103 protein-coding genes and 1 pseudogene (1 of these 104 only partly in view) are annotated in these 114,729 nt (G+C 70.1%); 45 read left to right on the forward strand and 59 right to left on the reverse strand.

From position 1 onward, the window contains the following. The 3 genes from PQS31_RS07835 to PQS31_RS07845 form a co-directional block, all read left to right on the forward strand. Positions 1-1,244, forward strand: a 1,244-nt coding sequence (locus PQS31_RS07835; RefSeq protein ID WP_272762145.1) for a DUF6119 family protein, incomplete at its 5' end; no start/stop codon positions are given. Between the two features lie 80 nt (positions 1,245-1,324). Next, positions 1,325-2,191, forward strand: a complete 867-nt coding sequence (locus PQS31_RS07840; RefSeq protein ID WP_272762146.1) for a hypothetical protein — start codon at positions 1,325-1,327, stop codon at positions 2,189-2,191. A 1,039-nt stretch (positions 2,192-3,230) separates the two neighbouring features. Further along, positions 3,231-3,779 carry a hypothetical protein gene (locus PQS31_RS07845; protein ID WP_272762147.1) on the forward strand — a complete coding sequence of 183 codons (549 nt, stop codon included), beginning with the start codon at positions 3,231-3,233 and terminating at the stop codon, positions 3,777-3,779. A 63-nt stretch (positions 3,780-3,842) separates the two neighbouring features. On the opposite strand, the gene PQS31_RS07850 is transcribed toward PQS31_RS07845, so the two are convergent. Continuing rightward, positions 3,843-4,232 (reverse strand): MerR family DNA-binding protein, encoded by a 390-nt coding sequence (locus tag PQS31_RS07850; RefSeq protein WP_272762148.1) that lies wholly within the window; start codon positions 4,230-4,232, stop codon positions 3,843-3,845. Between the two features lie 75 nt (positions 4,233-4,307). On the opposite strand from PQS31_RS07850, the gene PQS31_RS07855 reads away from it, so the two are divergent. Beyond that, entirely contained in the window at positions 4,308-5,078 is a 771-nt protein-coding gene (locus tag PQS31_RS07855; RefSeq protein ID WP_272762149.1) for a MauE/DoxX family redox-associated membrane protein, read from the forward strand. 171 nt (positions 5,079-5,249) lie between these two features. On the opposite strand, the gene PQS31_RS07860 is transcribed toward PQS31_RS07855, so the two are convergent. From PQS31_RS07860 to PQS31_RS07880, 5 genes are all read right to left on the reverse strand, one after another. Beyond that, complete coding sequence (locus tag PQS31_RS07860; protein WP_272762150.1) at positions 5,250-5,588, reverse strand: hypothetical protein; 339 nt, start codon at positions 5,586-5,588, stop codon at positions 5,250-5,252. Positions 5,589-5,939: 351 nt separating this feature from the next. Then, positions 5,940-6,146, reverse strand: coding sequence for a hypothetical protein (locus tag PQS31_RS07865; protein ID WP_272762151.1), 207 nt, complete (start codon positions 6,144-6,146; stop codon positions 5,940-5,942). Between the two features lie 143 nt (positions 6,147-6,289). Beyond that, complete coding sequence (locus PQS31_RS07870) at positions 6,290-6,793, reverse strand: gluconokinase, GntK/IdnK-type (protein WP_272762152.1); 504 nt, start codon at positions 6,791-6,793, stop codon at positions 6,290-6,292. Then, positions 6,793-9,156: an NdvB protein gene (locus PQS31_RS07875; protein WP_272762153.1), complete on the reverse strand. Its 2,364-nt coding sequence runs from the start codon at positions 9,154-9,156 to the stop codon at positions 6,793-6,795. Before PQS31_RS07875 ends, PQS31_RS07870 begins: the two co-directional genes overlap by 1 nt. A 5-nt stretch (positions 9,157-9,161) precedes the next feature. Continuing rightward, entirely contained in the window at positions 9,162-10,538 is a 1,377-nt protein-coding gene (locus PQS31_RS07880) for an MFS transporter (RefSeq protein ID WP_272762154.1), read from the reverse strand. Between the two features lie 669 nt (positions 10,539-11,207). On the opposite strand from PQS31_RS07880, the gene PQS31_RS07885 reads away from it, so the two are divergent. Next, complete coding sequence (locus PQS31_RS07885) at positions 11,208-12,005, forward strand: SDR family NAD(P)-dependent oxidoreductase (RefSeq protein ID WP_272762155.1); 798 nt, start codon at positions 11,208-11,210, stop codon at positions 12,003-12,005. A 118-nt stretch (positions 12,006-12,123) separates the two neighbouring features. Here PQS31_RS07885 and PQS31_RS07890 read toward each other — a convergent pair whose 3' ends face one another. Beyond that, positions 12,124-12,957 carry a helix-turn-helix transcriptional regulator gene (locus tag PQS31_RS07890; RefSeq protein ID WP_272762156.1) on the reverse strand — a complete coding sequence of 278 codons (834 nt, stop codon included), beginning with the start codon at positions 12,955-12,957 and terminating at the stop codon, positions 12,124-12,126. Positions 12,958-13,037: 80 nt separating this feature from the next. On the opposite strand from PQS31_RS07890, the gene PQS31_RS07895 reads away from it, so the two are divergent. Then, positions 13,038-13,949, forward strand: coding sequence for an SDR family oxidoreductase (locus tag PQS31_RS07895; protein ID WP_272762157.1), 912 nt, complete (start codon positions 13,038-13,040; stop codon positions 13,947-13,949). A gap of 319 nt (positions 13,950-14,268) precedes the next feature. On the opposite strand, the gene PQS31_RS07900 is transcribed toward PQS31_RS07895, so the two are convergent. From PQS31_RS07900 to PQS31_RS07950, 11 genes are all read right to left on the reverse strand, one after another. Next, complete coding sequence (locus PQS31_RS07900) at positions 14,269-15,219, reverse strand: NAD-dependent epimerase/dehydratase family protein (RefSeq protein ID WP_272762158.1); 951 nt, start codon at positions 15,217-15,219, stop codon at positions 14,269-14,271. A 541-nt stretch (positions 15,220-15,760) separates the two neighbouring features. After that, complete coding sequence (locus tag PQS31_RS07905; protein ID WP_272762159.1) at positions 15,761-15,895, reverse strand: hypothetical protein; 135 nt, start codon at positions 15,893-15,895, stop codon at positions 15,761-15,763. Positions 15,896-16,115: 220 nt separating this feature from the next. After that, the gene (locus PQS31_RS07910) at positions 16,116-16,334 is read right to left on the reverse strand and encodes a hypothetical protein (RefSeq protein WP_272762160.1); all 219 of its coding nucleotides are present in this window, start codon (positions 16,332-16,334) and stop codon (positions 16,116-16,118) included. 41 nt (positions 16,335-16,375) lie between these two features. After that, on the reverse strand, positions 16,376-17,014 hold the full coding sequence (locus PQS31_RS07915) for a glutathione S-transferase family protein (RefSeq protein WP_272762161.1): 639 nt from the start codon (positions 17,012-17,014) through the stop codon (positions 16,376-16,378). 52 nt (positions 17,015-17,066) lie between these two features. Continuing rightward, positions 17,067-17,795, reverse strand: a complete 729-nt coding sequence (locus tag PQS31_RS07920) for an ankyrin repeat domain-containing protein (RefSeq protein WP_272762162.1) — start codon at positions 17,793-17,795, stop codon at positions 17,067-17,069. Between the two features lie 106 nt (positions 17,796-17,901). Next, positions 17,902-19,641 (reverse strand): hypothetical protein, encoded by a 1,740-nt coding sequence (locus PQS31_RS07925; protein ID WP_272762163.1) that lies wholly within the window; start codon positions 19,639-19,641, stop codon positions 17,902-17,904. 111 nt (positions 19,642-19,752) lie between these two features. Next, positions 19,753-21,153, reverse strand: a complete 1,401-nt coding sequence (locus PQS31_RS07930; protein ID WP_272762164.1) for a glycosyltransferase — start codon at positions 21,151-21,153, stop codon at positions 19,753-19,755. Further along, positions 21,150-22,223 carry a HEAT repeat domain-containing protein gene (locus PQS31_RS07935; RefSeq protein WP_272762165.1) on the reverse strand — a complete coding sequence of 358 codons (1,074 nt, stop codon included), beginning with the start codon at positions 22,221-22,223 and terminating at the stop codon, positions 21,150-21,152. Before PQS31_RS07935 ends, PQS31_RS07930 begins: the two co-directional genes overlap by 4 nt. Positions 22,224-22,226: 3 nt before the next feature. Next, on the reverse strand, positions 22,227-23,354 hold the full coding sequence (locus PQS31_RS07940; protein ID WP_272762166.1) for a YaiO family outer membrane beta-barrel protein: 1,128 nt from the start codon (positions 23,352-23,354) through the stop codon (positions 22,227-22,229). Then, positions 23,351-23,737 (reverse strand): response regulator, encoded by a 387-nt coding sequence (locus PQS31_RS07945; protein WP_272762167.1) that lies wholly within the window; start codon positions 23,735-23,737, stop codon positions 23,351-23,353. The genes PQS31_RS07940 and PQS31_RS07945 overlap by 4 nt, the downstream gene beginning before the upstream one ends. Further along, complete coding sequence (locus tag PQS31_RS07950; protein ID WP_272762168.1) at positions 23,734-26,559, reverse strand: ATP-binding protein; 2,826 nt, start codon at positions 26,557-26,559, stop codon at positions 23,734-23,736. The genes PQS31_RS07945 and PQS31_RS07950 overlap by 4 nt, the downstream gene beginning before the upstream one ends. A gap of 393 nt (positions 26,560-26,952) precedes the next feature. Here PQS31_RS07950 and mgtE point away from each other — a divergent pair, with 393 nt between their 5' ends. Both mgtE and PQS31_RS07960 read left to right on the forward strand, forming a co-directional pair. Further along, positions 26,953-28,356 carry a magnesium transporter gene (mgtE, locus tag PQS31_RS07955; protein WP_272762169.1) on the forward strand — a complete coding sequence of 468 codons (1,404 nt, stop codon included), beginning with the start codon at positions 26,953-26,955 and terminating at the stop codon, positions 28,354-28,356. 115 nt (positions 28,357-28,471) lie between these two features. Further along, positions 28,472-29,344 (forward strand): hypothetical protein, encoded by an 873-nt coding sequence (locus PQS31_RS07960; RefSeq protein WP_272762171.1) that lies wholly within the window; start codon positions 28,472-28,474, stop codon positions 29,342-29,344. Positions 29,345-29,428: 84 nt separating this feature from the next. Here PQS31_RS07960 and PQS31_RS07965 read toward each other — a convergent pair whose 3' ends face one another. The 3 genes from PQS31_RS07965 to PQS31_RS07975 form a co-directional block, all read right to left on the reverse strand. Next, positions 29,429-30,436 carry an aldo/keto reductase gene (locus PQS31_RS07965; protein WP_272762172.1) on the reverse strand — a complete coding sequence of 336 codons (1,008 nt, stop codon included), beginning with the start codon at positions 30,434-30,436 and terminating at the stop codon, positions 29,429-29,431. 248 nt (positions 30,437-30,684) lie between these two features. Continuing rightward, positions 30,685-31,554, reverse strand: a complete 870-nt coding sequence (locus PQS31_RS07970) for a type II toxin-antitoxin system RelE/ParE family toxin (RefSeq protein WP_272762173.1) — start codon at positions 31,552-31,554, stop codon at positions 30,685-30,687. 305 nt (positions 31,555-31,859) lie between these two features. Continuing rightward, on the reverse strand, positions 31,860-32,297 hold the full coding sequence (locus tag PQS31_RS07975; RefSeq protein ID WP_272762174.1) for a DUF3597 domain-containing protein: 438 nt from the start codon (positions 32,295-32,297) through the stop codon (positions 31,860-31,862). A 172-nt stretch (positions 32,298-32,469) separates the two neighbouring features. Here PQS31_RS07975 and PQS31_RS07980 point away from each other — a divergent pair, with 172 nt between their 5' ends. Together PQS31_RS07980 and PQS31_RS07985 are read left to right on the forward strand one after the other, a co-directional pair. Then, positions 32,470-32,775, forward strand: a complete 306-nt coding sequence (locus tag PQS31_RS07980; protein WP_272762175.1) for a hypothetical protein — start codon at positions 32,470-32,472, stop codon at positions 32,773-32,775. A 146-nt stretch (positions 32,776-32,921) separates the two neighbouring features. Next, entirely contained in the window at positions 32,922-34,166 is a 1,245-nt protein-coding gene (locus PQS31_RS07985) for an MFS transporter (protein WP_272762176.1), read from the forward strand. On the opposite strand, the gene PQS31_RS07990 is transcribed toward PQS31_RS07985, so the two are convergent. After that, complete coding sequence (locus tag PQS31_RS07990) at positions 34,151-34,423, reverse strand: hypothetical protein (RefSeq protein ID WP_272762177.1); 273 nt, start codon at positions 34,421-34,423, stop codon at positions 34,151-34,153. The genes PQS31_RS07985 and PQS31_RS07990 overlap by 16 nt on opposite strands. A gap of 158 nt (positions 34,424-34,581) precedes the next feature. On the opposite strand from PQS31_RS07990, the gene PQS31_RS07995 reads away from it, so the two are divergent. Beyond that, positions 34,582-35,484 (forward strand): LysR family transcriptional regulator, encoded by a 903-nt coding sequence (locus PQS31_RS07995; protein WP_272762178.1) that lies wholly within the window; start codon positions 34,582-34,584, stop codon positions 35,482-35,484. Positions 35,485-35,513: 29 nt separating this feature from the next. On the opposite strand, the gene PQS31_RS08000 is transcribed toward PQS31_RS07995, so the two are convergent. Together PQS31_RS08000 and PQS31_RS08005 are read right to left on the reverse strand one after the other, a co-directional pair. After that, positions 35,514-36,908: an ATP-binding protein gene (locus PQS31_RS08000; RefSeq protein ID WP_272762179.1), complete on the reverse strand. Its 1,395-nt coding sequence runs from the start codon at positions 36,906-36,908 to the stop codon at positions 35,514-35,516. Further along, complete coding sequence (locus PQS31_RS08005; protein ID WP_272762180.1) at positions 36,908-37,573, reverse strand: response regulator transcription factor; 666 nt, start codon at positions 37,571-37,573, stop codon at positions 36,908-36,910. Before PQS31_RS08005 ends, PQS31_RS08000 begins: the two co-directional genes overlap by 1 nt. Positions 37,574-37,788: 215 nt before the next feature. Here PQS31_RS08005 and PQS31_RS08010 point away from each other — a divergent pair, with 215 nt between their 5' ends. From PQS31_RS08010 to PQS31_RS08060, 11 genes are all read left to right on the forward strand, one after another. Then, complete coding sequence (locus tag PQS31_RS08010) at positions 37,789-38,691, forward strand: AraC family transcriptional regulator (RefSeq protein ID WP_272762181.1); 903 nt, start codon at positions 37,789-37,791, stop codon at positions 38,689-38,691. A 114-nt stretch (positions 38,692-38,805) separates the two neighbouring features. Beyond that, on the forward strand, positions 38,806-39,450 hold the full coding sequence (locus PQS31_RS08015; protein WP_272762182.1) for a (2Fe-2S)-binding protein: 645 nt from the start codon (positions 38,806-38,808) through the stop codon (positions 39,448-39,450). Next, on the forward strand, positions 39,450-40,436 hold the full coding sequence (locus PQS31_RS08020) for a xanthine dehydrogenase family protein subunit M (protein WP_272762183.1): 987 nt from the start codon (positions 39,450-39,452) through the stop codon (positions 40,434-40,436). Before PQS31_RS08015 ends, PQS31_RS08020 begins: the two co-directional genes overlap by 1 nt. A gap of 3 nt (positions 40,437-40,439) precedes the next feature. Next, entirely contained in the window at positions 40,440-42,632 is a 2,193-nt protein-coding gene (locus PQS31_RS08025; protein WP_272762184.1) for a xanthine dehydrogenase family protein molybdopterin-binding subunit, read from the forward strand. Between the two features lie 332 nt (positions 42,633-42,964). Beyond that, the gene (locus PQS31_RS08030; RefSeq protein ID WP_272762185.1) at positions 42,965-43,468 is read left to right on the forward strand and encodes a DoxX family protein; all 504 of its coding nucleotides are present in this window, start codon (positions 42,965-42,967) and stop codon (positions 43,466-43,468) included. Positions 43,469-44,099: 631 nt separating this feature from the next. Next, positions 44,100-45,197 (forward strand): SDR family oxidoreductase, encoded by a 1,098-nt coding sequence (locus PQS31_RS08035; RefSeq protein ID WP_272762186.1) that lies wholly within the window; start codon positions 44,100-44,102, stop codon positions 45,195-45,197. A 106-nt stretch (positions 45,198-45,303) separates the two neighbouring features. Further along, on the forward strand, positions 45,304-46,701 hold the full coding sequence (locus PQS31_RS08040; RefSeq protein ID WP_272762187.1) for an MFS transporter: 1,398 nt from the start codon (positions 45,304-45,306) through the stop codon (positions 46,699-46,701). Positions 46,702-46,718: 17 nt separating this feature from the next. Next, positions 46,719-47,507 carry a MipA/OmpV family protein gene (locus tag PQS31_RS08045; protein ID WP_272762188.1) on the forward strand — a complete coding sequence of 263 codons (789 nt, stop codon included), beginning with the start codon at positions 46,719-46,721 and terminating at the stop codon, positions 47,505-47,507. A gap of 52 nt (positions 47,508-47,559) precedes the next feature. Further along, entirely contained in the window at positions 47,560-49,086 is a 1,527-nt protein-coding gene (locus PQS31_RS08050) for a class I SAM-dependent methyltransferase (protein ID WP_272762189.1), read from the forward strand. A 110-nt stretch (positions 49,087-49,196) separates the two neighbouring features. Then, a complete protein-coding gene (locus PQS31_RS08055) occupies positions 49,197-50,303 on the forward strand; it encodes an SDR family oxidoreductase (protein WP_272762190.1) in 1,107 nt (368 codons plus the stop codon). Between the two features lie 62 nt (positions 50,304-50,365). Then, positions 50,366-51,220, forward strand: coding sequence for an SDR family NAD(P)-dependent oxidoreductase (locus PQS31_RS08060; protein WP_272762191.1), 855 nt, complete (start codon positions 50,366-50,368; stop codon positions 51,218-51,220). On the opposite strand, the gene PQS31_RS08065 is transcribed toward PQS31_RS08060, so the two are convergent. From PQS31_RS08065 to PQS31_RS08075, 3 genes are all read right to left on the reverse strand, one after another. Continuing rightward, entirely contained in the window at positions 51,211-52,392 is a 1,182-nt protein-coding gene (locus tag PQS31_RS08065) for a glutathionylspermidine synthase family protein (RefSeq protein WP_272762192.1), read from the reverse strand. The two genes, PQS31_RS08060 and PQS31_RS08065, sit on opposite strands and share 10 nt — an antisense overlap. After that, positions 52,392-52,937, reverse strand: a complete 546-nt coding sequence (locus PQS31_RS08070; RefSeq protein WP_272762193.1) for a DUF1190 domain-containing protein — start codon at positions 52,935-52,937, stop codon at positions 52,392-52,394. Before PQS31_RS08070 ends, PQS31_RS08065 begins: the two co-directional genes overlap by 1 nt. A gap of 232 nt (positions 52,938-53,169) precedes the next feature. Beyond that, positions 53,170-53,655, reverse strand: coding sequence for a fasciclin domain-containing protein (locus PQS31_RS08075; protein ID WP_272762521.1), 486 nt, complete (start codon positions 53,653-53,655; stop codon positions 53,170-53,172). A gap of 306 nt (positions 53,656-53,961) precedes the next feature. On the opposite strand from PQS31_RS08075, the gene PQS31_RS08080 reads away from it, so the two are divergent. Further along, positions 53,962-54,519 (forward strand): YaeQ family protein, encoded by a 558-nt coding sequence (locus PQS31_RS08080; protein ID WP_272762194.1) that lies wholly within the window; start codon positions 53,962-53,964, stop codon positions 54,517-54,519. A gap of 172 nt (positions 54,520-54,691) precedes the next feature. Here the strand turns inward: PQS31_RS08080 and lnt are convergent, their stop codons facing one another. From lnt to PQS31_RS08095, 3 genes are read right to left on the reverse strand one after another with little or no spacing between them, the layout of a single operon-like run. Next, complete coding sequence (lnt, locus tag PQS31_RS08085) at positions 54,692-57,157, reverse strand: apolipoprotein N-acyltransferase (protein WP_272762195.1); 2,466 nt, start codon at positions 57,155-57,157, stop codon at positions 54,692-54,694. Between the two features lie 25 nt (positions 57,158-57,182). Next, a complete protein-coding gene (locus tag PQS31_RS08090; protein WP_272762196.1) occupies positions 57,183-57,821 on the reverse strand; it encodes a hypothetical protein in 639 nt (212 codons plus the stop codon). A gap of 20 nt (positions 57,822-57,841) precedes the next feature. Then, entirely contained in the window at positions 57,842-58,930 is a 1,089-nt protein-coding gene (locus tag PQS31_RS08095) for a hypothetical protein (RefSeq protein ID WP_272762197.1), read from the reverse strand. A gap of 309 nt (positions 58,931-59,239) precedes the next feature. Here PQS31_RS08095 and adhP point away from each other — a divergent pair, with 309 nt between their 5' ends. Further along, a complete protein-coding gene (gene adhP / locus PQS31_RS08100; RefSeq protein WP_272762198.1) occupies positions 59,240-60,268 on the forward strand; it encodes an alcohol dehydrogenase AdhP in 1,029 nt (342 codons plus the stop codon). Between the two features lie 18 nt (positions 60,269-60,286). On the opposite strand, the gene dbpA is transcribed toward adhP, so the two are convergent. Then, entirely contained in the window at positions 60,287-61,669 is a 1,383-nt protein-coding gene (dbpA, locus tag PQS31_RS08105; RefSeq protein WP_272762199.1) for an ATP-dependent RNA helicase DbpA, read from the reverse strand. Positions 61,670-61,968: 299 nt separating this feature from the next. Between dbpA and PQS31_RS08110 the strand changes: the two genes are divergently transcribed. Next, complete coding sequence (locus tag PQS31_RS08110) at positions 61,969-62,973, forward strand: alpha/beta hydrolase (RefSeq protein WP_272762200.1); 1,005 nt, start codon at positions 61,969-61,971, stop codon at positions 62,971-62,973. An 87-nt stretch (positions 62,974-63,060) separates the two neighbouring features. Here the strand turns inward: PQS31_RS08110 and PQS31_RS08115 are convergent, their stop codons facing one another. Beyond that, positions 63,061-64,917 carry a DUF885 domain-containing protein gene (locus PQS31_RS08115; protein ID WP_272762201.1) on the reverse strand — a complete coding sequence of 619 codons (1,857 nt, stop codon included), beginning with the start codon at positions 64,915-64,917 and terminating at the stop codon, positions 63,061-63,063. A gap of 251 nt (positions 64,918-65,168) precedes the next feature. Here PQS31_RS08115 and PQS31_RS08120 point away from each other — a divergent pair, with 251 nt between their 5' ends. Next, positions 65,169-65,549 carry a hypothetical protein gene (locus PQS31_RS08120; protein WP_272762202.1) on the forward strand — a complete coding sequence of 127 codons (381 nt, stop codon included), beginning with the start codon at positions 65,169-65,171 and terminating at the stop codon, positions 65,547-65,549. A gap of 54 nt (positions 65,550-65,603) precedes the next feature. Next, positions 65,604-66,212: a GTP cyclohydrolase I FolE gene (gene folE, locus PQS31_RS08125; protein WP_272762203.1), complete on the forward strand. Its 609-nt coding sequence runs from the start codon at positions 65,604-65,606 to the stop codon at positions 66,210-66,212. A gap of 2 nt (positions 66,213-66,214) precedes the next feature. Here the strand turns inward: folE and PQS31_RS08130 are convergent, their stop codons facing one another. Beyond that, a complete protein-coding gene (locus PQS31_RS08130) occupies positions 66,215-66,988 on the reverse strand; it encodes a TSUP family transporter (protein WP_272762204.1) in 774 nt (257 codons plus the stop codon). Between the two features lie 77 nt (positions 66,989-67,065). Between PQS31_RS08130 and argS the strand changes: the two genes are divergently transcribed. The 6 genes from argS to PQS31_RS08160 all read left to right on the forward strand — a co-directional run bounded on the left by argS (position 67,066) and on the right by PQS31_RS08160 (position 72,420). Beyond that, positions 67,066-68,799 carry an arginine--tRNA ligase gene (gene argS / locus PQS31_RS08135; RefSeq protein ID WP_272762205.1) on the forward strand — a complete coding sequence of 578 codons (1,734 nt, stop codon included), beginning with the start codon at positions 67,066-67,068 and terminating at the stop codon, positions 68,797-68,799. Beyond that, positions 68,799-69,584 carry an SPOR domain-containing protein gene (locus PQS31_RS08140; RefSeq protein ID WP_272762206.1) on the forward strand — a complete coding sequence of 262 codons (786 nt, stop codon included), beginning with the start codon at positions 68,799-68,801 and terminating at the stop codon, positions 69,582-69,584. The genes argS and PQS31_RS08140 overlap by 1 nt, the downstream gene beginning before the upstream one ends. 157 nt (positions 69,585-69,741) lie before the next feature. After that, a complete protein-coding gene (locus tag PQS31_RS08145) occupies positions 69,742-70,113 on the forward strand; it encodes a hypothetical protein (protein ID WP_272762207.1) in 372 nt (123 codons plus the stop codon). Positions 70,114-70,152: 39 nt separating this feature from the next. After that, complete coding sequence (locus PQS31_RS08150) at positions 70,153-70,716, forward strand: isoprenylcysteine carboxylmethyltransferase family protein (protein WP_272762208.1); 564 nt, start codon at positions 70,153-70,155, stop codon at positions 70,714-70,716. A gap of 89 nt (positions 70,717-70,805) precedes the next feature. Beyond that, on the forward strand, positions 70,806-71,573 hold the full coding sequence (locus PQS31_RS08155; protein WP_272762209.1) for a UPF0149 family protein: 768 nt from the start codon (positions 70,806-70,808) through the stop codon (positions 71,571-71,573). 94 nt (positions 71,574-71,667) lie between these two features. Next, positions 71,668-72,420: an SDR family NAD(P)-dependent oxidoreductase gene (locus tag PQS31_RS08160; RefSeq protein ID WP_272762210.1), complete on the forward strand. Its 753-nt coding sequence runs from the start codon at positions 71,668-71,670 to the stop codon at positions 72,418-72,420. A 92-nt stretch (positions 72,421-72,512) separates the two neighbouring features. Here the strand turns inward: PQS31_RS08160 and PQS31_RS08165 are convergent, their stop codons facing one another. The 3 genes from PQS31_RS08165 to PQS31_RS08175 form a co-directional block, all read right to left on the reverse strand. Next, a complete protein-coding gene (locus tag PQS31_RS08165; protein WP_272762211.1) occupies positions 72,513-73,460 on the reverse strand; it encodes an MBL fold metallo-hydrolase in 948 nt (315 codons plus the stop codon). Between the two features lie 481 nt (positions 73,461-73,941). After that, entirely contained in the window at positions 73,942-75,831 is a 1,890-nt protein-coding gene (speA, locus tag PQS31_RS08170; RefSeq protein ID WP_272762212.1) for an arginine decarboxylase, read from the reverse strand. 148 nt (positions 75,832-75,979) lie between these two features. Further along, a complete protein-coding gene (locus PQS31_RS08175; RefSeq protein ID WP_272762213.1) occupies positions 75,980-77,857 on the reverse strand; it encodes a M48 family metallopeptidase in 1,878 nt (625 codons plus the stop codon). A gap of 152 nt (positions 77,858-78,009) precedes the next feature. Between PQS31_RS08175 and speE the strand changes: the two genes are divergently transcribed. After that, positions 78,010-78,861, forward strand: a complete 852-nt coding sequence (gene speE / locus PQS31_RS08180; RefSeq protein ID WP_272762214.1) for a polyamine aminopropyltransferase — start codon at positions 78,010-78,012, stop codon at positions 78,859-78,861. A 66-nt stretch (positions 78,862-78,927) separates the two neighbouring features. On the opposite strand, the gene PQS31_RS08185 is transcribed toward speE, so the two are convergent. Both PQS31_RS08185 and PQS31_RS08190 read right to left on the reverse strand, forming a co-directional pair. Then, entirely contained in the window at positions 78,928-79,305 is a 378-nt protein-coding gene (locus PQS31_RS08185) for a DUF6404 family protein (protein WP_272762215.1), read from the reverse strand. Next, complete coding sequence (locus PQS31_RS08190; RefSeq protein WP_272762216.1) at positions 79,302-79,640, reverse strand: P-II family nitrogen regulator; 339 nt, start codon at positions 79,638-79,640, stop codon at positions 79,302-79,304. Before PQS31_RS08190 ends, PQS31_RS08185 begins: the two co-directional genes overlap by 4 nt. A gap of 232 nt (positions 79,641-79,872) precedes the next feature. Between PQS31_RS08190 and PQS31_RS08195 the strand changes: the two genes are divergently transcribed. Then, positions 79,873-80,154 carry an accessory factor UbiK family protein gene (locus tag PQS31_RS08195; RefSeq protein WP_272762217.1) on the forward strand — a complete coding sequence of 94 codons (282 nt, stop codon included), beginning with the start codon at positions 79,873-79,875 and terminating at the stop codon, positions 80,152-80,154. 7 nt (positions 80,155-80,161) lie between these two features. Next, a complete protein-coding gene (locus PQS31_RS08200; protein WP_272762218.1) occupies positions 80,162-81,673 on the forward strand; it encodes a YifB family Mg chelatase-like AAA ATPase in 1,512 nt (503 codons plus the stop codon). Here PQS31_RS08200 and PQS31_RS08205 read toward each other — a convergent pair. The 4 genes from PQS31_RS08205 to aceB form a co-directional block, all read right to left on the reverse strand. Then, positions 81,670-82,182 carry a hypothetical protein gene (locus PQS31_RS08205; protein WP_272762219.1) on the reverse strand — a complete coding sequence of 171 codons (513 nt, stop codon included), beginning with the start codon at positions 82,180-82,182 and terminating at the stop codon, positions 81,670-81,672. The two genes, PQS31_RS08200 and PQS31_RS08205, sit on opposite strands and share 4 nt — an antisense overlap. Positions 82,183-82,582: 400 nt before the next feature. Then, positions 82,583-82,879: a hypothetical protein gene (locus PQS31_RS08210; protein WP_272762220.1), complete on the reverse strand. Its 297-nt coding sequence runs from the start codon at positions 82,877-82,879 to the stop codon at positions 82,583-82,585. Between the two features lie 100 nt (positions 82,880-82,979). Continuing rightward, complete coding sequence (aceA, locus tag PQS31_RS08215) at positions 82,980-84,311, reverse strand: isocitrate lyase (RefSeq protein ID WP_272762222.1); 1,332 nt, start codon at positions 84,309-84,311, stop codon at positions 82,980-82,982. Positions 84,312-84,430: 119 nt separating this feature from the next. Further along, positions 84,431-86,038 carry a malate synthase A gene (aceB, locus tag PQS31_RS08220; RefSeq protein ID WP_272762223.1) on the reverse strand — a complete coding sequence of 536 codons (1,608 nt, stop codon included), beginning with the start codon at positions 86,036-86,038 and terminating at the stop codon, positions 84,431-84,433. Positions 86,039-86,167: 129 nt separating this feature from the next. Between aceB and PQS31_RS08225 the strand changes: the two genes are divergently transcribed. Beyond that, positions 86,168-87,136: a LysR family transcriptional regulator gene (locus PQS31_RS08225; RefSeq protein ID WP_272762224.1), complete on the forward strand. Its 969-nt coding sequence runs from the start codon at positions 86,168-86,170 to the stop codon at positions 87,134-87,136. A 738-nt stretch (positions 87,137-87,874) separates the two neighbouring features. On the opposite strand, the pseudogene PQS31_RS08230 reads toward PQS31_RS08225, so the two are convergent. Then, positions 87,875-88,783, reverse strand: a pseudogene (locus PQS31_RS08230) (LysR substrate-binding domain-containing protein); the annotation flags it as partial. 124 nt (positions 88,784-88,907) lie between these two features. Here PQS31_RS08230 and PQS31_RS08235 point away from each other — a divergent pair. From PQS31_RS08235 to PQS31_RS08260, 6 genes are all read left to right on the forward strand, one after another. After that, positions 88,908-89,153: a hypothetical protein gene (locus tag PQS31_RS08235; RefSeq protein WP_272762225.1), complete on the forward strand. Its 246-nt coding sequence runs from the start codon at positions 88,908-88,910 to the stop codon at positions 89,151-89,153. Beyond that, positions 89,150-89,989: an SDR family NAD(P)-dependent oxidoreductase gene (locus PQS31_RS08240; RefSeq protein ID WP_272762226.1), complete on the forward strand. Its 840-nt coding sequence runs from the start codon at positions 89,150-89,152 to the stop codon at positions 89,987-89,989. Before PQS31_RS08235 ends, PQS31_RS08240 begins: the two co-directional genes overlap by 4 nt. Beyond that, entirely contained in the window at positions 89,986-91,170 is a 1,185-nt protein-coding gene (locus PQS31_RS08245; protein WP_272762227.1) for an efflux RND transporter periplasmic adaptor subunit, read from the forward strand. The genes PQS31_RS08240 and PQS31_RS08245 overlap by 4 nt, the downstream gene beginning before the upstream one ends. Positions 91,171-91,408: 238 nt before the next feature. Continuing rightward, on the forward strand, positions 91,409-94,588 hold the full coding sequence (locus PQS31_RS08250) for a multidrug efflux RND transporter permease subunit (protein WP_272762228.1): 3,180 nt from the start codon (positions 91,409-91,411) through the stop codon (positions 94,586-94,588). 146 nt (positions 94,589-94,734) lie between these two features. Beyond that, on the forward strand, positions 94,735-95,487 hold the full coding sequence (locus PQS31_RS08255) for an SDR family oxidoreductase (protein WP_272762229.1): 753 nt from the start codon (positions 94,735-94,737) through the stop codon (positions 95,485-95,487). Beyond that, a complete protein-coding gene (locus PQS31_RS08260; protein WP_272762230.1) occupies positions 95,484-96,932 on the forward strand; it encodes an efflux transporter outer membrane subunit in 1,449 nt (482 codons plus the stop codon). The genes PQS31_RS08255 and PQS31_RS08260 overlap by 4 nt, the downstream gene beginning before the upstream one ends. 141 nt (positions 96,933-97,073) lie before the next feature. Here the strand turns inward: PQS31_RS08260 and PQS31_RS08265 are convergent, their stop codons facing one another. From PQS31_RS08265 to PQS31_RS08310, 10 genes are all read right to left on the reverse strand, one after another. Then, positions 97,074-98,435 carry a DUF2235 domain-containing protein gene (locus PQS31_RS08265; protein ID WP_272762231.1) on the reverse strand — a complete coding sequence of 454 codons (1,362 nt, stop codon included), beginning with the start codon at positions 98,433-98,435 and terminating at the stop codon, positions 97,074-97,076. A gap of 50 nt (positions 98,436-98,485) precedes the next feature. Further along, entirely contained in the window at positions 98,486-98,932 is a 447-nt protein-coding gene (locus PQS31_RS08270) for a hypothetical protein (RefSeq protein ID WP_272762232.1), read from the reverse strand. A 400-nt stretch (positions 98,933-99,332) separates the two neighbouring features. Then, positions 99,333-99,953 carry a hypothetical protein gene (locus PQS31_RS08275; RefSeq protein ID WP_272762233.1) on the reverse strand — a complete coding sequence of 207 codons (621 nt, stop codon included), beginning with the start codon at positions 99,951-99,953 and terminating at the stop codon, positions 99,333-99,335. Between the two features lie 297 nt (positions 99,954-100,250). Continuing rightward, positions 100,251-102,149: a molecular chaperone HtpG gene (htpG, locus tag PQS31_RS08280; RefSeq protein ID WP_272762234.1), complete on the reverse strand. Its 1,899-nt coding sequence runs from the start codon at positions 102,147-102,149 to the stop codon at positions 100,251-100,253. A gap of 283 nt (positions 102,150-102,432) precedes the next feature. After that, entirely contained in the window at positions 102,433-104,376 is a 1,944-nt protein-coding gene (locus tag PQS31_RS08285; protein ID WP_272762235.1) for an SLC13 family permease, read from the reverse strand. 98 nt (positions 104,377-104,474) lie between these two features. Beyond that, positions 104,475-105,023 carry a cytochrome b/b6 domain-containing protein gene (locus PQS31_RS08290; protein ID WP_272762236.1) on the reverse strand — a complete coding sequence of 183 codons (549 nt, stop codon included), beginning with the start codon at positions 105,021-105,023 and terminating at the stop codon, positions 104,475-104,477. After that, positions 105,020-106,102, reverse strand: a complete 1,083-nt coding sequence (locus PQS31_RS08295) for a catalase family peroxidase (RefSeq protein ID WP_272762237.1) — start codon at positions 106,100-106,102, stop codon at positions 105,020-105,022. Before PQS31_RS08295 ends, PQS31_RS08290 begins: the two co-directional genes overlap by 4 nt. Positions 106,103-106,172: 70 nt before the next feature. Continuing rightward, complete coding sequence (locus PQS31_RS08300; RefSeq protein WP_272762238.1) at positions 106,173-106,640, reverse strand: hypothetical protein; 468 nt, start codon at positions 106,638-106,640, stop codon at positions 106,173-106,175. 96 nt (positions 106,641-106,736) lie between these two features. Further along, positions 106,737-107,132, reverse strand: a complete 396-nt coding sequence (locus PQS31_RS08305) for a hypothetical protein (protein WP_272762239.1) — start codon at positions 107,130-107,132, stop codon at positions 106,737-106,739. Positions 107,133-107,274: 142 nt separating this feature from the next. Continuing rightward, positions 107,275-107,679: a hypothetical protein gene (locus PQS31_RS08310; protein ID WP_272762240.1), complete on the reverse strand. Its 405-nt coding sequence runs from the start codon at positions 107,677-107,679 to the stop codon at positions 107,275-107,277. 359 nt (positions 107,680-108,038) lie between these two features. Here PQS31_RS08310 and PQS31_RS08315 point away from each other — a divergent pair, with 359 nt between their 5' ends. Both PQS31_RS08315 and PQS31_RS08320 read left to right on the forward strand, forming a co-directional pair. After that, the gene (locus PQS31_RS08315; protein WP_272762241.1) at positions 108,039-109,724 is read left to right on the forward strand and encodes a diguanylate cyclase; all 1,686 of its coding nucleotides are present in this window, start codon (positions 108,039-108,041) and stop codon (positions 109,722-109,724) included. After that, on the forward strand, positions 109,721-110,545 hold the full coding sequence (locus PQS31_RS08320; RefSeq protein ID WP_272762242.1) for a hypothetical protein: 825 nt from the start codon (positions 109,721-109,723) through the stop codon (positions 110,543-110,545). Before PQS31_RS08315 ends, PQS31_RS08320 begins: the two co-directional genes overlap by 4 nt. Positions 110,546-110,580: 35 nt before the next feature. On the opposite strand, the gene PQS31_RS08325 is transcribed toward PQS31_RS08320, so the two are convergent. The 6 genes from PQS31_RS08325 to PQS31_RS08350 form a co-directional block, all read right to left on the reverse strand. Beyond that, the gene (locus PQS31_RS08325; protein ID WP_272762243.1) at positions 110,581-111,486 is read right to left on the reverse strand and encodes an SDR family oxidoreductase; all 906 of its coding nucleotides are present in this window, start codon (positions 111,484-111,486) and stop codon (positions 110,581-110,583) included. Between the two features lie 147 nt (positions 111,487-111,633). Beyond that, positions 111,634-111,852: a polyprenyl synthetase gene (locus tag PQS31_RS08330; protein WP_272762244.1), complete on the reverse strand. Its 219-nt coding sequence runs from the start codon at positions 111,850-111,852 to the stop codon at positions 111,634-111,636. A gap of 161 nt (positions 111,853-112,013) precedes the next feature. Beyond that, positions 112,014-112,364: a VOC family protein gene (locus PQS31_RS08335; RefSeq protein ID WP_272762245.1), complete on the reverse strand. Its 351-nt coding sequence runs from the start codon at positions 112,362-112,364 to the stop codon at positions 112,014-112,016. Between the two features lie 97 nt (positions 112,365-112,461). Beyond that, complete coding sequence (locus tag PQS31_RS08340; RefSeq protein ID WP_272762246.1) at positions 112,462-113,190, reverse strand: helix-turn-helix domain-containing protein; 729 nt, start codon at positions 113,188-113,190, stop codon at positions 112,462-112,464. A gap of 108 nt (positions 113,191-113,298) precedes the next feature. Continuing rightward, positions 113,299-113,544, reverse strand: coding sequence for a hypothetical protein (locus PQS31_RS08345; protein ID WP_272762247.1), 246 nt, complete (start codon positions 113,542-113,544; stop codon positions 113,299-113,301). Positions 113,545-114,339: 795 nt separating this feature from the next. Then, on the reverse strand, positions 114,340-114,729 hold the 3' portion of the coding sequence (locus PQS31_RS08350) for a DUF6597 domain-containing transcriptional factor (protein ID WP_272762248.1). 147 nt of this gene lie beyond the right edge of the window; 390 of the gene's 537 nt are visible here — the last part of the coding sequence; its start codon lies off the right edge, out of view; its stop codon occupies positions 114,340-114,342.

Here is a 114,729-nt window from a genome sequence, read left to right on the forward strand (position 1 = left end):
CAAACCCACCAACCCAAAGTACCCTTCAACCCCGGGCTCTCCCAGTAACTCGTGGTACGGCTACTGGGGGCAGGTCATTCGTTCAAACAATGGTGCAGTCCCCGGAACAAGCAGGAATCTATCGATTTGGATTCGACATAGAGCAGGATCTTCTGCGCGGCGTGCGGGCCCGGGTATCAGCCTCAAAAGGCTTTGGCAGCTCAATATCTGGTAACGACGCGTTTAAATTCTCTTATAGCAAGGGAACATCGCTGATAAATACTGCCAGAAAGCTTATCAAGGTCTACGGCAAGCACAACTACAAGAATTCTTTCGCATGGGTAGACGATATATCTCACATCAGGGAGGACGCGCCTCTTATCAATCAACTTCAGTCTCAACTTGCGAGTGAGTTATCTAACGGAATCGGAGGCTGGTCATTATGCCTACCCGAGTTCGAAGAGTGGGATTCTTACGATGCATTTGCATATGGCCGAGTCACTAACACAGCAGCGCGCTCGAGCCTTTCAACTGCTAGCTGGCTTCACCATATGCGAGGGCGGGGCGTTACCACGATCAATCCAATTCACCTGGATTGCGAGAAGGTCACAGCGTTACAGTCTGCGAACCGCGCTATTCGCAGGTCTTGGCCGGTTGGCCGCTGTATTTACGGCAACCTAAATCTTAATGGAGAGGACTTTCTGCTCCATGGCGGACAATGGTACAAGCTGGGAAACGACTTTGTAGGCAAGGTCAACCGCCAGTTAGACATTATTCTTCAGCCCACTGACAACAATGTTCTGCCGCCATCACGAGTTTCAGAACTCGAAGATGCCTACAACAGAAGAGTCGCTAGAGGCTCAAGTAGAAAAATAATTCTTCTCGACAAGAAGAACATCATGCATGGAGGTGGCCACAGCCGAATCGAGCTTTGCGACCTCCTTTCCGAGTCACTAAGAATGTACTGTGTAAAGAGATGGACAAGCTCTTCGGGGATAAGTCACCTCTGCCAGCAAGCTCTAGTAGCCGCACGACTCATCCGAAGTGATCAAGATTTCTCGAAGAAAGTTGAGAAGAAATTAAAAGGATCTCATCGAGCAGCATGGATCCGAGCTAGATCACTGAGCAACCGTCCGGAAGTAGTACTAGTTCTGATGGGGGCTGGGCCAGTAGGGACATTGCCGTTGTTCTCTAGAATTACCCTCGCTGACGCAGCAAAGAAGTTATTGAGCATGGGATATTCCGTTTCTTATACGTCAGTGTGATTATAAATTTTTTGAATGAAGCATAAATCCCATTCTACCTGCCGAGATACATAGAAATCGGCAAAAATTCATAGCGAGTTATGAAGGTCATTGAATTCTTACAAGGAGTTCCCTCGCCTGCATGGGGCCTTGCCGGCGCAATTGTCGGCGCAATAGCAGGCGCATACGGGACGCTTAGAGCAACGAAGACCACCAATCAAAGTAATGACGCGCGTTTCGAGAAACAGCTTGAGCATGATGCAACGCAGAAGTCTAAGGACCGGGCCGCGTCTCTGCGTCGCGACGTTTACCTGAAAGCTGTTGAAGAAGTAGCTGCGATTAACGGCCTTTTAGGACAGCTATCTACCGTCGACCCGACCAACACAAAGTATATATCTGAAGGAATGCTTGAATTCTTTAAGGCAATGGCTAAGGCTTCGCTTGTTGCGAATGAGCATGCAAGAGAGAAGGTATCGGAGCTTTCGGGAGCATACGGAAGATTAATTATAGAACTCATGGCAGATGCTAATGAGGCTCATCAATTGAGAGTTGACATAAACGTCAACCGCGAGTCATACGAGGTGATGCACGCCGAGCGTTCACGAATACTCGCGGCAATGCGAGACGCGAACGAGAGCAAAGATTCAAAGTATAAGTTTGAAGCGCTATCGAGATCCTTCGATAGCGTGATAACGCACATTGAAGAGCTTTCTGTCGAATTTTTGGCTCTGAACGAAAAGCATATTAATGCTCTAGCGGCCTACGCTGCTTCGACAGCGAATAAAATATCCGGCCTCGCTGATTTGCAAGCCGAAGTTTCGGCACTACTGCGAAGCGAATTCGATCTCGACGTTGATGCGGAAGCAATGAAAGCGCAGTTCAAGAGACAAAGTGAGAGCGCTCGCGCAACCGGCGAGGAGTTTTTCACTAGGTTGAAGGCGATGCGAGAAGAGGGCACCGCTGATTGAGATTAGGAATAACCGGGTCGGGTCAGTTGCTACATGCGGCCGGCGTCAGTGGGCGAGCTTGGACGGCTCAGGGGCATAACGGGCCTGGATAGCGGTGCCAGGTTGTTTACGAGAACAGGGGTCAGAGAGGGTATTCCGCACGGTTAGGCGGTTGGTGATGTCGCGTTTCCCCGAACGGCTGGCTGTGCGCCACCGCCCCCCCGACCATCGCTCTTAACCTTGTAGAAGTTGATTGCACCGACCGGGCTAAAGCTGCGGACATCAGGGGATGAAGATGGCAAGGCGAAAATCGAACCACGGGTCCTCTGTCGGAGCCGTCATCATCCTTCTGTTCTTGGGCTGGCTGGTCGTGCAGTGCTCCGGTGGAGGCCAGCGCGCGACTCCGCCACGCGACACGGGGCGCCCGATGACATCGGCGCAACTCGTTGCATCTGGTGCGGCGACGCAAAGGGCACCCGAATCCCGCTTCGTAAGCGCCTCGACTTTGAACCTGCGCGCTTCGCCTAACGGCGAGGTCATCGGCCGCCTCTCGGCAGGGGACGAGTTGATGCTGGAGGAATCGCAGCGCGACTGGTTACGCGTGGTCGCCAATGGCAAGAACGGTTGGGTGGCGTCTCGTCATACATGCCAAGGCAATGGCTGCTGGAATCGGGCTGCGGCGGTTCGGCACAGCCCGGTTGAACGTCGCAGCAGCGTCGGGGGAAGTTGTCCCTGCTCGGGATCGTTCAATTGCACGGGGCCGCGCGGCGGGCAGTACTGCATCACGTCAGGCGGCAACAAGCGCTATCGATAGCGCCAGCTTTCGAAGGTCGACATCGGGACCCAGGTGCACGCGTCGCGGCGATAACGGTGCCCGGTTCACTTACCGGGGGATAGCGGTGCCGAGTGCCGCATAGGTCAGCCAGCAGGCCAGAGAAGCCGGTCCGTCTGATCTGGATGACGGATCCGGAACGCGTTAGCCGCCATGCGGTCATGGTGAAGCCTGGTCCACCTCCCACAGCCTCGGCGTAAGCTCGCGCAACGCCCTCGGAGATCGACCATGCCCGCCATGCCCGCGTTGCGTCTGCTGGGTGCCGTTGCCCTGCTCGCCCTGCTGTTGCCGGTGCCGCAGTCTGCCCTCGCCCAAGAGGCATTGGTGCCGGTCGATAGCGGCGATCCGGGGTGGTCGCGGATGCTGGCACTGGCCGGACGCTGGCGCCTGCCTGCGCCCGAGACGCCGCGGCAGGCCGCGTTTCGCGTGGTGCTTGCGCCGGTGTCGCGCGGCACCGCGCTGGAGGAGCGCTACGGCGATCCGGCCGGCGACACCACGCGCACGCTGTTCCACCGTGACGGTGCGCGCATCCTCGCCACGCATTACTGCGCGCAGGGCAATCAGCCGCGCCTGGCGTGGACGCCGCCGGCAGCTGCGGATGCCGCGCCGATCGCGTTCGAGTTCGTCGATGCGACCAACCTGCCGGACCCGGGCGCCTCGCATCTCGTGCGCCTGACGCTGTCGCTCGATTCGGAGGGCCGGCTGATCCGGGACGAGGTCTACGCCGGCCGCGATGGCGAGGAGCGCGACGTGATGGTGCTGGTGCGCGACGAGTGATCCGCGCCGTGGTGTCCTGACGCCATCCGCGCCGGTCGATGTTCTGCTGGAAGGCCGCGGGCCCTACCCCTCGAACGACGCCAGGATGGGGCACGGCCCCTTCGCGTTCCTGCTGCATTCGCGCGCGAGCGTCTGCAGATAATCGCGCGCCTGCACCATCTCGGTGATCTGTGCGTCGAGCCTGGCGATGCGGGACCGGGCCAGCGCGCGGGCGCGTGCGCGTGCGCGGTCGTGGCCGGCGTCGAGGGCCAGCAGCTCGCGGATCTCCTCGAGGCTGAAGCCGGCGCGTTGGGCCATGCGGATGAAACGCAGCCGGCGCACGTCGGCCTCGCCGTAGCGGCGGATGCCTTCGCCCGTATCGGGCGCCGGGAGCAGGCCCTTGCGCTGGTAGAAGCGGACGGTTTCCACACCGACATCGCCCGCGGCGGCGAACTGGCTGATCGTGAGTGGCATGGGCTTGACTCCGTACTGCGGTACGGGGCCTAGCATGGGCGCCATTGGTGAACCCACCGTGGATCGGAGACCGTCATGCGCACTGCCCGCCATCCGGCGCGCCCACGCGCCACCCTGTACCGCATGGTGATGGACCAGCATGTCTGCCCCTATGGCCTGAAGGCGCGGCACCTGCTGCGCCGGCAGGGCTTCGAGGTGGAGGACCACTGGCTGACCACGCGCGCCGAGGTGGATGTGTTCAAGGCCGAGCACGACGTGGCGACCACGCCGCAGACCTTCATCGACGGCGTGCGCATCGGCGGCTACGACGATCTGCGCCGGCATTTCGGCAAGCGCGTGGTGGACCCGAAGGCGACCAGCTACCGGCCGGTGGCGGCACTGTTCGGCATGACGCTGCTGATGGCGCTGGCCGCGAGCACGGCGGTGTACGGCACACCGCTCACCGTGCGCGCGGGCGAGTGGTTCATCGCCTTCAGCATGGCGGTGCTGGCACTGCTGAAGCTGCAGAACGTGGAGAGCTTCGCCACGATGTTCCTCAACTACGACCTGCTGGCGCGGCGCTGGGTGCCGTATTCCTACGTATATCCGTTCGCCGAAGGCTTGGCCGGCGTGCTGATGATCGCCGGCGTGCTGACGTGGGTGTCGGTGCCGGTGGCGCTGTTCATCGGCACGGTGGGCGCGGTGTCGGTGTTCAAGGCGGTGTACGTGGACCGGCGTGAACTCAAATGCGCCTGCGTGGGCGGTGCGAGCAACGTGCCGCTGGGCTTCGTGTCGCTGACCGAGAATCTGATGATGATCGCGATGGCGGTGTGGATGGGGCTGGGGGCGTTCGGGCTCGCGCATTGACGATGCGCCGCCTCCGAACGGAATACCCGGCTGCGCACGTCAAACGGCGGCCACGTTCATAAGGCCAAAACCGGCGAAACGGTGGGCGACGACAGGAGATGGCATGAGGCGCGGCAAAACTTGGTTTCAGATCACGCTCGGCTGCCAGGTGCGTTAGCGCGCTTAGAAAGCTTATTTCTTGAATACGTCTTCTTTGATGATTTTCGCCCCCACAAACATGATCACGGCCCCACCGATGAACTTGCCCATGATCGATATCCAGAACTTAACGGGCTGAGACTCCGCCCTGGACACGGACCTTGAGCCCGCTCTCGTGATATCGACACTTCTGCCGCTGATCATGTCGTCGTACGTCCCCACCAATACGAAGCAGGCAATCACCATGCCCGTTACGCCGACCAATGCCGCCGACAGCCGCTTGGCGTGAGGCCACCTGTCCTCGTGCAGGCTGATGAAGAGAACCAGCACCCACACCACGATGACTGTCAATACAAATGCACTGATCGTCACTGGTATTCCTTTCTAAAGTCCATGACCAGGCGCGCGCTTTAGTTTGAAGGATAATTCGAGGCCGAACTTAAGGAATTGATCGTCCGAACATGCGGGATATCGCGAGACCGAGATCTCCGTGACCAGATCGAGACCTTCGGCACCATGTGACACGCACAGGTGACCGCCAGGACCACCGCACTCAGTCGGACTGGCGGGACCCTTGAAGCTGCAGACTCAACTTGAAGATGGCGCGCGAGGCTGAGAGAACAGCAGGCGCCGGCCGGGGACCGATTGCACCAATATGCTCGTTCTTATTGTCGTCACCCTGATCGTCGCATTCTTCATCGACTTGCAGAAAGACAGGTGGCCTCAGGCGCGCCGAATCTCGGCGACCATCGTAGGGCTGCTGACCGCGGTGGTCGCTGTCCACATTTTGATGGACACGTACTCTGAGGTGATCAGCGGAAGAAGTGTCAACATCACCAGATCGGGAGCCAGATCCGTGGCCCGCGCGGATTCCCAGCCAGTCAGGTTCTGGCTATCGATCGCTGGGAAGGTGATCGGCGGGATCTTCATTCTGTTTCTTGGGTTGAAGGTTCTAGCGAAAAGCGTGTTCGGAAAGTAAACGTTGCGTTATCGGATACGGCTTCACGTCCGAACCAGCAGATCGCCCGCTTACCAACGCCGGTTCACTACCCTCCTTGCCAGCAGTCAGATGATCACGCGCAAAGCGCGAGCGCATCGCGCAACACGTCGGCCGGCGCTCGATCGATCGCGAGCGTCACGACATCGGCTTCGCCCAGCGGCATCTCCAGCGCCTCGAACTGGCTGTCGAGGAGCGACGCCGGCATGTAATGCCCGATGCGGACCTGCATGCGCGCGGCGATCAGGGCCTGGTCGCCGTGCAGGAACAGGAAGCGCAGCGACAGCCCGGTCGCGCGCAGGCGCTCGCGATGGCGGCGGCGCAGGCCGGAGAACGCGAGCACGACGCGTTCGCCCTTCGCGACGCGCTGCAAGAGTTCGTCGGCGATCCGCGCGACCCACGGGTCGCGCATGGCGTCGGTAAGCGGCAGGCCGGCAGCCATGCGTGCGCGGGCGGCGGCGTCGTGGATGTCGTCGGCATCGATGAAGGTGGCCTGCCATTCCCTGGCCAGCAGGCGTGCCAGCGTGGTCTTGCCGCTGCCCGAGACGCCCATGACGATCACCACCTGCGGTGCGGCCATCACGCGGGCAAGTCCACGTCGATGCGATGTCGGGCACCGGCGACGATGCCGCGCAGCCGCGGTGCGTCGAGCACGTGCCCGTCGGCGCGAATGCGCATCGTGTCCACGCCGGGCACGCGGCGCACCTGCAGGCTGATCTCGGCGCCGCGGAAGCGACGCACCGCCGAGGCCTCGGACCAGTGCGAGGGCAGCTGCGGCGCGATGCGCAGCGCATCGCCTTCGCCGCGCAGCCCGAACAGGCCTTCGATCAGGCAGCGATACAGCCACGCTGCGGTGCCGGTGTTGAACAGCTGGCTGGAGCGCCCCGCGGTGCGCGGATGGCCGCGCCAGTCGCCGCGGTAGTAGTTGGGCACGAACACCGGCAGCTGGCCGCGCTGCAGCAGGTCGTCGGCATCGGGGCCGGGCAGCATGGCGCGCAGCACGCGCCAGGCGCGGTCGGCGTCGCCCGCTTCGTACAGCGCGTGCAGGTAGAACGCGGCGGCGTGGTTGTAGACCGAGCCGTTCTCGGCCGAGCCGGGGAATTTCTGGGTGAGCCGGCCCACGTCGTCGCGCATGCCGGTGTAGGGCGGATCGAGCATGGCCACGCCGTACGGCGAGACCAGTTGCGCTTCCACGGCGGCCAGCAGCTGTGTGCGGCGCGTGGCGTCGGCCGCGCCCGAGAGCATCGCCCAGCTCTGCGGGTTGAGATAGATGCGGCCTTCGGTGTCGCGCTGCACGCCGAAGACGACGCCGTCGTCGGTGATGCCGCGCGCGTACCACTCGCCGTCCCACAGGTGGGCGTTGGCGGCGGCGTTGCAGGCCTGCGCGCCCTGTGCGAAGACATCGGCCGCGGAATCGCCGGCATGGCGCGCGCGGATGCCGGCCCACAGTCGCAGGGCATGCGCGGTGGCCAGCGTGAGCCAGCCGGAGACGCCGCGCCCCTGGTAGCCGACCATGTTCATCGGATCGCACCAGTCGCCCTGGGCGATGTAGCTCAGGCCCCGCGCATCGCGTGCCGAGAGCAGCCAGTGCATGGCGCGGTCCACGCGCTCGGCCACGCTGGCGGTGTGGCCGTGCGCATCGGTGACCGCCACATCGAGCACGGCGTCGTCGCCGGTTTCGTCGAGATACGCCTGCAGGAAGACGGGCAGCCACACGCAATGATCGGTGTGCGGGATCTGGTTGATGTACTTCAGCTGCGCCCCGTCGACCAGCAGGATGCCGTCGGGCATGGCGCCACTGGATTCCTGCTGCGACAGCGCGCGCAGGAACGCGGCGCGCGCGGTCGCCGGCTGCAGGTAGGCCATGCCCATGTGGTCCTGCAGCAGGTTGCGCGTCTGCGGATCGGTGGTCAGGCGGTTGACGTCGCCGTGGTAGTAGACCTGCCGCGGCAGCCAGTGGTTGGCGAAGGCGTCGAGCCACGCGTCAGGCGTGCGGAGGTCGACGCAGCCGCGCCCCGCCGCGAGGTAATCGGCATACGCGGTGGCCGCCGCTTCGAACCCACCGGGGGCGAGGTAGTTCGCACGCAATGCGTGGATCTGCGCATCGTCGCGCGCGGGGCCGAAGACGAAGCGTTCTTCGCGCGCGTCGCCATCGGCGAGCACGACGCGGTACTGCAGCGCCGCCGTGGGCATTTCGTAATCGGCGTCGCGGCACCCCAGCAGCGTGGCATCGGTGATCGCCGTCGGTGCGTGCAGGCCGCCCTCGCCTTCGAACGCGGCCTGGCGCGCGTCCCAGGCGTCGGGGGCATGGGCGTGCAGCAGCACGGTGCGGTCCATGAAATCGCGCTGGACGAAGTAATCGGCCACCTTCTGGTAGGGCGTGACGCTGCTGCAGACGATGCCGCCGAGATCCTCGCGCCAGGTCGCGGACTGGTTCATCCACGACATGTAGCCGACCGGGAAATACGGGTAGAGGCTGAGCCGCCGCGTGCGTCCCGACGCATTGCGCACGCGCAGCGTCCACAGCTCGGCGACATCGTCCACGGCCAGCGTCAGGCGCCATTCGAAGGCGAGGCCGTCGCGCTCGACGCGCCAGGTGAGTGCCTCCGGCGTGGCCTCGAACGCGAACCCATCGACGGGCGCGCGGACGGGCTCGTGCGGCAGCGAGCACAATGTGCCGTCGTCCTCGTCCTTGACGTAGCAGAAGCGCCCCGGGTGGTGCGCGTAGACCGGCTGCTCGGGCTGCATGAAACTGCGCGCCTCGAGCGTGGGCGCGTGCGCGTACTTCGCGGGTTCGGGCTGCATGAACTGCGCGGTGGCGAAGCCGCGGCACGTGGCCTGCACCATCATCCGCCGGTTCCAGAGGAACGCCGAGGCGTGCGGCATGGCGGTGGGGCTGTCGATGGTGAAGCGGCGACCGTCGTCGCTGAAACCGTATTGCATTGCACTCATCCGCGTTCGGCCCGGCGCGCGTCGAGCGCGTTCTGGACATCGGTCATCATCGAGGCGTCGAGTGGATACGCCCGCATCACGGCCGCCGCGGCGAAAGCCACCAGGCCCGGAATCACCGTCAGCAGCAGCGCGATGCCGAGCTGCGAGGCATCGGATTGCGCCTCGTTGGCGACGTAGCCCATTGCCGCCAGCACCCAGCCGATCATCGCGGCGGCCAGCGCGCCGCCGAGCTTCTGCGAGAACGTGGCCGCCGAGAACGTCATCGCCGTGGCGCGGCGTCCGGTCTTCCACTCGGTGTAGTCGGCGCAGTCGGCGTACATCGAGAACGCCAGCGGCGATTTCGGCCCCAGCGCCAGACCAACCAGCATATTGAGCACGAACAGCAGCCAGATCGCATCGCGCGGCACCAGGAACATCGCGCAACTGAGCACGCCCACGGCGGCCATCAGCCACATCATCAGCCGCTTCTTGTCGACGAAGCGCGTCATCAGCGGCGTGAGCGCCGCGCCCGTGGCCAGGGCCACGGAATAGCCGCCGAGGAACCAGCCGGTGAGGTCGGGGCGCTCGACGTAGTACTTGAGGTAGTACACGGTGGCGCCGCTGCGCATGACGATGGTGATCATGATCACCAGGGCCAGGACGAACAGCACCATCCACGGCCGGTTGTCGAGCAGATCGCGTAGGTTCTGGCGCACGTCGCTGCGCTGCGACGGCGGCGGCGTGATCCGCTCGCGCGTGCTGAGGAATACGGTCGCGAACAGCACCGACGCCAACAGCCCGTAGAGCCCCAGCGTGAGTTGCCACCCCAGGGCCACGTTGTCGCCGCCGAACCAGCGCACCAGGTCCAGCGTGAACGCATTGACCACCGTGGTGCCGGCGAACGCCGCGATGAAGCGGAAGCTGATCAGGGTGGTGCGCTGCTGGCCGTCGCTGGTCATCACTGCCGACAGCGCCGAGTACGGCGTGCTGAGCACGGTGTAGGCGAGCATCATCACGCTGAAGGTCACATAGGCCCACACAAGACGGCCGGTGTCGCCGAGGTCGGGCACGGTCCAGGTCAGCACGCCGGCGCACGCCAGCGGCAACGCGCCCCACAGCAGATACGGCCGGAAGCGGCCGAAACGCGTGCGGGTGCGATCGGCGATGGCGCCCATCAGCGGATCGGTGACCGCGTCGAACACGCGCGTGACCAGGATCATCGTGCCCACCGCGGCGGCGGCCAGGCCCATCACGTCGGTGTAGAAGATCAGCAGGAACGCGGAGATGTTGGCCCAGTAGAGATTGAAGCCGAAATCGCCGATGCCGTAGCCCGCCTTCTCGCGTAATCGCAGCCGCGTGCGTGCACCGGTGTCGCCGGACGATCGAATCTGCATGCGCCCTCCGCGCAGCGTGCCAGGCGAAGGTGGGCGTCCGCGGAGTGTCGCGCCCTGGTGCTGACAACGCTGTCAACTATCCCGCAAACGCCGGAGGCGAACAACCACGCCCGATGACGTGAGCAGCCGCGCTGCGCGTCTGCCGTGGTGACGACACACCGATGCCGCGTCGTGGCGTGCGCACGTGGGCGCACGTGAAGCGCTCAGGCGCCCGCACACTGGCGCCTGAGCGGCGACGGCCCTGGCGCGGTCGTTGTGGCGGACCCGGCGACGCCGCCGCCGAACCGACATGCCGATATCCGGAGCACGCATGGCGCCTGGCGTCGAGGCTGCGGGTCCGCATCGACGGACGATGGCCGGCGTCGATCCGTGCGCGACGTGCGGCGACGGCATCAGGTCGATCCTGCCTGCCACGCCACGTCGGCAGCGCGCGCCGACACGCGGGAACACCCTAAGAACTGGAACTCCTGTCCCGCAGGTCGTGCCGGCGTCGCGCGGCGCCCGCGCCGGGCAGACATGTTCCCGGACGGATGCGCGATGCTCGCCTGCCCGCCGAGCGCGGGTACGCGCACTGCTTGATCGCACGGGCGACGCTTCAACAAAAATTAATGTCGGGCTGATCAGATCCCGCCGGCGTCCACGCCGCGGACGACGGAGAAGGACGATCCGATGCGCCAGGCTTCGAACACGGATACATGCTGGGCCGTGGTGACCGGCGCCTCCAGTGGGCTGGGCCTCGCGTTTGCGCGTCTGCTCGCGCAACGCGGCTACGCGCTGCTGCTGATGGCGCGCCGCGAGGCGCCCATGCATGCGCTGGCCGGGTCGATCCGCGCGGTGCATCCCGGCCTCCAGGTCCGGGTGCACGCCCAGGATCTGAGCCGACCCGGCGCGGCAAGCGAGTTGATGACGGCGATGACGGCGCTCGGCATCACGCCGACGGTGCTGATCAACAACGCCGGTCGAGGCCTCGCCGGCCCGCTGCTCGAGCAATCCGCCGCCGCGCTCCGCGCCATGATCGAACTCAATGTGCTCTCGCTGATGGAGTTGAGCCAGGAGGCCGGGCGCCTGATGGCCCGGCAGGGCGAGGGCTACATCCTGCAGGTCGCCAGCATGGCGTCGCTGGGCCCGACCCCGGGCCTGGCCGCCTACGGCGCGTCGAAAGCCTTCGTGCGGTCGTTCGGTGAAGCGCTGCATGCCGAGCTGGCACCGGCGGTGCGCGTCACGACCCTCATTCCCGGGCTGATGGACACGGGGTTCGGCGACGCAGCCGGCGGCTACGAGGCACCGCGATGGGCCAGGGCCACGGTCATCACGCCGGAAGCTGCAGCGGAGATCGGTCTGACGGCGCTGTTCGCGGGCCGGTCCAGCGTGGTGTCCGGCCGGTTGAACCGGCTGATGGCCTGGCTCAGCCCGTTCACCTCGCGCGCCGGACAGGCCCGGATGCTGGCGCGCGACATGCGCCGTTGATTGCGGACGGGACTGCAACCGCCGACGAGCCGAGGGCACGGCACGCGTGTGAGCGCCGCGCGCCTGTACCCCGCCCGAAACTGCAGTACCCGGCGCGCGGCGTGGGCGACACACGTTCTCAGCCGCAGAGCCGGCGCATCTTGGCCAGGTCGTCCTCGTCCGCGGGGTTGTAGACCATCAGCCTGAGATCCGGTCGACCGTCGACGGCGAACGACGAGAACTCGAATGTGATCTCGCCCACCCGCGGATGACGGATCGTCTTGGCGCCCTCGCCGGTCGTGTGCACGTCGTTTTCGGTCCACATGCGGGTGAAGTCGTCACTCGTGCCGGTCAGCTCGGCCACCAGCGCCTCGGCGCGCGCGTCCTGACCGGCGCGTGCGGTTGCGGCGCGGAACGTCGCCACCAGAAAGCGCGCCACGGCCGCCCAGTCGCGCTGCGCGGCGCGGGTGCGGGGATCGAGGAACATCCGCCGCAACACGTTGCGCTCGTCCGGCGGCAGGGCCTCGTAGTCGGTGAGCGCAAGCCGGGCCGCCCGGTTCCAGCCGACGATGTCCCAGGTGGCGGTGGCGACGGTGGCCGGAATCAGCGGCATCGCATCGAGCAGGCGCTGCAGCCGGCTCGAAATGCCGTCCTGCGTGCGGGCCTGGGTGCGGGGCGCGCTGCCGACGGCGACGAGGAACAGGTGTTCGCGCTCGGCCTCGGTCAGCAGCAACGCGTCCGCGAGGCGGTCGAGCACGCGCGGCGACGGTGCCCCCCCACGGCCCTGTTCCAGCCAGGTGTACCAGGTGGTGCTGATGTGGGCGCGCTGGGCCACTTCCTCGCGCCGGAGCCCCGGCGTGCGGCGACGTCCGCCGAGCCCGAACGCCGCCGGATCCAGCCGCTGGCGCCGATCCCGCAGGAACAGCCCGAGGCGGTTCGCGCTGCGTGCGCTGGCGGGGGTATTAGCGTTCATACCAGGATAAACCCACGTATTTACCACGATCGAGTGTAGCGCGAGGCTTGGCGCCTTCGACAAGGAAAGGAGCGACCGTCATGCAGATATTCGTCACCGGCGCGACCGGGTTCGTGGGCAGCGCCGTCGTCCGGGAACTGCTTGCGCATGGACACCGGGTGCTCGGCCTGGCCCGGTCGGACGCCAGCGCGCAGGGACTCGCGGCACTGGGCGCGGCGACGCTGCGCGGCGACCTCGAAGCGCCCGAGACGCTGCAGCGCGGGGCCGAACGCGCCGATGCGGTGCTGCACCTGGGGTTCGTGCACGATTTCTCCCGCTTCGGTGACGCCTGTGCGATCGATCGCCGCGCGATCGACGCCCTCGGCGCCGCGATCGAGCACACCGCCAAGCCGCTGATCGTGACGGCCGGTGTCGCCGCGCTCGATACGGCCGGGCCGGTCGCGACCGAGGCCGACCCGGCGCGCGCGCCGACGGACGCGTATCCGCGCGCCTCCGAGGCGGCCGCGAATGCGCTGTCGGCGCGCGGCATCGCCACGGGCATCATGCGCCTGCCCCCGACCGTGCACGGCGACGGCGACCATGGCTTCGTGCCGATGCTGATCGACATCGCCCGACGTACGGGCCGGTCGGCCTATATCGAATGGGGCGACAACGTGTGGCCCGCCGTGCACGTGCGCGACGCCGCGCGCGCGTTCCGGCTCGCCGTCGAGCGGGGCCCGCGCGCGGAGATCCATCACGCGGTGGCCGAGCAGGGCGTGGCGTTCCGGAAGATCGCCGAGGCCATCGCGGCCGGCCTGGACCTGCCGTGCGTCTCGCTGTCGGTCGACGAGGCGCGCGCGCACTTCGGCTGGATGTTCGAATTCGCGGCGCTCGATCAGCCCGTGTCGAGCGCCCGCACCCGCGAGCTGCTCGGCTGGCAGCCCTCGGAACCCGGCCTAATGCGCGACCTCGCCGGACCCGGCTACTTCGCCACGGGCCGCGACCCGGCCTGAGGCGTCCATCGCGCACGGCGGCCACGTCGCGCCTGCGTCATCGGACGCATCCCGGGCCGGCTCTCCGAGCCGCGGGATGCCGGCACGACGGTGCGGGCGCCGGGCGATCGTCACGACACACGGTGTCTGATCCATGCCCCGCCTGCCGCGTCGTCGCTGCGGACCAGGCAGGACGCGCATCCGGTGGACCGGAGGCGGCGACGCAGACGTGCTGTCGAAGACCGCGGTGTGGCCGGACCTGGAACGGCGGGTGACGCCGTCTCGGACGCAGGGGTCTCGCGTCCCGCCGCGCATGCCGTCGTCGAACCCCGGGGCGCAGTCAGGCGACGGGTATCTCGAGGTGGGCGAGTGTCTGCCGGATCGCGGTGTCGAGATCCGTATGCGGCTCATGGCCCAAGGTCGCGATCAACCGTTCATTCGAGAGACGAACAGGACTTCGCCACAGGTGTTTCAGTTCGGCCAGCTCCCGCATGCTCGGCATGACGGGCGCCAGCGCGGAAATCAGCCACCACGGGAGCGGCCGCACACCCACCGGCGGCGGACCCAGTGCGCGCACGATGGCGGCCGCCATCTGTGCGCCGTCGGCATCCCAGTGACCGTCCATGTGGTACCGCGCGAACGCGGGAAGATCATCGCGGGCCATGAGTTCCACGATCGTCTCCGCGAGGTCGGGCAGATACACCCACTGATGCCCGACACCGCGCGTCGACGGATTGCGGACGGTTCGCGGGCGCTGCCCCGGCTTGATCATGGCCTCGCTCAGCCAGCTGCTTCCGGCGCCCGGCCCGAAGAAGTCGCCAGCTCGGACGATCAGCGCCTTCGCCTGGCCCTGCGCCACGGCCTCCCCGATCCGCCGCTCCATCGCGACGCGCAGGGCGCCTTTGGCGGTCGTGGGATTTTGCGGGGCGTCCTCGCGGATGAGCACGCCGGCATCCGGACCGTAGTTGTAGACGTTGCCCGGAACGACGACGCGTGCGCCCCGGGCGGCTGCAAGCGTGTTGTCGATCATCGGCAGCACGCCCGAATGCCAGCCTGTGTATTCGCGCGGTTTGACGGCGTGGACAATGGCCGACATTCCTTCTGCGGCGCGCGTGACATCCGCGCGTGACATCGCGTCGCCCTGTACCCATTCGATGCCGGCCAGTCCCTTCACGCTGCCCGGGCTGCGGTGCAGCGCGCGCACGCTCCACCCCCGTTCCAGGAGCCGCTCCGCCACAGGACGCCCGATTCCACCCGTTGCGCCCAACACCAAGACTGTGTTCGCGGTCATCGATTTTTCCCTCCATGTTCTGAACGTGCGGATCCGCGCGCTGCAGGACCCGGCCGAAGCCAGGTGCCATACGATACGCATGCACCGGGCCCGGGATCCTGAGCGGGCACCGCTGCCGCAGTTCGGAGGGGGGCCCGTCTTCCCGCGCGATCAGCGAATGCACCTCGGCGGCCCCAACACGAGCGAGATCGGCCCGTTTGCCGACGACGTCCATCCTCGAGAGCGCAGCACTCCTGCGGTCGAGACATCCGGCCGGTCCCGAGCGCGTCGGCTCTGATCCCCAGGGGTGAGGATGGCCTCGCCGGTGCAGTCCACGCGTCGGCACGACGATCTCGTGCGCCGCGAGCGCTGCAGCCGCGCGGCGTCGCGCAGGCCGTCCGAACCTCCGGGCGAAGCAGGTCGGCGAGCCGCGATGGCGCCGCCGCGATGCGTGAACAATGACATGGGCAATCGCGCGTGCGACGCCGGCCAGCACGGCCCCACCCGGCCGTTCGCGCCGGCACCGTCGACGCGCGCGTCCGGGTTGCCCTCGAAGCCGACGTCACTCCCCGATATCGGCAGTGATTGCGGTGACGTCCTTCTCGAGTCCGGCATCGAGGCTCCCGCAACGCGCGGGGCGGTTTCGATGCTCTCGTGCGGCGAGCGCCGCGCGCCTGCTGTCTTCGTGTTCGGACATGGGGGGCGTCTTCCTGGATCGACGGCCCCTGTTGTAAACGTCAGGCGGCGGGCGTGCTCTCGCGTGATTGCAGCCACGCTCGCGCCGCTGCGGCGCGGAGCGGGCGTGACGGATCAGAGCGCGCGACAGGTGCCCGGCGACAGCCCGGTCGGGCGCAGACATCCACCGCCGAACGCGCTGGGACTCGCGTCACCGCATTCCAGGGCGATCTCGCTGATGCTCAGCCGACGGGCTCGGCGGCCGCCTTGATCAGCGCGATGCTCCGGTGGCCGGAGGCCACGATGTCCACGCCGTGGCGGAGGCTGGGATCGCGCACGCGCAGCACCTGCACGTCGCACCAGTCGAGTCCGGCACTCTGGAGTTCGACACCGCCGGGCAGCGGCAGACTGCGGCGCCAGTCGTCGCCGCGCGCCGTCTCGGCCGGGCACGTGATCTGCATGGGACTCGATGCCGGTCGCGCCACCGGTTGTGCGGGGGGGTTTACGCGCGCGTGGCGTCCGCAGCGGCGAAGTGCGCCAGCTGGTCGGCATGGGCCTTCCGGAAGGCCGGGCGCGCGGTCAGGCGTGCGACGTAGGCCTCGCTGGAGGGACGCGTGCCGTGGGCACGCAGGGTCTTGATGCGCAGCACGTCGGCCATCAGCAGATCGGCGACGGTGAAGCGCCCGGCGGCGAGCCAGTCGCGTGTCGCGAGCACGGTTTCGAGCTGGCCGAGGCGCGTGTCCATCCAGCCGGTGAGCGGCGTGTCGGCATGACCCGACACGGTGGAGAACCACCAGGGGACGGTGACCATCTCGATGGCATTGAGCGCGGCGATCACCCACTGCAGCGTGTCGGCCACGCCGGCGGGATCGCGCGGCATCAAGGCCTCGCTCTTGCCGGCGAGATGCAGCAGACAGGCGCCGCTTTCGAACAGCCGGATCTCGCCGTCGGTGAGGTACGGCACCTGGCCGAACGGCTGACGATCGAGATGGTTGGCGTGGCGGCCGTCGAACGGCACGGTGCGCACGCGGTAGGCCAGGCCCGCCTCCTCGGCGGCCCAGCGCAGGCGCAGGTCCCGCACGAAGCCGCGCGGCCCCGGTGGCACCCAGTCGTAGGTCCAGAGGATGAGCGGCTCGGCCATGGCGGGTGCCCGGTGCGTTGTGAACCCGGCGCGTGACCGGGCGATGCCGATGTCAGTGTGCGGGCGCGGTGTCCAGGCGCTCGCGGATCCAGTCGTAGTCCCGTCGCACCGGCGCGGCCAGCAATGCCGGGTCGCCGTCGTAGAGGTAGCTGGCGACGGTGGCGCCGGTGTCGTCGACGGCGCGCGGGTCGGCGCCCGCGTCCATGAACCGCTTCACCGAGGGAATGTCGTTGACCAGCGCGGCCTGGTGCAGCGGCGTGGTGCCACCGGCATCGCGCACGTCGAGCCGGGCGCCGGCGGCGAGCAGACGGTCGATGTTGTCGGGCTCACGCGCGCGCAGGGCATCGAACAGCGCGGTCTGGCCGTTGCGGGTATTGGGCAGGTCGACCGGCACGCCGCGTTCGAGCAGCAGATCGATCCAGTCGGGGTCCTTCGACATCGCCGCTTCGTGCAGCGCCGTGCGGCCCTTGGCGTCGCCGCGCGCCGGATCGGCGCCGAGATCGAGCAGCAGGCGCACCGCGTCGCGATCGCCCTGACGGATCAGCCAGTTCAGCGCCGGCGTGCCGTCTTCGGCGGTGGCGTCGGGATTGGCGCCGGCGGCCAGCAGTTCGCGGGCGAGCGTGGCATCGCCGGCGCGCAGCGCGGTGACGAACTGGGCCTGGGCGGGATTGTCGAACGTGCGTGCGTTCGCGGTCATGGCGTCGTGTCCTTGCGTACAACCGGAGGCGGCCAGCAGCAGCGCGGCCAGCAACAGGTGCGGAAGCGGGAATCGGCGGGTCATGCGGCGCAGCATGCCGCAGCGCGCGTTAAAACGGCCGTAGCCGGGCCGGCGGCAGTGTGCCGGCGCGCCATCCGGTGCGTGCAGTCCGGACCCGGCATGCGCGGCCTCAGTTGAACGGGTTCAGCGCGTCGAGCGCACGGCCCGCACCGTCGGCGATGCCGCGACCGAGGTTGCGTGCGCCGTCTGCGGCGCCCTGGGCCACATTGCCGGCGAAGTCGCTCACGCCCTGTCCGACATCACCCACGAAACCGGCCGCAGCCTCCAGACCATCGCCCAGACGATCGGCGGCCACGTCGACCACGCTGCCCAGGCCGTCGGCGACGCGGTTGACGGCGCTGCCGGCGCCTTCGACCACACCGGCAACGGCGTTGGCCGGCGTCTCGAGCCCGCTGATGCGGCCGAGGTCACGCACGAAGCCGCCGGTGGCATTGGCGGTGTTCTGCGCGCTGTTGCCGACCAGGCTCACGGCGCCGTCGAGCACGTCGCCCACGGTATCGACGGTAGCATCGGCCACGCTGCCGACGAGGCCGAAGCCCGCCGCCACGGGCCGGCCGTCACGCGCTTCGGCCCAGGCCGCGCCCGCCTCCGCTCTCAGCTCGGAGAGGGTCCCGACGACATCACCGCCCAGATCCACCGCCTCGCGGATGCCCGAGGCCAGGGTGTTGAACTGCAGATCGCCGTAGGCCTCCACGCCGGCCACCAGGGTGTCGCCGGCCACGGCGGTGGCCGCGCCGACGGCATCGCCCACCAGATCGCTGCCGTGATCGACGACGACGCTGGCCCCGTTGAGCAGGCTGCCGACCACCCAGCTCTGCGGCGTGGTGCCGGGGCCGCTGCGCAGCTGGTCGCCCAGCGCGTCCATGCCCTGGGCGAGTGCGTTGCCGGCGGCATCGATCCCGGCGTCGACGTGACCGCCGAGCACCTGCCCGCCCGTCGGACCGAGCGCCGGATCGGTGGGCGTGGCGTGGTTGAACGCCTCGACGTAGACGGCGTTCGGACCGCCACCGCCATGCAGGCTGCCGAAGCCGGTGCCCGGCGGCGGATCGATACGTAGCGCGTGGCCGACGGCCTCCGGCGGCGAGCCGACGATGGGCAGCAGCGGCACGTCTTCCTGCGCGGCGGTGAGCTGGTCGCCGTTGACGGCGTAGCGGCGGATCTGCCCGCTCTCGGCGGCCTGCTCGCGGATGGCGTTTGGGTTGAAGCCGAGGCTTTCGAGCGTGTTGTTGCTGAGACCCGACGCGTTGAACGTGACCGCCGAGGCGCCGGTGGCCAGCGCCGCGGCCGAGGCCAGGCCGCCGCCGAGCGAGTGGCCGGTCACGGCCACGTTGCCGTCGCCGAAGACGTGCTCGGCGCGCTTGGCGAGCTCGATCGCGCTGCTGTACTGCGAGGCATCCATGCCCAGGCCCTGCTGGCCGTTGTTCACCCAGTCCATGTACTGGCTGGGATCGCCGCCGATCTCCGAGCCGCGGTAGGCGACCACGTAGCCGCCGTCCTCGTGCTGGTAGATCTCGGCGTGGAAGCCGGAGCGGTCGTCGGTGAGCAGTTGGGGGTCGATCGGAATACGGTTGCCGTGGACATCGGTCAGGCTGACCCCGTCGGCGTGCGGGGTGAGCGCCGTCCAGCCGGCGTCCTGCAGGGCCTGGCGGTACTCCGGGCTGTCGGGCGCATAGGCGCCGTTGGCCATCATCGCGAACAGCGGATCGCGCGCATCCGGCGCGGTGCCGCGGAGGCTGTCGCTCAGGCCGTGGGTGCCGGCGCGGTAATCGTTCGCCACCGGCGGCGGAGGCGGCGACGCGGTGTGCTGCGCGACGGCATGGGTGCGTCCGGTGTCGGCGATGGTGAGCATGGTGAATCCGTTCGCGGGGATGTCAGCACGGACCGTAGCCGCCCGGTGGCCACCGGAACACTCGGGGCGACCCTAGTCCCCGGCCCGCGCGAGCGACCACGTCGTCGGCCGTCACTGGCCCCAGGTGCCGCTGCGCCGCATTACGCCCCAGTTGTGCTTGCGCCGGGAAAACCACTGCCACATGCCCCGGCAGCGCCACAGCGTGTTGAGCTGGCGGTAGCCGAGGTTCTCGAGCACGGCCATCGCGAACATCAGCAGCATGTCGCGTTTGCGCGCGTAGACGCGGAACGACAGGGTTTCCAGCAGCAGGCCGTTGACCGACAGCAGGATGCCCATGCCGATGGCGACCAGCAGGAACACCACCAGCGCCGCAGGGGAAATCAAGCCGAGGGCGAAGCCGCCGATCATCACCACATAGCCGGCCAGTTCGATCAGCGGCCCCACCAGTTCGAACAGGGTCATGAACGGCCAGGCCAGCAGGCCGGCGGCGCCCGCGCGCGGGCTCAGCGCCAGCGGGGCGTGGCGGGTCAGGCTTTCGGCCAGACCCCGTTGCCAGCGGCTGCGCTGGCGGCCCAGGGTGCCGAGGTCCTCGGGCGCCTCGGTCCAGCAGATCGGATCGGGCAGGTAGCGGATGCGATAGGGAATGCGCCGCTCGCGGTGCCAACGGTGCAGGCGCACCACCAGTTCCATGTCCTCGCCCACGGTGCGGGTGCTGTAGCCGCCCACCGCCAGCACCCGCTCGCGGTTGAACAGGCCGAAGGCGCCGGAAATGATCAGCACCGCATTGAGCGGCGACCAGCCCAGCCGGCCCAGCAGGAACGCGCGCAGGTATTCGACGATCTGGAACCGCGCCACCCAGTTGGCCGGCAGCCCGGCGCGCACCAGAAACCCGCCACGCACCTCCGAACCGTTGGCCAGGCGCACCGTGCCGCCGGCGGCCACGGTGCGCTCGTCCTCGAGGAACGGTTGCACCACCCGCAGCAGGCTGTCGCGCTGCAGGATGGAATCGGCATCGACCGCGCAGAACAGCGAGTGCCGCGCGGCGTTGATCCCGGCATTGAGCGCATCGGCCTTGCCGCCGTTCTCCTTGTCGATCACCCGCAGGTTGGCGTAGCGCCGGGACCGGTACACGCCGCGGATGGGCTTGTGGTCCAGGGTGCGACGCGTGGGCTGGGCGTGCAGCACCAGGTCGAACTCCTCGCGCAGCACCTCGAGGGTGCGGTCGCTGGAGCCGTCGTTGATCACCACCAGTTCGAAATCCGGGTACTGCAGCTGCAGCATCGAACGCACCGAGGTGCGGATGGTGGCTTCCTCGTTGTAGCCGGGGACCAGCAGCGAGATCGGCGGCTCGACGCCCAGATACGGCGCCTCGTCGCCCAGCGCGCTGCGCTGGCGCATGTAGCCGCGCAGACTGACCATCGACAGCAGGTTCAGCGCCAGATAGCCGCCGTTGAGCGCGAGGAAGTAGCCGATGAAGAAGACCTGCAGCCACCAGAGCCAGTCGATGTTCACGGGTGCCGCTCCTCGATCGCGCGGCGCAGCGCGTCCCGGCCGTACCGGTCGTCCACCTGTTCGAGCATGTCGTCCAGTGCCGCGCGGTCGAGACCCGGCTGCGCGGCGATCGCGTCGCCGGCCTCCTGGCGCACGGCCCAGCTGGTGTCGCAGAGCAGCGTGTGCAGTGTCGCGGCGTCGGCCGGCTCGGCCTGCTTGCGCAGCGCCTTGAGCGCGGCCAGGCGCACGTCCGGGTCCGGATCGAGGGTCGCCGCCAGCATGCGCGGGCGGTCGTCCGCGTCGCGCAGATCCCCGAGCACCTGCACGCCTGCCTGGCGCAGCCGCGCATCGCGCGGATCGGCCAGGACTTCGCGGGCCCAGCCGGCCATCAGCGCCGGATCGCCCCACTGCGCCAGCACCGCCAGGCGCGGCGCCTGTTCCGGCCCGGCGGCGCGCAGCACGGCCAGCAGCGGCGGCGACACGGCGGTGCGTCCGGCGAGCTGGCACAGCGCGGCCACACGCTGGGGCGTCCAGTCGCGGCGCCGCGCCATCGCCGGAAGCACCTCGGCCATGGCGCGATGCGGATCCAGCGTGACCAGCACCTCGGCCGCCGCGAGCGCCAGAAACGGATTGCGATGCGACACGAAGCGCTCCACGCCCGCCCAGGACTCCGGCCCGCCGACCTGCCGCAGGACCGCGAGCGCCGCCAGCCGCAGGTGGATCTGACGCCGCTGCAGCAGATCGACCGCGGTGTGGTGCAGGCGGTAATCGATCAGCAGACGGTTGAGGCGTGCATGCGCCCGGCCGCGCACCTTGCGCTGGGTGCGACACCACAGCAGCAGGAACCAGAGCTGCTCGCTGTTGCGCGGCGCCGGCCACGGCGCCGCCTGATCGTGCAGGGTGGTTTCCGCCAGACGCGGGCGCCAGAGCGCCTCGAACGCCTCGCGTCGCTGCAGGCGGCGTGCACCGAGTTCCGACAGCACCAGCACCTGCACCATGGTCGCCAGCGTGACCACCGCCAGCGCAGCGATCACGTAGAGCGCCCAGCGCAGCACCGGATCGCCCAGCGCGATGGCCAACCACGTCGACACGCGCTAGAACGCCCGCCGCAGGCCCAGCTGCACCCAGCGCCGGTCGTAGAACGCGCCCTGGCGCACGTAGCCGGCCGCCCACTGCACCGACCAGTCACCGGCGACGCCGTGGCGGCCCTGCACGGCGGCCGCGCGCACCGCGCTGGCGACGATGTCCGTGCCCTGCAGCGCATCCTCGCTGCCCGAGGTCAGGCGCAGGCCGATCGCATCGCGCTCGCGGTAGTACCGGTCGAACGCGAGGTCGTGTCCGCTGACGCGGTTGCCGGCCACGTCGGTGCGGTTGAAGGTGTAGCCGAACCGCCACGCGCCCCAGTACTGCTCGACGCCCAGCGCGAGCCGGTCCACGGTCACCTCGGGATAGCGCGTGCGACGCAGGCTGGCGCCGAGCACGGTGCCGCGGTCGAACGCGTGCTGTGCGCGCACGTCGCCGAACCAGCGCGGCTGGAACTCCGATCCCGGCCAGCCGCCGCCGTCGATCTGCAGCGTCCAGCGCGGTGTCAGCGGTACCGCCACGCCGGCCTCGACGCCGCTGTCGACCAGACCGAAGCGGCGCTCCTGCGCGCCTGCGACATACCAGACGCGGCCCTCGGCGGTGCGCCCGTTGACCTCGAACCGCGCAGCGCGCCACGGGTCCAGGCCCTGGGTGAGCCAGTCGTGACGCACGCTCAGGCCCGCCTCGCGATAGGCGGGCGCCGCCGGCCGCACCTCGCCCCCCGCGCGTGCAGGGAGCGACGCCGCCGCGATCTGGTCACGCAGCGCGGCCAGCTCCGGATACGCCGGTGCCACGACCTCGAGCCGGTCCACCGTGCCCTGGGCGGCGGCGCGATCACCCGACCACAGCTGCGCCTGGGCCAGACCGAACAGGTAGTCGGCATTGTCCGGCGCGCGTTCCAGCAGGGCGGCATACAGGGGCACCGCCGCGTCCGCGCGCTGCTGCCAGGCCAGCACCCGCGCGAGCTGGAAGCGCGCCTCGTCGTCGTCGGGCGCCTGCGCGAGACGCGCGCGCAGCTGCAGTTCCGCAGCGACATAGGCCCTGGCCTGGCGCGCGCGCAGGGCCGCATCGTCCTGCGCCCATGCCGGCATGGCCAGTATCGCCACCAGCGCCGCCGCGCCGAGACGGCCCGCGATCACGCGGCCCTCCGCAGCAGCCGCCGCATGCGCGCCACGACTTCGTCGGGCTGGAAGGGCTTGGTGACGTAATCGTCGGCGCCCAGATCCAGCGCGCGCACGATGTCCACTTCGCGCGCCTTGGCGGTGAGCATCAGCACCGGCACGCTGCGCCACGCGGGCACCGCGCGCAGGCGCTCCACGATCTCGATACCGTCGTGATAGGGCAGCATGATGTCCAGGACCACGCCGTGCGGCGGGTCCTGGTCCAGCCGCGCCAGCGCCTGGCGACCATCGACGGCGTGATCGACGGTGAAGCCCTCACGCTCGAACATGAAGCGCAGGATGTAGGCAATGTCTTCCTCGTCTTCCACCACCAGGACCCGTGGCGCAGCGTGTTCGTTCATGGCGGTGGATCTCCTTGTGGTGCGGCGCGCGTGGGCCAGGTGCGCAGGTAATCGCCGATCACGTCGGCCAGCATCGCCCCGCTGTGGCGCGACTTGACCAGCCGGCGCAGCACGATGCCACTGTCGGCAGTGGACGTCGTCCCGTCGGCGTCGAGCGCCGAAAAAATGATGACCAGCGTCGGCGGACTGGCCGCCGCGAGTTCGGCGAGCAGCTCGCTGCCGTCGCCGTCGGGCAGCATGAGGTCGAGGATGACCAGATCGTGGTGGCGCTGGGCCAGGGCGGCGCGCGCCTCGGCCAGTGTACCGGCCGCATGCAGTGCCAGCGGCTCGGGTGCGAGCAGGGTGGCGACCAGCGTGCGCAGATCGGCGTCGTCTTCGACATGCAGCACCTGGGCAGGCGCGTCGGCGTCGCGCAGACACGTGCGTACCGCGTCGAGGATGCGGTCGGACGACAGCGGCTTGGCCAGCCAGTCGACCACGCCCACCGCGCCGCCGGTCACCGCCTCGCGCTCCGGCGACGGCGGTTCCACCCCGAGTGCGAGGATCGGCAGGTGGCGGTAGGCGTCCTGGCTGCGCAGCGCATGCACGAACGCGAGCCCGTCCTCGTCGGGCAGGGCGAGATTGATCGTCAGCGCGTGCACCGGCGTGGACGCGAGCACGCGCCGCGCGGTCGCCGCCGAATCGGCCAGCACCGTCGCGTAGCCATGCGGCTCGAGCATGCCCGCCACCTGGTTGGCGGCGGTGGCGTCGCCGTCGAGCACCAGCACGCAGGGTCGATCGCCCGGACGCACCGCCGACGCCGCGACGCGCCGGGTGGCCTGCGGCAGGCGCACGTGGAAGCGCGTGCCGTGGTCGATTTCGGTGTCGAAGCCGATCTCGCCGCCCAGCTGCTCGACCAGCGAGCGGGTGATCGCCAGGCCCAGGCCGGTGCCGCCGCGGGTGCGCACATCGGAGGAATCGGCCTGGGCGAAGCGCTCGAACACCCGCGCGCGGAACGCCTCGGGGATGCCGGGGCCGCGGTCGGCCACTCCGACCTCCATCGTGGTCGCGCGCGGCGCGACCTCGACCACGACCTCGCCGCCGGGCGGCGAATGCTTGATCGCGTTCGACAGCAGATTCGCCATGATCTGGGCGAAGCGGTCGGTGTCGATCTCGACCTCGCCGTCGTCACCGGGCGCGAGGCGCACGCGCACCTCGTACTCGTCCGCGTAGCCGGCGATGTGCTCGATCGCCTGGGCCACCACCGGGCGCAGCGCCACGGTCTGCAGATGCATGACCAGGCGTCCGCTCTCGAGTTTCTCGACATCGAGGATGTCGTTGATCAGCCGCACTAGCCGCTCGCTGTTCTTGTAGGCGATGTCGAGCAGCGGGCGCTGCGCCGGCGGCACCTCGCCGGCCAGTCCTCCGGTCAGCATCGACAGGCCACCGCGGATCGCGGTGAGCGGCGTGCGCAACTCGTGGCTGACGGTCGAAATGAACTCCGATTTCATGCGCTCGACCTGGCGGCGCGCCGAGACGTCCACCGCCACCGCCAGCACCAGACGCTGCCCGTCCGACAACGTCATCGGCCGCTTCAGCAGTTGGAACCAGCGCTCGCGCCCGCGCGCATCGGTGATCGGAATCTGCGCGCGGCGCAACTCCGGCAGCTCGCGCAGCAGCGCGGTGTCGCCGTCGAGCAGCGGTGCGAGCAGGTCGCCGCCCGGCAGGTCCTGCACGCGCTGGCCCTCGATCCGCGCCGGCGCGACGCCGAGCAGGGCGGCGAAGGCCTCGTTGCACAACAGCACCCGGCCGGCCGCATCGCGCACGAAGATGAGGTTCTCGTCGGCATCGACCACGCTGCGCAGAAACGCCTGCTGATCGCGCAGGCGCCGCCGCGCGCGCGCGGCGTCGGTCACGTCGCGCACGATGGCGAGGCGCTCGCCGCCCTCGGCACGGACCACGCGCACCTCGTGCTCGTGCCCGTGTGCATCGCTCCAGTCGAAGACCAGCAGGGTCTGCCCGGGCTGGCGCGCCACCTGCTCGGCGAACACCGCGCACAGCTCGGGCGGCGGCGGACCGCGGCGTCCGCTCGACTGCGACAGCACGGTCACGCGGCCGTCGGCGTGGAGTTCGTAGAGATCGTCCGGCACCGCCTGCAGCAGCGCGACCTGACGCGCTTCGCCGGTGCGCGCGCTCTCGGCCAGGCGCGCCTGCCGGCGCAGGTTGCGGTTCATCGCCAGCAGGAACCAGATCATCAGCAGCGCGATCACCACGCTGCCGGCCACCACCTGCAGGCGACCGCGCTCCAGCACCTCGGCCGCGAACGCGGACTCGGCCGCCAGCCGCACGCGTTCCTCCGCCTCGAACGCGTCGAGCTGCACGCGCAGGCGATCCATCGCTTCCTTGCCGCCCGCCTTGGCCATCGCATCGGCTGCGCGCGCCAGGCCCAGGCGGTCGCGCCGCTCGATGTTGGCCTCGGCGATGGCGACGCGCCGCTCGATGTCGGCATCGAGGGCCTCGAGCCACTGCGTATCGCCGCGTGCGCGGACCCGCTCACCGAGGGCCGCACGCAGCGCGACCAGATGGGTGCGCCCGCTGCGGTACGGCGCCAGATACTCGGCATCGGCGGTGAGCACGTAACCGCGTGATCCGGTTTCCACATCCTGGAGCGCGGAGAACATGCCCTGGACCACGGTGATCAGCTCGAGGCTGTCGGCGATCGAGGCGTTGGCCTCCAGCAATACGTCCTGCGTGCGCTTGCCCTGCCAGGCCAGCAGGCTCAGCAGCGCGAGCGCAGCGGCAAAGCCCAGGTTGTGCAGGGTCGTGCCGGAGAGAAAACGCAAGACGGAATCCCGTGGGTGTCGGTACGCCGAGCCTATCGGCGCCGGGCCAAAATAACGTGAGCGCTGCGCAGGCGCGACCACTGGCGGCCTCCGCGCACGACCGCACGGGCCCGGGCGGGCCTGCGGCGCGACCTGCATCACACATCGACGTGCGCACCGATGCCGCGCGCACCGTGCGCGCGGTCGCGCCTGAGCATCGCGGCCGCGGTGTTGCCATCACGCGAACGCCGATAGACTTCACGCAACCGGCCCCGCCGCAGCGCACCACCATGGACACCGACAGTCGACCGCCCCACACCTCTTGCACCCAGCGCGCCCACGGCCGCGCGGGGGAGACGACGGCCGCCTGAGGTCCGGTCGTTCTCCGCCGCGGCCGCCGGCGAAGGATGACCCATGATCGAACTCCGCAATCCGCTTCTCGGGCCGCGCCTGGCCCCCACCGACGGCCCATTCGACCCCGCCCGCGCCGCGCGCGAGATCGAACGCTGCCTCGAACGCGACGACTGCCGCCGGCTGGAAACCTGGCTGGCCGAGGCGTTGGCGGCCGACGTGGCCGAGGCCCTGAGCCATCTCGACGCCACGCTCGCCGCGCGTGCGCTGCCGCTGCTGGCGCCGGCCGGACGCGCCGAAGTGTTCGGCTACCTGCCGCTGGACATGCAGTCCGCCCTGGTCGCCGTGCTGCCGCGCGCGCCGCTGACCGAACTGCTGGAACACATGTCGGCCGACGAACGCGCCGATCTGTTCAACGCGCTGCCGCCTGCGCTGCGCGAGCAGGTGCTGCCGGCACTGGCCCAGGCCGAGCGCGAGGACATCCGCCGGCTCAGCGCCTACGGCCGCGACACGGCCGGCGCGATCATGACCTCGGACTATGCGGCGCTCGCGCCCGGCCTCACCGCACGCGAGGCCCTGGACGAGCTGCGCCGTGTGGCCCCCGATGCCGAGACCATCTACACCGCCTACGTCATCGACGCCGGACGCCGGTTGATCGGCGTGACCTCGCTGCGCAGCCTGATCACCGCGACGCCCGATACGCGCGTGTCCGAGTTGATGGAGCGCAATCCCATCGTCGCCCGCGTGGGCGACGACCAGGAGGTGGTGGCCGAGCGCATCCGCCGCTACGACTTCATCGCGCTGCCGATTCTCGACGACGAGGGGCGCCTGGTGGGCATCGTCACCGCCGACGACGCGATGGACGTGGCCCAGGCCGAGGCCACCGAGGACGCACTGCTGGCCGGCGGCACAGCCGGTCGACTGGCGGGCACGGTGCGCGGCGCCTCGATCCGCCAGCTCTACCGGTTGCGCGTGTTCTGGCTGGTGCTGCTGGTATTCGGCAACATCTTCTCGGGCGCGGGCATCGCCCATTTCGAGGACACCATCGCCTCGCATCTGGCGCTGCTGTTCTTCCTGCCGCTGCTGATCGCCAGCGCCGGCAATGCCGGTTCGCAGTCGGCCACGCTGATGGTGCGCGCGCTGGCCACCGGCGACGTGCGCGCCCAGGACTGGAGCCGCATGCTGGGCCGCGAGATTCTGGTGGCGGGCCTGCTGGGCACGACGATGGCGGTGGCGATCTCGGCGATCGGCGTGTGGCGCGGCGGCCCGGACATCGCCGTGGTGGTGGCGATCACGATGCTGGTGGTGGTGCTGATCGGCAGCCTGATCGGCATGTCGCTGCCGTTCGCCCTGTCGAAGTTCCGGCTGGACCCGGCCACCGCCAGCGGCCCGCTGGTGACCTCGATCGCCGACGTGGCCGGCGTGCTGGTGTATTTCGGCATCGCGAGCGTGGTGCTGGGGCCGTGATGCAGTGACGCCGGCTCGACGCCCGCATCGCGGGCCGCGTGTCGGATCCGGTGCGGTGATCCATCGCCGCGCCTGCGACGTAAGCGGAGCAGGCCATTCGGAGGAGCGCCCCGCGATGCACGTGTCGAACCGGATCCTGTTGGCGTTGATGGCATGGGCGGCGCTGACCGGCTGCGCCACCGGCTTTCCGCGCGCGGGCGCGCCCTACGAGGCGCCCGACGGGCTGGACGGCGCCGCAGTGCTCGCGCGCGGCGTGGCCGCACATGGCGGCGACCTGCGTACGCGCGCGGGCGATCTGAACTACGCGAGTGACGGCCGCTGGGCGACGCTGATCCAGCGCATCCAGCCGGTGGTCACCGATGCCGGCTACCGGGTGACGGCGGAGACCCGCTATTCGCCGTCGACCGGCGTGCACGCGATCCGCTACCGCGGCCCGAAGGGTGTGAAACAGGTGGTGCGTACGCCGGGCGCGATCGAGGTGCACTACGACGGCGTGCGCGCGACCGATCCCGAAACACTCCAGGCCGCGGCGATGACCACCGATGCGTTCGAGCTGTTCCATTTCGGGCCGTCGTTTCTCGCCGCGCGCGCCACCGCCGTGACGCGCATGGCCGATGCCGAGGCCTCCGGCCGACAGTACCGGCGCGTGCGCGTGGCGATCGCGCCGGGCTTCGGCCAGGCCGAGAGCGACACCGTGATCGCCTGGTTCGATGCGCAGACGCAGTTGCTGCACCGCGTGCACCTGACCCTCAACGGGTTTCCGACCACGCAGGGCGCGCACGTCGACACCACGCTGACTGACTATCGGAGCGTGGGCGGCGTGATGCTGCCCACCCGGTTCCACGAGCGCGTACGCGGACCGCTGCGCATCGATGCGCACACCTGGTGGGTGACCGGCCTCGATACGGACCGCGGTTGGCAGGCGCGTGACCTGCGCGATGGTGCGTTCGCCGGTGCGGCCGCGCGCGGCGCCGACGCCCTGCCCTGATCGACACCGCGCGGCCGGCGGAGACAGCGCCCGTTCGCGAGCAGCGCGCCGGGTGTAGCCCGGCGCGCTCGCACGCCGCGCGGTTCAGTCCGGCAGCGGCGCCTCGGGATGCACGAGCTTCGCGTCGCGCAGGTCACGCCAGAACGCGGCCGGCACCGTCTCCTCGAGCGCGGCGCGGTCTTCGGCGATGCGGCTCGGTCGGCTGGCACCGGGAATCACCGCCGCGACTGCCGGATTGGCCAGCGAGAACTGCAGGCCGGCGGCCTTCATGCTGACGCCGTAGCGATCGGCGATGGCCTTGATGCGCGCCACCTTGTCGAGAATCGCCTGGGGCGCCGGCGCGTATTCGAAATTCGGCCCGCCGACCAGCGCACCCGAACTGTAAGGCCCGCCGACGACGATGCCCACGCCCTGTTCGGCCGCCTGCGGCATCAGCCGCTGCAGCGCGCGGTCGTGATCGAGCAGCGTGTAGCGGCCGGCGAGCAGGCAGCCATTCGGCTTCGGCTCGTCGAGGTCGAGCAGCAGCTCGATCGCCTCGACCCGGTTCACGCCCAGGCCCCAGCCCTTGATCGTGCCCTCGTCGCGCAGGCGGTCGAGCGCACGGAACGCGCCGGTGCGCGCGCTCTCGAACTTCTCCAGCCAGCTGTCGCCGTAGAAATCCTGGGCGGCGTCGTGCACCCAGGCGATGTCGATCCGGTCGGTCTTCAGGCGCTCGAGGCTGTCTTCGATCGAGCGCAGCGTGGCGTCGTAGCTGTAGTCGTTGACCACGCGGTTGTCGCGGCCATGCGCGAACAGCCCCCCCTTCTCGCCCTGGTCGCGCGCGCTGACGTCCTCCTTTTCGTCGAGGATCAGCCGGCCGACCTTGGTGCTGATGACGTAGTCGGCGCGCGGGCGTTCGGCCAGCGCCTCGCCGAGGCGCAGTTCGGCCAGACCGGCGCCGTAGAGGGGCGCGGTGTCGAAGTAACGGATGCCGTCGTCCCACGCCGCCTCGACGGTGGCGCGGGCCTCGTCGTCGGGGATGTCGCGGAACATGTTGCCCAGCGGGGCGGTGCCGAAGCCGAGCGTGCCGGGCAGGATGTCGGTGAGTGCCATGGAATCTCCTTCAAATCGTCATCGCGGGCGGGCCGCGTCGACCGGACACGATGCCGGTCTCGACCTTCAGGGCGCGTGGTGAAGGCGTTCGGGCACGCCCGGACGGCGCGCGGATGTGCAGGGCGCGGCGCCGACCGGGGCCGCACGCGACACGCGGACCACGCGGACGCCACGCGATGGCACGACACACCCCGATGCCGGACTGCACTCGGCCTCGCCATTGACGCGCGCTGCGGCGCGAGTCCGGCTCAGCGGTACGGCCCCGGTCCACGCCAGACGACTTCGCCGCGGCGGTAGACGCGGTGGAAGCCGATGACCTCGCGCGAATCGCGGATGTTGGCCATCTCCGGATCTTCCGGCGCGAGCATCCGGCAGTCGCTGGACTCGCGGCGCAGGGCGGTTTCCAGCGGACAGACCATGTAGTCGCGTGTGCCCGGCAGCGGGATGAAGAGTTCGGTGACACCCTCGTCGCGCCATTGGCGCAGCCGCGACTCGCTGGTGGTGTCGTAGACCACCTGGTAGCCGCCGACCTCGAGACTGGGCTGGTTGGATGACGAATCCCGCCCGCGGCCCTGGCCGATGCGCGCGGTGCGTTCGCGACCCGCGTTCACCGGCGCCGTGGCCTCGGGCAGCATGCCCGGCGGCTGTCCCCAGACCCGCGTGCGACGCTGGGCATCCGGCGGGCTGGCCGCCGCGCGCGACGGCACGGGCTGCGGCGGCGTGGGCACGGCGGGCGGCGCCGGCTGCGGCGGCGCCTGCTCGGCCAGGGTGTCCGCGGGCGGGGTCTCGTCGGGCGGCAGCGGCTCGGCCGGCGTCTCGACGCGCGTGGTGACGACGCGCGACGGCGCGGGCGCGGCCGGGGCGGGCCGCCGCGTCGGTGGTGGGCTCGGCACCGGAGCGGTCACCGGCTGCGGCGGCGTCACCCCGACGAAGTCCACGACCATCGGACTGCCGGCCGACGCCCCCTGAGGCGGCGTGACCACCATCGGCTGGTGGGTCAGCAACAGCCAGGCCAGCAGCCCGTGCAGCAACACACTCGCGGCACCGGCGATCCAGCGCTGCAGACGTTCGATACGGGGTTCGGGCCGGTCAGCCGCCGGATGCGGTGCCGTGCTCATGCCACCGACGAGGCGTCGGGGGTGTGGACCTTCATGCGGAATCCGGCGGTGCGGCGTGGGGATCTGCATCCTAGCGCGCGGGCGCCGGCCTGCACGCGTGGCGCGGGCGTCTGTTCACCGGATCGTCCGGGCGGGGCCAACGCCGGCCGACGGGCGACGCTTCATGGACCCGCCATCTGCGCGGGAGCGGCATCCACCTCGATATGCGTGGCGCGCCCGCACTCGCGGCGTGCCGGCCCGAGGACGCCGCGCCGCGATCCCGGGGCACCGACGGGCGCGAGGCGCGTCCGCGCTGGACCGCGGCGTCAGTCCTTGAGCGCGTCGGGCACCCGGCCCCCGTTCTCGGCCAGCTTGCGCATCACCGCCTTGTGCAGGGCGATGTTCTGCTCGGCGCTGCCGTGGGCGCCGGCGTTGACGCCGAGTTCGGCGGCGAGTTCCTTGCGCGCATCGAGGCTGGAGTCGAGATCGAGCAGCTTCAGCAGATCGACGATCGAATGGCGCCAGTCGCTCGGCCCGCCTTTGTCCGCGGCCAGGCCGGTGAGCACGGCTTCGACGTCGACCGGTTCGGCCGGCGCCGCGGGCGCGGGTGCAGTCGCCGGAGCGGGAGTGCGCGCGGGCGGCGAGACCTTGGGATCGTGCTCGCTGCCGGTGAAGATCACGGCGGCGGGTTTGGCCGGCGCGGCAGGGGCGGACGCCGGCTTGCGGCCGAAGATGCGATCGGAAATCTTCGAGAACAGGCCCATGCGGCTCACTCCGATGAAGGGAGCGGCGAGTGTGTGCGGGTGTTCGCAAAGGGCGCATGAAAGAATCGTGCGGTCGCGATGCCGCTTCGCAGCAGACGTTAGGCTGTGGTCCGGGCTTGCGTCTGGCTCCGGGTCGCGCAGCCACACATCCATTGATCGAGAGGACATGCAAATGGCGTTGGTGCAATGCAGGGAGTGCGGACGCGAGATCAGCGAGAGGGCGATCGCATGCCCGCAATGTGGCGACCCCAAGCGCACGGCGTCGTCCTCCAGGGGCATCCGGATTCTGCTGGGCGTCCTCGTGCTCGCCCTGGCCGTGTTGTTGTTCGCGTCCGGCCTCCTCGTCACGTGGCTCGCGCCGAACGCGTCGTATCCGATCGAGATAGAGCTGCCGCAGCGGAGCGTCCCATCGACCTCGTTGCAGGCGGACTGCATCCCGCGCGACGCATGCGTATCGACGCAGCTCGCATCCCGCTAAGCCTCCGGACACTTACATAAAAGCAGCGTCCGCCCGGTGCCGTCGGCAGGACCTCACGCACCGTGCGCCGTACGCGATGCACGGCGACACGCCGAACGGGCACCATGACGCATGAGTGCACCGACGACGCGCCGAGGCGCCCCTGCATGACTGCCGCGAGCGCCTCGCCGAAGGGCCGCACCCGCACCCTGCTGTTGATGGCGCTGGCGCTGGTGCTGGCGATGTCGCCGTGGTTTTCCGCCAGCGCGGTGCTGGGCTCCCTGCGCACGACCTGGGGCTTCGGAGATTCCTTCGGGGCGTGGCTGACGATCGCAGTGCAGCTGGGCTTCGTGGCCGGAGCGCTGGGGTCGGCGGCCTCGGGTCTGGCCGACCGGCTTCCGGCGCGGCGGTTGATCGTCGTCGCGGCGCTGGGCGCGGCGCTCGCCAATGCCTGCGTGCTCGCCGCGCAATCACCGGTGCACCTGTTGCTGGCGCGCATGGCCACCGGGGCCTGCCTGGCCCTGGTGTATCCGCCGGCGATGAAGCTGATCGCCACCTGGTTCGTACGCGGACGCGGGCTGGCGCTGGGCGTGCTGATCGGGGCGATCTCGGTGGGTTCGGCCCTGCCGCATCTGGTCAACGCCTTGGGCGGCGCGCGCTGGCAGGGCGTGATCGTGTGGACCTCGGCGGCGACGGTGGCCGGTGCGCTGGTGATCGCGCTGGGCGTGCGCGAGGGGCCGTATCCGTTTCCGCGCGCGCCGTTCCGGCTGCGCGACATCGCCGCGATCGTGCGCAACCGCGGTGTGGTGCTGGCCTCGCTGGGCTACTTCGGTCACATGTGGGAGCTGTACGCGATGTGGGCCTGGTTCGCGACGTTCGCGATGACCGCGGCGGCCGTCGACGGCGACGCCACGCGCGCGTCGTGGCTGGCGTTCGCGACCGTCGCGGCCGGGCTGGTGGGCTGCGTGCTGGCCGGCGGCCTGGCCGACCGCTTCGGCCGCGCACGTACGGCGATGGCGGCGCTGCTGATCTCGGGCGCGTGTTGCGTGGCCGCGGGCTGGGCGCATCTGGCGCCGCTGTGGCTGCTGCTCACGCTGGGCCTGGTCTGGGGCGCCAGCGTGATCGCCGATTCGGCGCAGTTCTCGGCCCTGGTCACCGAGCACGGCGATCCGCACACCGTGGGCACCGCGCTGACGCTGCAGATGGGTCTGGGCTTCCTGCTGACGGTGGCGACAATCTGGATCGTGCCGCTGCTGGCCGGCGCCCTGGGCAGCTGGCGCTGGGTGTTCCTGGTGCTGCTGCCCGGCCCGGCGCTGGGAATCGCGGCGATGTGGGCGCTGCAGCGCGCGGCGCGCCGCGCTGACGGGTCGCCGCGGCCCGGCGCAGTGGCCGGCTCTCAACGCACGGCATAGACCGCGCAGTCGGCGGAGGCCGCCTGCGGCGCGCCGACGAGTGCCAGCACCGACGCATGGGTCGCACCGGTCATCGCCGACAGCATCTGCTGTCGGGTGACGTGGACGAGTGCCGTCACGGCCGCCAGGAACAGCACGGCGCCGACGAGGGCGGAGACCCTGGGCGAACGGAACACGGCCTCCGCGCACCGTGCCGAGGGGTCGTTGCCGGGCGCCGGATGAGGCCGGCGCTCACCGGTGGCTCGGAGGATCTTCATGGCGGTACCTCGCGCGGTGACGGAATCCACCGGCGGCCGCGTGGACGACGCGGCGCCGAGTGGGACCAGTGTCCCCGGCTTGATCGGGGCCGATAAGCCCGCTAGAACGGAATGCCCTGTACGGCCATCCGTACAATCACGTTGCGAGGAGCCGCACTGTGCGCCAACCCAATCTCGGCGATGTGGCCCTGTTCGCCGCGGTCGTCGAGGCGGGGGGATTCCGGGGTGCCGCCCAGCAACGCGGTCTGTCCGCCTCCTCGCTCAGCGATTCGATCCGTCGCCTGGAGCGCGACCTCGGTGTCCGCCTGCTCCACCGCACCACCCGGAGCGTGACCCCGACTGAAGCGGGCGCGCGGCTGCTGACGCGCCTGCGCCCGGCGCTCGCGGAGATCGACGCGGCGGTCAACGATCTTGACGACGGTGCCCGGCCGCTGGGCACGCTGCGCCTCAACGTGCCGGTGCCCACGGCCCGCTTCGTGCTGCCGCAGCTGATCCCCGCGTTTCTCGCACGCCACCCCGGCATCAACGTCGAAGTGACGATGGACAACACCTTCGTCGACATCCTCGCCGCCGGTTACGACGCCGGCGTGCGCTACGGGGAGGACCTGGCCCGGGACATGATCGCCGTGCCGATCGGCCCGCGCCGGCAGCGCTTCGTCGCCGCGGCCGCGCCCGCCTATCTGGACGCGCACGGCGTGCCCACCCATCCGCGTGACCTGCTGGCCCATCGCCTGATCGGCCATCGCTTCGAGAGCGGCAAGGTCGGGGTGTGGGAATTCGAACGCGACGGCGTCACCGTGCGGGTGCCACCCCAGGGCCCGCTGCTGTCGTCCTCGCACGATCTCGAGGTCGGTGCCGCGGTGCAGGGCGTGGGCGTCATCTACACGTTCGAGGAGCATCTGCGCCCCGCGCTCGACCGGGGCGAACTGCAGCCGGTGCTGGCGGACTGGTGGCAGCGCTTCGACGGCCCGTTCCTGTACTACCACGACCGCCGCCTGGTGCCGGCGCCGCTGCGGGCCTTCGTCGAGTTCCTGAAAGCGCAGAGCGCCGACCACGGGTGAGTCGGCACGCGCATGGGCGGTAGGTGACCTCAGCCGGCCGCGTGCCGGCGCTGCAGCGGCAGACGGATGTCGACACCGAAGCCGCGGCCGTCGATGCCCGCACCGCAGCACAGCTGGCCGCCGTGTGCCGTGACCACACGCTCCACCAGCGACAGCCCCATGCCGACGCCCTCGGTGCGAGGCGCGTGACGCTCGCCGCCGCGATAGAACCGTTCGAACACGCGGGTCTGCTCGCCCTCGGCAATGCCCGCGCCGTCGTCCTCGACCCGCAACACGGCCACGCGCGCCGCGCCGTCGCCTTCGACGCCGGTCCGGATGCGTACGCGTGTGCGGGGCCCGCCGTGGCGCAAGGCGTTGTCGAGCAGGTTGCGCACCAGGATGCCGAGATCGTCGATGTCGCCGTGCACCGGCGCCGGACCGCCGTCGACCTCGATCGACTGGCCGCCGCGCAGCGCGACGAGTTCGAACTCGTCGGCGACCATGTTGGCGATCATCGCCAGATCGACATCCATCGCCCGCGCGGCACTGCCACCGGCGTCTACCCGTGCGGCGTCCAACAGCTGCTGGGCCAGGCGCGACGTGCGCTCGATGCCGGCCACCAGCCGGTCGAGCGCCTCGCGTGCCTCGTCGCCGTCACCCGCATGCTGGAGCACCTGGGCCTGGGCCAGCAGCGCGGCCAGTGGCGTGCGCAGCTCGTGCGCGGCTTCCCCGAGAAATTCGCGCTCGTGCTGCAGCGCCGAGTCCAGCCGTTCGAGCACGCGGTTGAACGAGGTGACCAGCGGCCTGATCTCGTCCGGCAGGCCACGCGCGGGCAATGGCGTGAGATCCAGCGACGTGCGCTCGGCCAGCGCGTCGCTCAACCGCACCACCGGGCGCAGCGACCAGTGGACGACCAGCCAGATCGCGACACCGATACCGACCATCAGCAGCAGCGCCGCGAGCAGCGTGGGGCCGCCGAGCCAGCGCAGCATTTCCGCGCGCATCGCCGACTGCGGCAGGCCGACCTGCACCTGCACCCGGCGCCCGGCATCGCTGAGCGCGAACACGCGCCAGGGCACGCCGGCGACCTCGACATCGGAAAAGCCGTCGTCGAACGCCGGCGCCATCGCATGGGCCGGCGCCGGACGCGAGGACATCAGACGCCGTGCATTGCCGATCTCCCAGACCTGGAAACCGAGCGCGCCGAACTTGCCTTCCGACGGCAGGGTTTCGATGTCGAGTACGAAGCGGTCCTGACGCCCCGCGGTGGCGATATCCGCCGGCAGGGCCTGCAGCAGCTGCTCGGCGACGCTGCGCAGCATGGTGTCCACCTCGCCGCCCTGGCGTTCGAGCACGTCCAGATAGACCACCACGAAGCTGCTGCCCCAGGTGGCCAGCAGCACCGCAGCCAGCGCGGCGAGCAGGCGCGTCCGCAGCGCGCCCATCAGGCGTCGTCTCCGGCGCGATAGCCGAAGCCGTGCTCGGTGAGCACGATGCCGTCCCCGAGCTTGCGTCGCAGCTGATGCACGTAGACCGCGACGGTGTTGCTGCCGATCTCGCTTTCATCGCCGTAGAGACGGTCCTGCAGCTGGTCGCGACTGAGCACGCGGCCGCGCGCCTCGAACAGCGCCACCAGGATGCGGAACGCGCTGCCGCTGAGGCTGACGCGCGTGCCGCCGCGGGTCACCGAGCCGGCGCCCGGATCGATCTCCACATCGCGCCAGCGCAGCAGCGGCGTCACGCCGCCCCGGCTGCGGCGCAGCACCGCACGCAGGCGCGCCAGCATCTCGTCGCGCTGGAACGGCTTGACGATGTAATCGTCGGCGCCCGCATCGAGGCCGCGCACGCGGTCGCTCAGCTGGTCGCGCGCGGTGATGATCACGACGGGCGTCGCATCGTAGCGGCCGCGCATCGTCTCCAGCACGTCCAAGCCCGAGCCCTGGGGCAGACCGAGATCGAGCAGCACCGCGGAAAACCCGTGATCGACCAGGGCCGCGCGCGCGGTCGCCACGTCCCGGCAGTGCACGACGCGCCAGCCCTCCTGACCGAGCGCCGACGTCAGGGCCTGGCCGAGCATGTGGTCGTCTTCGACGAGAAGGATGGAATCCATGGCGGTCGGGCGTGAGGCGGGGTGCGAGCGTGCGCCGCCGAGGTTAATAACCGATTAAATCGCAGACGCACAGGGGCGGATGGCGACGCGGGCATCGAAGCCGCGATGCCGACGGGACCGGGTGACCCCGGCGGTTCCGCCGCGCGAGCGCAGCTTCGAAACGGCGCGCGTAGACTCCCGCGAAACCGGTTGCACGACCGGCATCGGAGCCCCCCATGCAGATCACGTGCCCTGCCGAGACGGCGTGCGGCGACGACTGGAACCAGAGCCCACCGCTGCCCGGCGTCGTCGAACTCGACAGCGCCGGGCTCGGCTGGCGCGACGTGCAGGTGCTGCGCGTGCGCGATCCCTGCCTCTGCGACGGCGTGGACATCGTGGCCCCGGGGCACCAGAGCATCGTGCTGATCAAGGCGGCCGCCGAGCCCATCGGCGCGGCCAACATCGAGCGGCGCCGCGGCAGTGGCTGGCTGGGCGCACGCTACCGCGCCGGCGACCTCGGATTCACCGCGCCCGGCGAGGGCGCGACCCTGCGCTGGCGCAACCGGACCGAGCACACCAGTGTCCAGGTCCGGCTCCGCGCGCGCCTGATCGAGGACGCCGCCGAGGCCATGGGCCTGACCGTGCCGGCCGTCCGGCTCAACCGCCTGTCGCACCGGGATCCCACGCTCGGTGCGCTGGTGCTCGCTCTGGAGCGTGCTGCCGAACAGCAGGCATCAACGTTCTACGCCGGCGCGGCGGCGCATTTCCTGGCGGCCCATCTGGTCGGCATGCCCGATGCCCCGCAGCCGGAACGCGCACGCGGGCGCTCCCTCGCCCTGGAGCGCATGGACGCGTTTCTGCGCGCGCGGCTCGCCGACGACGTCACGCTGGCCGAACTCGCCGACCATGTCGGCACGAGTCCGTTCCGGCTGATCCGGCTCTGCAGTGCGCACCACGGCGAGACGCCGTTCCGTCGCCTGCAGCGGTTCCGCATCGAGCACGCGCGGCGCCTGCTGCAGGCGCGCGGCCTGAGCATCACCGAGATCGCCCTGGAATGCGGATACGCAAGCCCCAGCGCGTTCGGCTGTGCATTCCTGCGCGCGACCGGGCTGTCGCCGAGCGCCTATCGCGCGCTCTGATCCGTCGCGTCCACGCGCACGCCGCAACGACGCGAGCGTGGACTGCAATCACGCGAGAGCACGCCCGCCGGCCGGCGTTTACAACAGGGGCCGTCGATCCAGTAGGACGCCCCCATGTCCCAAAACGAAGAGACCGACGGGCCGCCGTCGCTCCGGGTCAGCCGGCGCGAGGTGCTCGCCGGCGGCGTGGCGACGGCCGCGCTGGCCTGGCTGCCCGCAGGCCTGGGCCAGGCCCGGCCCACGGCCATCGCCGGCACACCGGCCGGCGGCGTGCCGGCCGGGCCGTTGACGAGCCCGCTCGCGACGGTCGTCAACGGTGCCCGGATCGAGGTCGACGTCGACAACCGCACCTCGCTGCTCGACCTGCTGCGCGAGGGACAAGGGCTGTTCGGCACGAAGAAGGGCTGCGATCACGGCCAGTGCGGCGCCTGCACCGTGCACGTCGACGGCCGCCGCGTGCTGGCCTGCCTGACGCCTGCGGTGCAGGTCGATGGCCGCGAGGTCACCACGATCGAAGGCATCGCGGGCGACGGCGCACTGCATCCCATGCAGGCGGCCTTCATCGAGCACGATGCATTGCAGTGCGGCTACTGCACGCCCGGCCAGATCATGGCGGCCATCGCCTGCGTCCACGAAGGACATGCCGGCTCCGCCGACCAGGTCCGCGACGCCATGAGCGGCAACCTCTGCCGCTGCGGCGCCTATGCCGGCATCGTCGACGCGGTGCTCGCGGCCGCACCGAAGATGGGGCGCGGCTGATGCGTCCGTTCGCACACGTCCGCGCCACGTCGCTGGAACAGGCGGTCGCGGCCGCCCGGGGCGACGGCGCACGGCTCCTCGCCGGCGGCACCACCCTGTTCGATCTGATGAAGTTGAACGTCGAGGCGCCGGCGACCCTCGTCGACATCAGCGCGTTGCCGGATCTGCAGGACATCGCGGTGTCGCGGCGCGGCCTCACGGTCGGGGCGCTGGCGAAGATGGCCGACGTCGCCGAGCACCGCGACGTCAGGGCGCGGTATCCCGCGCTGTCGGAATCGCTGACCAAGGCCGCGTCGCAGCAGCTGCGCAACATGGCGACGGTGGGCGGCAACCTGCTGCAGCGCACGCGCTGCGGTTATTTCCGCGGCGGCGCGCCCTATCCCTGCAACAAACGCGCGCCGGGCAGCGGCTGCGCCGCGATCGACGGCGCGGATCGCAATCTGGCGCTGCTGGGCACCAGCGACGCCTGCATCGCCAACTATCCGGGCGACTGGGCAGTCGCCCTGGTGGCCTTCGACGCCGAGATCGACATTCTCGGCTCGGGCGGCCTGCGTCGCATCGCGGTGGAAGCCCTGCATCGCGATCCCGGATCGACTCCGCACATCGAAACCGTGCTCGAACCCGGCGACGTGATCACCCGGATCCATGTGCCGGCCTCGCGCGCGCTGCGTGCCTCGACCTATCACAAGGTCCGCGACCGCGCCTCGTACGCCTTCGCGCTGGTGTCGGCGGCCGTCGGCATCGATGTGGCCGGTGGCCGCATCCGTGACGCACGCATCGCGCTCGGCGGCGTCGGCGCCCGGCCCCTGCGCGTGCGCGAGGCCGAAGCCGTGCTGCAGGGACAGCGCTACACCCGCGCGTTGGCGATCGAGGCCGGCGAAGCGGCGCTGCGCGGCGCGCGGACCAGCACCCACAACGCGTTTCGCGTGCCGCTGGGCGTACAGACGGTGGCCGATGCGATCGGCATCGCAATGGAGAGGGCCTGAGGCATGCAGACGCACTATCCGCCGACGCGCCGCGTCGATGCCGAAGACAAGGTGCGGGGACGTCCGCTGTACGCGGCCGACCGCCTGCCCGATGGCCTGCTGCACGCCGTGACCGTCGGCGCCACCATCGGCCGTGGACGGCTGGCGGCGCTGCACATCGATGACGCCGCGGCGATGCCCGGGGTGAGGCACGTGCTGACCCACGCCGACATGGCGCACGTGCAGCCGCCCGGCTTCGTCATGGGCGGCGGCTATGCGGTGCAGAGCCTGCAGCCGATGCTGGGCACGCGCATCGCCTATCGCGGCCAGCCGATCGCGCTCGTGGTGGCCGAGACACTCGAAGCCGCCTCGGCCGCGGCGCATGCCGTGCGCGCCGAGTACGCGCCCGATGCGTTCCGCGTGCAGATCGACGGGGCCCCGGAGTCCGACATCGTGGCCCAGCAGGGCTCGCCGCTGCCGCAGGCGATGTTCGCCGACCGCGTGGCCGGCGATGCCGATGCGGCCTATGCCGCGGCCGAGGTGCGGATCGACAGCCGCTTCACCGCGCCCGCCCAGCACCAGAATCCGATGGAACTGCTCGCCACGGTCGCCGAATGGCGCGGCGATCGTCTGGTCATTCACGAGGGCACGCAGAACAGCGGCGCCATCCGCCACGGCATCGCCCGCCAGCTCGGCATTCCGCCGGAGCGCGTGGAGGTGGTGTCGCCCCAGGTGGGCGGCGGCTTCGGGCAGAAGAACTCCCTGCAGGGGCAGACCGTGCTGGCGGCGGTCGCGGCACGCATCAGCGGTCGTCCGGTGAAGCTCGTGATCACGCGCGCCCAGACCTTCCACCAGGCGAGCTTCCGGCCCGCGTCGCGGCACCGGGTCCGCCTGGGTGCGACATCCGGCGGCCGGATCACCGCGGCGATCCACGAGGTCGACCAGCAGACCTCGCGCCACGATCTGTTTCCAGCGGTGTACGCCGACGTGACCTCGCGCTTCTACGGCGTGGCCAACTTCCGCGGCCGCGAACGGCTGGTGCGCACCGACGTGCAGACCCCCGGCTACATGCGCGCGCCCTACGAGCACACCGGCAGCTTCGCCTACGAAAGCGCGGTCGACGAGCTCGCCGTGCAGCTCGGGCTCGACCCGGTGCAGCTCCGGCTGGCCAACGACACCGCGACGGACCCGATTACGGGCAAACCGTTCTCGTCGCGTCATGTGCGCCAGACTCTGGAAGAAGGCGCGCGCCGCTTCGGTTGGGACCGGCGGTCGCCCACGCCCGGCTCGATGCGCACGCCGGCCGGCGACCTGCTGGGCATGGGCGTCGCCATCGGCCTGTACAAGGGCGCGACCGCCGCCGCGGGCGCGGTCCTCGAGGTCACCGCGGACGGCGCGGCGACGATCGCGGTGTCCGGGCACGAAATGGGCCAGGGCCTGCGGTCGACGATCGCCAACTACCTGGCCGACCGGCTCGCGCTGACACCCGGGCAAATCCGCATTTCCGTCGGCGAGCCCGGCCAGGTGGCCCAGCATCTGACCGCAGGCTCGTGGGGCACGGCCACCGCGTTGCGTGCCGCGGGCGAGGCAGTGGACACCCTGGCCGCGCAGCTGGGCGTGGTTGCGGCCGAGGTGGTGCGCGAACTGCACCGGCAGGGCCGCGCCAGCGCCCGGGTCGATGTGCGCAGCCGCGCGCCCGGCCAGCCGGAACAGGTGCTGGAACGCCTCGAGACCGGTCAGGTGGCCACGGTCGGCCCGGAGTATCCGGACTTCGTGACCATGAGCTCGATCGCGCATTTCGTCGAAGTGCACATCGCGCCGGGCACCCGCCGCATCCGCGTCGCACGGGTGGTCAGCATTGCCGACTGCGGCGCGACGGTGAGCCCGGTGACCGCCGCGAGCCAGGTGCGGGGCGGGGTCGTCTGGGGCATCGGCGGCACCCTGCACGAGATCAGCGAGTCCGACCCGCGCTTCGGCGGGTTTCTCAACGCCAGCCTCGAGGAATACGTCACCGCCGTGAACGCCGACATCGGGTCGATCGAGGTCGGCTTCGTGGGCATTCCCGATGCGCGCATCAACGGTGCGGGTGCGAAAGGTCTGGGTGAGGTGGTGATGGCCGGCGTCGCGCCCGCGATCGCCAATGCCGTCTTCCACGCGACGGGACGGCGCTACCGCGATCTGCCGATCCGCCTCGACCGGATGTTCGGGACCGCGTGAGTGCACGTGCGTCACGGCCGACACCACGCACCGGCGACAGCAGCGCGCTGCAGAGCGACAGCGCAGCGCCAGCGCAGCGCCACGCCGCGCGCCGTTCGCGCATGTCCGGATGAGCTTCCGTGGTCGGCAGCGTCGCCCGTCGCAGACGCACAGGCGCACGGTCGGCGCATAACCGGATGCCCGACAGCCGGCACCACGGCAGTGCGCAGGTCGAAATGCGACATCGCACATCGCCGCGTCGGGCGGGGCCACAGCACCGCACGCCGGCGCCGCCGTGAGGCGGTGGCGATGCACCAACCCCGATCGTTCGATGTCCATCCATGAAGGACCCCATGCCCCCCACGCAACCGACCGCACCCGACCGCTCGACCCGCACCGGACCCCGCCTGCTCGTCCCCTCCCTCGCGGGCCTCTACACGCGCGCGGAACCGATCGCCTACGCGCTGCTGCGCGTGGCGTTCGGCGTGTCGATCCTGACCCACGGCATTCCCAAGCTGCTCGGTCTGCCGCATGGTTCGATGGCCGACCCGATGGCGGGCACGACCCATCTGATCGGCAACGTCCTCAGTCTGCCGTTCGCACCGCAACTCGCGCTCTTCGTGGCCCTGCTCGAAACCTTCGGCGCGATCGCCCTTGCGATCGGACTGGGCACGCGGCTTCTCGGACTGGTCTTCACGGTGCAGATGATCGTCATCTGTTTTGCCATCGGGCCGACCTATCCCTGGATCGATCGCGGCATCGAGTACCCGATCATGCTGGGCTTCGTCGCCCTGCTCATCGCCATTCGCGGCGGCGGCCGGTACTCGCTCGACAGACGCCTGCGGGCCGAGCTCTAAGGAAGTGTTGAAAAACTGCTGTCACCCCCGCGAACGCGGGGATCCAGCGACTTCAAGTCTGTGGAGACGCAAGACGCTGGATTCCCGCGTTCGCGGGAATGACGGCCAAGGACGGACTTGTTCAGACCTTCCCTCTCGCAGCCGGGTTCGCGTTGCAGTGACGCGATACGCACGCGTGACTGCCGGATCACCGGACACCGCCACCGTATTGCGGCGACGGTGGAGACCCCGGAGGTGCGGGTCATGGCGGCACCAGCAAAAAAACTGATGTGCGCCGACGCGCGCGTGCTGGTACTCGCGTCGACGTGGCGGAGCGCGCCGCCGACCCGCTGGGGCAGACACTGGAACCACGGCGGACCGGTCGGGCGGCGACGGTCGACCCGGGTATCCGGATGTCGCGACCCCCGGGGCAGGCGTGCGACAAGGCGAGTCGCGTGCCGACCTGGCGTGTCGGCGCGCGCGATGGCCCACGACGCATGCAGGGATGACGCGCATCGGATGCCGGCGTCGTGCCCGCGCCCCACATCGGCGACGCCTTAAACATCGATTAACCCCGCTGTCGCAAGTTGGCATCGACCCCACCACCGACGCGCCGATTCCGTCGCGTTGCATTCCCCGAAGGGCAGCGACCATGCACACCTCGACGACCGCCGTGTTTCCCCGACGCCAGCGCACCACGCTGATCGCCGTCGCATCCCATCCCGCCGCACGCCCGGCGACCCTGGCCTGGACGGCCTGTCTGGCCATCGCGTCGATGTTCACACCGGTGACATCCACCGCGAATGCCGCCCCCGCGCAGGTGCACCCCAAACGCGACTGGGCACTGGCCGACATCCCGCCCCAGCACGGACGCATCGTGCTCGTGACCGGCGGCACCAGTGGCATCGGCTTCGAGAGCGCCAAGGCGCTCGCGGCCGCCGGCGCCAGCGTCGTGATCGCCGCGCGCAATTCCCGACGTGGCGCGGATGCGATCGCCGAGATCCGACGCGCCACACCGGGCGCCGACGTGCGGTTCGAAGTCCTGGACCTCGGCGATCTCGCCTCCGTGCGCGGCTTCGGCCAGCGCCTCCAGCGCAAGCTGCCGCGTCTCGACGTGCTGATCAACAATGCCGGCCTGATGGAACCGCCGACGCGCGGCGTCTCCGTCGATGGATTCGAGATCCAGTTCGCGGTCAATTATCTCGGGCACGTCGCGCTGACGTCGGCGGTGCTGCCTCTGCTGCGCAACGCCGATGCGCCCCGCGTCGTCACCCTGTCGAGCATCGCGGCGCGCGGCGGCGCGCTGCACTTCAACGATCTCCAGTTCGAAACCGGCTACGACGCCAGCGAGGCCTACAGCCAGTCGAAACTCGCGTGTCTGATGTTCGCGCTCGAACTGCAGCGTCGCAGCGATGCCGAGGGCTGGGGCATCACGAGCATCGCGTCGCACCCGGGCGTGTCGCGTACCGACCTGCTCGTCCACCATGCAGGTGCCAGCGGCTTCATCCGCCGGCGCCTCGCCTTCCTGTTCCAGCCCTCGGCCCAAGGTGCATTGCCGACGCTGTATGCCGCCACCGCGGCGACGGCCCGGGGCGGCGCGTACTACGGTCCGACGCGGCTGATGGAAACGCGCGGTCCGGTCGGCATCGCACGCGTGCCCGACGCCGCACGCAATACCGGCAACGCGGCCCACCTGTGGACGGTCAGCGAGTCGCTCCTCGGCGCACCGTTCGCGGCCGCGACACGCTGACCACCGGTCGATAGCCGCCGGCCGCGCCCGCGGTCGGCGTGTTCGAAGTACGCCCTCTCTCCTGTGGACACCCCCGTGTCCGCATTCGTCCCCTTGCGAGCCGACCATGCCCATTCCCCTGCGCCTACCCCGCCCCCTGCAGACCCTGTTCAACCTGCGCCGCGACGAAGTGCAGCCGGTCCTGATCGCGGCCGCGTTCTTCTTCTTCGTGCTGACCGCACTGATGTTGCTGCGTCCCGCGCGCGACGCCCTGGGCATGGAGCGCGGCATCGAGAGCATCCGCTGGCTCTTCATCGGCACGGCCGTGGTGACGCTGGCGGTGAACCCGGTCTTCGGCTGGCTGGTCAGCCGCCTGCCGCGGATGCAGTTCATCAGTGCGACCTACGGGTTCTTCGTGCTGAGCCTCGCCGGCTTCTGGGCGCTGCTGACATTCGCGCCCTCGGCGATCGGGCAGGCCAGCGGCAAGGTGTTCTACGTCTGGTTCAGCGTCTTCAATCTGTTCGCCACGATGGTGTTCTGGGCACTGCTGGCGGATCGCTTCAGCAGCGAGCAGAGCCTGCGCGTGTTCGGGCTGATCTCGGTCGGCGGCACGCTCGGTGCGATCTTCGGGCCCTGGCTCACGATGCAACTGGCCGAGCCCCTCGGCACGCCGAGCCTCCTGCTGGTTTCGGGGGGCTTCCTGGTGCTCGCGCTGGTCATGGCCTGGCGCCTGTCGCGCTTGCCGCTGCAGCCCGGCACGCGCGCGGCGCCGACCGACCGCGACACCGGACGGATCGGCGGCAGCGCATGGGCCGGCCTGCGCGCCGTGCTGCGCTCGCGCTATCTCAGCGGAATCGCCGGCTACATCCTGCTGATGACCGTGCTCGCGACGGTGATCTATTTCACGCGTCTGCAGATGGTGGCCGGCGTGGCCGACGACCTGGACGCGCGCGCCGCGCTGATGGGCAGCATCGACATGTGGACCCAGATCGTGGTGCTGATCCTGCAGCTCACGCTCACCGGCAAGCTCATCCAGCGCTTCGGCCTCGGCGTCGCCCTGGCGATCCTGCCCGTGGCCACGGCGCTGGGATTCATCGGCCTGGCGATCTACGGCTCGTTCGTCGTGCTGATCGTGCTCGAGGCCACCAACCGCGCCGTGCAGCGCGGCATCACCCGGCCCGCGCGCGAAGCCCTGTTCACCGTGGTCAGCCGCGAGGACAAATACAAGGCGAAGGCCGTCCTCGATACGTTCATGTACCGCGCGGGTGATGTCGTCGGGGCGCAGGCCGAAGGTGCGCTCGGTCGCCTGGGCATGGCCATGGGCGGACTGGTCAGCGTGGTCGTGCCGCTGGCCCTGGTCTGGGCCGCGCTGGGCCTGTGGCTGGGACGCATGCATGCGCGCGCCGACGCCGCGCCGGGTGTCCCGGACCACGACCCACCCGACCCCCGCCGACGCCGCGCCCGGTCATCTGCTCGGGCGCACGCCCGCACGCACGCCGGCCACCGTGCCCCGTTTCTGCCTTGAACCGTCTGGAGATCCCCATGACCCGTATAGCCCTCACCTGCGCCGCGCTGGCGTGTCTCGCGCTCCCCACCGCCGCCTTCGCGCAGTCGTCGCCCGTCCGCGAGCAGTGGACGCTCGGCATCGGCGCGGCTGCGATCGACAGCCCCTACGCCGGTGAAGGCAGCCGTGTGCGGCCCTTTCCGCTGATCGGCTACGAAGGCGAACGCGCATTTCTGCGCGGCCTCACCGGCGGCGTCCACGTCTACCGCTCGGGTGGATTCAGCGTGGATGCGATCGCCTCGGCCCGCCTGTACGGCTTCGACATCGCGGATCTCGGAGCCGCGGAGCTGCAGGCCAACGGCGTCGACCCGGCCCTCCTGCGCAATCGCCACGACGGCCTGGATGCCGGAGCGCGGCTGAGCTACGGCGGCACCTGGGGCGCGATCACGTTCGATGCGGTGCACGACGTCAGCGGCACCAGCGAAGGCTACGAGCTCGCGCTCGACTACCGCTACACCTGGCTGCTGGGGCGCGGCGCGCTGACCGCGAACGTGGGCACGAGCTGGATGTCCGACGATCTCGCCGGCTACTACTTCGGCACCCTCGATACCGAAAACGCGCGCGGCGTGACCGCCTACGCGCCCGGCTCGGCGACCGTGCCGCGTGTCGGGCTGACCGCCACGGTGCCGCTCGGCACCACGAAGTGGCAGCTGCTCGGATCGGTCGAGGTGCAGTTCCTGCCCGATGCGCTGCGCGACAGCCCCCTGCTCGGCGCCGACAGCGAGCGCTCGGGGCGATTCGTGCTCGGCCTGAGCCGACGCCTCTGACCGCCGGCGGCCCGCCCGCCACGCCCTTTCCACGCACCCGCGGAGACGCCCCATGCATGAGTTCCACGCCGCGCAGGCCTGTGCAGACCGTGCCCACGGCTATCACCGGCATCTCAATCCCGGCGAGTTACGCCTGGCCGCGCTCGCCGCCGGCTACGCGTCGGCACCTGACGACGACGACTTCCGCTATCTCGAACTCGGCTTCGGCCCGGGCGTGTCGGTCGGTTTCCACGCCGCCGCCACGGCGGGCACCTATTGGGGCACCGACTCGAATCCCGGACATGCCGAACGTGCGCGGTCGCTGGCCGCCGCATCCGGCGCCCAAACCCACCTGTCCGATGACGCGTTCTGGGAATTCGCGATGCGCCGCGACCTGCCGGACTTCGACTACATCGCGCTGCATGGCGTGTGGAGCTGGATCACCGACGAGAGCCGGGAGGTGATCGTCGATCTGATCCGCCGCAAGCTCAAGCCCGGCGGCATCGCCTACGTCAGCTACAACACCGCACCCGGCTGGGCGCCCTACGTGCCGGTGCGCCAGCTGATGGCGTTGTTCGCAGCGCGTGCGGACACGGCTTCCGCGGCCTCCGGGGCGTTGCGGTTCGGCGCCGAAGTGATCAGTGCCGGCGCCGACGACGGACACGCCGTGCCCGATCTGGCCCGGCATCTCGACGCTGTGGAAGCAGCCGGTCATGGCGAGCGCATCGACGCCTATCTGTCCGGCGACTGGACGCTGTCGACGTTCTCCGAGACGGCCGCGCATCTCGCCGGCGCGCGTCTGACCTTCGCCGGCTCGACCCGACTGCTCGACAGCGTCGAGGCCTTCGGCTTCACGCCCCGCAGCCGGCAGCTGCTGGACCGCATCGACGATCCCCTGCTGCGCGAGACCACGAAGGACGTGCTGACCAACGCACGCGTGCGCAGCGACGTCTACATCAAGGGCGGCCGACCGATGAGCGACGAGGCGCTGAGCGCGCAGTGGGCGTCACAGCTGTTCGTGCTGACCACGCATGCCAGCGAGATGCCCGCGCACGTCCTGCTGCCGCCGGGCGTGATCAGTCTCCGCGATCGCGTGCCCGGCCACGTCATCGCGGCCCTGGCCGAAGACGACTACGCACCGAAGACGATCGCCCAGCTGTGTGCGCATCCACGCCTGGCCCGCGCGAGCGCCGACGACGTCATCGCCGCGATGCTGCTGCTGGCGGGCACCGGCCATGCACGCGCCGCGCAGCATCCGAGCGCGGCGATCGTGGACCGTTGCCACACCCTCAACCGTCACGTGCGTGCACGCGCCCGGATGGGCGATCCGGTCGAGTACCTGGCATCGCCGGTGACCGGCGGCGCGATCGACGTGTCGCGGGTCGTGCTGCTGTTCCTCGACGCGGTCGAGCAGGGTCGCGACACGGTGCAGAGCCTGGCCCGGTATCTGCGCCGCTATCTGAACGCCGGCGATGCCGCCGCGCGCCCGGATGCGGCCCCGCACGGTCCCCGTGTCGAAGGCGGCGATGTGGTCGAGTCGATGGCCGAACATTTCCTCACCGCGACGCTGCCGATGCTTCGCGCATTGCGCGCGGTCTGAGCGTGCCGACGCCACGTGGCGCGTCCGTGTCCGTATCCGGTTCAGCCCCTTCCCCCCCCACGCGGTGCCACGGCACCGCCGCACACCCCCCCACCCCAGAGGACATCCCCATGCTCGACCCGATCCGCTCCACCCGCGCCGTCCAGCCGGCTCCGTCCCTGTTCGCGACCGACGGCGTCCGGCCCGTCCGGCGCGACGTCAGCCCCTTCCGCCACGAGCAGCAACGTCGCCTGGCGGCGGTCGGCCTGCTGCTCGGCGGTGTGCTCGCGGCCAGCAGCGCCTTCGCGCAGACCGCGCCGGATCCGGACTGGACCACGGCCGACATGCCGTCCCAGGCCGGGCGCATCTTCGTGGTGACCGGCGGCACCAGCGGCATGGGCTACGAGGACGCCCGTGCGCTGGCGGCCGCCGGCGCCGAGGTCGTGATCGCCGCGCGCAATCCGCAGCGCGGCGACGAGGCCATCGGGCGTATCCGCGCCGAGGTGCCCGATGCCCGCGTGCGCTTCGAGGCGGTCGACCTGGCGGACCTGAGCTCGGTGCGCGCGTTCGGCCAGCGGCTCGGCGCCACCCTGCCGCGGGTCGACGGCCTCATCAACAATGCCGCGATCATGGCGCCGCCCGAGCGCGGCACCTCCGTCGATGGTTTCGAGCTGCAGTTCGCCACGAACTACGCCGGGCATTTCGTACTGACCGCCGAACTGCTGCCGCTGCTGCGCAGGAGCGAGGCCCCGCGCGTGGTCACGCTGTCGAGCGTCGCGATCCATCGCGGCGGCATCAACTTCGACGATCTGCAATCCACGGTGTCCTACCAGCCGATGATCGCTTACGCGCAATCGAAGACCGCCTGCCTGATGTTCGCGCTCGAACTGCAGCGCCGCAGCGACGCGAACGGCTGGGGCATCCAGAGCATGGCCGCGCATCCGGGCGTCGCGGTGACCGAGCTGGTGGCCCGTGGGCCGGGCCTGGAGAGCGAGCAGGGCCGGCAGTGGTCGGCCATGCGCGAGCACCTGCAGACCGCGGCGCAGGGCGCGGTGCCCACGCTGTACGCGGCCACCGCGCCCGAGGCCCGCGGCGGCCAGTACTACGGACCGACGGGGCCCAACGAGGTCAGCGGGCCGCTCGGCCTGGCCACGGTGCCGGCCAGCGCCAGCGATCCGGCGGCGGCGGCCCGGCTGTGGACGCTGACCGAAGACCTGACCGGCACGCGGTTCCGCTGAGCCGGCCTTCGCCCCCACCCGCCGGGCGTCCCACGGACGCCCGGCGCCAGGAGACGCGTGCGATGAAGATGTCGGACACCACCATCCTGATCACCGGCGGCACGTCCGGGATCGGCCGCGAACTCGCCCGGCAGCTGCGGGCGATGGGCAATACCGTGATCGTGACCGGACGCGATCCGGAGCGGCTGCACGCGGCCCGCACCGTCGACGGCCTGCATGCGTTCTACGCCGATGCCGGCGATCCCGAGTCGCTGCGCATCCTGCACCGCCGCGTGGTCCGCGACTTTCCGGACCTCGCCATCCTGATCAATGCGGCCGGCCTGATGCGGACGCTCGATCTGCGCCGGGACGGGCCCTCGCTCGAGGACCTCACGCGCGAAATCCAGGTCGACCTCAAGGGGACGATCTGGATGAACGCCCTGTTCCTCCCCCACCTCATGCGCCGCGAACGCGCCGCGATCCTCAATGTCTCGTCGGCACATGCCTTCGTGCCCCTGCCGATCGCGCCGATCTACAGCGCCGCGAAGGCGGGCCTCCACGCCTATACGCGCTCGCTGCGGATGCAGTTGAGCGGCACCGGCGTCGCGGTGTTCGAACTGGCGCCGCCCGCCACCGACACCCCGCTGTATCGCGCCGTGCACGGTCCGGCCCACGACCGCGTCACACGGCCGATGCCGGTCGAGGCGCTGGCCACCGAGGCCATCGAAGCCATGCAGGGCGACCGGCTGGAGATCCGTCCGGGCCTGGCCGACGTGCTCAAGCTGATGGGCCGATGGGCACCGGAGCTGGCGATGCGCCCGATGCGCGGCGCCGTGCGTCGGATGCAGGCGCCGTCCGCGCCCGACACCGGGCATGCGAGACACGACGAGGCGGCCGGCACCGGTGCAGTGCGGCGCGTACCGGGCACTCAGGCGTAGAGCACGCTCCGTGCGTCGTCCTCGACGATGGCGTGCGGCACGAAGCGCGCGGTGTCGCGGGTGATCGGCGAATCGTCCTCGCGGATGCCGATGCCGCAGGCGGCGTCGCCGACGATCCAGCTGCCGACCATCGGGAAGTGGCCGTCGAACGCCGGCAGCGGATGCAGCGCCTGGCGAATGCACGGCCCGGCGTACGGACCGGCGTTTTCGATCCAGCGGCCGTCGTCCATGTGCATCGCGACATTGGCGCCCTCGCGCGAATGCAGCGGCTTGCGCACCCAACCGGGCGGCAGTGCGCTGCCGTCGTCGAACGCGGCGGCCAGCAGGTTGGGATGGCCGCGATGCCGCTCCCACAGCAGCGGCAGCACGCCCTTGTTGCTCAGCAGCGCCTTCCACGGCGGCTCGAGCAGACGCAGGCCGGAGCCCGGCAGCGCGCGGCCGAAGTCGTCCTCGAACAGGTCTTCGAGCGGATACAGCTTGAACAGCGTGCCGATGACGCAGTCGTCGGGATCGGTGAAGCGCCCGTCGTCCGACAGGCCGATGTCCTCGAGCGCGACCGGGGCGCCGTGCAGATGCGCCTGCGCCGCGCAGTCGCGCAGGTACTCCACCGTGCCCTGGTCTTCCTCGGAACCGCGCATCGCCGCGAACACCAGCGGCGGCGGCAACTGCGCCGACAGCGCGCCGAAGCGGTCCACCAGCTGCTCGTGGATCGAATTGAACTGATCGGCCGTCGCCGGCAGGCGACCGGATTCGCGCTGGTCCTCGAGCCACTGCCACTGGAAGAACGCGGCTTCGAACAGCGAGGTCGGCGTGTCGTAATTGAGCTCGTAGAGCTTGGCCGGGCCTTGGCCGTCGTAGGCGAAATCCAGGCGTCCGTAGAGATGGCCCTCGCGGCGGCGCCAGCTCTCGGCGATCCAGTCGCGGACGGGTTCGGGAATGGCGAGCCGCTGCATCAGCGCCTCGCTGGCGGCGATCTCGTCCACCAGCGCCAGCGCCATCTGGTGCAGCTCGGCGCTGGGATCCTCGAGATCGTGTTCGATCTGCTGCAGGGTGAACGCGTAGTAGGCGCGTTCGTCCCAGTAACGCTGACCGTCGATGGTGTGGAAACGAAAGCCGCTGTCGGCCGCGCGCGCGCGCCAGTCTCCGCGCTCGACGATCGGAACGCGGCGCATCAGCCGCCGGCGCTGCTGCGGTTGCGGCCCGAGGCGCCGAAGCCGCCGCGGTTCACCGTCGTCGCGCGGTCGGGCGTCGCGGTCACCGGGGTCAGGCCGGCGCGGCCCGCGGCCGGGGCGCCGGTCGAGCGCAGCCAGCCGTTGCTGTTGTCGCGGAACGCCGGCGCGGCCTGCGCCTGCGGCGCCATGCCCGGGCGGTTGCGACCCATCATCTGCGAGAGAAAGAACCCGGTCATCAGCGGGCCGATGAAGGAATGGCCGGTCGAGGTGCGCTGCTCGGCGCATTGCTCGGCCGGGTAATCGCGTTCGCATTCGGCGCGGCTCGCATAACGCGGCGCGGCGTCGGCCGCCTGCCGTTGCGCGTGCTCGGAGGCGGCGCGGCAGGTGGCGGCATCGCCGGTGGCCTCGGCGCAGCGCTCGACCGAGGTGTAGAGGCCTTCCTGGACCGCGTCCGGCTGTCCGGTCGGCGGACCCGGCTCGCAGGCGGTGAACAGCAGCGGCGCGGCGCCCATCAGCAGCAGGGCGGTGGTCTTGGAACGCTTCATGCGTGGAGTTCCGGTCGGGTCCAGCCGGACATGATGCCCGGCGCGCGCAGCGCGGGCAAAACACGGGACGCATCGGCCGGGCGCGCACGCCGGCGCCGCCGCCGCGGGGCGCGATGCGCCACGAAAAAGGCGGCCCACGGGGGGCCGCCTCCGGAACGCACGCGGTCGGACGAGGACACCACGTGCGGCCCCGTGCCCGGAGGCGCCGCACGCGGCGCCTCGCGCGCTGCACTTACGGCATCAGCACCGTGTCGATCACGTGGATCACGCCGTTGCTCTGGCGCAGATCGGCGGCGGTCACCGTCGAGGTGCCGCCCTTGGCGTCGGTCAGCACGACGTTGCCGCCGTCGACGCGCGCGGTCAGCGTGCCGCCCTGCACCGTGGTCAGCGTGGCGCTGCCGCCGCCGACTTCGATCTGCCGGGTCAGCTCGGCCGCGTCGACGTTGCCGGCGACCACGTGATAGGTCAGCACCGAGGTCAGCTGGTCCTTCGCGGCCGGCTCGAGCAGGCCGTCGACGGTGCCTGCCGGCAGCTTGTCGAACGCGGCGTTGGTCGGGGCGAACACGGTGAACGGGCCGGTGCCCTTCAGCGTGTCGACGAGGCCGGCGGCCTGGACCGCGGCCACGAGCGTGGTGTGGTCGGGCGAGGCGATCGCGCCGTCGACGACGTCACCACCGGCGGCGGCCGGTGCGTCGGCCACGGCGTCGGGGGCGGCCATGGTGTCGGCGGGCGTCGCCGTGTCGGTGGCGGCCGGGGCCGGCTCGGTCATCGCGGTCTCGGCCGCGGTGTCCTGCTGGCAGGCGGTGAGCGCGAGCGACGCCAGCAGGCCGGCGGTGAGCAGATGCAGTTTCATGGGAAGCTCCTTGTGGATGGATCGAACGGGGAAAGCCACGGCAACACCGGCCGCAGCGCGGCACGTGGAGGCGTTTACGGGACGAGATGCGGAATCGGATTCATCACGGATTCGTCACGTGGCGCGGCCGCGCCGCCGTACACTTGCCCGCCGTTTCCCACAGGCGTGGCCATGGCCCCCAACGCGACGATCTACAAGGCCGAACTGCAGATCAGCGACATGGACCGGCAGTACTACGCCGAGCACAACCTCACCCTGGCCCAGCACCCGTCGGAAACGCCGGTGCGTCTGATGGCGCGGCTGATCGCCTTCGTGCTGTTCGCCGACGAGCGGCTGGAGTTCGGGCGCGGCCTCAGCAACGAGGACGAGGCCGACCTGTGCCGGCGGGATTACGCCGGCGACATCGAACACTGGATCGATCTCGGCCAGCCCACCGACACCCGCATCCGCAAGGCCGCGGCGCGCGCTCGTGACGTGGCGGTGATCAGCTACAGCGGCGGCAGTGCGGCGATCTGGTGGGAGAAGAACGCAGCCGTGTTGTCGCGGCTGAAGAATCTCACCGTGATCGACCTCGACCCCGATGCGCTGGACGCGGCGACCGCACTGCTCGAGCGCAGCATGCGCCTGACCGCGCTGATCCAGGACGGCGAGCTGCAGCTGATGAGCGACAAGGCCAGTGTCGCGATGACGCCGCGCGTGCTGCTGGCGCCGAAATCCGCGTCCGACTGAGCGCGCCGCGCGGCTGCGCATGGCGCAGCGGAACACGGTGGGCGATGCAGCGCACGCGCGGAGATGACGGCGCCGAAGACGGCGCGGGCCTGTTGCCGGCGGCCCTGTGCGATTGCGTCCGCGTGGCGTTCGGCGCGGGACGCCGATCGGCGCATGGGTCGCCCGTCGGGTCTCAGCCTGCGGCCAGCAACCGCCACGCCAGCCACAGCGGCACGCCGGCGTAATACAGCCAGCGTGCGGTGTGCTCGAGACGCAGACGCAGGCCGCTGGCGCGCGACGGCCAGCGCGCGGCCACGAGCAGGCAGACCGGTTCGATCGTCAGACGCAGCGCCGCGGCGAACAGCATCAGGCCCAGCGACCACGCCGCCCACCAGATCGCCAGCGCGGTGAACCACGCGCCGGCGCCGAAGGTCTGCCATTCGCCGAAGGCGCCGCCGAACGCGATGATCTGGTGCAGACGGAATGCCACGAGGGCCGGCAGCAGCGGAAACAGGCCGAACTTCAGCGCGGGATGGTCGAGCGTCGGACGTCGCGCAGCGCCGCGCGCGTCGGCGTAACGCCCGAGCGCCGTGTCGTGGTCCACGGTCGCGTCCATCGGTACGCCGCCCGCCTGCAAGGCGTCGCGCAGCGCGCGCGGATGCGGCGTCGCCAGCGTGGCGGGCCAGCGGCGTCCGGAGGCCAGTTCGAGCCGCAAGCCGGCCAGCGGCCACGGCCATCGCCAGGCGCGCAACGCCGAGATCGCCGCCACCGGCACTTCGATACGCCGACGCCGCTGCGTCAGGTGCAGATGCGCGCCGTCGATCGTCATCCGCGCGCGGCCGTGATGCAGCACCGCGCCGGCGACCAGCAGCGGCAGCACGACGACGCACCCGAACACCTGCAGCTGCGCCAGCGCGACGACCTGCAGGCCGGTCCGCTGCAGCATGTCGAACGCCAGCCAGGCCAGGCCCGCTGCCGCGATCGCATGCAGGGCGATCAGCAGACCGCGCCGCCGCGGTGACAGCAGATACACCGTCGGCGCGGCCGGCGCGTTTCGCGCCGGGTGCAGGCGCCGCGATACCGCACGCACCGCGATCGCGCCCGCCCACACCCCCCACACCGCGAGCGCCGCGCGGCCGACCCAGTCGCCCCAGCGCACCATCAGCGTCGGCGGCGGTGCCTGCGCGTGCACGAATGCGGTCAGCACGGCCTGGTCGCCCATCGCCGTCTGCGCCTGCACCGCGCCGGTGTCGTCGATGACCGCCGACAGGCCGTTCGTGGTCACCCGCACCTGCGGCAGCCGCGTCTCGATGCTGCGGAACGCGGCCACGGCGAGATGCAGCCGCGCGCCGAGCGGGTGGCCGGTGAACCAGGAATCGTTCGACATGCCGACAATCGCCTGCGCGCCCAGCCGTGCACCGTCGATCGCCAGCTGCGGATGCACGTCGTCGAGACAGATCAGCGGCACCACGTCGATCTCGCGCCCGTCGCGGCTGCGCAGGGGCATCACGCGTGCGCCGTGTCCCGGCTGCCAGCTGCCCGTCCACGGCAGCCACGCGCGCAGGCGCGGCCCGTCGAGCCAGCGCGGCACGTGTTCGGTGAACGGAAACGGATGGGTCTTGCGGTAGGCACCGATCAGACCGCGCCCGGGTTCGACGAACATCGCCGCGTTGTACTCCCCGTCGGCCTCGCGGTCGTAGGCGCCGAACACCAGCGGCACGCCCGCGGTCTCGACGAAGGCCTGGATCTCGGCATCGATCAGCGCGCCGTCCTCGCTGCGCGGCTGGCCGAAGGTGGTGGGATAGACGGTCTCCGACCACAGCAGCACATCGGCCTGGTGGTCGCGCAGCGCCGACCACGACAGCGCGTAGTGCGTGTCCAGCACATGGCGCACCACGCCGTAGGCCCCGATCTCGCGACGCAGCCGCTCGTAGTCGGTGATGCTCGCCTGCACCATCGCCACGCGCAGCGGTGGCGCCGACGGCACGGGCGCCGCCTGCAGCGCGCCCAGGCGCCATGCGCCATAAGCGGCCAGGGCCGCCACCAGCGCCGCGCCGGCGAGCAGCGGCGGCGCCCAGGTCCGTGCGCCGCCCTGCCGGCGCGCCAGCGCGCAGGCGATCGCGTCGTTGACCAGCAGCAGGAGCAGGGTCAGCCCCGCGGCCCCGCCGAGATCCGCGCCCTGGCGCAGCAGCGTCGCGCCGTGCAGGCCGTGGCCGAGCGTGTCGCCGAACAGCTTGGGCAGCGCCGCCTCGCAGGCCACCCACGCCGCCGCCGACGCCAGCGCGCGCAACGCGAATCCGTGGCGGCGCGCGACCAGACGGCGCGCGATGGCGTAGGCGATCAGCTGGGGCTGCAGCAGCGGCGCCAGTGCGAGCAGTACGGCCGTCGCCGGCACGACGCCGACGTCGATGTAGGCCGCGATGGCCGCGCCGAACCAGCCCAGCACCGCGGCGACGAAGGCCACCGCCATCGCCGCGCCCGACAGCAGCGCGGCGCGCAGCCCGCGCCCGCCATCCAGCGCCCACAACCACGGCACCAGCGCGACGAAGCCCAGCGCCCAGGCCTGCGGCACGCGGGCGTAGATCGCGAACGCCGTCGCCGACAGCAGGATGCCGCCCGCGTGGCGCAGGCCGGCGCGGCGGTGCGACGCGAGGTTCACCGCCTGGGAATCCGGTCGTCCGGACTCACTGCCCCGGAATGCGGACCTGGCGCAGCGGCAGCCCGGGCGGCGCGAGTTCGGCGGTCACCACCCGGTTGTCGGGCATGTCGACCGGCTGGCCATTGGCGTCGGTCAATGCGAAGTCGGGCGCGAACATCAGGATGGGCTCGATCGGCTGGCCGTCGTCGGTGGCCTGATGGTGGCGCACGTAGCCCTCGGGCAGCTCGAAATCCTCGGGCACCGCCAGACCCTCCAGCGGCGGGCTGGTGCCGGGCGGGTTGAACGCCGCGATGCCGGTGTGCACGCCGGCCTCGTTGAGCGCGGTGATCAGTTCGGCGCCGGTCGGCTCGGGATCGCCGGGATGGAAGTACGCGGCGATGTCGTTGCGGTCGTCGCCGGGCAGCGGCCGCGCCTTGCCCACCGCGGCCATCGCGGTCGCGGCATAGCCGGGGCGCGCACCGGCCTGGACGGCGGCCGGTCCACGCGGCGCGGCATCGCCCACGACGGCCGCGGCGTCGGGTGTGCTCAGGCGCCACAGGGCGAGGCCACCGACGACCGCGACCGCGGTCGCCGCCAGCATCCAGGTCGACGTGCGCCCGCGCGCGGTATCGGTGATGTGGATGCCGTCGGCGTCCGGGCGGCTCGGGGTACGGGATGCGGTCACGGGTGTCTCCTCGGATGCGCTCACGGGGTGGCCGGGTTGTAGACCGACAGCGCCCAGCCCATGCGCTCGTGGCCGAACTGGTTCCAGATCGGGCTGCGGCCGTTGCTGAAGCTGCTGTAGCGCGCCGCGCCGGTGCCGGTGCTGCCGCCCCAGAGGCCGGCACTGACCGTGCCGCCGGTGTAGGTGGGATGGACGTCGTCGGACTGGATGTAGTCGTAGGAACTCTGCGCGCCGACGAACTTGGTGTTCGCATCGCGCAGCGTGCCGCGCAGGGTCACGGTGATGCGCTGCAGATAGCTGGCCTCGCTCTCGCCGGGCACCCAGCGCAGCGCCTCGGAATCGACGATGCCGTCGCCGTTGCTGTCGAAGTCGGCGCCCATGTACTGGGCGAAGCTGTCGGCGCACTGGAAGCCCTTCTGCCGTGCGTATTCGCACATCCAGTAGTTCATCCGCGACAGCGCCGGCAGGAAGCGGTCGCGCAGGTTGACGGTCTGCCCGGTGCCCGCGTCGCGGCACGCGCTCTGCACGTTGTCGGCGGCGTAACCCGGGTAGTAGACGTTGGAGATGATCTTCAGCCGCGTGTTGGGATGCGCATTGGCGTTGATGTAGTCCATCGACTGCGCGACGTAGGTCCTGCACGCATTCACGGCCGCCTCGAGCCCGGCGTAGCTGCAGGTGCCGGTCTGCGACTTGAACGCGGTACGCGCCTGCAGGCCGTCGTTGCCGCACATCTCGAACGTCACCACACGCGTGGACGCAGCCTGCATGTACGAACGCTCGGCGACGATCTTGTTCTCGTACACGTCGCGCGCGACCGCGCCGGATTTGGTGCGGCGGATGGTCTCGATGTCGGCGTTCCAGCGCGCGGCCAGGTATTCGCCGTTGACCGTCGGCGCCGAGTAGCGCGCGGCATTGCTGACCGAGCCGTTGTAGCCGGCGTAGATCGAATCGCCATAGGCCACCAGGCGGTACTTCGCGGTCGTGCCCGGGCGGTCGATCGTCCACGAGACGTTCTGGTTGAGCGTGTTGGCCGCGGCGGGCGCGCACAGCGCCATCAGCACGGCGACGGGCAGCGCACGACACGCCGCGTTGCGGAACCGGATCTGCATCCTGTTTCCCCTTCGACTGTGTCCGCCGGAGCGGCTGCTCCCGGCGGTGACGCACATCGAACTCCAACTGCCGCGACCGGAACCGGCCGTTGGCCGGTGCCCCCCGTGTCGTCGCGCACCGGACGCTAGCGTACGGCGCAGCGGCGCGCATTCTGCGCTGCAACAGGCGCGCGGCCGGAATCGGCGCGCACACACGTGGGCCGGGGCACCAACGCCGGCATCGCGCAGCGCGCCCACTTGATCCGGATCAATGCCTCGCCGCGCGCGGACGCGCAGGCTGAGGTCGTCCGACACGAGGGAGTGGCGATGATGGAACGCACCATGAAAGCCGCCGTGGTCCGCGCGTTCGGCGCGCCGCTGGTGATCGAGGAGGTCGCGGTGCCACGCCCGGGACCGGGCGAGCTGCTGGTCAGAATCGAAGCCTGCGGCGTCTGCCATACGGATCTGCACGCGGCCGAAGGCGACTGGCCGGTCAAACCGGCGCCGCCCTTCATTCCCGGCCACGAAGGCGTCGGGCACGTGGTCGCCGTCGGCGGCGGCGTGCGTCATGTGCGCGAAGGCGACCGGGTCGGCGTGCCCTGGCTGTATTCGGCCTGCGGCCACTGCACACACTGTCTCGGCGGCTGGGAGACGCTGTGCGAATCCCAGCGCAACACCGGCTATTCGGTCAACGGCGGATTCGCCGAGTACGCGCTCGCCGATGCCGCGTACGTGGGCCATGTGCCCGCGTCGATCGGCTTCGTCGAGATCGCGCCGATTCTCTGCGCCGGGGTCACCGTCTACAAGGGACTCAAGGTCACGGATACCAAACCCGGCGACTGGGTGGTGATCTCCGGCATCGGGGGCCTCGGCCACCTGGCGGTGCAGTACGCGCGCGCCATGGGCCTCAACGTCGCGGCCGTGGATGTGGACGACGCCAAGCTGCAACTCGCCAGGCGCCTCGGCGCGACGGTGACGGTCAATGCGGCGACGACGGATCCGGTGGCGCAGCTGAAACAGGACATCGGCGGCGCGCACGGCGCGCTGGTCACCGCGGTGTCGCCCAGGGCCTTCGAGCAGGCGGTCGGCATGGTGCGGCGCGGCGGCACGGTGTCGCTCGTCGGACTGCCGCCGGGCACGTTTCCGCTCGACATCTTCGGCCTGGTGCTCGGCGGGGTGACCGTGCGCGGCTCGATCGTCGGCACGCGCCTGGACCTGCAGGAGTCGCTGGCCTTCGCGGCACGGGGCCAGGTGCGCGCGACCGTGGCCACCGAGCGGCTGGAGGCCATCAACGACGTGTTCGCGCGCATGCACGCCGGCACGATCGAGGGCCGCATCGTGCTCGACTTCGCCGCATGAGTGCAGCGTCGCGCTGGCTCACATCCGCGCGACGCGGAAACGCCGGCCCTTGATCTTGCCGCCCTGCAGGTGGCCCAGCGCGCGGCCGACCTGGCCGCGTGCGATGGCGACGTAGCTGCGCGTGGCGAAGACGTCGATCTTGCCGACCGCGTCCTTGTGCAGGCCGGCATCGCCGGTCAGTGCGCCGACGATGTCGCCCGGGCGCAACTTGTCGGTGCGGCCGGCATCGATGCGCAGTGTGACCATCGGCGCGGCCGGCACGTCGCTGCCCTTGCCGCTGAGCGGCAGCAGCTTTTCCCAGCGCAGCGGCGCCCCGAACTGCGCCTCGACCAGCGCGGTGCGCGGCAGTTCGCGCGGGGTGACCAGGCTCAGCGCCAGGCCCGTGCGCCCGGCGCGTCCGGTGCGCCCGATGCGGTGCACGTAGGTGTCGACGTCGTGCGGCAGCTCGTAGTTCACCACCGCGCCGATGTCCTCGACATCGAGCCCGCGCGCGGCGACGTCGCTGGCCACCAGCACGTTGCAGCTGCGGTTGGCGAAACGCACCAGCACCTCGTCGCGGTCGCGCTGCTCCATGTCGCCGTGCAGCGCGAGCGCATCGAACCCGTAGTGCGCGAGCGAGCCGGCGACCTCGTTGACGTCGGCGCGGGTGTTGCAGAACACCACCGCCGAGTCCGGGCGATGGCGCAGCAGCAGCGCGGCCAGCAGCGGCGCACGGCGCGCCGGCTCGACCTCGTGGAAGATCTGTTCGATCTTCGGCGCGGGCGCGCCGCCCTCGACGCCGATCTGCAGCGGCTCGCGCAGCATCGCGGTGCCGAGATCTCGGATCCCGTCGGGAAACGTGGCCGAGAACAGCAGGCCCTGGCGCGTCGGCGGCACGCGCTTGACGATGTCGCGGATCGGCTCCTCGAAGCCCATGTCGAGCATGCGGTCGGCCTCGTCGAGCACCAGCGTGCGCACGTGGCGCAGGTGCAGCGCCTTCTTCTTCGCCAGCTCCTGGATGCGCCCCGGCGTGCCGACGACGACATGCGGCGGATGGGTCAGCGACGCCAGTTGCGGGCCCAGTGGAATGCCGCCACAGAGCACCGAGACCTTGAGATTCGGAATGCCGAGCGCGAGCTTGCGCAGCTGCTTGCCGACCTGGTCGGCCAGCTCGCGCGTCGGGCACAGCACCAGCGCCTGGGTCTCGATCAGCGCCGGGTCGATCCGGTGCAGCACGCCGAGGCCGAAGGCCACGGTCTTGCCGCTGCCGGTGGGCGCCTGGGCCAGCACGTCGCGGCCGTCGAGGATGGGCGGCAGGGCCTGCGCCTGGATCGGCGTCATCGCGGTGTAACCCAGGGCATCGACGCCCTGCAGCAGGGCGGGCGTCAGCGCGAGGCTGGAGAATTCGGTGGAGGCGGTCATGCGTGCATGATCGCAGGTGGCGCGGCCCACCGGTCACTGGCCGCGACCGGCACCGCAGCGCGCGTTCGCGCAGGCGCGCCCCTGGCGACCGCTAGACTCGGCCACGGCTGACACGGGAGATGCCGCGCATGGTCGCGCACGGACCCTTCGAACGGACACACGCGGATCGCTCTGCACGCGGCCGGTTTGCATGCGTCGGCGGGTGCCTCGCGGCACTGCTGCTCACGGTCGGCGTCGGGGAGCCGGTCCAGGCAGCCGGCCCCGGCAACCGCGCCGAAGCGACCGCGATCATCGCCGACATGCGCCGGGTCGTGACCGACATGGGCGTGGAACGGCTGGAGACGGTCCGCATCGGCGGTATCGACCAGTGGGTGTCGATCCGCGGCCACGACCGGCGCAATCCGGTGCTGCTGATGCTGCACGGTGGCCCGGGCTGGGTGTCGATGCCCACCAGCTGGTACTTCCAGCGCGGATGGGAGGAGTACTTCACGGTCGTGCAGTGGGATCAGCGCGGCGCCGGCAAGACCTATCGGGCACACGACCCCGGAGTGATCGGCCCGACGATGACGCTGGACCGCATGGTCGCCGATACCGAGGAGATGGCGGACTGGCTGCGCCGCGAATTCGGCAAGGAACGGATCTTCGTGCTCGGCCATTCCTGGGGCAGCTATCTGGGCCTGCAACTCGCCCGCTCGCGCCCGGAGTGGCTGCACGCCTACATCGGCATCGGCCAGATGACCGACGCACCGGAAAGCGAGCGCCGGGGTTGGGCATTCGCGTTCGAGCAGGCCGAGCGCGACGGGAACGCGTCGGCCCTGGCCGAACTGCAGGCGATCGCACCGTACGCCGAAGGCACCGAGGGTGTGACGCTGGCGGATCTGATGGTGCAACGGCGGTGGCTCAACCATTACGGCGGCATGGTCCACAACCGCACCGGCGGCCAGGCCGAGGCCGCTGCGATCGCCCTGTCGCCGGAATACACCGATGCCGACCTCGCCGCGGTCTGGACCGCCAACCGGTTCTCGATGGACCGGCTGCTGGCCCAGGTGCTGACCTTGGATCTGCGCGAGATCGACCGGCTCGAGGTGCCGCTGCTGCTGTTCCTCGGGCGGCACGACCACAACGTGTCCTCGTCGGTGGCGGCGGAGTGGTTCGAGCAGGTGCAGGCCCCGTCGAAGCGACTCGTCTGGTTCGAGCAGTCCGCGCACGAGGTCATGAACGAGGAACCCGGCAAGACGCTGGTCTCGCTGGTGCAGCACGCGCGGCCCATCGCCGAGCGCGCCGGGGACGTGCCGCCACGCTGAGCGCGACGTGATCGCGCCCGGCACGGCGCTCCGGAAACGACGAGGCCCGGGCATGCCCGGGCCTCGTGCGACCGCCGGCGGTCGACCTCAGCCGGCTTTCTTCGTCACGATCCACTGGTCCACGCGACGCTCCAGCAGGTCCAGCGGCATCGCGCCGCCGCCGAGGATCGTGTCGTGGAAGCCGCGGATGTCGAAGGCCTCGCCCAGCTCGGCCTCGGCCTTCGCGCGCAGCTGCTGGATCTTGATCATGCCGACCTTATAGGCCGTGGCCTGACCGGGCATGATCAGGTAGCGGCGCACTTCCGAGCGGATCGCGGCCTCGGGAATCGACGCGTTCTGCTGGAAGTACTCGACCGCCTGCGACTCGGTCCAGCCCTTGGCGTGCAGGCCGGTATCGACCACCAGGCGGATCGCGCGCCACATCTCCGACATCAGCCGGCCGTACTCGGAGTAGGGGTCCTCGTAGGTGCCCGGCATTTCCTTGGCCAGCCACTCGGAATACAGGCCCCAGCCTTCCGCGTAGGCGGTGCTGAAGTACTGGGTGCGGAACGTCGGCACGCCCTCGAGCTCCTGCGCGATCGAGATCTGCATGTGATGCCCGGGCAGGCCCTCGTGATAGGCGATCACCTCGAGTTCGGTCTTCGGCATCGCGCCCATGTCCGACAGATGCGCGTAGTAGATGCCCGGACGCGCGCCGTCCGGCGTGCCCGGGAAGTAGTGCTGGGCGGCGCCGTCCTGTTCGCGGAAGGCCTCGACCCGGCGCACTTCCAGATCCGCTTTCGGCAGCAGGCCGAAGTACGCGGGCAGATGCTGCTTGATGTTGGCGATCGCCTCGCTGGCGCCGTCGATGTAGGCCTGACGGCCGGCATCGGTATTGGGAAAGCGGAACTGCGGGTCGGTATTGATGAACGCGAAGAACGCGGCGAGATCGCCGTCGAAACCGACCTGCTGCTTGATCGCCTCCATCTCGCCGCGCAGACGCACGACCTCGTCGAGGCCGAGCTGGTGGATCGCGTCGGCGCTCATGTCGGTGGTGGTGTTCTCGCGCAGCTGATGGGCGTAGTACGCGGCGCCGTCGGGATGCGTGGTGCCCACGCCGGCCGGATTCTCCAGTGCGTTCGGCCGCTCGCGCTCGCTCCAGGCGATGACGCGCTCGTAGGCGGGTTTGACCTGTTCCAGCAGCGCGGTGCGGGCTTCGGCCTTGAGCGCATCGGCGCGCGCGGCGTCGATCGTGCCGGCCTCGACCAGGGCCGCCGCCTTGGCCTCCAGGTCCGCCCACAACGCGCTGGGCGCGCCGTCGTCGAACGGCGCGCCGGCGATCACCTTGCGCGACTGGTCGATCACGCCGTCGAACGCGAACCTGGGCGGCCGGATGCCACGGGCGGCCGACGCCTCGCCGCGCGCGATCAGCTGGTCCAGCAGCCGCGGCGCGGCGTTCAGACGGGCGATGTAGGCGGTGTAGTCCTGTTCGGTGTCCACCTTGTGGAAATTGATCAGGAACGTCGGCAGCAGGCTGTGCATGCCGTTCATCTGGTCGAAGGCGTACTGGTCGGCGATGAACGCCGCGCCGTCGCGCGCACTGTCGTACTGGCGTTTCCACAGATCCCAGGACAGGCGGGTTTCGTCGTCGAGCGCATCGCGGTCGAAGGTCGATTCCATGGTCTCGACCGAGGTCTTGAGCCACGCGAGACGCCGGGCATCGGCTTCCGGCGAGGCGTCGTCGAGCTCGTCGTAGCGGTCCTTGCGGCCGAGCACCGTCATCTGCAGCGGACTGAGCTGGAGCAGTTCCTCGTACTGGGCATCGAACCAGGCGTTGAGCCGCGCGGATTCACTCTCCGCCTGCTGCGTGGTGGTGGCGCCGGCGGGCGTGTCGGACGCCCCCGGGGCGCAGGCGGCCAGTGCCAGGGCGAGGGCCAGGGTGCTGCAGGCGAGAACGGGGCGCATCGACAACTCCATCGAACGGTTCGATCCGCCATTCTGCGCGGCCGCGGTGCCGCGCGCCCCTGCTGGATGTCACGGCGGGGGAGCACGCGGCGGGTGGACGCGGAATGAACGCCCGCTGCATGCCACCGGGCGACATGGCGTCTTTTTCACCGCCGTCGCACGAGGGCCGCCGTAGCGTTCGCGTCCAGACAGCAGCAGCGCTGCGGCTCCCGCCCTCCCGATCCCATGCGCCGCACTGCAGGACCTCCCCCATGTCGCCCTCCAATCGCCAGCAACAGCAGTTGAGTCCGTCGAGCTCCGGACAGCGCCCGATCGACAGCGACGAGGCGCTCGCCGCGCGGTTCCAGGACGGCCTGCTGCAGGCGCCCTACTACTCGGTGGGCCGCCTCTGGGACGACTACCTGCCGGCCTACCGGTTCGGTCAGCGCAGCCAGCGCCGGCATTCCGGCCTGCGCTTCGACGATGTCGAGCGCCAGCTCGAGCGCGAGTGGGACACCGCACGCGGTGCGTCCCGTCTGGGCTGGGTGGAGGCGCGCGGCGCGGTCGAGGACGCCTGGACCCGCTCCGAACTCGGTCAGACCTATGTGGCCTCGGACCAGCATGAAGCCGAATCGTCCGACGATCGAAGCTGAATGCACCGACGGGCGCCGCGCTACCATAGCGCTCCCCCGGCCGTGACCACTCCCATGCGCGATTCCAACGACGACACCCGCCACGGCGTGAGCCGCGCCGACGCGGAATCCGCGGTCCGTACCCTGCTGCGCTGGGCCGGCGAAGACCCCGAACGCGAGGGCCTGCTGGACACCCCGCGACGCGTCGCCGAGGCCTACGGCGAGTGGTTCGGTGGCTATGCGATCGATCCCGACGCCTATCTCGCCCGCACGTTCGAGGAGGTCGAGGGCTACGACGAGATGATCGTACTGCGCGACATCGAGTACGAAAGCCATTGCGAGCACCACATGGCGCCGATCATCGGCCGGGTGCACGTCGGCTATCTGCCCGCGGGCCGCGTGGTGGGCATCAGCAAGCTCGCGCGCGTGGTCGAGGCCTATGCCAAGCGCTTCCAGGTGCAGGAGAAGATGACCGCGCAGATCGCGGGCTGCATCGAGCGCGCGCTGGCGCCGCTGGGCGTCGGTGTCGTCGTCGAGGGCGCGCACGAGTGCATGACCACCCGCGGCGTGCACAAGCGCGGCGTGAGCATGGTGACCTCGCGGATGCTCGGCAGCTTCCGCGACGACGCGCGCACCCGCGCGGAGTTCCTGCGGTTCGTGGAGTCCGGCGCGCCGCGGCGCTGAGTTCAACCGGCGACGGTGTCCCAGCCCATCTTCGCGATCAGCACCACCACCAGCAGCACGAACAGCGTACGGATCACCGGTGTGCCGCCGCGCAGCGCCAGCCGCGTGCCGGCGAATGCGCCGCCGACGTTGGCGACCGCCATCGGCACCGCGAACGCCAGCAGCACGTGGCCGGAGGGCACGAAGAACGACAGCGCGGCGAGATTGGTCGCGATGTTGACGATCTTCGAGGCCGCGGTGGCGCGCAAGAAATCGAGTCCGAAGAACCGGATGAACAGGAAGATCAGGAAGCTGCCGGTGCCGGGCCCGAACAGGCCGTCGTAGAAGCCGATCGCGGCGCCCATCGCCAGTGCCAGCGCGAGTTCGCGCCGGCCGACGGCCCGCGGCCGGTGCAGCGCGCCGAAGTCCTTCTTGACGAGCGTGTAGACCAGCATCGCGATCAGCAGCACGAGGATCAGCGGTCGCACCGCATCCCGCGGCAACAGGCTGACGGCGGTCGCGCCGACGAAGGCGAACACGAACGCCGTGGCCGCGGCGAACAGCACCGGCGCCCACGGAAAGCGCACGTTGCGGGCGTAGCGCCAGCCCGCCGCCATGGTGCCGAACACCGAGCTGAACTTGTTGGTGCCCAGCAACGCCGCCGGCGCCTGCTGCGGCAACGCGGTGAACAGGCCGGGCAGCTGGACCAGCCCACCGCCGCCCACCGCGGCATCGACCAGCCCGGCCATGAACGCGATGCAGACCAGCCAGACCAGTTCGGGAAACAACGCGTCCACGGTGGGCGCCGACGAAAGGGGGCGGCAAGCATACCGGCGGCGCGCGCGCCCGGAGCCCGCGCGGCGCCTCGCGTACAATGCGGGGCCGTGATCCGCGACACCGCCCGCCCGTGAATTCCCCGCTCCGCGACCTGATCGAATCGCTCGTCGGCCAGGCCATTGCCCGTCTCCGCGACCAGGGCACGCTGCCCGCCGACCTCGCCACGCCCGCCTTCGTCGTCGAACGCCCGAAGGACCGCAGTCATGGCGATTTTTCGACCAATGCCGCCATGCTGCTGGCCAAGCCGGCGAAGTCGAATCCGCGCGCGCTGGCCCAGGCGCTGATGGATGCGCTGCCGGCCAGCGATGCGGTGACCCGGGTCGAGATCGCCGGTCCCGGTTTCCTGAATTTCCGCCTCTCGCCGACGGCCTGGAGCGCGCAGCTGCTCGCCGTGCACACGCAGGGCGACAGCTACGGCCGCAACGAGAGCGGCGGCGCGTATACCGCCGGCATCGAGTACGTGTCGGCCAATCCGACCGGTCCGCTGCACGTCGGCCACGGCCGCGCGGCGGTGATCGGCGACTGCATCGCCCGCGTGCTCGATGCCAACGGCTGGAACGTCAAGCGCGAGTACTACTACAACGACGCCGGGGTGCAGATCGAGAATCTCGCCCGCTCCACGCAGGCGCGCGCCAGGGGCCACGCGCCCGGCGATGCCGAGTGGCCGGCCGATGCCTACAACGGCGACTACATCGCCGAGGTCGCGCGCGCGTATCTGGACGGCGCGACGGTCGAGGTCGAGGGCCAGGTGGTCACCGGCCGCCCGGACCCCGACGATCTCGACGCGATCCGCCGCTTCGCCGTCGCCTGGCTGCGCCGCGAGCAGAACGCCGACCTCGCCGCGTTCGGCGTCGGTTTCGACGTGTACTTCCTCGAGTCCTCGCTGTACGCCGACGGCAAGGTGGAGGAGACCGTGCGCGAACTCGTCGCCCACGGCCACACCTACGAGGACGGCGGCGCGCTGTGGCTGCGCAGCACCGATTTCGGTGACGACAAGGACCGCGTGATGCGCAAGTCCGACGGCACCTACACCTACTTCGTGCCGGACGTGGCCTACCACCTGTCGAAGTGGCAGCGCGGCTACACCCGCGCGATCACCGAGCTCGGCGCCGACCATCACGGCTCGCTGGCCCGGGTGAAGGCCGGCCTGCAGGCGCTCGACGCCGGAATCCCGCAGGGCTGGCCGGAGTACGTGCTGCACCAGATGGTCACCGTGATGCGCGGCGGCGAGGAAGTGAAGCTCAGCAAGCGCGCCGGCAGCTATCTCACGCTACGTGACCTGATCGACGAGGCCGGGCGCGATGCGACGCGCTGGTTCCTGGTGGCGCGCAAGCCCGACTCGCAGCTGGTGTTCGACATCGACCTGGCGCGCAGCCAGTCGCTCGACAATCCGGTGTACTACGTGCAGCTCTCGCACGCGCGCATCTGCGGCCTGCTGCGGCAGATGGCCGAGCGCGGCCTGACGTTCGATCTGCAGAACGGCCTGGCCCAGCCGCTGGACATGGACGACGTCGCGCTGCGTGACGTGCTGATCGACCTGTCGCGCTGGCCCGAGATCGTGGCCGCGGCCGGCGCCCAGCTCGAGCCGCACCTGATCGCGACCTATCTGCTGGAACTCGCCCAGGTGTTCCAGACCTACTACAACGATCACCAGTTCCTGGTCGACGATGCGGCCGTGCGCGATGCGCGTCTGGCGCTGGCCACGGCCGTCCGCCAGGTGCTGCGCAACGGTCTGGCGCTGCTCGGCGTGCAGGCCCCGGAGGCAATGTAATGGCGGCACGACGCAGCAAGTCCCAGGCACGGCGCAACGGCGGCGGCTCCGATGGGCTGCCCGGCTGGGCGTGGATGATCATCGGCATCGTGATCGCGCTGGGCGTGGTGCTGGCGGCGCCGCGGCTGTTCAAGCCCGACGCCGAGGACGGCTTCTTCCGGCCCCGCCCCAACCCCGACGCCCAGCCCGCGGCCGCCACCTCGGACGACGCCGACCTGCCTGCGCCGACCGCTGCGCAGCGGCCGGTCCCGGCCGGGCAGGCGCCGGCCCAGCGTTCGACCGATTACGACTTCTACACGATGCTGCCGGACCAGGAAGTGCCGATGACCGATGCCGAACTGGCCGCCAGCGCGCGCGCCGAGGCGGAACGTCAGCGGCAGGCCGAGGCCGCGCAGCAGGCGCTGCAGGCCCGTCATCCCGACGCGGCCGATCTGGCCGGCGGCCCCACGGGCCCGACGCCGCTGCCCGAGGACCGGCCGACACCGGCCCGCACGAGCGATGGCGCGGCCGCGGCGGCCACGCCCGCCCCGCAGGCCGCGGCCGCCGCCGGCGACGCGCGCTATCTGCTGCAGGCGGGTTCGTTCAGCGCCGCCGGTGATGCGGAAGCCCTGAAGGCGCGCATTGCACTGCTCGGCCTCAGCGCGCGGGTCGAATCCGGCGAAGCCGGCGGGCGCACGGTGTATCGCGTGCGCATGGGCCCCTATTCCAGCGCGACCGAGCTGGCCGACGCCAAGCAGACGCTCGGCAACGGCGGCCTGCCGGCGCTGGCGATCAAGGCGCAGTAACGTCCGCCGCAGCGCCCCCGCCGGGCGCGATTGCGACGCGGCGTGGGCCTCGGCCTGGGACCGGTCGCGCACCTGCCCGATCCGTGCGGCCCGTCCCAACGCGGTCGCAGCCCGCGCGATGCCGCTGCGGACAATGGGTGGCCAAGGGAGACATGCCATGGCCATCGAAGCTGCACTCGTCAAACCCGTCGTCGACGTCCTGCTGGCGCTGTTCCAGCAGGGCAGCGAGCTCAAGCTCAAGAGCAACGCGCAGGCTGCGCTGCGTGAGGCGATCCGCGAACTGCTGCAGGCCAATCCCGACGAGAACCGGGCCGCGGCCCGGATCGCCATCGCGCGTGCGGCCGGCATCCTCTCCGAGGACGTGGTGCTGGCCGAAGACATGCTGCAGAAACACCGGGCGACCAAGGCGCGCACGCGTGGCAAATCGACCACCGGCCGACGCCGTGCACGGAGCGAACCCGGCGAGGCCGAAGTCCCGGCGCGCAAGCCGGCACCGAAACCCCCGGCCGGCACCCCGACCTCACATTGAGCCTGCAAGGCTGGGGCTCCCCTGGTTCCGGAGCCCCCCATGACCGGCGTCCTCGTGTTCGCGGCGATGAGCGCGCTGTGGTGCCTGAGCGAACTGTGGATCGGTCTGCGCCACCGGGCGGCCGATCGCAGCCGTGACGACGGCACGCTGGTGCGGCTGGTGCTCGTGGTCGGCGGCGGCATGGTCGTCGCGATGCTGGTGTCGATCTGGCTGCCGGGACGGCTGCCCCCGGCGTGGCAGCCGACGCTGCTGTGGGGCGGCTGCGCACTGATGCTCGCCGGCATGCTGCTGCGCTGGTGGTCGATCCGCGTGCTGGCCGGCTTCTTCACCGTCGACGTGACGATTGCGGCCGATCACCGGCTGATCCGCAGCGGGCCGTTCCGATGGGTGCGGCACCCGTCCTACACGGGGCTGCTGCTGACGGTCCTGGGGTTTCTCTGCGCGCTCGGCAGCTGGCTGGCACCGCTGGTCGTCGCCGTTCCGCTGTGGCGGGCCTTGCGCCGGCGCATCCTCGTTGAAGAACGCGCATTGAACGCCGCGTTCCCGGTCGAGTATCCGGCCTATGCGCGCGCGACGCGGCGTCTGCTTCCGGGCCTGTGGTGACGTCGCGCCGAGGCGTCGTGGCCGATCGCCGCGCGCCGTGACACCGCGGCCAGGCGTTAAGCTGTTACGCCCTGCGCACCGCTCCTCGCATGACCACGCCCCCGCCCCTGACCGATGCCGAGCTCGACCGGCTCGACGTCCTGCTCGACCGCTGCACCGATCCCGAGACCGGTCTGGGCAACCTGGAGATGCTCGACGGCTTCCTGTCCGCGCTGGCGGTCGGTCCGGTCGAGGTCGAACTGTCGACGCTGTTTCCGGCGATCTGGGGCAGCGGTGAGGTCGCGCGTCGTGACGAGCGCCAGACCCGCGAAGCCCAGGCCCTGATCGCGCGCCTGGCGGCCGAGATCGAACAGCGCATCCGTCACGACCCCGCCGACGCCGGCGACCGGGACGCACTGATGCCCTTGCTGGGCCTGCCGCCCGAGTCGGAAGACGGCGCTGCGTCCTCCGATGCCGACGATGCGCTGGACGGCATTCCCGCCGATTTCCCGTTCGCGGCCGCCTGGGCGGCCGGCTTCCTGCGCGGCGCCGCGCAGTTCGAGGACGCGTGGACGACGTGGATGGACGACCACCCGGCCATCGACAACGATCTGGGCGTGATCACACGGCTGGCGATCGTCGATGCCGCCCAGCTCGACGCGGCGGAGATGTCGGCCGAGGCGATGCTGACGCTCGACGAGCGTTTCGATCTGACCTACGACCTGCCCGACATGCTCTACGACATGTACCTGCAGCGCCTGCACGACCGCCGCCCGGCACCGGCCAGACGGGCGGACGTGCCCGGTCGCAACGATCCCTGCGTCTGCGGCAGCGGGAAGAAGTACAAGAAGTGCTGCGCGGACACCGCGTCCGCATGAGCCGGGCGCCGGCGCGCACGACGCGCCGCGTCATTCCGCCACCCCGATCGAGCGTGCGCCGCGCCCGGCGCGCACCGCGGCCAGGAGAGCCTGCATGACCCGCACCATCCTCATCACCGGCGGCACCTCCGGCTTCGGCGCCGCCGCCGTCACGCGCTTTCTCGCCAGCGGCTGGCGCGTGATCGCCACCGGCCGCCGCGCCGAGCGGCTGCAGGCGCTGGTGGACGCCCATGGCGATGCGCGCCTGCACACGTGCGCATTCGACATCCGCGACGAGGCCGCGATGCACGCCGCGCTCGACGCACTGCCGGCCGGGTTCCGCGACATCGACGTGCTGGTCAACAACGCCGGCCTCGCGCTCGGCACCGCGCCGGCGCAGCGCGCGGACCTGGCGCAGTGGCGACAGATGATCGACACCAATGTCACCGCCCTGGTCACGCTGACCCACGCACTGCTGCCCACGCTGATCGAGCGCCGCGGCGCGATCCTCAACGTGAGCTCGATCGCCGGCAGCTATCCCTATCCCGGCGGCAACACCTACGGCGGCACCAAGGCGTTCGTCACCCAGTTCTCGCTGGGCCTGCGCAGCGATCTGCACGGCACCGGCGTGCGCGTGACCTCGATCGAGCCGGGCCTGGCCGAAACCGAGTTCACCCTGGTGCGCACCCGCGGCGACCAGGCCGCCTCGGACACGCTCTACGCCGGTGCCCGGCCGATCGTCGCCGACGACATCGCCGAGACCCTGTGGTGGGTGGCCAACCTGCCGCCGCATCTCAACATCAACCGGCTCGAAGTGATGCCGGTCAGCCAGTCGTTCGCGGGGTTCCAGATCCACCGCGAACGCTGAGACGTCACCCGCCGCGTGCCGCGCGGGACGCGCACGCACGCGCGGGGATCGCGACTCCCGCAGGCGCGGGCCGTGCGCGCGCCAAATGCGCCCTACTGCAGCGGCGCCCAGACGAACGTGCCGTCGCGGCGCACGATCCGGCCCAGACCCGGATAGGGGAAATGCGGCGAGGCCACGGTGACGCCGCTGTCCGCGGCGCGCGCGAGCAGGGCTTCACGACTGGCCTCGGCCAGCGGCGCGTCGCCGTCGAAGGCGATCGTCCACGCCGGGCGCTGCACCGAGATCACGAAGTGGTGGGCGGCATCGCCGATGTAGAGCAGGCGCGCGTCGCCGTCGGTGATCTCGAAGGCGCTGTGGCCCGGTGTGTGGCCGTCGACCGCGACCGCGGTGACGCCGGGAGCGACGTCGGCGCCCGGGGCGAAGGCCTCGACGCGTGGCGCGATCGCCGCGACCAGTGCGGCGTTCGCCGGTTCGGCCTGCAGCGCGTCCCATTCGGGCGCCGAAAGGTGCACGGTGGCGTTCGCGAATACGGCCTGGCCCGCGTCGCCGGTCAGCCCGCCGACGTGATCCGGATGCGCGTGGCTGATGAAGACGTCGGTCACCTGTCCGGGCTCGACACCGGCGGCGCGCAGTGCGGCCTGCAGGCGTCCGGCGTCGGCGAACTCCGCCGCACCTGCGCCGGTATCGAACAGCAGCACGCGATCACCGCTGCGCACCAGCAGCGCCTGCACCGCGAGCTGCAGGGTGTCGGTGGGTTCGCCCGCCCGGGTCAGCAGCGCGTCGACCTCCGCCTTGGGAACGCCGACGGCGAGGGTCTTGCCATCGTTCGCCACCCGGATGTCGCCGTCACGCAGCACCGCCGCGTCGAGACCGCCGATCCTGAAGCGGTACACGTCGGCGCTGACGGACGCGGTGTCGGCGGGCACCGGCGACGGCGCGGCGTCTGCCGCGGCCGGCGGCGACGCCTGTTCGGCGCAGGCCGCCAGCGCGCCCGCGAGCGCGAGAACGAGGACGGCACGAACGGGGGCGGAACGGCGCATGGCGGATCTCCTGTCGTCACGCGGCGCGGCGCGCCGCGTCGGCACCGCAGCATAAACTCGGGCCCGCACCCGATCGACGACACCGACGGCCCACTGCATGCCACGGCAGCGTGTGGTGACGGCCTGGTGTGCGAAGCACGCCGACACGACCCGCGGCAGCGTGATCACGCAGGCCGAAATCCGCGCCGCCGCGAGCCGGCGATTTTCTCCGTCACGGTCGCGACGGGACGGCCTGCTGGCAGGGCGGCGATGTGCGAGCAGCCGCTCGATGCCGGCGCGTCCCGGCTGCCGCGTCCCGCCGGGCCAGAGACATCGACGCCGCACTCGCATGCTTCGACGTCGATGGCGACGTCCGCGTCACGCCACGAGCGTCCGGCCCGCGGAGGTCAGGCCGGTGCCGCAGGCCGGCTCGAGAGAGGCGGCCAGGTGCGCCTGCGCGCAGTGCGTCGCCTGCACGGACTCGACGCGCCATGAGCGCGCGTCACTCGAGCGGCGTGTCGTCCAGATAGGTGTAGCCGGTGAGCCCGGCTTCCAGCGCCGCCCTGAGCGGCTGCGACTCGTCCGCGTCCAGCGCGGCGGCGTCGACCAGCGCGGTGTAGCGCGCGCGCAGGTCGTCGAGGCGATAGCCCACGTAGTCGAGCATCACGTCGGTGGTGTCACCGCGGCGCTGCTGCGCCACCGCGATGCCGGTGCCTTCGATGCGCACTTCCACGGCGTCGGTGTCGCCGAAGAGGTTGTGGATGTCGCCGAGAATTTCCTGGTAAGCGCCCACCATGAAGAAGCCGAGGCGGTACTGCTCGCCGGGCCTGAGTGGATGCAGCGGCAGCGACGTGTCCAGATCCTCGTTCTCGACATAGGTGTCGATCTTGCCGTCCGAGTCGCAGGTCAGGTCGGCGATCACGCCACGGCGCTCGGGCGCCTCGTCGAGACGCTCGATCGGCACGATCGGAAAGACCTGGTCGATCGCCCAGACATCGGGCATCGACTCGAACACGCTGAAATTGACGAAATACTTGTCGACCAGGCGCTCGTTGAGTTCGTCGAGCAGCGGACGGTGGCTCTTCTCGTCGAAGCTCAGCCGCGCGCGCACCGCATGTGCGATCGCGTAGAACAGGTCGTCGATGCGTGCGCGGTGCACGAGGTCCATCTGGCCCAGCGCGTACAGCGCCAGACCTTCGGCATGCTGGTGCTGGGCCTCGTGGAAGAGTTCGACCGCCGGACGCGAGCTCAGCTCGGCGTGCAGGTCGCGCAGGTTCGAGACCACGGCCGGCTCGTCGTCGTGCACGTCCGGCACGCGGCCTTCCGGCGCACGTTCGACTTCCGACACGTTGGCGACCAGCACCGCGTGGTGCGCGGTCATCGCGCGGCCGCATTCGGTGACGATGCGCGGCGGCGTCAGCCCGTGCTCGGCGCAGGCCTGGGCCAGCGGCTGCACGATGGAGCCGGCGTACTGGCGCACGCCGTAGTTGACCGAGTTGTAGCTGCGCGAACGCGTGCCTTCGTAGTCGACGCCGAGACCGCCGCCGACATCGACGTGGGTGATCACCGCGCCGAGCTTGGTGAGTTCGACGAAATAGCGCACCGCCTCGCGCATGCCGTTGGCGATGTCGCGGACATTGGAAATCTGCGAACCCATGTGGAAATGCAGCAGCTGCAGGCAGTCGGCCATGCCGGCATCGCGCAGCTTCTTCCACAGGTCCAGCAGCTGGCGCGGGTTGAGGCCGAACTTGGCCTTGTCGCCGCCGCTGTTCTGCCACTTGCCGGCGCCGAGCGAGGCCAGGCGCATGCGCACGCCCAGGCCCGGCTTCACGCCGAGCGCCGCGGCTTCCTCCATCACCAGCGCGAGCTCGGACGGCTTCTCGACGACGATGAATGTCTGAAGGCCCAGCTTGCGGCCGATCAGCGCGAGGCGGATGTACTCGCGGTCCTTGTAGCCGTTGCAGACGATCAGCCCGCCCGGCCGCGACAGCGCCAGCACCGCCATCAGTTCCGGCTTGCTGCCCGCCTCCAGACCGAAGCCCTCGCCGTGGTGCGAGGCCAAGGTGCCGGCGACGCCCTGATGCTGGTTGACCTTGATCGGGTACACGGCCGTGTAGCCGCCCGGATAGTCCCATTCGGCCTGGGCCTGGGCGAAGGCGTCCTGCAGCCGGGCGAGGCGGTCGCCGAGGATGTCTGGAAAGCGCACCAGCATCGGCAGCTGTGCGCCGTTCGCGCGTGCGGCGTCGACCGCGTCGGCCAGTGCGATCGACGGCCCCTGCGCGCCGCGTGGCGAAACCACGATGCGACCGTCGTCGCCGACGTCGAAATACCCCTCGCTCCAGTGCGGAATCGAGTAGGTCTTGCGGGCGAGGTCTGTGGACCAGGCGGTCATCGGCGGCATTCCGGTCGAGCGTGAAGGCCGGCTAGTTTAGGGCCTGCCTCCTGTCGCCGAGTCAAAGCAGGCGCCCGCTTCGGCTTGCACGGCGGCGAATGCGCGATCCGGACGGCACTGTCGCCGGCCACACCGGCGCGGACGGCGCTCAGACCGCGCGACCTGCTCCCTTCCGGTAGACCGGCGCGCCGCCCAGCTGCCGCACCCGCCGTGCCAGCGCGGCGGCGCTGCTGCCGGTGAACACGGTGTGGCTGCCGGGCAGTTCGAGTCCGTCCGAAACCGCGCGCAGGGCGGCCGCTTCGCTGGCGACCGAGCCGCGCCAGTCCAGCAGCAGCACGTAGTGCGCGGGCTGTTCGATCATCGCCACCTGCTTGCGCACCAGCCACGCCTGCTGGATGCGGGCATGGCCGGTGAGCGCGGTGACCAGGCGCGCGAGCGCGGCGGTGTCGAGATCATGCGGCTGCAGCGCGTCGCCGTCGAAGACCGCATCGCGGTCGCGAAGATCGTCCGCACGCGGGGCGATTTCGTCGCGTAACGCCGTGATGCGACGGACGGTGTCGCCATCGAGATCGGGGTCGCGCAGCAGCGTCGCCAGCGCATCGGCGACCGGGCCGACCGCACCCGCGTCGCGCGCCAGCGCGTGACGCAGCGGGACGATGCCGTCGCCGTCACCGGCCTGCAGCCGGCGCAGACCGAGCCGGAACGCGGCCATCGCGCTGTCCGGGTGCGCGGCGTGCGCGCGCGCCAGCACGGGGAGCGGATCGCGATCGATCTCGAGTGTTTCGAACAGACGCGCATGCTCGACCGCGTCCTCGGGCGAGTGCTGCAGCGAGGCATCGAGCGTGCGGAAGCGTTCGCGATCGGGCGCGGCGGCGGCATGCCGCGCCTGCCACTGCGGTCCCAGCTGCGTGCGCCACTGCTGGTCCAGCTCGCGCTCGATCCCCGCCAGCGCGTCGCCCAGCCACGTGGCCGCGGGTTCGCCGCGCGCGCGCAGCACGGCGGGCGCGTCCAGCGCCTCCAGGCGACGTGCGAGCACGGGGTGGGTGTCGTGGGGGTCGACGTCACGCTCGGCGATCACGAGCAGTCGCGCCGGATCCGGCGCGGGCCCGGCCCGCAGCCCGTCGATCAGGGGCGCCAGCAGCTGCACCGGCGGATGCGCCTGCACGCGCGCCCGCGCGAGCACGCGGGGCCACAGCGTGGACTGCAGCCGCCCGCCGGCATGCTCGAGCCGCAGCAGGGCGCTGGCCATCGCGTCCCGGCCCACGATCCGCGCGGCGATGGCATCGGCGCGGAATTCGTGCGCCCGTGCGAGCACGAAGCTCCAGGCGTCGAACAGCGGTGCGTACCACGCGTAGAACCGCGCGATCGGCATCGACAGCAGGACGCCGCTGCGGGTCAGGCCCTCGACCGCGCGATACCAGGTGAAGCGCACGCGGTAGAGCCAGCCTGCGAGCCGGCCGTGCTGTTCGCCGAAGTGCCCGAACTCGTGCGCGATCACCGCTGCGGCTTCGTCGCGGTCGAGCACATGCAACAGAGGCAGGCCCAGCACGAGGTAATGCCGGTGGCCGGCCAGGCCGAGGAGGCGCGGCAGGCTGGCCGCGGCGGCATTGAGCTGGGTGTCGATGACGATGCCGGCCAGCGGCGGTGCAGCCGTCGCCGCACGCAGGCGCTCGACCTCGGCCCACAGGTCCGGTGCTTCGTGCGGGGCGAGCGGGCGGCCGGTCGGCACGTCGAAACGCACCCACAGCGCGCGCACCAGCACGGCGGCGCCGGCGCCGGCGATCAGCAGCGCGATGGTCAGTTGCGGCTCGAAGCGCGCGCCCTGCACCAGCACCCGCCATGCGACCGCCAGCGGCGCGGCGGCGAGCAGCAGCAACAGGGCGACCAAGACGCCGTAGCCGGCGAGTGCCAGCAGCACCACGCGCGCCAGATAGGCCCGCGGCGAGACGGCGGCCACGCGTTCGAGATGCTGGACCCGCGCGCGGTGACGGGCGGTGGCGGCCTCCGCCGCGCGGCGATCGTGCATGGACTCGGGCGTTGGCGACGGGCAGCCCGCAGTATCGCACCGGCCCGGACACGGAGCCGACCTCCCAACTTCGCTACAATTCCGCCCCGCGCGACGCCCCGGTTCCGCCGCTGCCCGCGCCGATTTCCGCCCGTCGCCCTGCAGGACACCCCATGACCGCGCCCCACTGGCTCTACGAAAATTTCGACACCGCCGGCTCGGCGATCGGCTTCCGCGTGACGAAGAAGCTCGACGAGGTGCAGTCGCCGTTCCAGAAGATCGAGATCTATGAATCGACCGACTGGGGCAACGTCATGCTCATCGACGGCGCGATGATGGTCACCACTCGCGACAACTTTCTCTATCACGAGATGATGTCGCACCCGGCGCTGTTCACCCATGCCGCGCCGAAGACCGTCGTCATCATCGGCGGCGGCGACTGCGGCACGCTGCGCGAAGTGCTCAAGCACCCGGGCGTCGAGAAGGCCGTGCAGTGCGACATCGACGAGCAGGTCACGCGCATGGCGGAGAAATATTTCCCGGAACTGTGCGAATCCAACACTGATCCGCGCGCCGAGATCCTGTTCGACGACGGCATCGCCTACATGGCGAACTGCGCGCCGGGCAGCGTCGACATCGTGATCGTCGATTCGACCGATCCGGTCGGTCCGGCCGAGGGCCTGTTCAACAAGGCGTTCTTCGAAAGCTGCCACCGCGCGCTGAAGGACGACGGCATCCTCGTGCAGCAGTCCGAATCGCCGCTGGTGCTGCTGGAGCTGATCCAGGCCATGCGCGCGGAGATGGGCAAGGCCGGCTTCACCCACTTCCAGACCCTGCCGTTTCCGCAGCCGTGCTACCCGACCGGCTGGTGGAGCTGCACGCTGGCGCGCAAGGGCCAGGGCTTCGATTTCCGCGAAGCCGACGCCCGCGCCAAGCCGTTCGAGACGCTGTACTACACCGCCGACCTCCACAAGGGCGCGCAGTCGCTGCCGCCGTTCGTGGCGAAGGCGCTGGGTGAGGGCTGAGATCCTCCTCCCGCATGCGCAACGCCCCGCGACTGCGGGGCGTTTTTGTATGTGTCCAAGCGCAGCTCAGGGACCCAGCGCACGCCACTCCGGCAGGCTGTGGCGGCGACGCATGCGCTGGAGCAATGCGGCCATCGCCACGCCATACAGAAGCCCGGCACACGGCGCGCCCGTGGCGATGGCGAGCGCGAGGTCCGGCATGCCCATCCATCGCACCGTTCCCCACGTCAGCGGTGCCCAGAGCAACATGAACAACGCGCCCATCGTCAGCAGATTCGTGCTGAAGGACGCCATGAGCGGGGGCGGCAGTTGAAGACCCGCCCGCCACAGCAACCGAACGACGGGGGGTTGTGCCTGCATGGGACGGATGCCGCGCTTCGCCATCAAGGCCAACGCCGCGTCGAGACGCGCCTGGAACGCGTTGCCCCGCGCGCGATTCGTCACAACGCGTCGGCGTCCAGCTCACCGGTGCGGATCCGCACTGCACGCCCGAGGTCGTAGACGAAGATCTTGCCGTCGCCGATCTTGCCCATGCCGGCCGACTTGAGGATCGCCTCGACCACGGTGTCGACCAGATCGTCGGTGACCGCGATCTCGAGCTTCACCTTGGGCAGGAAGTCGACCACGTACTCGGCGCCGCGGTAGAGCTCGGTGTGGCCCTTCTGGCGCCCGAAGCCCTTGACCTCGGTCACCGTGATGCCGGTGACGCCGACATCGGCGAGGGCCTCGCGCACGTCGTCGAGCTTGAAGGGCTTGATGATCGCCATGACCATTTTCATCGGCGGTCTCCGCTGGACATGCCGCTAGGATACGCCACCCTCACGCACTGCCCCACACGATTCCCGCCGTTGCCGGTCGCGCGTCATGAGATCGGCATCCGCATGCTGTGGTGTACCGCGCCCTCTCCGGGCGGATGCGCTTTGGACTATCCCTACCTCCGGCCGCGGCCGCGCCCGACTGCCCACGTTGAGTACGCGGGCGAGGCTGGCCGCCTATCGACAAGGAACCACCGTGATCGATCTCAACAACATCGACGAACTCGCCCGTCGGCTCAGCGGCCTGGTGCCGGCGGGTCTGCGCGAGAGCCGCGAAGAACTGCAGGAGAACTTCAAGGCCGTGTTGCAGTCCGGCCTGTCGAAGCTCGACCTGGTGACCCGCGAAGAGTTCGACGTGCAGCGCGCGGTGCTGCTGCGCACCCGCGAGAAGCTCGAAGCGCTCGAGGCGCTGGTGCAGCAGCTCGAGCGCCCGCCGGGCGCCCCCGCCGACGCCGCCGGCGTCGACGCCACGCACTGACGTCACCATGGGACTTGCGCTCGTGCACGGACGTGCGCGCGCAGGCATCCGGGCCCCCGAGGTCAAGGTGGAGGTGCACCTGGCCGGCGGCCTGCCCTCGATGTCGATCGTCGGCCTTCCGGAGGCCGCGGTGCGCGAAGCGAAGGATCGCGTGCGCGCCGCCATCCAGTGCGCGCAGTACGAGTTCCCGGCGCGCCGCATCACGGTCAACCTCGCGCCTGCCGATCTGCCGAAGGGCGGCGGGCGGTTCGATCTTCCGATCGCGCTGGGCATCCTCGCCGCGAGCGGCCAGATTCCCGCCGAGGCCCTGCGCGACTGGGAGTTCATCGGCGAACTCGGCCTGACCGGCGAACTGCGCGCGACCGATGGCGTGCTGCCGGCCGCGTTGGCCGTCGCGGCGACCGGTCGCCGCCTGCTGGTACCGGCGGCCAACGGCGAGGAGGCCGCGCTGGCCTCCAGCGTCGAAGTCCGGACCGCGCGCACCCTGCTCGAAGTCTGCGCGATGCTCGGTGGGCAGAAGTCGCTGCCCGTTGCCGCGGCGCCCACGCAGCGCGTGACCGCCGGCCCGGACATGCGCGACGTCCGCGGCCAGATCCAGGCTCGGCGCGCGCTCGAGGTCGCCGCGGCCGGTGGTCATCATCTGCTGCTCGTCGGTCCGCCCGGCTGCGGCAAGACCCTGCTCGCGTCACGGCTGTCCGGGCTGCTGCCGGATGCCAGCGAGGCCGAAGCGCTCGACACCGCGGCAGTGCATTCGGTCAGCGGGCGCGGCCTGGATCCCGCCTGCTGGCGCACGCGGCCGTTCCGCAGCCCCCATCACACCGCGAGCGCGATCGCCCTGGTCGGCGGCGGCAGCGAGCCACGGCCCGGGGAGGTCTCGCTGGCCCACAACGGCGTGCTGTTCCTGGATGAGTTGCCGGAATGGGACCGGCGCGCACTCGAGGTCCTGCGCGAGCCGCTGGAGTCGGGTGTGGTCACGATTTCGCGCGCCGCGCGGCAGAGCGAGTTTCCCGCGCGCTTCCAGCTGGTCGCCGCGATGAATCCCTGTCCGTGCGGATGGGCCGGTGACGTCTCCGGCCGCTGCCGCTGCACCAGCGACGCGATCACCCGCTACCGCGGCCGCATCTCCGGCCCGCTGCTGGACCGCATCGACCTGCATGTCGACGTGCCGCGCCTGCCCCCCGCCGCTCTGCGCCCCGATGCGCCCGAAGGCGAATCGAGCGGTCATATCCGTCAACGGGTGATCGACGCGCGCCAACGCCAGTTCGACCGCGCGGGCGTCACCAACGCCGTGCTCGACCAGGCAGCCACGGCGCGCGACTGCCGCCTCGCGCCGGGCGACCAGGCCCTGCTCGAGCGCGCAATCGATGCCCTGCATCTTTCCGCCCGTGCGATGCACCGCATCCTGCGTGTCGCGCGGACGATCGCGGATCTGGATGAACAGGCGTCGATCACCTCTTCCCACCTCACCGAAGCGCTGGCCTACCGTGGGGTCAACGCCGGTGACCGCGCGACACGTTAGAAACAGCTCCCGTTTCTAAACGCAGCATCCGAACACGCGCGGGGGCGCCCGACCTCCTGTTCGACCGAAATCCGGTCAGCTCTGAGCTGGGCGACGGTGCGGCAGGTGGTCGTGGGCCGATTGCTGCCAGTCGGCCGGTGACGGCGACAGACCAGGCGTTCGTCTTCCGCCCGGTTGACGATCGCACTGATGTGTTCGAGTGCATTGAGCAGCTCGACCTGTTGCGCCTCTCTCAGCTCGGTCGTGCGGTTCACGTCGCGCGTCAGACGATCGACGATGTCTTGCTGCCTCGACAATTCCGCCCGTTCCGATTCACTTATGTCTTTGAACGGCCCGCGGCGTGCCTCGGCGTCGCTTTTGAGTTGAGCCTGCTGCGCGCGGATCGTCGCAGCGTCGAAATTGTCGGAGCCCCTCCCAAGTCCCGGCGTCAAGCCAGCTCCCAGCAACACCACGAGCATTGCCGCCAGATGCATCCTCGCAATCACCTGCATGGTAGTCACCTCGCTCATCTTCCGTTCAGCGCGAGGTTAACGCCGTCGCGGCGTGCCGTCCAGCCGGCGCCTTGGCTCACTACAGGCGCCGACTCTGTGTTCCTTCTGGGCACGAGACAAACCACGTATCCGTCTCGGGTTTGCGGGCTCCTTCAATGCATTCCCGGCAAACGGGCAATGCCGGACGCATACGCAAAAAACGGCGACCATCCGCTCCGCACGGATATTGCGATATCGACGAGCACGCAGACCGACCCGACGATAATTCGCGAGCGGATGCACTCGGATTTCAGCAGCGTTACCTCACTCCTGGCATCGCGTGCGTCCAGCGCTGAAATTCAGGGATGCGCCTGATGCCAGCTGAACATCTCACGAGGAACACGCTGCTCTGACACGGGAAATGAACAATCTTGATCTGTCAGAGACCATTTAGGGTGTCGCGATCGGGTTGGCTGCGCTTGCGCCGCATCGACTCCTCCGCCGCCCTGCGTTCAACGCGCGCTTCTTCCGGGGTTCGACACACGCGCACCACGCGATGACTGCCAGTATGTCGCGTCCTCGAGCACACCAGGCGCTCCTCTTCGGGCTTGCCTGTTTCCACGGGCGCGGTCATGCCTCGTTCCGACGAGTCCATTGCGGCAGGTGGAGAGGCTTTCGAATTATTCGGAAGCACGAGAAGCGCGACCATTGCGATCGCAAACGCGGATCGGGTCATCCTGGACTCCAGACAGGTGTATTGATCCGCACAATAGCCCGCGTCAAAACTTCCGACTGTGCGGAATCTGGCGATTTTCTCCGCGCCGGGCTTGGGGATATCAAGCCGCCCGCGAGGTCTGGAACTGCGCTTCTTCGGTCGAGCCGGTCAGTGCGGTGACGCTGGACGCGCCGCCCTGGATCACCGTGGTCACGTCGTCGAAGTAGCCGGCGCCGACTTCCTGTTGGTGCGAGACGAAGGTGTAGCCCTTGTCGCGCGCGGCGAATTCGCGTTCCTGCACCTGCTCGACGTAGTGCCGCATGCCTTCGCCGCGGGCGTAGTCGTGGGCGAACTGGAAGCTGTTGAACCAGTTGAGATGAATGCCGGCCAGGGTGATGAACTGGAACTTGTAGCCCAGCGCGGACAGGTCGTCCTGGAAGCGGGCGATCTGGCGGTCGTCGAGGTTCTTCTTCCAGTTGAAGCTCGGTGAGCAGTTGTAGCTCAGCAGCTTGCCGGGGTGCTTCGCGTGCACGGCCTGGGCGAATTCGCGGGCGAAGCCGATGTCGGGCGTGCCGGTTTCGCACCACACGAGATCCGCATACGGTGCATAGGCCACGCCGCGGCTGATCGCCTGCTCCAGGCCGTTGCGCACCTTGTAGAAGCCCTCGGCGGTGCGCTCGCCGGTGACGAACGGCGCGTCGTTGGCGTCGAAGTCCGAGGTTAGCAGGGTCGCGGCTTCGGCATCGGTGCGCGCGAGCACGATCGCCGGCACGCCGAGCACGTCGGCCGCCAGGCGCGCGGCGACCAGTTTCTGCACGGCCTCCTGCGTGGGCACCAGCACCTTGCCGCCCATGTGGCCGCACTTCTTGACCGCGGCCAGCTGGTCCTCGAAATGCACGCCCGCGGCGCCGGCGACGAGCATGTTCTTCATCAGTTCGTAGGCGTTGAGCACACCGCCGAAACCGGCCTCGCCGTCGGCGACGATCGGCAGGAAGAAATCGATCGCATCGCGCTCGTCGAGCTTGCCGTCGGCGATGTTCTTCCACTGGATCTCGTCGGCGCGCTGGAAGGTGTTGTTGATCCGGCGGACCATCGCCGGCACCGAGTCGTAGGCGTACAGCGACTGGTCGGGATACATGGTCTCGGAGGTGTTGCCGTCGGCGGCGACCTGCCAGCCCGAGAGGTACACCGCCTCGAGCCCGGCCTTGGCCTGCTGCATCGCCTGGCCGGCGCTGATCGCGCCGAACGCGTTGACGTACCCCTTTCGGGCCTCGCCGTTGACCAGCGCCCACAGCTTCTCGGCGCCGCGTTTGGCGAGCGTGTGCTCGGGCTGCACGCTGCCGCGCAGGCGCACGACGTCGGCCGCGGAATAGGGCCGCTGGATGCCTTTCCAGCGCGGGTTGGTGGTCCAGTCCTGTTGCAGCGCGTCGATCTGGTGCTGGCGGGTCGGCATGGCGGTCTCCTTCGGAGCGGGATTCAGGATTGGGGAGTCGGGAGTTCGGTACAGCGGCGTGCTGGGGCGGGACCGGGACCGGGCTTCGAAGCCCCAATCCCGAATCCCGATTGCCGCCGTCACAGCCGGTCGTATGCCGGCAACGTCAGAAAGTCTTCGAGCACGTCGCGCCGGGTCAGTGCTTCGAGCAGCGCGATGGCGTCGGCCACCTGCGCCTGGCCGGGGATGTCCCGGCTGGCGAGTCGTGAGGGCAGCGAGAGCAGCACGCCGTCGAACAGGGCGTCGTCGATCGCGGTGCCGTCATCCAGATGCAGCGGCGCGTGGCCGTCGTCGGCGTGGTGCAGCCATTGCCACAGCTGCGCGCGTGCGATCTCGGCGGTGGCGGCATCTTCCATCATGTGATGGATCGGCACGCAGCCGTTGCCGGCCAGCCAGGCGGCGATGTAGCGCACGCAGACCTCCACATTCGCGGCGAAGCCGGCGTGGGTGATCGTGCCCAGCGACGGCGCGATCAGGTCGTCCGCGTCGACCAGCACATCGTCACGCGTCATCGCGTGCTGGTGCGGGCCGTGCATGCGTTCGTCGAAGATCTGCTTCGCGATCGGGATCAGCGCCGGGTGCGCGACCCAGGTGCCATCGTGGCCGGCGGTGACCTCGCGCAGCTTGTCGGCGCGCACCCGCGCCATCGCGGCGTCGTTCGCCGCGTCGTCGCCGGCGATCGGAATCTGCGCCGCCATGCCGCCCATCGCGTGGGCGCCGCGGCGATGACAGGTCTGGATCAACAGCTCCGAATAGGCCTTGAGAAAGGGCTGGGTCATCGTCACCTGCCCGCGCTCGGGCAGCACCCGGTCGCGGTGACGGCGGAAGGTCTTGATGTAGGAAAAGATGTAGTCCCAGCGGCCGCAGTTCAGGCCGACGATGCGCTGGCGCAGCGCGTGCAGGATCTCGTCCATCTCGAACGCGGCGGGCAGGGTCTCGATCAGCACGGTGACCTTGATCTGACCGGCCGGCAGACCGAGGCTGCGCTCGATGTGCGACAGCGCGTCCTCCCACAACTGCGCTTCTTCCATCGTTTCCAGCTTGGGCAGATAGAAATACGGGCCGCGGTCCTTGGCCGCCAGCGCATGCGCGTTGTGGAATGCGAAGAGGCCCGCGTCGAACAACGCCCCCGACATCGGCGCGCCGTCGATGCGCAGGTGTTTTTCGTCGAGATGCCAGCCGCGCGGGCGGACGATCAGCACCGCGCGCTGGTCTTCGGGCTTGAGCGCGTAGTGCTTGCCGGCCGGGGTGGTGAATTCGAGCGTGCCCGCGATCGCGTCGCGCAGCGCGCGCTGGCCGGTGAGCAGGTTGTCCCAGGTCGGCGAGGTCGAATCCTCGAAGTCCGCCATGTAGCAGTGGGCGCCCGAGTTCAACGCGTTGATCACCATCTTCGGGTCGACCGGCCCGGTGATCTCCACCCGGCGATCGCGCAGGGCCGCCGGCAGCGGAGCGACGCGCCAGGCCGATTCGCGGATCGAGCGGGTATCGGCGCGGAACGCCGGCACGTCACCGGCATCGAACCCGCGCTGGCGCCGGCTGCGGGCCGCCAGACGCGCCTGCCGCTCGCCTTCGAACGCCGTGTGCAGGTCGGCGAGAAACGTCTGCGCCGCGACCTCGAGCAGATCGGCCGGTGCGTCGACGGGCAGCTCGATCCGCGGCTGGCGGCGCAGGACGGGGGACTTGATCACGGCGTTCACGGCATCGGCCTCGTGCATTGCGGCGTTATTGCGTTGCAGCAGACCGTCGGCTTCCCAGAGCTATTTGACAACCTAGTTTTGTCAATCCGATATATAAGTATCTCTAATACGAAAGATCGGATGGACGGCAAGCCCTTGTCTGAGCTGCGTTTTCCCTACAAATCGGATCGCCTCAAACCACTGCGAGCGTTCTGTCAGACCGCCCGGCTGGGTTCAGTCTCACGAGCGGCGGAGGCCCTGTACGTCAGCCAGCCGGCGATCTCGCTGCAGTTGCAGGCGCTCGAGCGCGAGCTCGGCGTCGCACTGCTCGAGCGCAGCGGACGCCGTCTCGTGCCCACCCGAGAAGGCCAGGTGCTCTACGAACTGGCGGTGCCGCTGGTCGAGGCCCTGGACGGCCTGCCGACCGCGTTCCGCCGCGAGATCGGCGGGCTGGATGCCGGCGACCTGACCATCGCCGCCAACAGTTCGACCATCCTGTACCTGCTGCCTAGGATCGTGGATCTGTTCCGGCGCCAGCATCCGGACGTGCGCCTGACGCTTCAGGATGCGATCACCGCCGACGGCACCGATCTGCTGCGCGCCGACGCGGTGGATCTCGTCGTCGGCTCGATGGTCGACGTGCCGGCCGATCTCGACTACGCGCCGGTGTACCGCTTCGAACCCATCCTGCTGACCCCACCCGACCACGCGCTGGCGCGCGCGAAGCGCCTGACGCTCGAGGAAATCGCGCGCTACGGCCTGATCCTGCCACCCCGGCGCCAGGTGACCTATCGCCTGGTCGATCAGGTCTTCCAGCAGGCCCGCGTGCCCTACACGGTGGCACTGGAGGTCGGCGGCTGGGAGGTGATCAAGCAGTACGTCGCGATGGGCATGGGCATCTCGATCGTCAGTGCGATCTGCCTCGGCCCCGACGACGACGCGCGCCTGGCGACGCGATCGGTGGCGGAGTGGTTTCCGTCGCGCAGCTACGGCGTGGTCGTGCGCAAGGGCAAGCTGCTGTCACCGCAGGCGCGTGCGTTCGTGGAGTTGATCCGGCCGGATCTGTTCACGCGGCGGGATTACCAGGACAGCGGGCATTCGGAGCGGTAGCGGCTGCTGTTGCTGTTGCCGTTGCCGTTGCCGTTGCCGTTGCCGTTGCCGTTGCCGGAACAATGATCAGGCAGCGACGCCTCCAGACCCGGAGGGCGGCGGGCATGGATGCCCGCCGTTTTCCGACCGAGCCAGGATGGCGAGTCGGAAAATCCCGGAACAAACGACGTGCCGGGTTCGCTTCGTCGGGGAATCGTTTTTCTTTGGTTCCGTTTCTTTTGTCGATTGACAAAAGAAATGAACTCGGCCGCGTCAGCGGACGAAAGCGTTTGATGTCGTCTCGGCTCGATCTAAGGAAGACAAGTGCAAAGCTTCCACTCGCCTATCGGCGAGCGGCTCACTTTTCTTTGTTGGCCAAAAGAAAAGTAAGCAAAAGAAAGGGCCTCCCCGACAAAGCACATCCGGCCTTTCATTCGTTCCGGGATTTTCCGACTCGCCATCCTGGCTCGGTCGGAAAACGCCGCACATCCATGTGCGGCGCCCTCCGGGTCTGCGTGCATACGCAATTCGTCACGGATGCGAAGAGTCAAGAGCACAAAGAGGAGCGGAAAAAAATCGCGCGTCGTGCGTCGTGCAGCCATGCACAGCGCACTACCGCCTCGCGTGCGCGACCTCATCCTCGTCCGGCACTGCTGCCGGCACCGCACTGCGTCGTGACGCCTTCTCCAGCTGCGCCAATGCCACCGCGCCCGCCGCCTTCGCCTCCATCGCCTGCTTCTGCACCATGCACAGGGTTTGCATGTGGTCGGCGTCGAAGTTCAAACGCTCGATCAGGAAATCGACGAATGCGCGCACCTTCGGCGAGACCAGCCGGCCGCCCGCGAACACCGCGTTGAAATCCACTTCCGGCCCGTTCCAGCCGGCGAGCACGCGCTGCACCATGCCGGCCTCGACGAAGGCCTTGGCCATCACGTCGCCGGTCAGCAGCAGACCCTCGCCCTTGATCAGCGCCCAGTTGAGCGCGGCCGGGTCGTTGGCCACCAGCTGGGGATTCACCGGGAATTCGCGCAGCGCCTGGCCGTCGGTCAGCGACCAGACGTAGCGGTTCTGCGGGTTGCGGCTCTTGCGCATCACCAGCGTGCGGTGGTGCTGCAGATCATCCGGGTGCAGCGGCTCGCCGTGCTTTTCGATGTAGGCCGCGCTGGCGAACACCTGCGTACGCAGGCTGCCGAGCTTGCGCGCGACGAAGTTGGAATCGGGCAACGTGCCCACGCGCAGCGCGAGATCCGCTTCGCCCGCGATCAGATCCAGCTTCTCGTTGCCCATGTGCATGTCGAGCAGGATCTCGGGGTATTGCGCCTGGAAGTCGCCGAGCAGCGGCGCAATCCAGGTGATGCCGATCGAGTACGGCACGGTGAAGCGCAGCCACCCGCGCGGCCCGCCCTGCAGCTGACCGACGGCGCTCTCGGCTTCCTCGAGTTCGCGCGCGATGCGCTGGCAATGCTCGTGATACACGCTGCCGGCCTCGGTGAGGCCGAGGCGACGCGTGGTCCGGTGCAGCAGGCGCGCGCCGAGGCGCTGTTCGAGCTCCTGGACCTTGCGGCTCACCGTGGTCTTGGGCAGGCCGAGCGCATTGGCCGCGGCGATGAAGCTGCCCTGCTCGACCACTTTCACGAAGATCAGGGTGTCGTTGAGATCGTGCGCCATCGTCGGCTCCTGGGACGTCCGGTGCGATTGGACCGGAGAAGGGACAATTATTCCCTGCAAAGCGGACTAATCAAGTCCCGATTTGACGCCTATCGTCTGCGGCCTGTCTTCATGGAGGTCGCCGATGGCCATCCCCCGTTATCGCTTGCCCGCCCCTGCAGCCGTCGTCGGCCGGTCCGCTTCCGGTGCCTGTGCACGGCTGGAAATCCCGCCGAATCAGACCTCTATCGCCCGTGTGCGCAGCCGGCACCAAACCGGTGGCACGCCCCTGAATTGGGGCCGGGTGTGGCGATGGCTGGGCGCCGAGCACGAGGCGGCGACCACCGTGCAGACCGTCGAAGCCCGGTTTTCGGGAGACAAAATCCCGTGAACGGGACAATCAAGCCCGCCATCATCGTGCTCGGCGCGACCGGCACCATCGGTTCGCACGTGGTGGCACGCGCGGTGGCCGACGGCCGCCGCGTGGTGGCCGTGGGACGGAACGAGGGCGCACTGGCCGCGCTGCGCGCGCAGCACGGGCCGCGGGTGACCCTCCAGCAGGCCTCCATCACGCGCGACGCCGATGCCGCCACCCTCGCCGCGGCGCTGCAGCGTCTGCCCGGGCCGCCGCCGGGTGCGGTGATCGCCGCCATCCGCGGCGCGACCGACGCCGGCCGCGTGCTCGACGCGCCGGCCGATTTCCTGCGCCGGCGGCTGGACGAGGACCTGATCCCCCACCTCGTCGCCGCCCGCCACCTGCTGCCGATGCTGGCCGGACAGCCCCGCGCGGGCTACGTGCTCGTCGGCGGGCCGGGCGCGGCCCAGCCCTGGGCCGGCTACGGCCACCACTCGATCGGCGCCGCGGCGCTGCGGATGCTCGCCCGGGTGTTGCACGAGGAGGCGCGCATGCTGCCGGTCCGCGTGCACCTGCTGGCGGTCGATTCGCCGGTGCGCACCGCCGCCAATGCCACGCATGCCTGCGTCCAGTGGCCGGACGCCGACGCCATCGCCGGCCACGCGTTGCGTCTGGTCGACGGCGCGGTGCCCGGCGACGCGGCGCTGGTGCGGTTCCCGCTCGGTGCGGCCGAGCGTCCGCCCGGCCTGTCCGACGACCTCGACGTCGGCCGCGTCCCCTGCGCCGATGCGCAGCCCCATCAAGACGACGCGCGCGCCCTGTTGCGCCGCATCGCCGCCCGTCCCACCTCGTCCCAGGAGTTCCGCTCATGACCCCCTTCCCGCTTGCGCCCGCCGCCCGACGCGCCGTGGCCGCCGCCGGCCTCGCTGCGGCGATCGCACTCGTCGTCGCCGGCTGCGACAGCCGTGCCGAATCCACGGCCGCCCCGCCTCCGCCGGAGGTCGGCGTCGCCGCCGTGCTCAACGAACCCGTGCGCGACTGGAGCGACGCCACCGGCCGCATCGCCGCCGTGGACAGCGTCGAGCTGCGGCCCCGGGTCAGTGGCTACGTCCAGCGCGTCGCCTACACCGAGGGCCAGGAGGTGGCCCAGGGCGAGCTGCTGTTCGTCATCGATCCACGCCCGTATCGCGCCGCGCTCCAGCGCGCGGAGGCCGAGCTGGCCCGCGCCCGCGCCGACGCGCAACTGGCGACCACGCGACATGCGCGTGCGCAGTCGCTGATCGAGGCCAGTGCGATCTCGCGCGACGATTTCGAAGCGCGCAGCGCCGGACGCGCCGAGGCCGAGGCCGCCGTGCGCGCGGCGCAGGCCGCGGTCGAGACCGCGCGCCTCGAACTGGCCTATACCGAAGTGCGCGCGCCGGTGGCAGGCCGCGCCGGACGCGCGGCGCTGACGGTCGGCAACCTCGCCCAGGCCGACGTCTCATTGCTGACCACCGTGGTGTCGCAGGACCCGGTGCACGTGTACTTCGAAACCGACGAGCGCACGTTCCTGCGCCACCGCGCACTGGCACGCGACGGTGCGCGCCGCGACGGCGGCAACGCGGTCCGGATCGGTCTGGCCGACGAGACCGGTTATCCGCACGCGGGCACGGTCGACTTTCTCGACAACCAGGTCGACCCGACCACCGGCACGGTGCGCGCCCGCGCGGTGCTGCCGAATCCCGAGCGGCGCTTCACGCCGGGGCTGTTCGCACGCGTGCAGCTCGAAGGCGCGGCGCAGCACGAGGCGGTGCTGATCGACGACAAGGCCGTGTTGACCGACCAGGACCGCAAGTACGTCTACGTGCTGGGCGAGGGCAATACCGCGCAGCGACGCGACATCGTGCCCGGCCCGATGGTCGACGGTCTGCGCGTGGTGGCCTCGGGTCTCGAACGCGGCGACCGGATCATCGTCAACGGCGTGCAGAAGGTCTTCATGCCCGGCATGCCCGTGACCCCGCAGGCGGTGGACATGCGCGGCGGCGCGCCGGTCGAGGCGGTGGCGACACGCTGAGGCGCCCGCGCGCTGTCGCCCTGATCCGCCCGATCGTCATCCCGCACCCGCGGGCGGCGCCTTTCGGCAGCACGTTCCGCTGGTCGTCCACGGACCTCGCGTCGACCGAGTCCGGCGTCCCTGGATGAGCGGCCATCCGGCTGTCGAACCGCACCTCCCGCCCGCGCGGCGATGACGGGATCGTTTTTTCCGAATCACTGAAACACGGCGCAACGCGCCGCCCACAAGGACCCTTCCCGTGGACTTTTCCCGCTTCTTCATCGACCGGCCGATCTTCGCCGCGGTGTTGTCGATCGTGATCTTCGCCGCCGGCCTGATCGCGATTCCCACCCTGCCGATCGGCGAATATCCCGAGGTCGTGCCGCCGTCGGTGGTCGTGCGCACGGTGTATCCGGGCGCCAACCCGAAGGTCATCGCCGAAACCGTCGCCACCCCGCTCGAGGAGGCCATCAACGGCGTCGAGGACATGATGTACATCAAGTCCGTCGCCGGGTCCGACGGCGTGCTGGTGACCACGGTGACCTTCCGTCCCGGCACGGATGCCGACGACGCCGCGGTGCGCGTGCAGAACCGCGTGGCCCAGGCGCTGTCACGCCTGCCCGAGGACGTGCGCCGCCAGGGTGTGACCACCCAGAAGCAGTCGCCGACCTTCTTGATGGTCGTGCACCTGACCTCGCCCGATGCGCGCTACGACACGCTGTACCTGCGCAACTACGCCCGGCTCAACGTCAAGGACGCGCTGGCACGCATTCCGGGGGTCGGCGATGCGCAGATCTTCGGCGGCGGCGACTACGCGATGCGCGCCTGGCTCGATCCCGAGGCCGTCGCCTCGCGCGGCCTGACCGCCGGCGACGTGGTGCGCGCGATGCGCGAGCAGAACGTGCAGGTCTCGGCCGGCCAGCTGGGCGCCGAACCCATGCCCAGCAACAGCGACTTCCTCACCCTGATCAACGCGCAGGGCCGTCTGAGCGGTGTCGAGGAGTTCGGCGCGATCGTGCTCAAGCGCGGCGACGACGGCAGCATCGTGCGGCTGTCGGACGTGGCGCGGCTGGAACTCGGCGCGAACGACTACACCCTGCGCGCACAACTCGACGGCGCCAACGCCGTGGGCATCGGCATCTTCCAGGCGCCCGGCGCGAACGCACTCGAGATCCGCGACCAGGTGGTGGCGACGATGGACGAACTGTCGGCGCGCTTCCCCGACGGCGTGCAGTACCAGACCGTCTACGACACCACCGGCTTCGTGCGCGATTCGATCAAGGCCGTGACCACCACGCTGCTCGAAGCCGTGGCCCTGGTGGTGCTGGTGGTGATCCTGTTCCTGCAGACCTGGCGCGCGTCGATCATCCCGCTGCTGGCGGTGCCGGTGTCGATCGTCGGCACGTTCGCGGTGCTGTCGCTGCTGGGCTTCTCGATCAACACGCTGACCCTGTTCGGCCTGGTGCTGGCGATCGGCATCGTCGTCGACGACGCGATCGTCGTGGTCGAGAACGTCGAGCGCAACATCGAACTCGGCTTGTCGCCGCTGGCCGCGGCGCATCAGGCGATGCGCGAGGTGTCCGGACCGATCGTCGCGATCACCCTCGTGCTGTGCGCGGTGTTCGTGCCGATGGCCTTCCTCGACGGTGTGACCGGGCAGTTCTACAAGCAGTTCGCGGTGACCATCGCGATCGCGACCGCGATCTCCGGCCTCAATTCGCTGACCCTGTCGCCGGCGCTGGCCGCGCGCCTGCTGCAGCCGCACGGCGCGCCGAAGGACGCACTGTCGCGCGGCATCGACCGGGTGTTCGGCCGCGTGTTCCGCCCGTTCAACCGGTTCTTCGGCGCCAGCGCGGCGCGCTACGAGCGCGGTATCGGCCGCATCCTCGGCCGTCGCGGCCTGGTGTTCATGGTCTACGCCGGTCTGCTGCTGGCGACCGGTCTGGTGTTCAAGCTGGTGCCGCCGGGCTTCATCCCGGTGCAGGACAAGCTGTACCTGATCGCCGGCGTGAAACTGCCCGAAGGCGCCTCGATCGCACGCTCGGACGCGATGCTGCGCCAGGTGGCCGACATCGCGATGGAAACTGAGGGCGTGGCCCACGCGATCGCGTTCCCCGGCCTCAACGCGCTGCAGTTCACCAACACGCCCAATACCGGCGTCGCCTTCCTCACCCTGGAACCGGCCAACGCGCGCAGCCGCTCGGCCGCGGAGATCAACGCCGAGATCAACCAGAAGATCGGCGCGCTGAAGGAGGGCTTCGCGTTCGCGTTCATGCCACCGCCGATCCTCGGCCTCGGCAACGGCTCGGGCTATTCGATGTTCGTGCAGGACCGCGCCGGGCTCGGCTACGGCGCGCTGCAGGACGCGGTGAACGGGATGACCGGCGCGATCGCCGGCACGCCGGGCATGGGCTTTCCGATCAGCAGCTACCAGGCCAACGTGCCGCAGCTCGACGCCGTCGTCGACCGCGACAAGGCCAAGGCCCAAGGCATCCCGCTGACCGAACTGTTCGACACGCTGCAGACCTACCTGGGCTCGGCCTACGTCAACGACTTCAACCAGTTCGGCCGGACCTGGCAGGTGGTCGCGCAGGCCGACGGCCCGTTCCGCGACAGCGTCGAGGACATCGCCAACCTGCGCACCCGCAACGACCGCGGCGAGATGGTGCCGATCGGTTCGGTGGTCGACATCCGCCAGACCTTCGGACCCGACCCGGTGCTGCGCTTCAACGGCTATCCGGCGGCCGACCTCGCCGGCGAATCCGATCCGCGCATGCTCTCCTCCACCCAGGCCATGGACACGCTGGGTACGCTCGCCGGGCAGGTGCTGCCGCCGGGCATGACGATCGAATGGGCGGATCTGAGCTACCAGCAGGCCACCCAGGGCAATGCGGCGTTGATCGTGTTTCCGCTCGCCGTGCTGCTCGCGTTCCTGGTGCTGGCCGCGCTGTACGAAAGCTGGACGCTGCCGCTGGCGGTGATCCTGATCGTGCCGATGACGATTCTCTCCGCGCTGTTCGGCGTGTGGCTCACCGGCGGCGACAACAACGTGTTCGTGCAGGTGGGTCTGGTCGTGCTGATGGGCCTGGCGTGCAAGAACGCGATCCTGATCGTGGAGTTCGCCCGCGAGCTCGAGCTGCAGGGCAAGGGCATCGTCGAGGCCGCGCTGGAAGCCTGTCGCCTGCGCCTGCGTCCGATCGTCATGACCTCGATCGCGTTCATCGCCGGCGTGGTGCCGCTGCTGTTCGGCAGCGGCGCCGGTGCCGAGGTCCGCGCGGCGACCGGTGTCACCGTATTCGCCGGCATGCTCGGCGTCACCCTCTTCGGCCTGTTCCTTACCCCCGTGTTCTACGTCGCACTGCGCAAGCTCGCCAACCGTCCGCTGGTGTCGCATGCCCCGGCCGACACCGCGGCGCCGGTCGCATCGGCCCATTCCTGATGCGCCACTGAAAGCACCACCGCGCCCGCGGCAGCGGGTTTCCATGGACGTTCCTGCATAGAACCGGACTGCATGGAGCCCGCCGCCGCGTCGACGCGCCACGACCCCACCTTCCCACCGCCCTGAATCCCGCAAGGAACCCACTCATGTCCGTTACCGAATCCCGTATCGCCCTGGTCACCGGCGCCACCCGCGGCATCGGCCTGGAGACCGTGCGCCAGCTCGCCCAAGCCGGCGTGCACACGCTGCTGGCCGGTCGCAACCGCGACCGCGCGGTCGAGGCCGCGCTGAAGCTGCAGGCCGACGGTCTGCCGGTCGAGGCCATCGCGCTCGACGTCACCGACGCGGCGAGCATCGCCGCCGCGGCCGAGACCATCGAAGACCGCCACGGCCGGCTCGACATCCTGGTCAACAACGCCGGCATCGTGATCGACGATGCGCAGCTCGGGGCCGCCGGGCAGTCGCTCGACACCTGGCGCACCACGTTCGAAACCAACGTCTTCGGCCTGATCGCCACCACGCAGGCACTGCTGCCGCTGCTGCGCAAATCCAGGGCCGGTCGCATCGTCAATGTGTCGAGCCTGCTCGGCTCGATCAGCGAGCACCAGAATCCCCAGTCCTTCATCTACGACTTCAAGGGCGTGCCGGCCTACAACGTCTCCAAGAGCGCGGTGAACGCATGGACCGTGCATCTGGCGCACGTGCTCAAGGACACCGGCATCAAGGTCAACACGATCCATCCGGGCTATGTGCGCACCGATATGAACAAGGCCGGCGACGAGCAGAACGGCGAACTCGAAGTCGCCGACGGCGCGAAGACGAGCGTGCGCCTCGCCCTGATCGACGACGACGGCCCCACCGGCGGCTACTTCTATCTCGACCAGGTGCTGCCGTGGTGACGCGCCCGCTGATCAGCGGACTGGCCGCGGCGCTGCTCGCCGCCTGCACGGTCGGACCGGACCACGTGCGGCCGTCGATGACGGTGCCGCAGACCTTCGACGGCGGCGGCGCGGCGGCAGCGGCCGCACCGGCGGTGACCGATTCCGCGTTCTGGCAGGCCTTCGGCGACCCGACCTTGAATGCACTGGTCGACGACACGCTGGCTGCGAACCACGACCTGCGCATCGCGCTCGCGCGCTACGACCGCGCGAACGCGCTGTTGCGGGGTGCGCGCTTCGACCAGCTGCCGACACTCGACGCCAGCGCGAGCGCGGTCAACAACCGCGCCAGCGCCGACCAGGCACCCGGCATGCCGCGCGACGCACGCGACAGCGACAGCTTCGACGCCGGCATCGGCGCCAGCTGGGAACTCGACGTGTTCGGTCGCGTGCGCCGCAGCGTCGAAGCCGGACGCGCCGAGGTCGCCGCGAGCGCCGACGACCTGCGCGCGCTGCAGGTGGCGGTCGTGGGCGAGGTGGCGACGGCGTACTTCGATCTGCGCGGCCTGCAGGAGCGGCTGCGCGTGGCGACCGAGAATGCGGGCAACCAGCAGCAGACGCTGGCCCTGGTCGAGGCGCGTCGCGAGGCCGGCCAGGACAGCGACTTCGATTCCGCCCGTGCGTCGGCGCAGGCGGCGGCAACGGCGGCGCGCATCCCCGCGCTCGAAGCCGAGATCCGGGTCGCGATCCATCGCATCGCGGTCCTGAGCGGGCGCACGCCGGACGCGTTGCAGGCCATGCTGTCGCCCGCGGTCGCCCTGCCCCGGGCGCCGCGCACGATCGATCCGGGCACGCCCGGGGATCTGCTGCGCCTGCGTCCCGATGTCGCCGCGGCCGAACATCGGCTGCGCGCCGCCACCGCGCGCATCGGTGTCGCCACGGCGGATCTGTTTCCGCGCTTCACCCTGGGCGGCCTGATCGGCAGCCAGGCCGGTGACCTCGGCCGACTGTTCGAACGCGACAGCGAGACCCGGTTCGTCGCGCTCGGCATCGACTGGTCCTTCCTCGACATCGGCCGCGTGCGCGCGCGCATCGCGGCGGCCGACGCCGATGCCGAGCTGGAACTGGCGCGCTATCAGCAGACCGTGCTGCGCGCGCTGGAAGACACCGCCAATGCGCTGGCGCGCTTCGACCGCGCGCACGACGCGGACGTGGAACTCGAACGCGCGGCCCGCGACAGCGCCCGGGCCGCCGCGCTCGCGCGGCTGCGTTTCGACGCCGGCGCCACCGGTCTGCTGGACGTGCTCGATGCCGAGCGCACCCAGCTGCAGGCCGAGGATGCCTTTGCCGCCAGCCGCACCCGCACCGTCACCGATGCGGTGTCGCTGTACCGCGCGCTGTCCGGCGGCTGGCCGCAGACCTTGCCGCAGCAGGAACTGCTGGAAGGCTACGTGTCCGGGCTCTGAGCGCACCGCCGGCGCACGGACGCGCCGTGGGAACGGCGGCGCGCCGGCGGCTGGCCGGCCGCGTCGAGGCCGGCAATGCCGCGTCGCGGCGTGACCGTGCGCGTCCCCCTCCGGATCGGCAGCGCGCGGGCGCGTCGCGGTCTACAGCGCGGGCACGGCCGGCCCCGGCACCGGTGCATGGACAGGGTCCGGCACGGTGCGCGTCTGCAACTCCAGCGCTTCGCGCCCGCGCTGCAGCCAGGCCTGGCCGGCATCGCTTGCAAGTTCGGCGCGCAGACGCTCGGTGATCGCGGCGCCGTCGTCGCGCGCCGCCGCCGACAGCAGGTCGTGCGTGAACGCGCGGGTGTCGTGCGCGGCGGCGTCCGGCGCCGCGCGAACCGGCACGGTGCCCTGAACGGGGCCGATTTCCACACGCTGCCAGTCCAACGCCGCCGCCATCGCCTCGTTGCGCGGCATCGCATCGCGGCAGTCGATCCGGCACAGCGCGGGCGGCGCCAGCAGATCCTGCATCCCACGTGCGCCGTTCCGGTCGAAGATCGAGGTGCCGTGGAAGGCCGCATGCTGCTCGGAGCGATGGATCACGTACCGGTCCGGATCGTCGGGCAGGGCCCGCTTCTCCAGCGGCGGCGGGCGGATCAGGGCGTTGGTGTAGTCGATCGCGAGGTTGCCGGCCAGGACACCGAGCCCGTCCCTGCGATAGCCGCCCCCGATATCACTGTGTGCACCCGCGACACTCACATTGAGGAAGCGACCATCCGCGGTCTGGCCGGGGTCCGTGATCAATGTGCCCTGGAACAGATTGCGACGTTCGTCCAACGCGGTGATCTGGAGCCCGGACACGACGGATTCCGCGAGGCGACGATCGTGCTGGCGTGGCGCTCCGGTGCCCACAGGATCAAACAGCACGGCCGCCTGGACGACGGTGCCGGGCGCGCGCAACGCGGGATTTGGATAGACGACCTGGCCGACGATCAAATCATCTGCATCGCGCTTGACGACCGCACCTGTCGGGTCCTGAATTCCCCGCTCCTCTACGAGCCGGGTAAACCCGGCCGCCTGCTCGGCGCCACGGCTGAAACCGTTGGAGAGTATCCGGATGTCGGCGTCAGGGTTTTCGTCCAGCCAGGTTTTTGCTTCAGTGACGAATTGCAGGTACATGTTCTCGATGCGCGCCTCGTAACTCCTTCCGTACGCCGCATCGATCGTTCCACTCACGCCACCCTGCGTGCCGGGCCCCTCGACGTAACCTCGGCCGATGGGCGAGTAGCCAAGCCGAGCCGTGGCAGATTCTGCATAGCCGCGGATCTGTTCATCGATCTTGGCGACATTGGTGAACTTGTCAGGATCCCGCTTACTGTTGCGGGTGCCGTCGAAGGACGCAACGAACAAACGCTGCTCAGGCCGGCTTTCATCCAGCAGGATTGGCGCAGTGAAATTCGTGAGTCCGCGCTCGGCCCTGTTGAAGCTCGCAAGCTGTTCGGTGCTGGCAACGGTCGCGTACACGCCATCCGGTTGCCGATTTCCGCCCATCCTCCACCTCCTTGTGGATCGGATCAGTACGTCCGGCTCCAGGCCAGAACGGGTTCACTTCTGTAATCGCTGTGCTGGTTCCCGGGGATACGCGCCTGCTTCAACGAGATGAACGCATTCATGTAGATATTGATCCTTCGATCATTGATTTCCATGATGACGTCCGGGTTGACCATGGGCGTGCGCTCCGAGGCCTCGTGGCGGGGCGTGTTATGGACGACGAGTTCGTCCTTGAAGATTTCGCCAATGTCGACTTCCGCTTCGAGCGCAGTCCCATCCAGGCTCTTCCACCTCACCACGGCGGGCGGCGGGAAGTTGCGGATCATCAGATGGTTTGCAGTCTTTGCTCTGAGCGAATTGGGATGCACATCCTCCAGACGCGGACGCGGCCCGCTCGTATGCGACCGTTCGCCATACAGCACCGTGCACTCCTGCACGGCATACGGCGCGATTCCAAAGTTGTGGCGCATGAATCGCAACGGCCATTCGCGTACTTCGCCCTGTGCACGTGCCGGAGACGGTGCCGAATCCACTCCCGATGTCATCGCCGTACTTTGGCATCCTGTCGTTGTCAGTGCGGACGCGACGATCGCCGCCGCGAGTCTTCGGTGGCGGCGTGAGCCAGATGGGTACCCGGTCCTGACAGACATTTCCGTGCTCCTGGGCTGAGTGGCGCTAGCGGCGTGCATCTGAGAAGCGCAGCTGTATGGGCCTCGGATCAAGGCCAGAGGCTGCTTCAGCTGAGCCGGTCGGGAAACAGGCGATCGCCGCGCGACGGCGTGGGGAAAGCCACGCGGTATTTCGATGCTTCGCGTGCAGGTAGTCCGGTGACCGATTTCCGCCCACGCTACGCCTCCATGCGGATATCGATCAGTAGGTCTCACTCCATGCGAGGACGAGATCACGTCGGAAATTGCTGTGCGGATTCCCTGGCGTTCGCGGCGCTTTCAACGAGAGGAACGCGCGCATGTACACGTTGATCGTCCGGTCGTTGATCTCCAGGACGATGTCCGGATTGATCGCCGGCGTGCGGTCTGAAATCTCCTCGCGAGGCGCGTCGTAGCGCACCAGCTCGTCCTTGAAGATCCGCCCGATGTCGACCTCCGCCTCCAGCGGCGTGCCGTCGCGGCTCTTCCACTTCACCAAGGCAGGCGGTGGGAAGTTGCGGATCATGATGTGGCCGGCACCGGTCGCATTGAGCGAATTGGGGTGCACGTCTTCCCGAGCAGGGCGCGGGCCGCCCGAGTAGGGGCGATTGGCGTACACGACCGTGTACTCCTGCAGCGCATAAGTCGCGATGCCGAAATTGTGCCCTCGGAACCTGAGTGGCCACTCGGTCAAGGGACCAGGTTGTACGTCCGCAGACGCAGCTGGCGTGGAGCCCTGTGTCATCACCATCCCCTTGCATCCTGTCGAGGTGAGCGCGGTCACGACGAACAGCGTCGCGATGTAACGTGCGGAACGATCCGGCCGTCCGATTCCCTGGGCCATCGTGTGCCTCCCGCCGCTGATATCGATGCCAGCATGCCTGACGCACGCGCGCCGGGGAATCAGAGGATGTCCTGCTGCCGGGTGGGAAGATGATGGACACGCGCAACGCGCCGCGCGTCGACTTGCGGCGATACGTGATCGCTTGCCGATATGCGATCGATCAACGCAGTGCGCGTGGCGGTCGCACGCACGTCTGCCTCGTCGCAGCTTCCAGATTGCGGAAACATTGATCCCGCATGTGGCTGCAGGCGCCATCGGGCGCCTGCAGCGAGTCGTGATGGACCGAACGCGGTCCGGTCAGCTGCCCAACAGCACCCGGTTCATGCGCTGCACGAACGCAGCCGGGTCCGGCAGCGGGGCACCGGCGGCGATCTCGGCCTGTTCCAGCAGCAGCGTGGCCAGATCGGTGGCCTTCGCGTCGTCGGTCTCGCCGGCGATACGCATCAGCAGCGCGTGCTGCGGATTGATCTCCAGCGTCGGTGCGCTATCGGGCACGGCCTGCCCTGCTTCGCGCAGCAGGCGGGCGAGGTGCGGGGCCATCTCGTAGTCGGCCAGCGCGAGGCAGGACGGCGAATCGGTCAGGCGCGCGGACACGCGCACGTCGCCGACGCGCTCGCCGAGCAGGCGCTTGATCTTCTCGACCAGCGGCGCGGCGGCGGTCGCGGCTTCGGCCTGCTTCGCCTTGTCCGCCTCGTCGAGCGGCAGTTCGCCCTTGGCCACGTTCTTCATCGACTTGCCGGCGTACGCGTGCAGGCTGCCGAGCATCCACTCGTCGATGCGGTCGAACATCAGCAGCACCTCGATGTCCTTCGCGCGGAAGGCCTCGAGCTGCGGGCTGCCGGCGGCGGCCTTGTAGCCGTCGGCGGTGATGTACCAGATGGTGTCCTGGCCGACCGGCATGCGGCCGACGTAATCGTCCAGCGACACGGTCTGCGCAGCGCCGTCGCCCTTGGTCGAGGCGAAGCGCAGAATCTTCGCGATGCGCTCGCGATTGGTCGCGTCCTCGACGATGCCTTCTTTGAGCGTGTTGCCGAAAGCCTTGTAGAACGCGGCGAACTTGTCCGCGTCGTCGCGCGCCAGCTTCTCGATCATGTCGAGCACGCGCTTCACGCACGCGCCCTTGATGCGGTCGAGCTGGCGGTTCTGCTGCAGGATCTCGCGGCTGACGTTGAGCGGCAGGTCGTCGGCGTCGACGACGCCGCGCACGAAGCGCAGGTAGTTGGGCAGCAGCTCCTCGGCGGCATCCATCACGAACACGCGCTTGATGTAGAGCTTCAGGCCCTTGCGCTCGTCGCGCCCGCCCATCATCAGGTCGAACGGCGGCTGCGACGGCAGGTACAGCAGCGTGGTGAAGCTCTGGCTGCCTTCGACGCGGTTGTGGGTCCACGCGGCGGCATCGTTGAAATCGTGGCCGAGCGCCTTGTAGAAGTTCTGGTAGTCGGCGTCGCTGATGTCGGATTTGGACTTGGTCCACAGTGCGGACGCATCGTTCGCGGTTTCCCACTCCGGCGCGGCGTCGACCGGGGCGTCCTCGCCCTCGGCCGGTGCCGGCGCGTCCTTGGGCATGCGGATCGGGAACGCGACGTGGTCGGAGTACTTGCGCACCAGCGAACGCAGCTTCCACCCGTCGAGAAATTCGTCCTCGTCCGCCTTCAGGTGCAGGATCACCGTGGTGCCGCGCTCGGGCAGGGTGACGTCCTCCAGCGAATACTCGCCGCGGCCGTCGCTCTCCCACTTCACGCCGGCCTCGGGCGCGGCGGCGGCGTGGCGGGTCAGCACGGTCACCCGGTCGGCGACGACGAAGGCCGAATAGAAGCCGACGCCGAACTGGCCGATCAGGCGCGCATCGGCCTTCTGCTCGCCGCTCATCGCTTCCAGAAAGCGGCGCGTGCCGGAGCTGGCGATGGTGCCGATGTTGGCGATCACGTCGTCGCGCGACATGCCGATGCCGGTGTCGCGGATCGTCACCGTGCGCGCGGCCTTGTCCCAGCTGACGTCGATGTGCAGCTCGCCTGCGCCGGCCAGCAGATCGGGGTGGGCGATCGACTCGAAGCGCAGCTTGTCGCAAGCGTCGGAGGCGTTGGAGATCAGCTCGCGCAGGAAGATCTCCTTGTGCGAGTACAGCGAATGCGTGACCAGGTGCAGGACCTGGGCGACTTCGGCTTCGAAGGTGCGGGTTTCGGTGGTCGTGGTCATGACGGTAGGGACGGATGGCCGTGGACAGGCGCTGGACATGCGGGCCGCCCGCCCGTTTTCAAGCCGCGGCCGCCGGTACCGCGCCGGTCAGGGCAGCGCGATCCACTGCCGGAGCAGGGCCTGCGCGGCGTCGGCGTGCGGATGGTCGCGCGGCGCCGCGAACGCATCGACGGCTGCCGAGGGGTCGGCGGGCGTGCTGTGCGGGATGCGGATCGCGGGCCAGGCGGGGCCTCCACGACGGCGCGCCGGTGTGCCGGCCGGCGGTCGGGACCGCGGGCCGGCGCTACAACGGCCAGACCAGCAGCAGCATCGGAATCGAGACCGCGAGCACCAGCAGCTGCACCGGCAGACCGAGGCGCCAGTAGTCGCCGAAACGGAAGCCGCCGGGGCCCAGGATCAGCGTATTGTTCTGGTGTCCGATCGGAGTGAGGAACGCGCAGGACGCGCCGACCGCGACGGCCATCAGGTACGGATCGGCATTGACGCCGAGCGCGCTCGCCGCGCCGATGGCGATCGGGCACATCACCGCGGCCGTCGCCGCGTTGTTCATCAAGTCCGACAGCGTCATCGTCACCACGAGGATCAGCGCCAGACCGATGACCGGGTGGCCTCGGCCCACGGTTTCGAACAGCACCCGCGCGATCAGGTCCGCGGTGCCGGTCGATTCCATCGCGCCGGCCACCGGGATCAGCGCGGCCAGCAGCACCACGACCGGCCAGTCGATGGCGGTGTAGACATCCCGCGGTGGCACGGTGCGCAGGATCATCGACAGGACCACGCCGGCCGCGAAGGCCACGGCCGCCGGGAACAGGCCCGAGGTGGTGGCGACGATGGCGCCGAGCATGATCAGCGAGGCGGTCAGCGCCTTGCGCCGGTCGGGCATGCGCAGCGCGCGCTCGGCCAAGGGCACGCCGCCGAACTCGGACGCGAAACCGCTGATGGCGGCCTGGGTGCCCTGCACGAGGAGCAGGTCGCCGTCCTGGAAGGCCTGCGTGCGCAGGCGCCGCCGCGAGCGGTGACCGGCGCGCGAGATCGCCAGCACATTGATGCTGTAGCGCGCGCGCAGCCCGAGATCGGTGGCCGAGCGGCCGGCGAGCCCCGATCCCGGCAGCACCGCGATTTCCTGCAGCACCACGTCGGCGTGCGGCGTGCGCGCCGGCTCGGGCGTGTCGCTGGCGTCGGCGTGCTCGGGGTCCGGTTCGCCCGTGCGCGTCCGACGCCGGGCGCCGGGCGCCGGATCGCGGCGGCGGCCGGTGACCGGGCCGGACTCCGGGCGGTCGCCGTCGGCCGCGTCGTCCTCATCATCTTGGGCGTCGGCCTCCCCGTCGTTCTCATGGGGGACGTCTTCCTCCAGACGCACACCGAGACTGCTCAGTACTTCGCCGAGCGTGTCGGCGTCCGCCTCCACCACCAGCACGTCGCCCGCGCGCACCACCCGCGACGGATTGGGCGCGTGCACGCGCAGCTCCGCCTGCACCATGCCGATGACCTGGGCGTCGAAGGCCTCGAGCGTCGCCTCGATCTCGCGCACCGTCTTGCCCACCGCGCGTGCGCCCTCGGGCACCCGCAGCTCGGTGAGGTAGGCGCCAGGATCGAAGCCTTCCACCGCCGCCTCGCGGCGCACCGGTACGAGCTTCCAGCCGCCGAGCACCAGCAGCAGCACGCCGGCCACGGCGACGGCCGCGCCGACGGGCGTGTAGTCGAACATCGAGAACGGGGCGCCCCCCGCCTCCTGCCGGAAGCCGGAAACGATGAGGTTGGGCGGCGTGCCGATCAGCGTGGTCATGCCCCCGAGGATGGAACCGAACGCCAGCGGCATCAGCACCTGACCGGGCGCGAGCGCCTGCTTGCGCGCCATCTGGATCGCCACCGGCATCAGCAACGCCAGCGCGCCGACGTTGTTCATGAAGGCCGAGAGCACGGTCGCCAGGCCGGTCAGCGCGGCGATCGACAGCATGGGGCCGGCCTTGCCGGGCAACACCACGCGGGTGAGCGCATCGACCGCGCCCGAGGTCTGCAGGCCCCGGCTGAGCACAAGCACGCTGGCGACGGTGATCACGGCCGGATGGCCGAACCCCGCAAAGGCCTCACCGGCGCCGACGAGGCCCACCGCCACGCAGGCCAGCAGCGAGGCCCCCGCGATGATGTCGTGACGCCAGCGTCCCCACAGGAACAGGCCCATGGTGCAGGCGAGGATGAGGAGGATCAGGATCTGGTCGGTCTGCATCAAAGGTCCATACAACGCGCAGTCCGGAGCCTGCAGGTGTGGGTGTGGCCGTCGGGGTCGGCATGGCACGCGGCGCGGCGCATGCGCTGCGGGAGCGGTCAGCCGGGGCGGTGCACGCGCCCGCCGGCCATCGACGCGAACACGCCGTCGCGGCGTACCCAGGCGTGATGCAGGGCGGCGGCCAGATGCAGCAGGATCACCGCGAGCAGCGCGCGCGCGAGCCACGCATGCGCGGCACGCAACACACTGTAGACGGCGGGATCGTGCGGCGCGATGGCCGGCAGGTGCACGTCGCCCCACAGGACCACCGGATTGCCGGCCGCCGACACCATGGCCCAGCCGACCAGCGGCATCGCCAGCATCAACGCATAGAGCGCGACGTGCGACGCGTGCGCAGCGGCGCGCTGCCAGCGCGGCAGATCGCGCGGCAGTTCCGGTGTGCGCCGCCGCAGGCGATGCAGCAGCCGCACGACCGCCAGCACCAGCAAGGCGATGCCGATCGGCCGGTGCAGCGCGAGCAGCGTGGGACGCAGCGTGATCGAGGCCACCATCGCCACGCCGATGAAGAGCATCGCGAGGATCAGCAGCGCCATGCTCCAGTGCAGCCACCGGGCAACGGCGTCGTGGCGACCGGGTGCGGCGCTCATCGTGTGGTCTCCTGCGGCGGGGTGCCGCCGACGTCGGCGCCGCGGGCGATCTCGCGTTCGCGGCGGTCGAAGGACTGCGCGTACACGGCCGCGCGCGCAGCGAGGATCGGATCGTCCGACAGCGCGACGCCGCCGGGCACGATCGTCGGATCGAAGTTGAGATCGCGGCAGGCGCCGGTGGCCTGGTCCTGTGCGCCGGTGAGCACCACCGTCCCCACGGTCACCTGCGCCCGGTCGTCGGGCCACGGCGTGCTCGGATCCGCCGGGTCGTCGCCCGGCCCGGCCACGGTGACCACCATGTCCCAGCGCACCGGCCCGTCGGCCAGGCGCGTGCGCAGCTCGTCCTGCAGGTAGTCGCCTTCGGCCGCGTCGCGCTGCGCGGCGCTCATCTCGACGAACGGCGCCTGTGGCCGCATCGACCAGCGCACCATCCGCTCGCCCGCGGGGCCGATGAAGCGGTAGGCATGGACGCCGTTGTAGGCCGTGTTGGCGAAGCTGTCGGACCACGGCGCGGATTTCGCCCACGCGGCGAAACGCTGCGCGGCCGGATGCGCAGCGGCATACGCGGCCATGCGCGCCGGATCGGGCGTGCCGGTGGCCGGGTCCGGCGCCGACGCGCGGGTCTGCTCGAAGAAGGCCTCGGCCGAGGCCGCGCCGAAGAACGGAAAGCTGTTCATCGCCATGCGCCACTCGCTGCCGTCGCCGGCGCGCAGCACCAGCGCCATGCTGCGCACGCGTGCCTGGGCGTCGAGTCCGTAGGGCGAGCCGCCGCCGATCGACATCCGCCCGAGCAGCGGTGTGCGCGCGTCGGCGAACACGCGGGCCCGGCTGAGGGCCGCGCCGTCCGGATGGCTTTCGAAATGGCCGGTCACGCACAGGCCCTTGGCGTGCGCGCGGCGAAAGCCCGGGTACGGCGTGGTCGACGTGGCTTCGATCGCGTCGGTCATGCGCGCCGGCGTCAGCCGATCGGGCGTCAGCCAGCCGGCGGTCCACGCGAAGGCGCCGCCGATGGATGCGACGATTGCCGCGATCGCGACATAGGCGCCGGTGCGACGGCGGGGTGCGGATGGGTACGGCATGACGCGGCTCGTGGCGGAACGCCGGCGAGCGTACGCCGGGGGCGCCACCGCGCGGGTGAAGAACGCCGGTCTAGAGCCGCACGCCCGAAGCCGGTACCTGGATCTGCGCCGCGTCGGTCACCTGCACCTGGGTCTGGTAGTAGTACTTGCCGCTCGGCTGGCCTGCGATGGTGAAATCGATCCGCACCCGCGTCGCGACCCCATGGACGACGATGCGCTCGCCGTCGAGGGCCACCGCAGGCGGCGCACCGAGCCGGGCGGCGAGGGCGCCGGCGGCGGCAGGTGTGATCGCGATCGTCAGGTTGCGCTGGTCGCGGTAGTCGGCTTCGGAATTGAGATACACCCGGCCGCCGTCGGCACCGGTGGCCTGGACCCGCATCACGAACGTGCCGGTGACGCCCCGCGGCGCGGCCTCGGCAGCAAGCTGGATCGCCTGCGGTGGCTGCAGCCAGCGCGCGTCCTCGGCAGGGGGGCGGGTCGAGCAGGCGGTGGTCAGGAGTGCAGCGGCCAGCGCCGCCCACATCGCTTCAAGCTTCATGAAGAGTCCTCGGATGGGGCCGTCGGTATGCGCGCAGCGGGCCGGGAACGCGAAGCCGCGTGGCGCCCTGCCTGCCAGCGCACCGGCGGCCGCGACTCAGGCGGTACGCAGCCACAGGCCGGCAACGCCAGCCGCCACGATGGCGGTCACGACCCACCTGACCGCGCCCGGATGCGCCAGCGCGCGTGCGGCCGCCGAATCGCCGGCAGCGAACAAGGCAGCGAGATAACCGGCGCCCCGGCCCGCGTGAACCCACAGGAGCAACACGGTCCAGCACAGCACCTGCATCCCCAGTGCAATCGGCGTTTGCGGACGCGGCCAGCCCATCGGATCCGGAGTGCCGGCACCGGCCGACATCTGCAGCAGCCAGAAGCCGCCGCAGATCGACACGGCGATCAACGCAATGGGCCGCAGCAACGCCCGGCGCCGTTCGTCCGACAGGCGGCCGGCGCTGGTCGCGGGCATCAGCGCCTTGTGGAGGAGCAGCGGCACGCCGATACCGACCGCGAGTCCACAGGAGCCAGAAGTGTGTGAACACGAACGCGTCCTGCAGATGCACGATGCGATTCCTTTCGAACGTGACGGAGAGCGTCGTCGTGCGGACGCCGACGGCCCGTCGGCGCCCGCGCTGCCGTCAGGGCTGGTAGCACGCGCCCGACGGATCGACCTCGATCTTGATCAGATCGCCACCCGCGCCGCCCCAGACGTTGCCGCCGGTGAAGATCAGGCAGCCCTCGCCGCGGAACAGCGCCTGCAGGCGTGTGGCGTCGTTGCCGAAATAGAACGGGATCCAGCGCTTGCCGGACTCGTAGGTGTGGAAGCGGTCCGGTGCGCGGTCCATCAGCTCCTGCACGTCCTGCATCGACATGCCGATCTGCAGCTGCGCGAACTTGCTGTCCTCGGCCGGCGTGCCGACGATCTCGCCGGTGAACGACCCGTCCTGCGACGGCACTTCACGTGTCTGCCCGTCGTTGGCCGCCGCCGTGCCGGCGACACCCACTGCCAGCGCCAGTGCGGCGCCGATTCCCCTCAGCTTCATTGCAATCCCCTTGCGTGCGTCGCCGGAATGACGACGGCCGCAGATGCTAGCAGGCGGCGGGGCATTGCTCGCGACCGCAGCGCCGGACTCCGCGTTGTGCGGCGCGTGCGGTCGCCGGAGCGACGACGGCGGTCCGCATCCGAAGCCGGCCTGCGCGCTGCAGGTACCGCGACGGGCAGGGCGACGCGTTCCGGCGCCGGCGCGGAGGTGCAACGCGGGCCGGGCCTGGAAGACCGTCCGTCGGCGGATCCGCCGGGGGCGTGTCCGCGGGCGGCAACGGCCCGTGCTCCGGTCGCGCCGGGGCTACACTTGCGCGTCCGGGGAGCGGATGGGATCGCGGACGACGCGACGGGGGACGGATGCGCTGGAGCGTGGGGGTGGCGCTGCTGTGGCTGCTGATGGCGGGTCTGTGCGTGGAGGCCGCCGCCGCTGCGCCATCGGCGCGCGTCTCGGTGCTGCCTGCCGAAGCGGACGGGGACGGCATCGATGCCGTCCGCGGGGCACGCGCCTGGATCGACACCGGCCAGACACTGCGGCGCCGCGACGGCGCGCGCTGGTGGCGGATCGACATCGCCCCCGCCGCCGCGTCCGCGACGGCAACGGCGCACGAGGACTGGATCGTCTCGATCCGTGAGGCCTATGACGCCCGCCTCGTGGCCTATGCCCCGCCCGACTATCGGCCCCGGCCGCTGGCCACCTTCGATCCCGCCGTCACCCAGATCGGCTCGCGTCATCGGCTGAGCGTCGTCGTGCCCGCCGATGCGCTCGATGCGCCGGTCTTCATCGAGATGGTCACGGCGCGGCACCAGCCCATGGGCGTGGCTGCCCAGCCGCTGTCGGCCTACCTCGCCGACGACTACGGCCGCGTGCGGTTCAGCAGCGCGGTGCTGAGCGCGCAGCTGCTGCTGGTCACGGTGGCGACGATCTTCGCGTTCGCGCTGCGGCGCTGGATGCTGTTCCTGTTCTGCGTCTGGGTGCTGTCGACGGCCGCCTACCTGGTGGTGATGCGCGGCGAACTGGTGGCGTTGGCACCGTGGTTTCCGCCCGAGCACGCCATGCGCGTCGCGGGCATCGGCATCAGCCTGGGGCTGCTGTCGGCCTATGCGTTCCTGTACGTGCTGCTGCAGGTGTCGCGCCGTTTCCCGCGGATCGCGCGCGCCTACCGCATCGTCCTGCTGAGCTGCGGCGCGATGATGGCGGCGCTCGCGTTCGTGCCCATCACGTCGGTGATTCCCTCGCTGGTGAACCTGCTGCTGCTCGCGCTGGGGCTGACCACGCTCGCCATCGGTCTGCTGCGCGCGGTCGCCGGCGATCGCGAGGCGCTGTACTTCCTCATCGGCTGGGGCCTGGTGTCGGTGGTCGCGATGATGCGTGCGGCGTATTTCATGCGCCATGCCGGCACGCCCGAGTGGCTGGAGTACCTGCATCCGGCGGCCGATGCGTTCGGGGCGCTGATTCTCGTGCTGGCCACCGCCCGCGCGGCGCGCTATGCGGAACGCGAGATGGTGTCCGCGCGGCACAGCGCGATGACCGATCCGCTCACCGGCCTGCCCAATCGTGCGCAGCTCGACATCGGCGTGGCACGGATGATCGAGGCCGCGGCCGTGCGCGAGAGCACGCTCGCGGTGCTGTTCGTCGATCTCGACCATTTCAAACAGGTCAACGACCGCTTCGGCCACGACGTGGGCGATGCATGCCTGCAGGCGATGTCCGGTGTTCTGCGGCGTCACGTGCGCGCCACCGATCTGGTGGCGCGCTACGGCGGCGAGGAATTCGTGCTCGTGCTCGACGGCGCCGATGCGGTCTCGGCGTTGCGCGCGGCCGAAGCGCTGCGCGTCGCGGTGGAGGCCGACGGACGCCATGTCGACGGCACGCTGGTCGGGCTCACCGTCTCGATCGGCGTGGCCACGCTGGAGACCGGCGACGACGTCACCCGCCTGTTCAAGCGCGCCGATGCGGCGCTGTACCGCGCCAAGCACGCCGGCCGCAATTGCGTGATCGTCGCGCGCCCCGACATCCACCACCCCCGCCTGGAGCCCGCATGACGCCCTTCGTCGACCCCGCCGCGCTGCGCCCTGGTGACGTGCTGCTGATGCGCGGCATCGGCCCGGTCTCCGACCTGATCGCCTGGTTCGGCGACTCCAGCTACAGCCATGCCGCGGTGATGGTGGACGGCACGAGCTTCGTCGAAGCCGCCGCACCGGTCTCGCGCCGGGTGCGTCTTGCGGATCGGCTGGCCCAGGGGGCGTACTACGATTTCATCGACGTGCTGCGCCCCACGCGCGGCAACGGCGAGCCCCTGGACGACGCCGCGCGTGCGGCGATCGCCGACGGCGCGAACGCCTGCCTCGACGTGCCGTATCCGCTCGATGCGCTGTGGCAGATGGCCGTCTTCGCCACGCTGCGCAATCGCGTTCCCGCCGATGCCGGCGTGCGCTGGCTGCTGCGCGAGCTCATCGAGCATCTGATTGCCGACGACCCCTCGCACATGGTGTGCAGCGAACTCGTCTACCGCGCGTGTCTCGCCGCGGACCTGCCGCCGGCGCTGATCGTCAGCGCGCAGCTCGACCTGCCGTTTCCGAAGATCGACGTCGCCGAACTGATCCGCGAATGGCGCGAGGCCAGCGGCAAACAGCACACGGCACCGACCGCCGCGTCGCCGGACGGCCCGATGCTCGCGAGTGAAGACGCACTGCGCGAATCGTTCGCCCGCCTGCGCGCCACGCGCACCATCGCCCCGGCCGCACTCGGCATGCCACCGGTGCTCCGGCCCAGCCCGCGCGACGTGATGCCGGTGGATCTGGAAACCAGCCCGCAGCTGCGGCGGCTGGGGCGTCTGCCGCTGACGGTGACGGCTTCCGGCTGACGGGCGTCGCGATCCGCGGATCGCGCGCGGCCGGTTCATTGCGACGGAATGATGTCGCCGTCCTTGTCCACGCCGTACACCTGTCCACTCTGGCCGGGCCTGAACAGCGTGCCCTCGGGCCGCAGGGGCCGCGTCTCGTGCTCTTGCTGCCCGGCGCGCGCCGCCGACATGCGGTCCGCCAGGCGCGGCAGGATCTTGCTGAGCGCGGTGTTGACGTGGGCCAGCGCGCCCACCTTCACCTCGCGGCCGCCGTTCACGGCCGCATCGAGAATCGCCTCCGCGACCCGGTGCGGATCGATCATCGGTTCCGGCAGCTTGGGCTCGTGCTCGAGGTAGTTGCGCGCGTGCTGCGGGAACGGCGTGTTCACCGCCGTGGGCTGGATCAGCACGATGGTCACCGGCTGCCCGTCCATCCGCTCCTGTTCGACCCGCAGCGCATCGGTGAAGCCCTTCACCGCATGCTTGGATGCGGTGTACATGCCCTGCAGCGGAAGCACCCCGTCGGAGACCTCGCTGCCCAGGTTCACCAGCACGCCGCCGCTGGCGCGCAAGGCGGGCAGCGCGGCGAGTGCACCGTTGACCACGCCCCAGAAGTTCACGTCGAACAGGCGGCGATGATCGTCCTCGGACACCTCGTCCAGGCGGCCGTAGATCGAGACACCGGCATTGTTCACCCAGGTGTCGATGCGTCCATGGGCGGCGACGATGCGGGCGACGGCATCCTCCACCTGTCCGCTGTCGGCCATATCGACACGCAGGGCCTCGGCCCTGCCGCCTTCGGCGTTGATGGCCGCCGCGACGTCCTCGAGGGCTTCACCGCTGCGTGCCAGCAGCACCACATTGGCCCCGCGCTCGGCGGCCAGCAACGCGGTGCACAGACCGATCCCGCTGGACGCACCGGTGATGACGATGACCTGTTCGTCCAATGGCGTGTGCTTCATCGAGGTGCTCCGGCGTAGGGGGCCCCCGACGCTAGAACGGTGCGTGATCCCGGCCCGTGAACATGGCGCCACGCAGCGTGCAGGACCTGCACGCCGACGGCCGGACGCGCCCGTCGCAGGCGTCGCACGGCGCGGCGCCCGCTCGGCTCAGCGCTTCAGCGCCGCGACGATCTCCGAGACGTGGAGCCCCAGCTCGAGCTGCAGGCGTACGTGTTCGCGCTCCTTGCGCGACAGGCTGCGGCCCATCGCGATGCGCACGTCCTCGGCCTGCAGGATGCGCATGATCCGCGGCAGCGCCGAGCCGATGGCATCGGGGCCGTAACCGGCATCGCGCAGTGCGGTGCGCACAAGTGTCTCGGGGTCCATATCAGATCCAGTCGATGGGCGCGCCAGTGTGCGCCGGATCTCGCGTCGCCGCGCCTCTCGCGCGCGCGCGCCGCGGCGACGCCCACGATGGCGGTCCCTGTCGCCACGCGCTTCAGGCGAGCGCAGCCCGTCAGCCGCCGGGCTCGCGGCGCGCGGAGGCTTCAGCTCTGCGACCACACCGCGAGTTCATAGCCGTCCGGGTCGGTGAAGTGGAAGCGGCGACCGCCCGGAAATTCGAAGACGGGCCGGGTGATGCGGCCCCCGGCCCGGGTCACCGCCGCCTCGCGCGCGGCCAGATCGTCGGAGGCCAGCACCACGAGTGCGCCGCCGGGCCTGGGTTCGCCGTGGAAGAAGCCACCGGTCAGACGGCCGTCGCGGAACTCGCAGTAATCCGGGCCGTAGTCCTGGAACGTCCAGCCGAACGCCGCGCCGTAGAAGCGGCGGGCGACGTCGATCGAGGCGACGGCGTATTCGAGATAGTCGATGCGGTGATGGGCGTCGGAGCGGGTCATGGCGGCACCTGGCGGCGAGGGGGACGAGGCGCCCATTGTCGGGCGCTGCGTCGTTGCCGGCTTGCAGAAATCGGACAGACGCCAAGCGGGCGGGCGATCAGCCGCGGTGCTCGCGCAATAGCGCCGTCGGTGTGAGACCGGTGAGCCGACGCACGTCGTGCGCAAGATGGGTGGCATCGGCATAGCCGGCGTCGAGCGCGGCCATGGTCAGCGTGCCCGCATCCGGGGCCAGCGCCAGCAGGCGCTGCAACCGCAAGACCCGATCGAGCACCTTGGGCCCGTAGCCGAATGCCTGCAGGCAGTGACGGTGCAGGCTGCGCGCGCTGATGCCGAGCGTCTGCGCCAGCGCGGGCAGACGCATCGGCTGCGTACCGGACAGCTGCGCGAACAGCCAGGCCATCTGCGGATCGGGTGTCACCGCGATCGCGTCGACGGCCGCGAGCAGAGTGGGGACTGGATCGGCTCCGTCGGTCAGGCGCTGCTGCAATTCGCCGCCGCGCCGGCCGAGCACGGCATCGGCATCGATACGCTGGTCGGCGAGCGCATGCATCGATGTTCCGAGCAGGCGATGGGCCACGCCGGGCGTAAGGCGAAGCCCGGTGAGCTGCGCGCCACCTGCCAGCGTGACCGTGACCGCCTGCCGGTCCGGACCGGCGACGAACAGCCGCGTGCCGTTCCAGATCAGGTCGACGCAGCCGTCGGGCAGCACACGCGTCGTCGCGGCGTGGTCCACATCGGCCTGATAGCGCCAGACCCGACGAATGCGATCCGCGAGCGCGGCCGGCGGCGGCGCTTCGCGATAGGGAGGCAGACGAGGCTCCGACATGCGTCGATGATCGCACCGCAGGCGGCGCTCAAGCGGCGCTTCGGCTGCCGGCGCGGGATGAAGGAAATTGGGGCACCGGCGCCTCGCGGTGCCGATGGGCGGGCCGACTCACCCGGCCTCCAGCGCCGCCTGCAGTTTCAACACCGTCGCCCAGTTGCGCGTCGTCACGGCGCGCCCCGCCTTGCCGAGCAGCACCGGCGCGACCCGGCTGTCGAGCAGGCCGGCGGGGCAACTGAGGTAGCCGGCGTCGGCGGCTACACGCTGCTCGCGGCGCGCAGCAGCGTGCGCGTCCAGCAGCGTGCTTCTCAGCCTTTGGGCTACTCCCCTGGAAGCAGGCGCAATCAGATGCGCCAAGCACTCGTGTCAGCAGCTTCTCTTCAACGCACTTCTTCCCGCCAATCCGACCGGTGTTGACGCGCGTTCTCGAAAGCGGCACGTGACCGTTCGCCCATTAGCTGCGCCGCTTCGGCATCTCTGCAAACTCTAACGGGGCGGTTAGTGCCGACTGGTTTCTCCCGCGTGCAGATCTGTTTCGGCTCCTCTTCAGGAGCAGGCTTGGGCGTAACCTCCTCAGCGACGGCAATCTGCGCGGTGAGCAGTGCAGCAAAACATAATATGAGCCCTTTCATGACGTCCTCCATGGATTGAATTGAACGGCTTCGGCATACGCCCGGGGTTAATAGCGCAGGCAGCTCTCACGTAATCGCCTCGACGCTCCGAGGCACGTCTTCGGAGATGAAAGACGGAATAGTTCGGGTGAACTTCAGGTATCTGTACTGGCACTACCGCATCGCGACAGCGCCCGATGTCTATCACACACGAAGTCCACGGTCTAGTGGCCCGGATACGCGGTCCCGGCAGGGGCATGCAAAAATGCAAGCGTCGAGTAGTGCACTGCGTATCGCAAACGTCGCTAGGCAGCGCAGGCCTCGAGCAATTGCACCGGGCGGCGGGTGCTCGTCTCCGGGCGCTTGGCGCTGACCACCCAGTGCGCCGGTATTACGATCGCCGGCAGTGTGCGCGAAGTCGTGCCAAGCCGTCGTTTCATGCTGGAACGCGTGCGTTTCGTCGGCTATCGGTGTCACCGCTGCGGTGCATTGGAACGCGCAGATACTGGGGGGTCTTCCACCACGCGCGCCGCTCAATCGATCAGCCTTGCAGGCGGCACGAGCAGCTGCGCGCGCTGATGCCGAGCGTCTGCGCCAACGCGGGCAGGCGCATCGGCCGCGTGCCGGACAGCTGCGCGAACAGCCAGGCCATCTGCGGATCGGGCGTGACCGCGATCGACGCGAAGGCCGCGAGCAGAGTGGGGACCGGATCGGCTCCGTCGGTCAGGCACTGCTGCAATTCACCGCCGCGCCGGTCGAGCACGGCGTCGGCGTCGATACGCTGGTCGGCGAGCGCGTGCATCGACGTGCCGAGCAGGCGGTGGGCCACGCCGGGCGCGAGTCGAAGCCCGGTGAGGCGCGCGCCCGGCGCCAGCTCGGCCACGACCGCCTGCTGGTCCGGACCGGCGACGAACAGCCGCGTGCCGTTCCA

This window comes from Luteimonas sp. BLCC-B24 (genome assembly GCF_028550595.1).
In the GTDB taxonomy this organism is placed as follows: Bacteria; Pseudomonadota; Gammaproteobacteria; order Xanthomonadales; family Xanthomonadaceae; genus Luteimonas.

Coding starts and splice junctions, on each gene's coding strand:
- PQS31_RS07850 (WP_272762148.1), bottom strand. CDS start 4,232: ATGCCACTCACGATCAGCCAGTTCGCCGCCGCGGGCGATGTCGGTGTG.
- PQS31_RS07970 (WP_272762173.1), bottom strand. CDS start 31,554: ATGAGCACGGCACCGCATCCGGCGGCTGACCGGCCCGAACCCCGTATC.
- adhP (WP_272762198.1), top strand. CDS start 59,240: ATGGAACGCACCATGAAAGCCGCCGTGGTCCGCGCGTTCGGCGCGCCG.
- PQS31_RS07915 (WP_272762161.1), bottom strand. CDS start 17,014: ATGGCCGAGCCGCTCATCCTCTGGACCTACGACTGGGTGCCACCGGGG.
- argS (WP_272762205.1), top strand. CDS start 67,066: ATGCGGGGCCGTGATCCGCGACACCGCCCGCCCGTGAATTCCCCGCTC.
- PQS31_RS08285 (WP_272762235.1), bottom strand. CDS start 104,376: ATGCAGACCGACCAGATCCTGATCCTCCTCATCCTCGCCTGCACCATG.
- PQS31_RS08290 (WP_272762236.1), bottom strand. CDS start 105,023: ATGAGCGCCGCACCCGGTCGCCACGACGCCGTTGCCCGGTGGCTGCAC.
- PQS31_RS08030 (WP_272762185.1), top strand. CDS start 42,965: ATGCCCCCCACGCAACCGACCGCACCCGACCGCTCGACCCGCACCGGA.
- PQS31_RS07975 (WP_272762174.1), bottom strand. CDS start 32,297: ATGGGCCTGTTCTCGAAGATTTCCGATCGCATCTTCGGCCGCAAGCCG.
- mgtE (WP_272762169.1), top strand. CDS start 26,953: ATGATCGAACTCCGCAATCCGCTTCTCGGGCCGCGCCTGGCCCCCACC.
- PQS31_RS08315 (WP_272762241.1), top strand. CDS start 108,039: ATGCGCTGGAGCGTGGGGGTGGCGCTGCTGTGGCTGCTGATGGCGGGT.
- PQS31_RS08270 (WP_272762232.1), bottom strand. CDS start 98,932: ATGCGCCACAACTTTGGAATCGCGCCGTATGCCGTGCAGGAGTGCACG.
- PQS31_RS08245 (WP_272762227.1), top strand. CDS start 89,986: ATGACCCCCTTCCCGCTTGCGCCCGCCGCCCGACGCGCCGTGGCCGCC.
- htpG (WP_272762234.1), bottom strand. CDS start 102,149: ATGACCACGACCACCGAAACCCGCACCTTCGAAGCCGAAGTCGCCCAG.
- PQS31_RS08340 (WP_272762246.1), bottom strand. CDS start 113,190: ATGTCGGAGCCTCGTCTGCCTCCCTATCGCGAAGCGCCGCCGCCGGCC.
- PQS31_RS07885 (WP_272762155.1), top strand. CDS start 11,208: ATGCGCCAGGCTTCGAACACGGATACATGCTGGGCCGTGGTGACCGGC.
- PQS31_RS07910 (WP_272762160.1), bottom strand. CDS start 16,334: ATGCAGATCACGTGCCCGGCCGAGACGGCGCGCGGCGACGACTGGCGC.
- dbpA (WP_272762199.1), bottom strand. CDS start 61,669: ATGACCGCCTCCACCGAATTCTCCAGCCTCGCGCTGACGCCCGCCCTG.
- PQS31_RS08075 (WP_272762521.1), bottom strand. CDS start 53,655: ATGGCCGCCCCCGACGCCGTGGCCGACGCACCGGCCGCCGCCGGTGGT.
- PQS31_RS07945 (WP_272762167.1), bottom strand. CDS start 23,737: ATGAACGAACACGCTGCGCCACGGGTCCTGGTGGTGGAAGACGAGGAA.
- PQS31_RS08040 (WP_272762187.1), top strand. CDS start 45,304: ATGCCCATTCCCCTGCGCCTACCCCGCCCCCTGCAGACCCTGTTCAAC.
- PQS31_RS08055 (WP_272762190.1), top strand. CDS start 49,197: ATGCTCGACCCGATCCGCTCCACCCGCGCCGTCCAGCCGGCTCCGTCC.
- PQS31_RS07855 (WP_272762149.1), top strand. CDS start 4,308: ATGCGCACTGCCCGCCATCCGGCGCGCCCACGCGCCACCCTGTACCGC.
- PQS31_RS08010 (WP_272762181.1), top strand. CDS start 37,789: ATGCAGATCACGTGCCCTGCCGAGACGGCGTGCGGCGACGACTGGAAC.
- PQS31_RS08035 (WP_272762186.1), top strand. CDS start 44,100: ATGCACACCTCGACGACCGCCGTGTTTCCCCGACGCCAGCGCACCACG.
- PQS31_RS07920 (WP_272762162.1), bottom strand. CDS start 17,795: ATGACCCGCCGATTCCCGCTTCCGCACCTGTTGCTGGCCGCGCTGCTG.
- PQS31_RS08235 (WP_272762225.1), top strand. CDS start 88,908: ATGGCCATCCCCCGTTATCGCTTGCCCGCCCCTGCAGCCGTCGTCGGC.
- PQS31_RS07880 (WP_272762154.1), bottom strand. CDS start 10,538: ATGCAGATTCGATCGTCCGGCGACACCGGTGCACGCACGCGGCTGCGA.
- PQS31_RS08115 (WP_272762201.1), bottom strand. CDS start 64,917: ATGCGCCCCGTTCTCGCCTGCAGCACCCTGGCCCTCGCCCTGGCACTG.
- PQS31_RS08300 (WP_272762238.1), bottom strand. CDS start 106,640: ATGAAGCTTGAAGCGATGTGGGCGGCGCTGGCCGCTGCACTCCTGACC.
- PQS31_RS07890 (WP_272762156.1), bottom strand. CDS start 12,957: ATGAACGCTAATACCCCCGCCAGCGCACGCAGCGCGAACCGCCTCGGG.
- PQS31_RS07905 (WP_272762159.1), bottom strand. CDS start 15,895: ATGTCCGAACACGAAGACAGCAGGCGCGCGGCGCTCGCCGCACGAGAG.
- PQS31_RS07865 (WP_272762151.1), bottom strand. CDS start 6,146: ATGAAGATCCCGCCGATCACCTTCCCAGCGATCGATAGCCAGAACCTG.
- PQS31_RS08205 (WP_272762219.1), bottom strand. CDS start 82,182: ATGAGCGAGGTGACTACCATGCAGGTGATTGCGAGGATGCATCTGGCG.
- PQS31_RS08120 (WP_272762202.1), top strand. CDS start 65,169: ATGTCGCCCTCCAATCGCCAGCAACAGCAGTTGAGTCCGTCGAGCTCC.
- PQS31_RS08320 (WP_272762242.1), top strand. CDS start 109,721: ATGACGCCCTTCGTCGACCCCGCCGCGCTGCGCCCTGGTGACGTGCTG.
- PQS31_RS08045 (WP_272762188.1), top strand. CDS start 46,719: ATGACCCGTATAGCCCTCACCTGCGCCGCGCTGGCGTGTCTCGCGCTC.
- PQS31_RS08025 (WP_272762184.1), top strand. CDS start 40,440: ATGCAGACGCACTATCCGCCGACGCGCCGCGTCGATGCCGAAGACAAG.
- PQS31_RS08150 (WP_272762208.1), top strand. CDS start 70,153: ATGACCGGCGTCCTCGTGTTCGCGGCGATGAGCGCGCTGTGGTGCCTG.
- PQS31_RS08275 (WP_272762233.1), bottom strand. CDS start 99,953: ATGGCCCAGGGAATCGGACGGCCGGATCGTTCCGCACGTTACATCGCG.
- PQS31_RS08145 (WP_272762207.1), top strand. CDS start 69,742: ATGGCCATCGAAGCTGCACTCGTCAAACCCGTCGTCGACGTCCTGCTG.
- PQS31_RS07895 (WP_272762157.1), top strand. CDS start 13,038: ATGCAGATATTCGTCACCGGCGCGACCGGGTTCGTGGGCAGCGCCGTC.
- PQS31_RS08225 (WP_272762224.1), top strand. CDS start 86,168: ATGGACGGCAAGCCCTTGTCTGAGCTGCGTTTTCCCTACAAATCGGAT.
- PQS31_RS07875 (WP_272762153.1), bottom strand. CDS start 9,156: ATGCAATACGGTTTCAGCGACGACGGTCGCCGCTTCACCATCGACAGC.
- PQS31_RS08065 (WP_272762192.1), bottom strand. CDS start 52,392: ATGCGCCGCGTTCCGATCGTCGAGCGCGGAGACTGGCGCGCGCGCGCG.
- PQS31_RS08005 (WP_272762180.1), bottom strand. CDS start 37,573: ATGGATTCCATCCTTCTCGTCGAAGACGACCACATGCTCGGCCAGGCC.
- PQS31_RS08020 (WP_272762183.1), top strand. CDS start 39,450: ATGCGTCCGTTCGCACACGTCCGCGCCACGTCGCTGGAACAGGCGGTC.
- PQS31_RS07845 (WP_272762147.1), top strand. CDS start 3,231: ATGCCCGCCATGCCCGCGTTGCGTCTGCTGGGTGCCGTTGCCCTGCTC.
- PQS31_RS07925 (WP_272762163.1), bottom strand. CDS start 19,641: ATGCTCACCATCGCCGACACCGGACGCACCCATGCCGTCGCGCAGCAC.
- PQS31_RS07990 (WP_272762177.1), bottom strand. CDS start 34,423: ATGAAGATCCTCCGAGCCACCGGTGAGCGCCGGCCTCATCCGGCGCCC.
- PQS31_RS08080 (WP_272762194.1), top strand. CDS start 53,962: ATGGCCCCCAACGCGACGATCTACAAGGCCGAACTGCAGATCAGCGAC.
- PQS31_RS08255 (WP_272762229.1), top strand. CDS start 94,735: ATGTCCGTTACCGAATCCCGTATCGCCCTGGTCACCGGCGCCACCCGC.
- PQS31_RS08070 (WP_272762193.1), bottom strand. CDS start 52,937: ATGAAGCGTTCCAAGACCACCGCCCTGCTGCTGATGGGCGCCGCGCCG.
- PQS31_RS08165 (WP_272762211.1), bottom strand. CDS start 73,460: ATGCGCCGTTCCGCCCCCGTTCGTGCCGTCCTCGTTCTCGCGCTCGCG.
- PQS31_RS08335 (WP_272762245.1), bottom strand. CDS start 112,364: ATGACCCGCTCCGACGCCCATCACCGCATCGACTATCTCGAATACGCC.
- PQS31_RS08200 (WP_272762218.1), top strand. CDS start 80,162: ATGGGACTTGCGCTCGTGCACGGACGTGCGCGCGCAGGCATCCGGGCC.
- aceA (WP_272762222.1), bottom strand. CDS start 84,311: ATGCCGACCCGCCAGCACCAGATCGACGCGCTGCAACAGGACTGGACC.
- PQS31_RS08095 (WP_272762197.1), bottom strand. CDS start 58,930: ATGCAGATCCGGTTCCGCAACGCGGCGTGTCGTGCGCTGCCCGTCGCC.
- PQS31_RS07985 (WP_272762176.1), top strand. CDS start 32,922: ATGACTGCCGCGAGCGCCTCGCCGAAGGGCCGCACCCGCACCCTGCTG.
- PQS31_RS08060 (WP_272762191.1), top strand. CDS start 50,366: ATGAAGATGTCGGACACCACCATCCTGATCACCGGCGGCACGTCCGGG.
- PQS31_RS08160 (WP_272762210.1), top strand. CDS start 71,668: ATGACCCGCACCATCCTCATCACCGGCGGCACCTCCGGCTTCGGCGCC.
- PQS31_RS08155 (WP_272762209.1), top strand. CDS start 70,806: ATGACCACGCCCCCGCCCCTGACCGATGCCGAGCTCGACCGGCTCGAC.
- folE (WP_272762203.1), top strand. CDS start 65,604: ATGCGCGATTCCAACGACGACACCCGCCACGGCGTGAGCCGCGCCGAC.
- PQS31_RS08175 (WP_272762213.1), bottom strand. CDS start 77,857: ATGCACGATCGCCGCGCGGCGGAGGCCGCCACCGCCCGTCACCGCGCG.
- speA (WP_272762212.1), bottom strand. CDS start 75,831: ATGACCGCCTGGTCCACAGACCTCGCCCGCAAGACCTACTCGATTCCG.
- PQS31_RS07960 (WP_272762171.1), top strand. CDS start 28,472: ATGCACGTGTCGAACCGGATCCTGTTGGCGTTGATGGCATGGGCGGCG.
- PQS31_RS08050 (WP_272762189.1), top strand. CDS start 47,560: ATGCATGAGTTCCACGCCGCGCAGGCCTGTGCAGACCGTGCCCACGGC.
- PQS31_RS07840 (WP_272762146.1), top strand. CDS start 1,325: ATGAAGGTCATTGAATTCTTACAAGGAGTTCCCTCGCCTGCATGGGGC.
- PQS31_RS08140 (WP_272762206.1), top strand. CDS start 68,799: ATGGCGGCACGACGCAGCAAGTCCCAGGCACGGCGCAACGGCGGCGGC.
- PQS31_RS08210 (WP_272762220.1), bottom strand. CDS start 82,879: ATGACCCGATCCGCGTTTGCGATCGCAATGGTCGCGCTTCTCGTGCTT.
- PQS31_RS07980 (WP_272762175.1), top strand. CDS start 32,470: ATGGCGTTGGTGCAATGCAGGGAGTGCGGACGCGAGATCAGCGAGAGG.
- PQS31_RS08015 (WP_272762182.1), top strand. CDS start 38,806: ATGTCCCAAAACGAAGAGACCGACGGGCCGCCGTCGCTCCGGGTCAGC.
- PQS31_RS08190 (WP_272762216.1), bottom strand. CDS start 79,640: ATGAAAATGGTCATGGCGATCATCAAGCCCTTCAAGCTCGACGACGTG.
- PQS31_RS08000 (WP_272762179.1), bottom strand. CDS start 36,908: ATGGGCGCGCTGCGGACGCGCCTGCTCGCCGCGCTGGCTGCGGTGCTG.
- speE (WP_272762214.1), top strand. CDS start 78,010: ATGACCGCGCCCCACTGGCTCTACGAAAATTTCGACACCGCCGGCTCG.
- PQS31_RS08310 (WP_272762240.1), bottom strand. CDS start 107,679: ATGAAGCTGAGGGGAATCGGCGCCGCACTGGCGCTGGCAGTGGGTGTC.
- PQS31_RS07965 (WP_272762172.1), bottom strand. CDS start 30,436: ATGGCACTCACCGACATCCTGCCCGGCACGCTCGGCTTCGGCACCGCC.
- PQS31_RS08325 (WP_272762243.1), bottom strand. CDS start 111,486: ATGAAGCACACGCCATTGGACGAACAGGTCATCGTCATCACCGGTGCG.
- PQS31_RS08330 (WP_272762244.1), bottom strand. CDS start 111,852: ATGGACCCCGAGACACTTGTGCGCACCGCACTGCGCGATGCCGGTTAC.
- PQS31_RS08295 (WP_272762237.1), bottom strand. CDS start 106,102: ATGCCGTACCCATCCGCACCCCGCCGTCGCACCGGCGCCTATGTCGCG.
- PQS31_RS08110 (WP_272762200.1), top strand. CDS start 61,969: ATGCGCCGGGTCGTGACCGACATGGGCGTGGAACGGCTGGAGACGGTC.
- PQS31_RS07870 (WP_272762152.1), bottom strand. CDS start 6,793: ATGGCCGCACCGCAGGTGGTGATCGTCATGGGCGTCTCGGGCAGCGGC.
- PQS31_RS07900 (WP_272762158.1), bottom strand. CDS start 15,219: ATGACCGCGAACACAGTCTTGGTGTTGGGCGCAACGGGTGGAATCGGG.